The 115,343-nt window shown below is 33.5% G+C and carries 125 protein-coding genes and 1 riboswitch (1 of these 126 running past the window's edge); of the genes, 100 read left to right on the forward strand and 25 right to left on the reverse strand.

What is annotated here, in order from left to right; translation table 11 throughout:
- Positions 1–57: 57 nt before the first annotated feature.
- The 3 genes from NOU10_RS04840 to NOU10_RS04850 form a co-directional block, all read right to left on the reverse strand.
- Positions 58–2,424 (reverse strand): glucosaminidase domain-containing protein, encoded by a 2,367-nt coding sequence (locus NOU10_RS04840; RefSeq protein WP_255906194.1) that lies wholly within the window; start codon positions 2,422–2,424, stop codon positions 58–60.
- Positions 2,425–2,569: 145 nt separating this feature from the next.
- Entirely contained in the window at positions 2,570–4,057 is a 1,488-nt protein-coding gene (thrC, locus tag NOU10_RS04845) for a threonine synthase (protein ID WP_255906195.1), read from the reverse strand.
- A 69-nt stretch (positions 4,058–4,126) separates the two neighbouring features.
- Positions 4,127–5,122, reverse strand: a complete 996-nt coding sequence (locus NOU10_RS04850) for an FAD:protein FMN transferase (protein ID WP_255906196.1) — start codon at positions 5,120–5,122, stop codon at positions 4,127–4,129.
- A gap of 138 nt (positions 5,123–5,260) precedes the next feature.
- On the opposite strand from NOU10_RS04850, the gene NOU10_RS04855 reads away from it, so the two are divergent.
- From NOU10_RS04855 to NOU10_RS04875, 5 genes are all read left to right on the forward strand, one after another.
- On the forward strand, positions 5,261–6,547 hold the full coding sequence (locus NOU10_RS04855; RefSeq protein ID WP_255906197.1) for a homoserine dehydrogenase: 1,287 nt from the start codon (positions 5,261–5,263) through the stop codon (positions 6,545–6,547).
- Between the two features lie 4 nt (positions 6,548–6,551).
- Complete coding sequence (gene thrB / locus NOU10_RS04860) at positions 6,552–7,430, forward strand: homoserine kinase (protein WP_255906198.1); 879 nt, start codon at positions 6,552–6,554, stop codon at positions 7,428–7,430.
- Positions 7,431–7,507: 77 nt separating this feature from the next.
- Entirely contained in the window at positions 7,508–10,405 is a 2,898-nt protein-coding gene (locus NOU10_RS04865; RefSeq protein ID WP_255906199.1) for an N-acetylmuramoyl-L-alanine amidase, read from the forward strand.
- Between the two features lie 131 nt (positions 10,406–10,536).
- Complete coding sequence (locus NOU10_RS04870; RefSeq protein WP_003705415.1) at positions 10,537–10,755, forward strand: hypothetical protein; 219 nt, start codon at positions 10,537–10,539, stop codon at positions 10,753–10,755.
- 135 nt (positions 10,756–10,890) lie between these two features.
- Entirely contained in the window at positions 10,891–12,105 is a 1,215-nt protein-coding gene (locus tag NOU10_RS04875) for an MFS transporter (protein ID WP_255906200.1), read from the forward strand.
- 47 nt (positions 12,106–12,152) lie between these two features.
- On the opposite strand, the gene treC is transcribed toward NOU10_RS04875, so the two are convergent.
- Positions 12,153–13,814 (reverse strand): alpha,alpha-phosphotrehalase, encoded by a 1,662-nt coding sequence (gene treC / locus NOU10_RS04880; RefSeq protein WP_255906202.1) that lies wholly within the window; start codon positions 13,812–13,814, stop codon positions 12,153–12,155.
- Between the two features lie 18 nt (positions 13,815–13,832).
- A complete protein-coding gene (treR, locus tag NOU10_RS04885; RefSeq protein ID WP_255906203.1) occupies positions 13,833–14,546 on the reverse strand; it encodes a trehalose operon repressor in 714 nt (237 codons plus the stop codon).
- A gap of 208 nt (positions 14,547–14,754) precedes the next feature.
- Between treR and NOU10_RS04890 the strand changes: the two genes are divergently transcribed.
- A complete protein-coding gene (locus NOU10_RS04890; protein WP_255906204.1) occupies positions 14,755–16,674 on the forward strand; it encodes a PTS glucose transporter subunit IIABC in 1,920 nt (639 codons plus the stop codon).
- 52 nt (positions 16,675–16,726) lie between these two features.
- Here NOU10_RS04890 and NOU10_RS04895 read toward each other — a convergent pair whose 3' ends face one another.
- Positions 16,727–17,317: a histidine phosphatase family protein gene (locus NOU10_RS04895; RefSeq protein WP_011476385.1), complete on the reverse strand. Its 591-nt coding sequence runs from the start codon at positions 17,315–17,317 to the stop codon at positions 16,727–16,729.
- 142 nt (positions 17,318–17,459) lie between these two features.
- Between NOU10_RS04895 and NOU10_RS04900 the strand changes: the two genes are divergently transcribed.
- Positions 17,460–18,008 (forward strand): cysteine hydrolase family protein, encoded by a 549-nt coding sequence (locus NOU10_RS04900; RefSeq protein ID WP_255906205.1) that lies wholly within the window; start codon positions 17,460–17,462, stop codon positions 18,006–18,008.
- A gap of 59 nt (positions 18,009–18,067) precedes the next feature.
- On the opposite strand, the gene NOU10_RS04905 is transcribed toward NOU10_RS04900, so the two are convergent.
- Together NOU10_RS04905 and NOU10_RS04910 are read right to left on the reverse strand one after the other, a co-directional pair.
- Positions 18,068–20,428 (reverse strand): phosphoketolase, encoded by a 2,361-nt coding sequence (locus NOU10_RS04905; protein ID WP_255906206.1) that lies wholly within the window; start codon positions 20,426–20,428, stop codon positions 18,068–18,070.
- A gap of 156 nt (positions 20,429–20,584) precedes the next feature.
- Entirely contained in the window at positions 20,585–21,310 is a 726-nt protein-coding gene (locus NOU10_RS04910) for a GntR family transcriptional regulator (protein WP_255906207.1), read from the reverse strand.
- Between the two features lie 139 nt (positions 21,311–21,449).
- Here NOU10_RS04910 and galE point away from each other — a divergent pair, with 139 nt between their 5' ends.
- Positions 21,450–22,442 (forward strand): UDP-glucose 4-epimerase GalE, encoded by a 993-nt coding sequence (galE, locus tag NOU10_RS04915; protein WP_003703422.1) that lies wholly within the window; start codon positions 21,450–21,452, stop codon positions 22,440–22,442.
- A 34-nt stretch (positions 22,443–22,476) separates the two neighbouring features.
- Here galE and NOU10_RS04920 read toward each other — a convergent pair whose 3' ends face one another.
- The gene (locus NOU10_RS04920; RefSeq protein WP_003703410.1) at positions 22,477–22,809 is read right to left on the reverse strand and encodes a helix-turn-helix domain-containing protein; all 333 of its coding nucleotides are present in this window, start codon (positions 22,807–22,809) and stop codon (positions 22,477–22,479) included.
- A gap of 143 nt (positions 22,810–22,952) precedes the next feature.
- Here NOU10_RS04920 and NOU10_RS04925 point away from each other — a divergent pair, with 143 nt between their 5' ends.
- From NOU10_RS04925 to NOU10_RS04940, 4 genes are all read left to right on the forward strand, one after another.
- Positions 22,953–24,017 (forward strand): LLM class flavin-dependent oxidoreductase, encoded by a 1,065-nt coding sequence (locus tag NOU10_RS04925; protein ID WP_255906208.1) that lies wholly within the window; start codon positions 22,953–22,955, stop codon positions 24,015–24,017.
- Position 24,018: 1 nt separating this feature from the next.
- Positions 24,019–24,582 carry an NADPH-dependent FMN reductase gene (locus tag NOU10_RS04930; RefSeq protein WP_081509886.1) on the forward strand — a complete coding sequence of 188 codons (564 nt, stop codon included), beginning with the start codon at positions 24,019–24,021 and terminating at the stop codon, positions 24,580–24,582.
- Positions 24,583–24,713: 131 nt separating this feature from the next.
- Positions 24,714–25,766 carry an aldose epimerase family protein gene (locus tag NOU10_RS04935; RefSeq protein WP_003703420.1) on the forward strand — a complete coding sequence of 351 codons (1,053 nt, stop codon included), beginning with the start codon at positions 24,714–24,716 and terminating at the stop codon, positions 25,764–25,766.
- A gap of 82 nt (positions 25,767–25,848) precedes the next feature.
- Positions 25,849–26,490: an HAD family hydrolase gene (locus NOU10_RS04940; RefSeq protein WP_161022597.1), complete on the forward strand. Its 642-nt coding sequence runs from the start codon at positions 25,849–25,851 to the stop codon at positions 26,488–26,490.
- Positions 26,491–26,546: 56 nt separating this feature from the next.
- Here NOU10_RS04940 and NOU10_RS04945 read toward each other — a convergent pair whose 3' ends face one another.
- On the reverse strand, positions 26,547–27,467 hold the full coding sequence (locus tag NOU10_RS04945) for a DMT family transporter (protein WP_255906209.1): 921 nt from the start codon (positions 27,465–27,467) through the stop codon (positions 26,547–26,549).
- A 110-nt stretch (positions 27,468–27,577) separates the two neighbouring features.
- Between NOU10_RS04945 and NOU10_RS04950 the strand changes: the two genes are divergently transcribed.
- The 5 genes from NOU10_RS04950 to NOU10_RS04970 all read left to right on the forward strand — a co-directional run bounded on the left by NOU10_RS04950 (position 27,578) and on the right by NOU10_RS04970 (position 34,891).
- Positions 27,578–28,633: an AI-2E family transporter gene (locus tag NOU10_RS04950; RefSeq protein WP_255906210.1), complete on the forward strand. Its 1,056-nt coding sequence runs from the start codon at positions 27,578–27,580 to the stop codon at positions 28,631–28,633.
- Entirely contained in the window at positions 28,634–29,821 is a 1,188-nt protein-coding gene (locus tag NOU10_RS04955) for a MalY/PatB family protein (protein ID WP_003709607.1), read from the forward strand. It abuts the gene before it with no gap.
- A gap of 93 nt (positions 29,822–29,914) precedes the next feature.
- Entirely contained in the window at positions 29,915–30,601 is a 687-nt protein-coding gene (locus tag NOU10_RS04960) for a 2,3-diphosphoglycerate-dependent phosphoglycerate mutase (protein WP_003701203.1), read from the forward strand.
- Positions 30,602–30,735: 134 nt separating this feature from the next.
- Positions 30,736–31,683, forward strand: coding sequence for a zinc ribbon domain-containing protein (locus NOU10_RS04965; protein WP_255906211.1), 948 nt, complete (start codon positions 30,736–30,738; stop codon positions 31,681–31,683).
- 169 nt (positions 31,684–31,852) lie between these two features.
- Positions 31,853–34,891 (forward strand): YhgE/Pip domain-containing protein, encoded by a 3,039-nt coding sequence (locus NOU10_RS04970; RefSeq protein WP_255906212.1) that lies wholly within the window; start codon positions 31,853–31,855, stop codon positions 34,889–34,891.
- A 47-nt stretch (positions 34,892–34,938) separates the two neighbouring features.
- Here the strand turns inward: NOU10_RS04970 and NOU10_RS04975 are convergent, their stop codons facing one another.
- Positions 34,939–35,766, reverse strand: a complete 828-nt coding sequence (locus tag NOU10_RS04975) for an exodeoxyribonuclease III (RefSeq protein WP_255906213.1) — start codon at positions 35,764–35,766, stop codon at positions 34,939–34,941.
- A gap of 93 nt (positions 35,767–35,859) precedes the next feature.
- Here NOU10_RS04975 and NOU10_RS04980 point away from each other — a divergent pair, with 93 nt between their 5' ends.
- From NOU10_RS04980 to NOU10_RS05000, 5 genes are all read left to right on the forward strand, one after another.
- Positions 35,860–36,099, forward strand: a complete 240-nt coding sequence (locus NOU10_RS04980) for a hypothetical protein (RefSeq protein WP_003701221.1) — start codon at positions 35,860–35,862, stop codon at positions 36,097–36,099.
- Between the two features lie 89 nt (positions 36,100–36,188).
- A complete protein-coding gene (locus NOU10_RS04985) occupies positions 36,189–36,968 on the forward strand; it encodes an AzlC family ABC transporter permease (protein ID WP_003701222.1) in 780 nt (259 codons plus the stop codon).
- Complete coding sequence (locus tag NOU10_RS04990) at positions 36,968–37,309, forward strand: AzlD domain-containing protein (RefSeq protein WP_003701691.1); 342 nt, start codon at positions 36,968–36,970, stop codon at positions 37,307–37,309. Before NOU10_RS04985 ends, NOU10_RS04990 begins: the two co-directional genes overlap by 1 nt.
- 72 nt (positions 37,310–37,381) lie before the next feature.
- On the forward strand, positions 37,382–38,203 hold the full coding sequence (locus NOU10_RS04995) for an alpha/beta hydrolase (RefSeq protein WP_160999511.1): 822 nt from the start codon (positions 37,382–37,384) through the stop codon (positions 38,201–38,203).
- Positions 38,204–38,254: 51 nt separating this feature from the next.
- Positions 38,255–39,064 carry a hypothetical protein gene (locus tag NOU10_RS05000; protein ID WP_370687296.1) on the forward strand — a complete coding sequence of 270 codons (810 nt, stop codon included), beginning with the start codon at positions 38,255–38,257 and terminating at the stop codon, positions 39,062–39,064.
- Between the two features lie 45 nt (positions 39,065–39,109).
- Here the strand turns inward: NOU10_RS05000 and NOU10_RS05005 are convergent, their stop codons facing one another.
- The gene (locus tag NOU10_RS05005; protein ID WP_069469002.1) at positions 39,110–39,736 is read right to left on the reverse strand and encodes a phosphatase PAP2 family protein; all 627 of its coding nucleotides are present in this window, start codon (positions 39,734–39,736) and stop codon (positions 39,110–39,112) included.
- Positions 39,737–39,808: 72 nt separating this feature from the next.
- Between NOU10_RS05005 and NOU10_RS05010 the strand changes: the two genes are divergently transcribed.
- The 15 genes from NOU10_RS05010 (at position 39,809) to NOU10_RS05080 (ending at position 50,422) form a co-directional block, all read left to right on the forward strand.
- Positions 39,809–40,696 (forward strand): hypothetical protein, encoded by an 888-nt coding sequence (locus tag NOU10_RS05010; RefSeq protein ID WP_160999508.1) that lies wholly within the window; start codon positions 39,809–39,811, stop codon positions 40,694–40,696.
- Positions 40,697–40,698: 2 nt separating this feature from the next.
- Positions 40,699–41,589: an RluA family pseudouridine synthase gene (locus NOU10_RS05015; protein ID WP_255906215.1), complete on the forward strand. Its 891-nt coding sequence runs from the start codon at positions 40,699–40,701 to the stop codon at positions 41,587–41,589.
- Positions 41,590–41,714: 125 nt separating this feature from the next.
- Complete coding sequence (locus NOU10_RS05020; RefSeq protein ID WP_003705381.1) at positions 41,715–42,362, forward strand: metal-dependent transcriptional regulator; 648 nt, start codon at positions 41,715–41,717, stop codon at positions 42,360–42,362.
- A 147-nt stretch (positions 42,363–42,509) separates the two neighbouring features.
- The gene (locus NOU10_RS05025) at positions 42,510–42,710 is read left to right on the forward strand and encodes a cold-shock protein (protein ID WP_003701233.1); all 201 of its coding nucleotides are present in this window, start codon (positions 42,510–42,512) and stop codon (positions 42,708–42,710) included.
- 113 nt (positions 42,711–42,823) lie between these two features.
- Positions 42,824–43,573, forward strand: a complete 750-nt coding sequence (locus tag NOU10_RS05030; RefSeq protein ID WP_069469006.1) for a threonine/serine exporter family protein — start codon at positions 42,824–42,826, stop codon at positions 43,571–43,573.
- A gap of 16 nt (positions 43,574–43,589) precedes the next feature.
- A complete protein-coding gene (locus tag NOU10_RS05035) occupies positions 43,590–44,033 on the forward strand; it encodes a threonine/serine exporter family protein (RefSeq protein WP_003705378.1) in 444 nt (147 codons plus the stop codon).
- 195 nt (positions 44,034–44,228) lie between these two features.
- Complete coding sequence (locus tag NOU10_RS05040) at positions 44,229–45,362, forward strand: LCP family protein (RefSeq protein WP_255906216.1); 1,134 nt, start codon at positions 44,229–44,231, stop codon at positions 45,360–45,362.
- Positions 45,363–45,461: 99 nt separating this feature from the next.
- Complete coding sequence (locus NOU10_RS05045) at positions 45,462–46,295, forward strand: Cof-type HAD-IIB family hydrolase (protein WP_255906217.1); 834 nt, start codon at positions 45,462–45,464, stop codon at positions 46,293–46,295.
- A gap of 73 nt (positions 46,296–46,368) precedes the next feature.
- A complete protein-coding gene (gene trxA / locus NOU10_RS05050) occupies positions 46,369–46,692 on the forward strand; it encodes a thioredoxin (RefSeq protein WP_003705375.1) in 324 nt (107 codons plus the stop codon).
- Between the two features lie 57 nt (positions 46,693–46,749).
- On the forward strand, positions 46,750–47,139 hold the full coding sequence (locus NOU10_RS05055; protein WP_034984188.1) for a CrcB family protein: 390 nt from the start codon (positions 46,750–46,752) through the stop codon (positions 47,137–47,139).
- The gene (crcB, locus tag NOU10_RS05060) at positions 47,136–47,480 is read left to right on the forward strand and encodes a fluoride efflux transporter CrcB (RefSeq protein ID WP_255906218.1); all 345 of its coding nucleotides are present in this window, start codon (positions 47,136–47,138) and stop codon (positions 47,478–47,480) included. Before NOU10_RS05055 ends, crcB begins: the two co-directional genes overlap by 4 nt.
- 71 nt (positions 47,481–47,551) lie before the next feature.
- Positions 47,552–48,424: a DegV family protein gene (locus NOU10_RS05065; RefSeq protein WP_255906219.1), complete on the forward strand. Its 873-nt coding sequence runs from the start codon at positions 47,552–47,554 to the stop codon at positions 48,422–48,424.
- 446 nt (positions 48,425–48,870) lie between these two features.
- A riboswitch (PreQ1 riboswitch) is annotated at positions 48,871–48,915 on the forward strand.
- A 10-nt stretch (positions 48,916–48,925) separates the two neighbouring features.
- Positions 48,926–49,423 carry a QueT transporter family protein gene (locus NOU10_RS05070; RefSeq protein WP_003701672.1) on the forward strand — a complete coding sequence of 166 codons (498 nt, stop codon included), beginning with the start codon at positions 48,926–48,928 and terminating at the stop codon, positions 49,421–49,423.
- A 13-nt stretch (positions 49,424–49,436) separates the two neighbouring features.
- Positions 49,437–49,664: a DUF2829 domain-containing protein gene (locus tag NOU10_RS05075; protein ID WP_003701248.1), complete on the forward strand. Its 228-nt coding sequence runs from the start codon at positions 49,437–49,439 to the stop codon at positions 49,662–49,664.
- Positions 49,664–50,422 (forward strand): 3-oxoacyl-ACP reductase, encoded by a 759-nt coding sequence (locus tag NOU10_RS05080; RefSeq protein WP_255906220.1) that lies wholly within the window; start codon positions 49,664–49,666, stop codon positions 50,420–50,422. The genes NOU10_RS05075 and NOU10_RS05080 overlap by 1 nt, the downstream gene beginning before the upstream one ends.
- 109 nt (positions 50,423–50,531) lie before the next feature.
- Here the strand turns inward: NOU10_RS05080 and nagA are convergent, their stop codons facing one another.
- Complete coding sequence (gene nagA / locus NOU10_RS05085; protein WP_255906221.1) at positions 50,532–51,668, reverse strand: N-acetylglucosamine-6-phosphate deacetylase; 1,137 nt, start codon at positions 51,666–51,668, stop codon at positions 50,532–50,534.
- Between the two features lie 165 nt (positions 51,669–51,833).
- Here nagA and nagB point away from each other — a divergent pair, with 165 nt between their 5' ends.
- Complete coding sequence (gene nagB / locus NOU10_RS05090) at positions 51,834–52,538, forward strand: glucosamine-6-phosphate deaminase (protein ID WP_003705368.1); 705 nt, start codon at positions 51,834–51,836, stop codon at positions 52,536–52,538.
- Between the two features lie 87 nt (positions 52,539–52,625).
- The gene (locus NOU10_RS05095) at positions 52,626–53,471 is read left to right on the forward strand and encodes an alpha/beta hydrolase (protein ID WP_255906222.1); all 846 of its coding nucleotides are present in this window, start codon (positions 52,626–52,628) and stop codon (positions 53,469–53,471) included.
- Between the two features lie 105 nt (positions 53,472–53,576).
- Here NOU10_RS05095 and NOU10_RS05100 read toward each other — a convergent pair whose 3' ends face one another.
- Complete coding sequence (locus NOU10_RS05100) at positions 53,577–53,963, reverse strand: VOC family protein (protein ID WP_003705365.1); 387 nt, start codon at positions 53,961–53,963, stop codon at positions 53,577–53,579.
- Positions 53,960–55,297: an MATE family efflux transporter gene (locus tag NOU10_RS05105; protein WP_255906223.1), complete on the reverse strand. Its 1,338-nt coding sequence runs from the start codon at positions 55,295–55,297 to the stop codon at positions 53,960–53,962. Before NOU10_RS05105 ends, NOU10_RS05100 begins: the two co-directional genes overlap by 4 nt.
- 277 nt (positions 55,298–55,574) lie before the next feature.
- Between NOU10_RS05105 and NOU10_RS05110 the strand changes: the two genes are divergently transcribed.
- From NOU10_RS05110 to guaB, 10 genes are all read left to right on the forward strand, one after another.
- Positions 55,575–56,441: an ROK family protein gene (locus NOU10_RS05110; RefSeq protein WP_255906224.1), complete on the forward strand. Its 867-nt coding sequence runs from the start codon at positions 55,575–55,577 to the stop codon at positions 56,439–56,441.
- Positions 56,442–56,626: 185 nt separating this feature from the next.
- Entirely contained in the window at positions 56,627–57,700 is a 1,074-nt protein-coding gene (locus NOU10_RS05115; RefSeq protein WP_003705360.1) for an efflux RND transporter periplasmic adaptor subunit, read from the forward strand.
- Positions 57,693–58,376 (forward strand): ABC transporter ATP-binding protein, encoded by a 684-nt coding sequence (locus NOU10_RS05120; protein ID WP_255906225.1) that lies wholly within the window; start codon positions 57,693–57,695, stop codon positions 58,374–58,376. The genes NOU10_RS05115 and NOU10_RS05120 overlap by 8 nt, the downstream gene beginning before the upstream one ends.
- Entirely contained in the window at positions 58,377–59,597 is a 1,221-nt protein-coding gene (locus NOU10_RS05125; protein WP_255906226.1) for an ABC transporter permease, read from the forward strand.
- A gap of 120 nt (positions 59,598–59,717) precedes the next feature.
- The gene (locus NOU10_RS05130) at positions 59,718–60,632 is read left to right on the forward strand and encodes an RluA family pseudouridine synthase (protein ID WP_255906227.1); all 915 of its coding nucleotides are present in this window, start codon (positions 59,718–59,720) and stop codon (positions 60,630–60,632) included.
- 80 nt (positions 60,633–60,712) lie between these two features.
- Positions 60,713–61,198 carry a hypothetical protein gene (locus tag NOU10_RS05135; protein ID WP_034983324.1) on the forward strand — a complete coding sequence of 162 codons (486 nt, stop codon included), beginning with the start codon at positions 60,713–60,715 and terminating at the stop codon, positions 61,196–61,198.
- A gap of 125 nt (positions 61,199–61,323) precedes the next feature.
- Entirely contained in the window at positions 61,324–62,643 is a 1,320-nt protein-coding gene (locus NOU10_RS05140) for a hemolysin family protein (RefSeq protein WP_255906228.1), read from the forward strand.
- A gap of 77 nt (positions 62,644–62,720) precedes the next feature.
- On the forward strand, positions 62,721–63,500 hold the full coding sequence (locus NOU10_RS05145; protein ID WP_250200574.1) for a tyrosine-protein phosphatase: 780 nt from the start codon (positions 62,721–62,723) through the stop codon (positions 63,498–63,500).
- 25 nt (positions 63,501–63,525) lie between these two features.
- Positions 63,526–66,378: a DUF3427 domain-containing protein gene (locus NOU10_RS05150; RefSeq protein ID WP_255906229.1), complete on the forward strand. Its 2,853-nt coding sequence runs from the start codon at positions 63,526–63,528 to the stop codon at positions 66,376–66,378.
- A gap of 166 nt (positions 66,379–66,544) precedes the next feature.
- On the forward strand, positions 66,545–68,029 hold the full coding sequence (gene guaB, locus NOU10_RS05155) for an IMP dehydrogenase (RefSeq protein WP_255906230.1): 1,485 nt from the start codon (positions 66,545–66,547) through the stop codon (positions 68,027–68,029).
- A 132-nt stretch (positions 68,030–68,161) separates the two neighbouring features.
- On the opposite strand, the gene NOU10_RS05160 is transcribed toward guaB, so the two are convergent.
- Complete coding sequence (locus tag NOU10_RS05160; protein ID WP_255906231.1) at positions 68,162–69,559, reverse strand: APC family permease; 1,398 nt, start codon at positions 69,557–69,559, stop codon at positions 68,162–68,164.
- A gap of 219 nt (positions 69,560–69,778) precedes the next feature.
- On the opposite strand from NOU10_RS05160, the gene NOU10_RS05165 reads away from it, so the two are divergent.
- The 8 genes from NOU10_RS05165 to NOU10_RS05200 all read left to right on the forward strand — a co-directional run bounded on the left by NOU10_RS05165 (position 69,779) and on the right by NOU10_RS05200 (position 75,413).
- Positions 69,779–70,210, forward strand: a complete 432-nt coding sequence (locus tag NOU10_RS05165; protein WP_255906257.1) for a Fur family transcriptional regulator — start codon at positions 69,779–69,781, stop codon at positions 70,208–70,210.
- A gap of 98 nt (positions 70,211–70,308) precedes the next feature.
- Positions 70,309–70,785: a hypothetical protein gene (locus NOU10_RS05170; RefSeq protein WP_160987887.1), complete on the forward strand. Its 477-nt coding sequence runs from the start codon at positions 70,309–70,311 to the stop codon at positions 70,783–70,785.
- Positions 70,786–70,800: 15 nt separating this feature from the next.
- A complete protein-coding gene (locus NOU10_RS05175; protein ID WP_255906232.1) occupies positions 70,801–71,718 on the forward strand; it encodes a DUF6681 family protein in 918 nt (305 codons plus the stop codon).
- 172 nt (positions 71,719–71,890) lie between these two features.
- Positions 71,891–72,304 (forward strand): hypothetical protein, encoded by a 414-nt coding sequence (locus NOU10_RS05180; protein ID WP_041823050.1) that lies wholly within the window; start codon positions 71,891–71,893, stop codon positions 72,302–72,304.
- 216 nt (positions 72,305–72,520) lie between these two features.
- Positions 72,521–73,258: an amino acid ABC transporter ATP-binding protein gene (locus tag NOU10_RS05185; protein WP_003701689.1), complete on the forward strand. Its 738-nt coding sequence runs from the start codon at positions 72,521–72,523 to the stop codon at positions 73,256–73,258.
- Between the two features lie 15 nt (positions 73,259–73,273).
- Entirely contained in the window at positions 73,274–74,104 is an 831-nt protein-coding gene (locus NOU10_RS05190) for a transporter substrate-binding domain-containing protein (protein WP_255906233.1), read from the forward strand.
- Positions 74,101–74,739, forward strand: coding sequence for an amino acid ABC transporter permease (locus NOU10_RS05195; RefSeq protein WP_003701287.1), 639 nt, complete (start codon positions 74,101–74,103; stop codon positions 74,737–74,739). The genes NOU10_RS05190 and NOU10_RS05195 overlap by 4 nt, the downstream gene beginning before the upstream one ends.
- 20 nt (positions 74,740–74,759) lie before the next feature.
- Positions 74,760–75,413: an amino acid ABC transporter permease gene (locus NOU10_RS05200; protein WP_003705326.1), complete on the forward strand. Its 654-nt coding sequence runs from the start codon at positions 74,760–74,762 to the stop codon at positions 75,411–75,413.
- A gap of 47 nt (positions 75,414–75,460) precedes the next feature.
- Here the strand turns inward: NOU10_RS05200 and NOU10_RS05205 are convergent, their stop codons facing one another.
- The gene (locus NOU10_RS05205; RefSeq protein WP_003709682.1) at positions 75,461–76,780 is read right to left on the reverse strand and encodes an APC family permease; all 1,320 of its coding nucleotides are present in this window, start codon (positions 76,778–76,780) and stop codon (positions 75,461–75,463) included.
- A 249-nt stretch (positions 76,781–77,029) separates the two neighbouring features.
- Here NOU10_RS05205 and NOU10_RS05210 point away from each other — a divergent pair, with 249 nt between their 5' ends.
- Positions 77,030–77,422, forward strand: coding sequence for a GNAT family N-acetyltransferase (locus NOU10_RS05210; protein WP_003701292.1), 393 nt, complete (start codon positions 77,030–77,032; stop codon positions 77,420–77,422).
- A gap of 54 nt (positions 77,423–77,476) precedes the next feature.
- On the opposite strand, the gene NOU10_RS05215 is transcribed toward NOU10_RS05210, so the two are convergent.
- Entirely contained in the window at positions 77,477–78,454 is a 978-nt protein-coding gene (locus NOU10_RS05215; RefSeq protein WP_255906234.1) for a Gfo/Idh/MocA family protein, read from the reverse strand.
- A complete protein-coding gene (locus tag NOU10_RS05220; RefSeq protein ID WP_255906235.1) occupies positions 78,447–79,124 on the reverse strand; it encodes a ribose-5-phosphate isomerase A in 678 nt (225 codons plus the stop codon). Before NOU10_RS05220 ends, NOU10_RS05215 begins: the two co-directional genes overlap by 8 nt.
- Positions 79,125–79,254: 130 nt before the next feature.
- On the opposite strand from NOU10_RS05220, the gene NOU10_RS05225 reads away from it, so the two are divergent.
- The gene (locus NOU10_RS05225; protein WP_069469033.1) at positions 79,255–80,091 is read left to right on the forward strand and encodes a MurR/RpiR family transcriptional regulator; all 837 of its coding nucleotides are present in this window, start codon (positions 79,255–79,257) and stop codon (positions 80,089–80,091) included.
- Positions 80,092–80,210: 119 nt separating this feature from the next.
- Here NOU10_RS05225 and hflX read toward each other — a convergent pair whose 3' ends face one another.
- The gene (gene hflX / locus NOU10_RS05230) at positions 80,211–81,470 is read right to left on the reverse strand and encodes a GTPase HflX (RefSeq protein ID WP_250200567.1); all 1,260 of its coding nucleotides are present in this window, start codon (positions 81,468–81,470) and stop codon (positions 80,211–80,213) included.
- Between the two features lie 289 nt (positions 81,471–81,759).
- On the opposite strand from hflX, the gene rpsJ reads away from it, so the two are divergent.
- The 36 genes from rpsJ to NOU10_RS05410 all read left to right on the forward strand — a co-directional run bounded on the left by rpsJ (position 81,760) and on the right by NOU10_RS05410 (position 101,110).
- Positions 81,760–82,068, forward strand: a complete 309-nt coding sequence (gene rpsJ, locus NOU10_RS05235; RefSeq protein ID WP_003705315.1) for a 30S ribosomal protein S10 — start codon at positions 81,760–81,762, stop codon at positions 82,066–82,068.
- Between the two features lie 43 nt (positions 82,069–82,111).
- Positions 82,112–82,735 carry a 50S ribosomal protein L3 gene (gene rplC / locus NOU10_RS05240; RefSeq protein ID WP_003701302.1) on the forward strand — a complete coding sequence of 208 codons (624 nt, stop codon included), beginning with the start codon at positions 82,112–82,114 and terminating at the stop codon, positions 82,733–82,735.
- Between the two features lie 24 nt (positions 82,736–82,759).
- Positions 82,760–83,383 carry a 50S ribosomal protein L4 gene (rplD, locus tag NOU10_RS05245; protein WP_003701303.1) on the forward strand — a complete coding sequence of 208 codons (624 nt, stop codon included), beginning with the start codon at positions 82,760–82,762 and terminating at the stop codon, positions 83,381–83,383.
- Positions 83,383–83,667: a 50S ribosomal protein L23 gene (gene rplW, locus NOU10_RS05250; RefSeq protein ID WP_003709690.1), complete on the forward strand. Its 285-nt coding sequence runs from the start codon at positions 83,383–83,385 to the stop codon at positions 83,665–83,667. Before rplD ends, rplW begins: the two co-directional genes overlap by 1 nt.
- 25 nt (positions 83,668–83,692) lie before the next feature.
- Positions 83,693–84,526 (forward strand): 50S ribosomal protein L2, encoded by an 834-nt coding sequence (gene rplB, locus NOU10_RS05255; RefSeq protein ID WP_003701306.1) that lies wholly within the window; start codon positions 83,693–83,695, stop codon positions 84,524–84,526.
- A gap of 47 nt (positions 84,527–84,573) precedes the next feature.
- Positions 84,574–84,855: a 30S ribosomal protein S19 gene (gene rpsS, locus NOU10_RS05260; protein WP_003705314.1), complete on the forward strand. Its 282-nt coding sequence runs from the start codon at positions 84,574–84,576 to the stop codon at positions 84,853–84,855.
- A 17-nt stretch (positions 84,856–84,872) separates the two neighbouring features.
- The gene (gene rplV, locus NOU10_RS05265) at positions 84,873–85,220 is read left to right on the forward strand and encodes a 50S ribosomal protein L22 (RefSeq protein WP_003701308.1); all 348 of its coding nucleotides are present in this window, start codon (positions 84,873–84,875) and stop codon (positions 85,218–85,220) included.
- A 13-nt stretch (positions 85,221–85,233) separates the two neighbouring features.
- The gene (rpsC, locus tag NOU10_RS05270) at positions 85,234–85,890 is read left to right on the forward strand and encodes a 30S ribosomal protein S3 (RefSeq protein WP_003701310.1); all 657 of its coding nucleotides are present in this window, start codon (positions 85,234–85,236) and stop codon (positions 85,888–85,890) included.
- A 3-nt stretch (positions 85,891–85,893) separates the two neighbouring features.
- Positions 85,894–86,328, forward strand: a complete 435-nt coding sequence (gene rplP, locus NOU10_RS05275; RefSeq protein ID WP_003705312.1) for a 50S ribosomal protein L16 — start codon at positions 85,894–85,896, stop codon at positions 86,326–86,328.
- Complete coding sequence (rpmC, locus tag NOU10_RS05280; protein ID WP_003701313.1) at positions 86,318–86,512, forward strand: 50S ribosomal protein L29; 195 nt, start codon at positions 86,318–86,320, stop codon at positions 86,510–86,512. The genes rplP and rpmC overlap by 11 nt, the downstream gene beginning before the upstream one ends.
- A gap of 26 nt (positions 86,513–86,538) precedes the next feature.
- The gene (gene rpsQ / locus NOU10_RS05285) at positions 86,539–86,805 is read left to right on the forward strand and encodes a 30S ribosomal protein S17 (RefSeq protein ID WP_003701314.1); all 267 of its coding nucleotides are present in this window, start codon (positions 86,539–86,541) and stop codon (positions 86,803–86,805) included.
- Positions 86,806–86,863: 58 nt separating this feature from the next.
- Positions 86,864–87,232: a 50S ribosomal protein L14 gene (gene rplN, locus NOU10_RS05290; protein WP_003701315.1), complete on the forward strand. Its 369-nt coding sequence runs from the start codon at positions 86,864–86,866 to the stop codon at positions 87,230–87,232.
- A gap of 34 nt (positions 87,233–87,266) precedes the next feature.
- Entirely contained in the window at positions 87,267–87,572 is a 306-nt protein-coding gene (rplX, locus tag NOU10_RS05295) for a 50S ribosomal protein L24 (protein WP_003701316.1), read from the forward strand.
- 24 nt (positions 87,573–87,596) lie between these two features.
- Positions 87,597–88,139, forward strand: coding sequence for a 50S ribosomal protein L5 (rplE, locus tag NOU10_RS05300; RefSeq protein WP_003701318.1), 543 nt, complete (start codon positions 87,597–87,599; stop codon positions 88,137–88,139).
- 12 nt (positions 88,140–88,151) lie between these two features.
- Entirely contained in the window at positions 88,152–88,337 is a 186-nt protein-coding gene (locus NOU10_RS05305; protein WP_003701320.1) for a type Z 30S ribosomal protein S14, read from the forward strand.
- A gap of 34 nt (positions 88,338–88,371) precedes the next feature.
- On the forward strand, positions 88,372–88,770 hold the full coding sequence (gene rpsH / locus NOU10_RS05310; protein ID WP_003701322.1) for a 30S ribosomal protein S8: 399 nt from the start codon (positions 88,372–88,374) through the stop codon (positions 88,768–88,770).
- Positions 88,771–88,802: 32 nt separating this feature from the next.
- Positions 88,803–89,339: a 50S ribosomal protein L6 gene (gene rplF, locus NOU10_RS05315; RefSeq protein ID WP_003701323.1), complete on the forward strand. Its 537-nt coding sequence runs from the start codon at positions 88,803–88,805 to the stop codon at positions 89,337–89,339.
- Between the two features lie 35 nt (positions 89,340–89,374).
- Positions 89,375–89,740, forward strand: a complete 366-nt coding sequence (gene rplR / locus NOU10_RS05320; protein WP_003701325.1) for a 50S ribosomal protein L18 — start codon at positions 89,375–89,377, stop codon at positions 89,738–89,740.
- A gap of 21 nt (positions 89,741–89,761) precedes the next feature.
- Positions 89,762–90,262: a 30S ribosomal protein S5 gene (gene rpsE, locus NOU10_RS05325; protein WP_003701326.1), complete on the forward strand. Its 501-nt coding sequence runs from the start codon at positions 89,762–89,764 to the stop codon at positions 90,260–90,262.
- A 13-nt stretch (positions 90,263–90,275) separates the two neighbouring features.
- Entirely contained in the window at positions 90,276–90,458 is a 183-nt protein-coding gene (gene rpmD, locus NOU10_RS05330; protein ID WP_003701327.1) for a 50S ribosomal protein L30, read from the forward strand.
- Positions 90,459–90,493: 35 nt separating this feature from the next.
- The gene (gene rplO, locus NOU10_RS05335) at positions 90,494–90,928 is read left to right on the forward strand and encodes a 50S ribosomal protein L15 (RefSeq protein ID WP_003701328.1); all 435 of its coding nucleotides are present in this window, start codon (positions 90,494–90,496) and stop codon (positions 90,926–90,928) included.
- Positions 90,929–90,930: 2 nt separating this feature from the next.
- Positions 90,931–92,229 carry a preprotein translocase subunit SecY gene (gene secY, locus NOU10_RS05340; protein ID WP_003701329.1) on the forward strand — a complete coding sequence of 433 codons (1,299 nt, stop codon included), beginning with the start codon at positions 90,931–90,933 and terminating at the stop codon, positions 92,227–92,229.
- 99 nt (positions 92,230–92,328) lie between these two features.
- On the forward strand, positions 92,329–92,988 hold the full coding sequence (locus tag NOU10_RS05345) for an adenylate kinase (RefSeq protein WP_003701331.1): 660 nt from the start codon (positions 92,329–92,331) through the stop codon (positions 92,986–92,988).
- A 214-nt stretch (positions 92,989–93,202) separates the two neighbouring features.
- Complete coding sequence (gene infA, locus NOU10_RS05350; protein WP_003689399.1) at positions 93,203–93,421, forward strand: translation initiation factor IF-1; 219 nt, start codon at positions 93,203–93,205, stop codon at positions 93,419–93,421.
- 35 nt (positions 93,422–93,456) lie between these two features.
- Positions 93,457–93,570, forward strand: coding sequence for a 50S ribosomal protein L36 (gene rpmJ, locus NOU10_RS05355; protein ID WP_003689393.1), 114 nt, complete (start codon positions 93,457–93,459; stop codon positions 93,568–93,570).
- A gap of 25 nt (positions 93,571–93,595) precedes the next feature.
- Entirely contained in the window at positions 93,596–93,961 is a 366-nt protein-coding gene (rpsM, locus tag NOU10_RS05360; protein WP_003701333.1) for a 30S ribosomal protein S13, read from the forward strand.
- A gap of 27 nt (positions 93,962–93,988) precedes the next feature.
- The gene (rpsK, locus tag NOU10_RS05365; protein WP_003701334.1) at positions 93,989–94,375 is read left to right on the forward strand and encodes a 30S ribosomal protein S11; all 387 of its coding nucleotides are present in this window, start codon (positions 93,989–93,991) and stop codon (positions 94,373–94,375) included.
- 84 nt (positions 94,376–94,459) lie between these two features.
- The gene (locus NOU10_RS05370) at positions 94,460–95,404 is read left to right on the forward strand and encodes a DNA-directed RNA polymerase subunit alpha (protein ID WP_003701335.1); all 945 of its coding nucleotides are present in this window, start codon (positions 94,460–94,462) and stop codon (positions 95,402–95,404) included.
- Positions 95,405–95,437: 33 nt separating this feature from the next.
- A complete protein-coding gene (gene rplQ, locus NOU10_RS05375) occupies positions 95,438–95,821 on the forward strand; it encodes a 50S ribosomal protein L17 (protein WP_003701337.1) in 384 nt (127 codons plus the stop codon).
- A gap of 313 nt (positions 95,822–96,134) precedes the next feature.
- Complete coding sequence (locus NOU10_RS05380; protein WP_255906237.1) at positions 96,135–96,983, forward strand: energy-coupling factor ABC transporter ATP-binding protein; 849 nt, start codon at positions 96,135–96,137, stop codon at positions 96,981–96,983.
- Positions 96,959–97,822: an energy-coupling factor ABC transporter ATP-binding protein gene (locus tag NOU10_RS05385; RefSeq protein WP_255906238.1), complete on the forward strand. Its 864-nt coding sequence runs from the start codon at positions 96,959–96,961 to the stop codon at positions 97,820–97,822. Before NOU10_RS05380 ends, NOU10_RS05385 begins: the two co-directional genes overlap by 25 nt.
- Positions 97,823–98,617 (forward strand): energy-coupling factor transporter transmembrane protein EcfT, encoded by a 795-nt coding sequence (locus NOU10_RS05390; RefSeq protein ID WP_255906239.1) that lies wholly within the window; start codon positions 97,823–97,825, stop codon positions 98,615–98,617. It abuts the gene before it with no gap.
- Positions 98,618–98,632: 15 nt separating this feature from the next.
- Complete coding sequence (gene truA / locus NOU10_RS05395) at positions 98,633–99,403, forward strand: tRNA pseudouridine(38-40) synthase TruA (RefSeq protein ID WP_004563878.1); 771 nt, start codon at positions 98,633–98,635, stop codon at positions 99,401–99,403.
- Between the two features lie 134 nt (positions 99,404–99,537).
- Complete coding sequence (gene rplM / locus NOU10_RS05400; protein WP_161022634.1) at positions 99,538–99,981, forward strand: 50S ribosomal protein L13; 444 nt, start codon at positions 99,538–99,540, stop codon at positions 99,979–99,981.
- Positions 99,982–99,994: 13 nt separating this feature from the next.
- On the forward strand, positions 99,995–100,387 hold the full coding sequence (rpsI, locus tag NOU10_RS05405) for a 30S ribosomal protein S9 (protein ID WP_255906240.1): 393 nt from the start codon (positions 99,995–99,997) through the stop codon (positions 100,385–100,387).
- Positions 100,388–100,516: 129 nt separating this feature from the next.
- Positions 100,517–101,110: an alpha/beta hydrolase gene (locus NOU10_RS05410; RefSeq protein ID WP_255906241.1), complete on the forward strand. Its 594-nt coding sequence runs from the start codon at positions 100,517–100,519 to the stop codon at positions 101,108–101,110.
- Positions 101,111–101,208: 98 nt separating this feature from the next.
- Here NOU10_RS05410 and NOU10_RS05415 read toward each other — a convergent pair whose 3' ends face one another.
- Positions 101,209–103,065, reverse strand: a complete 1,857-nt coding sequence (locus NOU10_RS05415) for a monovalent cation:proton antiporter family protein (protein ID WP_255906242.1) — start codon at positions 103,063–103,065, stop codon at positions 101,209–101,211.
- Positions 103,066–103,349: 284 nt separating this feature from the next.
- Here NOU10_RS05415 and helD point away from each other — a divergent pair, with 284 nt between their 5' ends.
- Positions 103,350–105,641, forward strand: coding sequence for an RNA polymerase recycling motor HelD (helD, locus tag NOU10_RS05420; protein ID WP_255906243.1), 2,292 nt, complete (start codon positions 103,350–103,352; stop codon positions 105,639–105,641).
- Between the two features lie 166 nt (positions 105,642–105,807).
- Here the strand turns inward: helD and NOU10_RS05425 are convergent, their stop codons facing one another.
- From NOU10_RS05425 to NOU10_RS05435, 3 genes are read right to left on the reverse strand one after another with little or no spacing between them, the layout of a single operon-like run.
- The gene (locus tag NOU10_RS05425; protein ID WP_160996362.1) at positions 105,808–106,482 is read right to left on the reverse strand and encodes an ABC transporter ATP-binding protein; all 675 of its coding nucleotides are present in this window, start codon (positions 106,480–106,482) and stop codon (positions 105,808–105,810) included.
- A 3-nt stretch (positions 106,483–106,485) separates the two neighbouring features.
- Positions 106,486–107,547, reverse strand: coding sequence for an ABC transporter permease (locus NOU10_RS05430; RefSeq protein WP_081539073.1), 1,062 nt, complete (start codon positions 107,545–107,547; stop codon positions 106,486–106,488).
- Between the two features lie 18 nt (positions 107,548–107,565).
- A complete protein-coding gene (locus NOU10_RS05435; protein WP_255906244.1) occupies positions 107,566–108,066 on the reverse strand; it encodes a TetR/AcrR family transcriptional regulator in 501 nt (166 codons plus the stop codon).
- Positions 108,067–108,216: 150 nt separating this feature from the next.
- Between NOU10_RS05435 and NOU10_RS05440 the strand changes: the two genes are divergently transcribed.
- Together NOU10_RS05440 and spxB are read left to right on the forward strand one after the other, a co-directional pair.
- Entirely contained in the window at positions 108,217–108,780 is a 564-nt protein-coding gene (locus tag NOU10_RS05440) for a M15 family metallopeptidase (protein ID WP_255906245.1), read from the forward strand.
- A gap of 115 nt (positions 108,781–108,895) precedes the next feature.
- Positions 108,896–110,704, forward strand: coding sequence for a pyruvate oxidase (gene spxB / locus NOU10_RS05445; RefSeq protein WP_255906246.1), 1,809 nt, complete (start codon positions 108,896–108,898; stop codon positions 110,702–110,704).
- Positions 110,705–110,871: 167 nt separating this feature from the next.
- Here spxB and NOU10_RS05450 read toward each other — a convergent pair whose 3' ends face one another.
- Positions 110,872–111,459, reverse strand: a complete 588-nt coding sequence (locus NOU10_RS05450) for a LysM peptidoglycan-binding domain-containing protein (protein ID WP_255906247.1) — start codon at positions 111,457–111,459, stop codon at positions 110,872–110,874.
- 482 nt (positions 111,460–111,941) lie between these two features.
- Here NOU10_RS05450 and NOU10_RS05455 point away from each other — a divergent pair, with 482 nt between their 5' ends.
- Positions 111,942–113,057: an exonuclease SbcCD subunit D gene (locus NOU10_RS05455; protein ID WP_255906248.1), complete on the forward strand. Its 1,116-nt coding sequence runs from the start codon at positions 111,942–111,944 to the stop codon at positions 113,055–113,057.
- Positions 113,054–115,343, forward strand: the 5' portion of a protein-coding gene (locus NOU10_RS05460; RefSeq protein ID WP_255906249.1) for an AAA family ATPase. Its footprint extends 812 nt past the window's final position; 2,290 of the gene's 3,102 nt are visible here — the first part of the coding sequence; its start codon is at positions 113,054–113,056; its stop codon lies beyond the right edge, outside the window. Before NOU10_RS05455 ends, NOU10_RS05460 begins: the two co-directional genes overlap by 4 nt.

A 115,343-nucleotide genomic window follows, 5' to 3' on the forward strand; every position in this document is an offset into this window, starting at 1 on the left:
AAAATAAAAGAAGTGAAGTAATATGAAATTTATTTTTTCATATTCTTCACTTCTTTTTTATTTCAATGAACCATCATGCTTATCAAAGTAGTAACGTTTGCCATCAATTAATTGAGTACCATACAACATTTGACCACGAGAATTATAATAAACAGTTTTATTTTGATCCTTAATATATTGCCAGCCAGTCTTCATAGCACCAGTTACATTGTCAAATAAATACCAATGTCCATTAATATTTGCTTGACCATGTTTCATGATACCTGTTGTTGGGTCATAGTAAACAGTTTTATTTTGGTCTTTAATATATTGCCAGCCAGTTAATACAGAACTATCTTTATCGAGTAGATACCAATTACCATCAAGTGAATATTGACCGGCTTTGTCTATTAAACGTCCAGCAATATCAAATTGATATTGTTTATTAGAGATAGTTTTTGTGCCTGTAGTAGATTGCCCATTATGGTCGAAATAATATAGTTTCTTTGTGTTTGGAATATATAACCAACCAGTTTTCATCGCACCAGTAGTTGTATCGAAGTAGTAACTATGACCATTTATCTTTTGCAATCCATATAGCATCTGTCCCTTGTTATCATAATAAACAGTTTTATTCTGGTCTTTAATGTTTTGGAACCCGTATTTCATAGCACCAGTAATCGAGTCAAAAAGATACCATTTGTTGTTAATTCGTTGTTGACCATATAACATTTGACCACGAGAGTTATAGTAAACAGTCTTATTGTGACCATATGCAGCTAGATTTTGGAAACCAGTCTTCATATTACCGTTATTCTTATCAAATAAGTACCAGTTATCTCCAATGTGAGCTTCTCCAAGAACAAGTTGTCCCTTTGAATTATAATATTGAATTCCTCTAGTTTCATCACTATAGTAGAAAGTATTAGCCCTCATTGCACCGGTTACTTTATCAAAGTGATAGATTTTTCCATTAATAAGGTGAGTACCATATAACATTTTTCCTTGACTATTATAGTAAACGGTCTTGCTTTGATTAGGTATCCATTTGAATTGAGAAACTAATTGATGACCATCTACATCATCAAAGTAATACCAATTGCCTTTAATATTATACTGGCCATGAATCATTTTACCATTGTTGTCATAAAAAACAGTTCTATTACCTTTGGCAAGTTTTTGCCATCCATATTTCATTGCCCCAGTTACATTATCAAATAAGTACCATTGTCCATTAATATTTTGCTCGCCGTATTGCATACGACCTTGGGAGTCGTAATGGACATTCTTCTTCTGGTTAGCAATGTACTTCATACCTTTTTGCATTGCTCCTGTAACATCATCAAAGTAATACCAATGACCATTAATGTTTTGCTGACCATATACCATCTGCCCTTGAGCGTTATAATACACTACTTTATTTCCTGCAGAAAGATGTTGTAATCCTGTCTGTTTTTGATTGTTTTTATATAAATACCAGTGACCGTTTATATATTTTTCTTGAGCAGAATTTTGATTGTAGTCAAATTTATAAAAGCCATAGGAATTAATTAGGTTAATTAATTTATTGGCATAACCCGGATCAGTTGCGTATGATCCCCATTTGCCGTTACGAAGATTATTGGCTGCTTGTTGATATGTAGAAGAATTTGCTTTAGTAGACAAATAAAAGTTACTCTTAATAAGTTGTGCATACCCGACTAAAGAATCATAGTAACTATCATACTTTTGGAAACGAGCATTTACAGTATGGTATGCTCCGCCATAGTATTCAAGGGTAGGCATAACAACATAGTTACCAGTTCCTCTATATTTAACACCAAAAAGATTATGAGCATTTCTAGAAAGAGAACTTTGTCCCCAAGCACTTTCCAATCCAGCTTGAGCCATCATTACAGAAGCATAAACACCATATTCATTAGCAACTTTCACAGCAGCACTACCAACTTGGTTAACAAAATTATTAACACTAGCAGGGGTGTTTGTTAGATTTGTATCATATGAAATATTTTCATTAGTATCAGTTGCACCTTGAACATTTGTAGCATTAGTAGCAGCAGCTTGACTATTAGATGAAACATCATGTTTGATTTCACCACTATAGCTATAATCAGTATTGCTAGTATTATTGCTTTGAATTACTAAAGTATTACTTTGAGAATTATTAGTAGTGTTTTGTGTATTATTTCTTGCTGTATTAGTAGTGCTGTTATTGTTTTGAGCAGATGTAGCATTAACAGAATTAGTAGTAGTTGTTTGAGTATTATTAGTTACTTGATTATTAGTGTTTGTATTGTTATTTTGAGTAGTTTCAGTTGTATCAGCTTTTACATGATTGGAATTAACCGCAGTTCCAGCCCCTAAGGAAAGTAATGCAATCCCTGAGGCTATGTAGGCTTGTTTTATTAACGAATTATCAGAAATTGTTTTCTTTTTTTCGGTCATGATTTGCTCTCCTTATTTTTTATTCTAGTTTTCATTATAAACTATTGAAAATGTATTTTGAATAAAAAAAGGACACAACACAAGATGTATCCTTAAAGTTTAATTTTTGTAAAGTATTAGTAATATTAGACCAGTAAAAATAGTATTAAATCAGTAATTCTTTAACATATTTTTCCATCTCATCAGGTTCAATAACAGTATCATGTAACTGTTTAGCTTCAAATAGATTATCGACCGTCTTAGGTAGAGGTAGCTTAATTAAATTAACTAATTTTTTAACGTCATCTAAATCACCAGTCGCATTATCTACTCCTAAAGCAGCTAGAACTGTTTGTGGGAATTTATATGGACTTGCCGTAGATACTGTAACTGTTGGACAAAGATCATTAGTTGATTCTTTATATTCTCGAGTAACAAAGGAAGCAACAGCTGTATGAGGGTCAATAGCATAATTACTCTCAGTGAAAACTTGTTTAATTTCATTTTTAGTATCAGTTTGACTTGCCGAACCAGCGTAGAAATATGCTTGAAGAAATTTAAGTGTATCTGAGTCAACGGTATATTTACCTTCTTTTTCAAGTTGATCCATCCACTTAGCTACTAGAGTTGCATTTCCATTTGTAGCGTAGAATAGTAAGCGTTCCAAATTACTAGATACAAGAATATCCATTGAAGGAGAGTTTGTAACTTTGAAATCACGTTTCTTATTATATGTACCAGTTTTGAAAAATTCAGTTAAGACATTATTTTCATTTGATGCACATAGTAGCTTGTTAATAGGTAAGCCAAGCTTTTTAGCGAAGAAACCAGCTAAAATATCACCAAAGTTACCAGTCGGAACACTGAAATTAATCTTGTCACCTAATTTAATTTTACTATCAGCTAATAATCGTCCATAGGCATAGAAGTAATAAACAATTTGTGGTAATAATCTACCAATATTAATAGAGTTAGCTGATGAAAATTGATAGCCGCTTTTTAATAGTTCATCAGTTAAAGTAGAATTATTAAAAATCTGCTTAACATTTGTTTGAGCATTGTCGAAATTACCAGTAATACCAACCACATAGACATTTTTTCCAGTTTGTGTAAGCATTTGTTTTTCTTGAATAGGACTAACGCCGTATTTAGGATAGAAGACAATAATTTGTGTATTTTCTACATCTGCGAATCCCGCCATGGCAGCTTTACCTGTATCGCCCGAAGTAGCAGTTAAGATGACGTTCTTCAGATTAGAATTATTTTTCTTAGCGGATGTTATTAGTAGATAAGGGAGTAATTGGAGAGCAACATCCTTAAAAGCAATTGTAGGACCATGAAATAGTTCAAGGTAAATATTGCCAGCATGATAGGAAACTGGGGTAATCTCTTTACTAGTAAAATTACTGCCATAAGCAGAGTTGATGCATGAACGTAATTCATCTTCGGTAAAGTCACTGAAAAAAGGTTGGAGAATTTTATAAGCTAATTCTTGATAGGATAGAGATGGTAATTGTGATAAATCTAGATCTAATTTAGGAAAATTAACCGGAACAAATAAACCACCATCTGGACTAATCCCCTGAAGAACGGCTTGAGATGAAGAAATGCTATTAGCTGAAGCGTCGCGTGTACTACGATACAAAGTTGCCATAAAAAAGCCTCCTTAATGAAATTTTGTTAAGTTTATTTTAACAAAAACATTAGGGAGGCTCAATTAAATTTAATGTTGAATAACTTCGAATTCATCGGAGAGTAAATGGAAATCATTAGGAGTAAACTTACTCAAATATATCTTATTATCAGTAGTTACAAATACAGCTCCTAATAAGTTAGGATTGTCTTTACCCCAATCTTTAACTGGTTCGCCAGCAAAGAAGAGATTAGTAGTTTCAATTTCTCCATCAATTGAGTATTTAGAGAACACTGTAACACTTGCTAGATTATTTTGTTTAGGATAACCAGTCTTAGAGTCTAAAATATGATGATAACTTTTACCATCAACTTCTAAATGACGTTCATAAATTCCACTAGTTACAATAGAACATTCAGATGTCACAACTACACCAATTGCACTACCACGAGCATCATGTGGATTTTGTACACCAATTCGCCAGAGTGCATCATCATGTTTAGGCTGAGGACCGACTAGTAATAGATTTCCACCTAAGTCGATAATACCTGAACTAATATCAAAGGCATGCCAAAAATCTTTAATTCTATCAGCAATATATCCCTTAGCAATTCCACCTAAATCTAGTTCCATTCCATCATCTTGTAGGAAGACCGTCATTTCATTATCATCTAGAATAATTTTTTGAGGATCAATTAAATTTAAAGTTGACTTAATATCGTTATCTTCAGGTACATTAGCATTATCAAAGCCAATTCCCCAAAGTTTAACAAGAGGACCGATTAAAGAGTTGAAGCCAAGATATTTCTGACTAACTTGGACTGAACGTTTAACAAGTTTATAGGTTGCTTCGCTTACTCTGACAGAATACTTGCCAGCAGCGTGATTAATTGACATAACTTCAGATTCATCACGGTTAACAGTCAGAGTATCTTCATAATATTTTATTAATTCGTATGTTTTATCTAAAATAGCAGGATTTTCGCAACCAAAGATAGTTAGATTAATTCTAGTTCCTAGTGCAAAATAAGTTTTTTGAAGTGGAGTTTGTTTAAATGTTGTATTTTTATTTTCCAAATGAATCATCTTTTCTAAAAATATTATTGATGATACTAATTATAACGAAAAAATATCAAAAAATATATTAAATATGAAAACAGTATCTTTCAATAATAATTAAAATTTGATAAGATTATTATAATAATTAGCAAGGAGGTTCTCTTTATGGAAACTATCAATATCGGTATTTTAGGTTTAGGTACAGTAGGTAGTGGTGTTGTTAGGATTTTACAAAGTCACGCAGATAAAATCTCAAGCATTACTGGCAGAAAGTTAAAGGTGAAAACGGTAGTTGTACGTGATATGACTAAGAAAAGGACAGTTGATTTAGATGGGGTAACCTTAACTGATGATTTTGAAATGTTAATCAATGACGATTCAATTCAAATGGTAGTAGAAGTAATGGGAACAGTAGAAAAAGCACGTGAATATATTAAGCTACTTTTAGAAGCTGGTAAGCATGTAGTTACAGCAAATAAAGATTTGATTGCGACATATGGCCCAGAACTTACAAAATTAGCTAAGGAAAAACGATGTGATCTTTTTTATGAAGCCAGTGTAGCTGGGGGAATTCCAATTTTACGAACAATTGTTAATTCATTTGCAGCCGATCAAATTGTATCAGTTAAGGGAATTGTTAACGGAACGACAAACTATATTTTGACACAAATGAATCAAAATAATGTTGCTTATGAAGAAGCTTTAAAAGATGCACAAGAATTAGGTTTTGCAGAAGCTGATCCAACTAATGATGTTGAAGGAATCGATGCTGCATATAAGATGATAATTTTGACACAATTTGCTTTTGGAAAAGATATAACTTTAGATAATGTAAAGATTGAAGGAATTTCTAAAATTCAATTATCAGATATCAAGGAAGCTAAACGTTTAGGATACAATATTAAGCTCTTAGGTGTAGCAGAAAAGGTTAATAATCATATTACTGTATCAGTTGGACCTGTATTGGTACCTCAAACACATCCATTAGCAACTGTTATTAATGAAAATAATGCTGTTTTTGTTACAGGTGTTGCAGTTGGTGAAACAATGTTTTATGGTCCAGGTGCAGGTGAACTTCCAACCGCTAATAGTGTGTTAAGTGACATTATTAGTGTAACTAAAAATATTGTAATGGGAATAACAGGTAATAGTTTTAATGACTATTCACATGAGGTTAAGTTAGCAACTCCAGACGAAGTGAAGAATCCATATTATATTTCACTAATTGTTCCAGATAAGACAGGGGAGATGTTGAAATTAACAGAGTTGTTCACAAATGTAGGAGCTAGTTTCAAATTAATTACACAAACAGAAGATGATAAAGATTTTGCCAAAATCTCAATTGTTACTCATGCAATGACAGAAGCTCAATTGTTAAAGATTGAAGAAGGTCTTAAGCAAGCAACAGACGTAGAACTTTTAGCAGCATATAAAGTTTTAGAAAAGGGGTAGTAAGGTGAGCGTAAAAATTATTGTACCAGCTACTAGTGCTAATATTGGGCCAGGATTTGACTCCTTAGGTTTAGCTGTAACTAGTTATTTAACAGTGACGGTTGTAGAAGAAAATGTAGATACTTGGTATGTTGATCATAATTTAGGTGAAAAAATCCCACATGATGAAGAAAATTTAATTGTAAAGACAGCTTTAGAATTAGTACCAGATCTACAACCATTAACAGTAAAAGTAGAGTCTGATATTCCACTAACACGAGGTCTAGGAAGTAGTTCTTCTGCCATTGTTGCAGGTTTGATGTTAGCAAATCATTTTGGAAACTTAAATCTGTCAAAGCAAGAATTAGTTCAAAGAGCGACTGAAATTGAAGGACACCCAGATAATGTTGCACCAGCTATACTAGGTGATTTTGTCGTTGCTACATATTTAGATGGAGAGATAATGTATGAAAAAATAAGTTTTCCAGATGTAAGCTTGTTAGCGTATATTCCTGATTATTGGTTAGCTACTAAAAAGAGTAGAGGAGTATTACCAGCAAATTTAGATTTTAAAGATGCGGTTAGAGCTAATACGATTGGCAATGCTTTGGTGGCTAAGATTGTATCAGGAAATAAAAAAGATATGGGAAAATTGATGGAAGCAGACCTCTTACACGAACCATATCGTGATAAATTAGTTCCACATTTCTTAAAGTTAAGACATTTGGGACATGGAGTAGGGGCTTTTGCTACATATTTAAGTGGAGCCGGTCCTACAACAATGACGTTAATTGAAAAAGACAAGGTTGATGAATTTATAAAAGTTGCTCAAGAATCAGGCTTAAATGATGAATTTCGCTTACTTGAAGTTGATAGAAATGGCGCAAGGATTGAAATAGAATAATTGCTTTAGAAAATCTTAAATTTGATAAAATATAGTGTTATAATTAGTGCGTATTATATTAAAAGTGGGGTTATAAAATGGAACAAAAAACGCATTATAAAATGTATAAAGCAGGAAAAAATTGGGTCTTTGCGATGCTAGCAACAGTAGCTTTAACAGGTATAATGGCGATGGGTGGTAACACTGCTAAAGCTGATACAGTTTCTCAAAATTCAACAGAGCAAGTTACTAAGGTAGATACGACAAGTACAACGGCAACTTCCACACAAACTACAAATCAAGTAGAAAAAGCAACGAACAATACAAATGAAAGTAACACTGCTCAAACCGCAACTGTAACAACAAAACAAAGTAGTTCAAAAACAGCTACTATAAGCAGTAATCAAGATAATAAGCAAGCAGCTGCAGCATCAGTAGCTACTTCTGAACAAAATCAAAATGCTCAAAGTACTCAAGTGGCTAACAATAATGAACAGAGTAATACAACTCAAAGCTCAGCTGCACAAAAGAGTGAAAAACCTAAAGTAGAAACACCAGTAAATACTGCTAATAATGCTAGTCAAAAGAACGTTAATGGTAACTGGTATTTAGTAGATAATAATACTGGTAAGAACTTAACAGGCTTTCAAGAAATTAAGGATCAAAACAAAGTAGTATATTATGCACCAAGTAATGCACAAATGCAATATGGCTGGCAAAGTATAAATAATAATAAATATTATTTTGATACCTTCAATGGTGCAATGACTACAGGACAAAGAAATATTGATGGTAGTTGGTACTTGTTTGATAACCAAGGTGTAATGCAAACTGGTTTTCAAAGAATAGATTATCAAAATAAGACTGTTCATTATGACTCTAACGGAAAAATGCAATACGGTTGGCAATGGGTAGATAATGCAACACGTTACTTTGATAAAGTAACAGGAGCAATGACTACAGGTCAAAAGAATATTAATAACCATTGGTACTTGTTCGATAATAAGGGAGCAATGCAACGTGGTTTCCAAAATCTAAAGGCATATGGTCAGGATAAGACTGTTTACTATAATAAAGATGGTTGGATGCTTTATGGACAACAAAATATAAATGGACATTGGTACAACTTTGATAGGATGACTGGTAAAATGTCTATTGGTTTCACATATTTAACAGATCAAAATAAAAAAGTTTACTATAGTGAAGCAAAAGATACATTAGGTCAAATGCAATATGGTTGGCAAAAAATAAATAATAATGAATATTATTTTGATAAAGTAACAGGAGCAATAGCTACAGGTCAAAAGAATATTGGTGGTAAAAATTATTTATTTGATAATCAAGGAGTTATGCAAACAGGTCAAAGAAATATAAATGGACATTGGTACTATTTTGCTAAAGATGGTTCAATGCAAACAGGATTTGTTTACATAAATGATCAAGATAAGACAGTATATTATGCATCAAATGGCCAAATGCAATATGGTCAACAAAACATCAGTGGACATTGGTACAATTTTGATAAAGTAACGGGTAAGATGTCTGTTGGTTTTACTTATTTAACAGACCAAAATAAGACAGTATATTATAGTGAAGACAAAGCTAAATTAGGCCAAATGTTATATGGCTTCCAAACTATAAGTGGAAAGACTTACTATTTCGACAAAGTGCAAGGAACAGTAGCAACTGGTGAAAAGAAAATAGATAATCATATGTATCTATTTGATAGTAAAGGTGTAATGCAAGTAGGTTTCCATGATTTAGATGGTGGGAAGCGTACAGTTTACTACAGTGAAGCAAAAAGTAACTATGGTCAAATGTTGTATGGTAATCAAGTAATTAATGGTAAGAATTATTACTTCGATACAACAACTGGTGCAATGAGAAAGGGTACATTAGTTTTTGATAAAACAAATCATACTTTATCTTATGTAACTAGTGAAGGTTTAGTTGCTAAGAATATGAAGTACAAGATTAACAATGTTGAATATGTATTTAATGTTGCTGGTGTACTAGAGCACTTACAAGGTGAAGCTAATATTGCTGGAAACTGGTATTTGTTTGATAACAATAACCATGTATTAATTGGTTTCCAAACATTAAAAGATGGCCGCAAAGTATACTACAGTCCAAATAATGCACAAATGCAATATGGTCAACAAAATATTGACGGACATTGGTACTTATTTGATAAAGTTAATGGATCCATGCAAACAGGTTTCCAAGATTTGACCCCATATGGCCAAAATAAAACAGTGTACTATGCCTCAAATGGTCAAATGCAATATGGTAAACAAAATATAGATGGACATTGGTACCTATTTGATCAATATAGTGGTGCAATGTACAAAGGATGGTTAATGTCAGGTAATGACTGGTATTACTACAATCAACAAAATGGTCAATTACAAACAGGTAGTGCTGTAATTAATGGTGTTAGTTATAATTTTGATGGTAATGGTAAACAAATTTTGAACTACTCCATTGACTACAGATATGCATTGCCAGCAGGTAAGGGCGATGATGAAACAGCTGCTAACAACTACATTATTTTGCATGACGTTGGTGTAGAGTCAGGTGCTGCTGCTAATGCCAGATACTTCCATGATACAGTAGATACAAATGAGGCATATGTAACATTTGTTGTTGGTGATGGTGGTAAAGTTTACCAAGTTGGTAGACCTGGACAGGTATCTTGGGGTGCTGGTAGAGTTGCTAATCACAATGCTCCAGTTCAAATTGAACTTGGTAGAACATACAATTCTGGTCAATTCTGGCAAGACTATGTAACATATGTCAGATTAGCTCGTGATATGGCTGGTAAGTACGGTATACCTTTGACATTAGATGCAGGTGGTGCTGGAACTAGAGGTATCAAGAGTCATTACTGGGTAACAAAGAACATCTGGGGAGACCATGTTGATCCATATGGATATCTAAGTCGCTTTGGTGTTACACAAGCTAAGTTGGCACATGATTTATTGTATGGTGTGTAATTAATTTTTGAACGAGTGGATTTTTAATCTGCTCGTTCTTTTTAATTTACTTTAATAATTTAATCGGTTAAGATATGTTAAAATTAACTATAGGATAGTTAGACGCTTTATTGTATAAAGGAATGACATATATGAACAATCAGGAAAAGATCGAAATTTTAAAAAAGGATATTAAGTATAGAAGAGTAACAATTATAATTCAAATGATATTTGGATTGATATGTATCAGAATGCTTCAACATGGTTATGACACTATGATTGCGGTTATCGCTGCATTTGAAATTACATTATGCTTAAGTGACTTCAATAGAATTAGAAGAAATAGTAAAGAACTGAAGAAATTACAGTAAATAAAATGATGGACACGAGTTGTTCATCATTTTTTTGTATGGGTGAAAATTTTTAAAGAATAGTTAAGAAATCGGTGTATAATGATAACCATATTGAGTAAAACATAAGAGAGTAGCATTGGAGATGACGTGCAGGTGAAAGTTAATGAATACCCTAAAACTTGGAAGAGAACATTTATATCATTATGGTTAGGCTGTTTTATTACTGGACTAGGATTTTCCATGACTATGCCATTTATGCCACTGTTCATGGAAACTTTGGGTAATTTTTCGACTTGGCAATTAAATTTATATTCTGGTTTAGCTTTTTCGATGACATATTTATCGCAAGCAATTGTGTCACCATATTGGGGAAGTTTGGCAGATCGTAAGGGTCGTAAATTAATGTGTATGCGTGCTTCAGGTGTTATGGCTTTTACGATTTTCCTAACAGGATTAGCTCAAGGTGTTTGGGTGATTATTTTCCTTCGTTTCTTACAAGGAGCATTCTCTGGTTATATAAATAATGCGACTGCATTTATTGCTGGGGAAACTCCACGTGCTAAAACAGGATCCGCAATGGCAAATATGATGACGGCTAGTGTTTCTGGAAATCTACTAGGACCTATTTTTGGTGGCGCAATTGCTGGATCATTTGGCTATCGAGTACCATTCTTTATTACAGGTTTTATGATGTTAGTGGCATTTTTCTTAACCTGGGTAAACACCAAAGAACACTTTAAGCCAGTAGCTAAGCGTGAAATGAAGCCTATGAAAGAAATCTTTTCTCAAATTTCAAATACTAAATTGATAATTTCAATGTTTATAACGACTTTGATTATCAATGCTTCTTTGATGTCAATTTCACCAATTATTAGTTTGTTAGTTAAAAGGTTGATGCATGGACAAGGTAATATTTCTCTAGTTAGTGGGGTTGTTGCGGCAGCTCCAGGTTTTGGAACGTTATTAGTCGCAAATAAATTAGGACACAAGATAGACGAAATAGGGCCAGAAAAAGTGTTGATAACGGGATTAGTTGTAGAAGTACTATTATTTGTCCCAATGTCTTTGGTAACATCGCCATGGCTATTAGCTGTGTTACGTTTCTTCATAGGAATTGCGGATGCAGCTTTATTGCCAGCTGTACAGACAATTTTATCAGTTGATGTACCACCAGCAGCATTTGGTAGAATATTTAGTTATAATCAATCTTTCCAAGCTAGTGGTGGGGTAATTGGACCATTGCTAGGATCATTCGTATCTAGTTTGTTTGGTTATCAAGCAGTCTTTTTATTCACAGCTTTGATGTTAGGATTTAATTTCATTCTAGTAATTTGGTCACAACATAAACGAATTTTAGTAAAGAAATAGCATTTATCACGGTAGAGATGCCGTAATAAATGCTATTTTTTATGTGCTTAAATTTTAATTGCTAAAGATTCATAAGGTTGTAGTGTAATTTGTTTTGAAGTCTTTTGAATCTTATTTTGGTAATTATTGACAAGCGTTGTGCAGTCCTTATCTTGATATTCAGCTGGCAAATCAACGGTAACTTCATTGCTATAGAAGTTGTTAAAGACAACTAATTTTTCATTAGAATCATCTAAATAACGTTCATAAGCAAAGACTTGCTTATTATCTGGTAATAATTCCTTAAAATGTCCAGCATAGACAAGAGGCTCTGTTTTTCTTAAATTGATCAATTTTTGATAATGATTAAAGATTTCTCCACTAGCTAATTCCTTTTCTACGTTAATTTCATCTTGATCAGTAGGCATTAGCCAAGGTTTTACATTACTAAAGCCAGCGTATTTACTATCATCCCAATGCATAGGAACACGAGAATTATCACGTGATTTAGAAACAACAATTTCAAAAGCACGATCTTTATCTACACCCTTATCAAGTAACATTTGGTATCCATTTAAAGCTTCTACATCAACATAATCGTCAATGGATTTATAATGAGGATCCATCATGCCTAATTCTTCACCCATATAGATATAAGGGGTGCCACGAAGTAAATGAAGTGAAGTAGCTAGCATTTCAGCTGATTTTTCACGGTAATTTACAGGATCACCAAAACGGTTCAAGGCCCAAGGTTGATCGTGGTTGTTCCAGAATAATGCGTTCCAACCATTGCCTTTATCCATTTCTGTTTGCCAAGTAGATAATAAGGATTTTAATTCCATGAAGTTAAAGGGAATTTTACTCCATTTTTCGCCATTATCGTAGTCTACTTTTAAATGATGGAAAGTAAATACCATAGATAGCTCATGTTCGTCTGGATTTGTATATTCAATGGAGTTAGGAATAGTTGTTGATGACATTTCCCCAACCGTTACAATCTCAGGATCTGTTCCAAAAGTATTGCGATTAAGCTCCTTGATATATTTATGGACAATTGGAGTATCAGTATATAGAGGTTTTTCATGATCTGGATCTACAGAATCTACCAATACTTCATCTTTTCCAATTACATTAAGTACGTCGAATCTAAATCCAGCAACACCTTTTTCTTTCCAGAAGTTGACGATTTTAGCAGCTTCAGCACGTACATCTGGATTATGCCAGTCTAAATCTGCTTGAGTTTTATCATATAAATGAAGATAGTATAGATCTGTATCACCAAATTTTTCCCATGCAGGACCACCAAATTTAGATTGCCAATTGGTAGGTAAAGAGCCATCAGCTTTAGCTGGACGAAGATAGAAATATTTTTGGTACTTTTTATCGCCAGCCAAAGCTTTTTGGAACCATTCATGTTCAGTGGAGCAATGATTTAATACCATATCCAACATTACACCAATGTTAGCTTCTTTTAGTTTAGCTACCATTTCTTCAAAATCTTCCATAGTACCAAAACGTTTATCTATCTTATAGTAATCAGCAATGTCATATCCATTATCATTTTGAGGAGATACATAAAAGGGATTGAACCAAATCATATCAATATTAAGTTTCTTCAAATAGTCAATCTTAGCAATAATTCCTTTCAAATCTCCAAAACCATCATTATTAGAATCATAAAATGACTTAGGATAAATTTGATAAATTACTTTTTGACCTAGTTTTGTCATATTTAGCAACCTCTTTTCTTAGATTTTTTTTCTACGGGCAAAATCAATAAATTTAAATTTATCAGGACGATGATAAGAAGATGTTAGTTGGAATAGAGTAGTGTCATCTAAATAAGAAAGGCTTCGAACAATGACAACAAGTTTATCATCATCTAATTGCAACTTTTCAGCGATATCATCTGCGGCTTTTTCAACAGTAATAGCTTTAGTAGCATAAGATATTTCTAAATGTAATTCTTTTTCTAAATATTCATAAATAGAATTTTCAGCTACACCAGCTGGCAAAGAAAAAACTGGAGGTGAAAGTAGATAATCTTGATCTAACACTACAGGTAGGTCATCGATTGTACGAAGACGTTCAACGAAAATAGCCTGTTGATTATCAATATTAATATCCATAAATCTTTTAGGAGCTAGTGTATTAGCTTGTTTTAATACAGTTGTTTTAGCATGCATATTCAAAGATTTATTTAATTCCTTGAAACTTGTAATACCGGAGATAGGGAAAGTAAATTTTTGAATATCCAAAACGACAGAACCTTTACCACGTATTTTTTGAATAAGTCCTAATTCGGTTAAATGATTGAGAGCTTTACGAATAGTTTCGCGAGAAGTTCCATAAAGTTCACAGAGTTGATGTTCACTTGGGAGATAATCTCCTTCTTTATATTGATGATATTTAATTTTTGAAGCGATGTCTTGCGCAATCATATAATGTTTACTTTGAACCAATTTGCATCCCTCCAATTAAGTTAAGTAAATTTCAAAATCATTATAACAATTAATAGATGTATATACAATATATTAATACGACAATTTTGTTGAATATATTAATTTAAAAATGTTTGTAAACAATTTCATGCTTTTATTGACAACTTGTATATACAAGTGATACTATGATTACGAAAAGAAAAAGAAAAGGTTTACAGGAGGGAAAAATATGGCTAAGAAAGTAAAAATTGTTTCTCCAGCAGCAGGTAAAGTATTAGCGCTTAGTGCAACTAATGATGAAGTTTTCTCCACAGGTATGATGGGAGAAGGCTTTGGTTTAGAACCCGTTAGTGAACAAGTTGTTGCACCAGTTTCAGGTAAGATAACTATGGTAGCCGATTCTAAACATGCGGTAGGTATTACTACTAAAGAAGGTTTAGAAGTTTTGGTACAGGGTATCGATACTGTAGGCTTGAACGGCGAACCTTTTGATTTAGCCATTCAAGATGGACAAGAAGTTAAGGCAGGTCAAGCATTAGCTACAATGTCCCTAGAAAATATTAAACTAGCTGGCTTAGAAACAACAATCATGGTAATTATAACTAACTCCAGCGATAAATTGGAAGGGCTTGATATTGAAGAAGGTGAAGTTGAAGCCGGTAAAGAAGTTGCAACTGCCTACGTTAAAACTGCTACTAAGAAAAATGGCAAGTTAGATTATGATGCTTTGGCAGATGTAATTATTGATAATGTCGGTGGACAAGAAAATGTAAATAGCTTGGTTCATTGTATCACTCGTCTTCGTTTCAACTTAAAAGATGAAGGTAAGGCTCATGATGATGTCTTGAAAGATACTGATGGAGTAATTGATGTTTTACATGCATCTGGTCAATATCAAGTTGTTATCGGAAATGAAGTTACTAATGTTTTTGATGAAGTTATGAAGAAGATGCCAAATCTAGCTGACGCACCAGCAGAAGATACAGCTCCTGTTGATGATGGTAGAAATCCTGTTAGTCGTGCATTTGGTAACTTAATTGGTGTTATTACTGGTTCCATGAGTCCAGTAGTTGGGGTAATCGCAGCATCTGGTATTATTAAAGGTCTTTTAGCATTATTAACTTTACCTCAATTAGGAGCATTACTTGATGCCAAGAGTACAGCATACATCACAGTTAGTGCAATGGCAGACTCTGCTTTCTACTTCTTACCAGTCTTGGTAGGATTTGCGGCAGCTAAGCGTTTAGGTGGCGATCCAATTGTAGCCGCAGTTATTGGTGGGGTACTAACATATCTACAATTAGTAACTTGGGGTAAAGCATTTAAAGGTATGTTTACAATCTTTGGAATTAACTTCCAATTCTTAAACTACACATACTCCATTTTCCCAATGATTTTAGCTGCATGGATGGCTAAAAAGCTAGGTGATTGGTTGAAGAAAGTTCTTCCTAGTTATTTACAAATGATTTTCAATCCATTGATTACAGTATTAGTTGTTTCAACAATTACTTTAGTTGTTACAGGGCCAATTATTCAAGGTGTAGCTAACGGTATTGCTGATTTCATTAACTGGTTAGTACATTCTTCCGGTTGGGTAGGCGGCTTGGTAATTGGTGGTTTCTATCAATTACTAGTTATCTTCGGTTTACACTGGGGCGTTGTGCCATTGGTTGCTCAACAAATTGCAGGTTCTGGCGAAAGTGCTTTGAACGCTATTATTTCTGTAACAATGGTTTCTCAAGGTGCAGCTGTTTTAGCAGTAGCTATCAAGTCCAAGAAGAATGACATGAAGTCATTAGGTATCGCTGCAGCAATCTCCGCATTCTGTGGGGTTACAGAACCAGCTATCTACGGTATCAACTTACGTTATCGTAAAGTATTTATTTCCGGTTTAATCGGATCTGCTGTAGGTGGTTTTGTCACAGGTTTAATGCACGGTTCTATGTTTGGATTTACAGGATCTCTGATTGGATTCTCCTCATTCTTTGATTTGAAACATCCTAGTGATTTAAATAGTTTCTATGCATTCTTAATCTCAAGTGCTTTAGCTTTAGTAGTAAGTTTTGTAGTAACTTGGGTATGGGGATACAGTGACGACATGGCAATGGGTAAGAAAGTTGAAAAGAAGAAACGCCCAGGAACAGTTTAATAATAAAATAAAGGTACCATTTCCTAGAAAAAAGGAGATGGTACCTTATTTTTTAGCGATTGAAGTAAATAACAGTTTTAGTATCTTTAGTCATTTTAACCTTAGTAATACCAGCATTTGTAGGTTCGCTAATATTAACTAGATTACCGATATTGAGAATATAATCTAAGATTAATTTGATGGTGAAACCATGGCTAACAACTAGTACAGAGTCATCAGGATGTCGAGCGATAACTTCATCGAAGAAAGATTCTAAACGTGATTTTACTTCTAAATATGTATCACCTTTTGAATCCACCCAAGAATTAGGAAGTAAATTATGATGTTCATCAAAATATTGGGGATACTTTTGCCAAATATCAGCTTCAATTTCGCCATCCCAAGTACCATAATCATATTCTTTTAGGCGAGGGTCAAAAGTAATAGTTTTATCGCTACCACCGATGATTGTGGCAGTTTGAGCAGCTCGTAAAAGCGGACTAGCATAGATAGCGTCAAAATTGTCAGTTCCAAGTTTGGAAAGTGTAACTTGAGCTTGAGAGCGTCCAAGTTCAGTTAGTGGAGTGTCAATTTGGCTACCTTGAAGAATTCCCTTAGCATTGGCTTCACTTTGTCCGTGACGGATAATATAAAATGTTGTCATAATTGCACACCTCTAGCGTAATTTTCTTTAGTTTAAAGGTTTTCAAAAATTAATTCAAGAAAATAAAATTAATATTGCTAAATTATTTAAAAGTGATACAGTAGGTAGAAAAGACAACTAGTCGAAGAAAAGAGTGGTATAAATGACAAAGGCATTGTTGATTATTGATTATACTAATGATTTCGTGGATGATAAGGGAGCTTTAACTTGTGGTAAGCCGGCTCAAGAGTTGGAAGACTACATTGTTAAAACAGCTCAAGATTTTTATAGCAATGGTGATTATGTAATTCTACCAACAGATACACATTTTGAAAATGACGTATTTCACCCAGAACATAAATTGTTTCCACCACATAATATAGCAGGGACTTGGGGACAAAAGTTGTATGGAAAATTAGATGAATGGTATCAAGAACATCAAGCAGACGAAAAGGTATATCAATTTGCGAAGAATCGCTACTCTGCCTTTCAAAATACTAATCTAGATAATTTCTTGCGTGAAAGAGAAATTAAAGATCTATATTTAGTAGGAGTTTGTACCGATATTTGTGTCTTACATACAGCAATTGGTGGCTACAATTTGAATTATCAATTAACAATTCTAAAAGATGGAGTAGCTACTTTTACAGATAATGGACAAGAATGGGCTCTAGAACATTTTAAGAATAGTTTAGGAGCAAAAGTTGAATAGAATACAAAAGAAGAGCCGAGAAATTAATCTCGACTCTTTTTAATTATTCAATTGATTTATTAATCAAGAGGTTTCCATTCCCAGTTTTCAACTTCTGGTAAATCAGTACCTTCATCACGAATGTATTGATGATGCTTAGCAACTTTAGCATCCATTTCAGCAACAAGTTGACCATACTTGTCAGCATCTGGAAGAGAAAGTGCAACAGATTTTACAAGATCGAAGCGATCCATTTGGCTTAGCACACGCATATCGAATGGAGTTGTGATATCACCATTTTCACGATAGCCGTGGAAAGCAACGTTATGATTGTGACGGTAGTAGAAGATGTCACGCAATAGACCTTCATAACCATGGAAAGCAAAGATAACGGGCTTGTCTTTTGTAAAGTAAGCATCAAATTCATCATCGCTTAAGCCACGAGGATCTACCTTAGGACTACGTAACTTCAAGATATCAACAACATTGATGAAGCGAATCTTCAAGTCAGGTAATTTTTCATGCAAGATAGAAATTGCAGCTAAAGCTTCTAAGTTTGGTTCTGTACCAGCAGCAGCGATAACTACGTCTGGTTCAGCATTCTTATCAGTTGAAGCCCAATCAATAATCTTCAAACCTTTATCAACTAATTCCTTAGCTTCTGCAGCTGAGTAGAATTGTTGACGTGGGTGCTTAGAAGCAACAATCAAGTTAATCTTATCGCGATCATTAATAGTCTTGTCGAATACAGCCAATAATGAGTTAGCATCTGAAGGTAAGTATTCACGAATATATTCAGGTTTCTTATCAGCTAAGTGACCTAAAATACCAGGATCTTGGTGTGTGTAACCATTGTGATCTTGTTGGAATACAGTAGATGTAGCAATAACATTCAATGATGGAATTGATGTACGCCAAGGTTGTTCAGTTGCTTTACGTAACCACTTGAAGTGTTGTGTCAACATAGAGTCAACTACACGCAAGAATGATTCATAACTTGCAAAGAAACCATGACGACCAGTCAAAACATATCCTTCTAAGAAACCTTCAGCTTGATGTTCTGATAATTGAGAATCAATAACTTGACCTGATGGAGCTAAGTATTGATCGTTAGGTTCCTTAATTTCAGCTAACCATTGACGCTTAGTTACGTCAAAGATAGGTGCTAAACGGTTAGACATTGTTTCGTCAGGACCAAAGACACGATAGTTATGACGGTTATCAGAAAGTACTTTTTCAAGGTATTTACCTAAAACAGTCATATCTTGAGCAACTTCTTTACCTGGAACAGATGTATCAACAGCAAAATCACGGAAATCAGGTTTGATAACTTCTCTGATTAATTTACCAGGGTTAGTGTGAGGGTTAGCAGCCATACGCTTGTCGCCCTTAGGTGTAATTTCAGCAATTTCAGCTTTCAACTTACCATTTTCATCGAACAATTCTTCAGGTTTATAACTTTCAAGCCAGTCAACCAAAGCATCAGCATGTTGCATATCATTTTGGTCAACAGGAATTGGAATTTGATGGGCACGGAATGAATTTTCAATTGGTTCGCCATCCCATTCTTTAGGACCAGTCCAACCTTTAGGGGCACGGAAGATAATAACAGGCCATGTTGGAAGGCTAGAATCGTTATTTTCACGAGCATTCTTTTGAATAGCCTTAATTTCTTCAATTGCTTCATCCATTGCTTTAGCCATTGCAGGATGCATCAACTTAGGATCATCGCCTTCAACAAAGATTGGATGCCATCCCATTCCTTCAAAGTACTTAGTTAAAGTTTCGTCACTTTCACGAGAAAGAATAGTAGGGTTAGAGATCTTAAATCCGTTAAGATCTAAGATTGGCAGAACAGCACCATCATGAATAGGATTAATAAATTTATTAGATTGCCATGAAGCAGCTAAAGGACCAGTTTCAGCTTCACCGTCCCCAACAACTGCTGCAACAATTAAATCAGGATTATCTAACACTGCACCAACAGAATGAGAGATAGAGTAACCTAATTCGCCACCTTCATGGATAGAACCTGGTGTTTCTGGAGCAGCATGAGAAGCTACACCACCAGGGAAAGAGAATCGTTTAAATAAACGTTTCATACCTTGTTCATCTTGAGAGATCTCAGGATATATTTCAGAGTAAGAACCATCAAGATATGAATTAGAAACCATAACTTGACCACCATGACCAGGACCTTCAACATAGAACATATTTAAGTCATATTTGTTAATAACACGGTTTAAATGAGCGTAAATGAAGTTTTGTCCAGCAATAGTTCCCCAATGACCGATTGGCTTAACTTTAACGTCTTCTGCTTTTAAAGGACGACGAAGTAGGGGGTTATCTTTTAAATACAATTGACCAACTGAAACGTAATTAGCAGCACGCCAATAAGCATCTAATTTATCTAAATATTCTTGGGATGAATAATCTGTCATGAGTGTATCCTCCTAATAATAAGTCTATTTTTCTTTAATAATTAACTTTACAAGTAAATAATAACGCTTTTTTATAAAATGTCAACCATTTTTAAAATTGGAACGTACCAATTTTAAAGAATATTAAGAAAAAACTCTCAATGCAAAGCATGAGAGTTAATCTAGATTAATAAATGTATTGAATTTAAGATACTTAAAATGCAGTCTCATTTGTGAAAATTCAAATGGAGTACCATTATCTAAAAAGAAGATACCTTCCATAACACTAACTGGTTCGTTTTCTTTAAGGTTGAGTAAATTTTGATCTTCTGTAGTTGAAGGTTCGGCATAGATTGACATGAATGACTTGCTGGCAGTTTGGTTAAGTTCAGATTGAATGTAAGCAAAGATTGAACTTTCAAGCTGAGTACGACTGAGCTTAGGTAAGATTTTAATAGGAATATATCCTGTTTCAATCATAAAAGGTTCATCTTCAAAAAGACGAAGACGAATAATCTTATACACAAAATCTTCAGAAGATAAGAATAAATCTCTTTGTAATTCTGAAGTCGGTTTTATTACTTGAAAGTCTAAAATTTTAGTCTGAGGTTTCTTTCCTTTTAACCTAAAGTTATCAGAAATTCCCAAGTTTGATCCTTCTTCATAATTAAAAATAGATTCATTTTTTAAATACAAGGGATTAATAAAAGTACCAGATCCCCGTTTTTTAAAAATAATACCTTCGTTAGACATTTTGTTAAGAGCACGTTTGACCGAACTACGACTAACATTGTATTGTTCAGCTAATGAACGTTCATCTGGTAGTTTCATATCAGTAAACTTACCAGCAAATATTTTTTCTTTTAAATCACTGATAATATTTTTATAGACTAATTCAGCCATTTTCTCCCCACTTTCTATCATAAAAAGTCAATTCTTATACAATAAAGTAAAGCACAATTGTAAAAAAACGACAAGTGGTGACACACAGCAGCTAAAGAAGGTGGTAAAATAAGAGATAAGTAATTTTAGGAGGAAAGTTATGTCAGTATTAGTTTTAGGTGGTGCTGGATACATTGGTTCCCACACTGTAGATCGCTTAGTTGAAGCGGGTAAAGACGTTGTCGTAGTTGATAGCTTGGTTACAGGTCATTTAGCTGCGGTACGCAAAGAAGCAAAATTTTATCAAGGGGATTTAGCAGACAAGGATTTCATGCGTAAAGTTTTCACTGAAAATCCAGATATTGATGCAGTAATTCACTTTGCAGCATTCTCATTAGTTGCAGAATCTATGAAAGATCCTTTGAAGTATTTCGATAACAATACAGCAGGTATGGTTAAACTTCTTGAAGTTATGAATGAGTTTGATATCAAGTATATCGTCTTCTCGTCCACAGCTGCTACATATGGTATTCCTGAAAAAATGCCAATCTATGAAGATGATCCACAACTTCCAATCAACCCATATGGCGAAAGTAAGTTAATGATGGAAAAAATTATGCGTTGGGCAGATGAAGCTTATGGAATTAAGTTTGTTGCTTTACGTTACTTCAATGTGGCTGGTGCAAAACCAGATGGATCTATTGGTGAAGATCATCATCCAGAAACACACTTATTACCAATCGTATTGCAAGTAGCAATGGGTGAACGTGAAAAGTTACAAATTTTTGGCGATGATTACAACACTCCAGATGGAACTAATGTCCGTGACTACGTACATCCATTTGATTTAGCAGATGCACATATTTTAGCAGTAGATTATTTACGTAATGGTAACGAATCAAGTGCCTTTAACTTAGGTTCTTCAACAGGTTTTTCTAATTTAGAAATCGTAAAAGCTGCTCGTGAAGTAACTGGTAAAGAAATTCCAGCTGAAATTGCCGCTCGTCGTGGGGGAGATCCAGATACATTGATTGCTGCTTCAGAAAAAGCACGCAAAGTTCTAGGATGGAAACCAGAATTTGATGACATTCACAAGATTATCGAAACTGCTTGGAAATGGCATACAACTCATCCACAAGGATATAACGACTAAAAATAAAGAAAGCTTGAGACTCTAAAAACGAGTTTCAAGCTTTTTTTGATAAGTGTTGTTGATGACGTAAACCCCATTTATGAAGACTATCAATGATATCTTCAAGTTCTTTTCCATGTTCAGTAAGACTATATTCAACTTTAGGTGGGACAGTAGGGTAGACTGTTCTAGTAATTAAATCATCTTCTTCAAGTTCTTTGAGATTCTTAGATAACATTTTCTTTGAAATTTCAGGAAGAACCTTTTGCAAGTCTGAGAAACGCATAGTCTGATTTTTTAATAGATATAAGATGATTGGTATTTTCCATTTACCCAAAATAGTATCCAAACCATCATCAACACGGCAAAATTGTGGATCAATCTTCATAAATATACCTCGCAATATCTCAGTATTCATCTAAAAGTATACTTTAAGTTACCTAGTTATTAAAATGAAACCTCTTCACAAAAGAAAAAATCCTAGTAGAATAACTTACATAAAGTAAGCAAGATAAAAAAGAGGTTTTAACAATGGCAATGGAAGATTATCGTATAAATAAAGAAAATGGACTAGAATTTGGCTTATATTCACTAGGAGATCACATGCCTAATGCCCTTACAGGCAAACGTGTTTCAGCTAAAGAAAGAATTGATCAAATTGTTGCTGAAGCAAAATTAGCAGAAGAAGCAGGATTAGATTTTTTTAGTGTAGGTGAAAGTCATCAAAAATATTTTGTTGGACAAGCTCATGTAGTTATTTTAGGAGCAGTTGCTCAAGCTACTGAAAAGATTAAGATTGGCTCATCTGCAACAATTGTTTCAACATCTGACCCTGTTAGAATTTATGAAAATTTTGCGACATTAGATTTACTGTCCAATGGTCGTGCTGAAATTATTGGTGGACGTGCTTCGCGTTTAGGGCTATTTGATTTGTTAGGTTATAACGTGAATGACTACGAGGAATTATTTGAAGAAAAATTTGAATTACTACTCAAAATTAACGAAAATCATCGCATTAACTGGGAAGGTAATTTCCGAGCACCATTAAAAGACGCAGAAGTTTTACCAAGACCATTGAATGATAAGCTACCAATTTGGCGTGCAGTAGGTGGACCAGCTGAAAGTGCAATTAAAGCTGGATTACAAGGTGTACCAATGACAATCACTTTATTAGGTGGCCCATTGCCTATCTTTAAGCGTTCAATCGATGCTTATCGTCAAAGTTTGAAGATGAAGAACTATAATCCAAGTGATTTTCCGGTAGCAACAACAGGATTTTTCTATGCAGCTGATGATACTAAGACTGCTTTAAAAGAACTTTATCCTTATGTAGATCAAGGAATGAAGTTAGCAAATGGTACAGGTTATCATAAACGTTTATTTGCTAATGGCGCAGACATGAATGATGTAATGTTAGTAGGAAGTCCGCAACAAATTATCGAAAAAATGATTTATCAATACGAAGAACTAGGCCATCAAAGATATTTAGCACAAATTGATTTTGGTGGAATGCCATTTGAAAAAGTTATGAAGAACATCGAAATTATCGGAACAAAGATTTTACCAGAAGTTAAAAAGTATACAAAGGGGAAATAATATGAAAGTTGTAGCAATTTCCGGAGCTATAATTGGGAAAAAGACTCTAACTGCTATGAAATATGTAGCAGAAAAGATGAATAAAGATTTTCCAGAGGTTGAATTTGACTTGATAGATCTGGGTGAAAAGGATATTCAATTTAGCGATGGACGTAATTATACCGAATATCAAGGAGATACTTTGGAAGTTACTACTAAGATTATGGAGGCAGATGCCCTAATAATTGGAACACCGATTTTCCAAGCTTCAATTCCTGGATCAGTGAAAAATATTTTTGATTTACTGCCGGAAAAAGCCTTACGTGACAAAGTGGTTTCAATTGTGGTTACTGCTGGTTCTGCTAAGCATTATTTAGTAGCTGAGATGCAACTTAAGCCAATCTTGTCATATATGAAGGCACAAGTTTTACCAGAAATTGTCTTTATTGAAGGACAGGATTTGTTCAGACAAGAAATCATCAATGCTGATATTAACTTCAGGTTGGATAAATTAGTTGAAGATACTTTAATCATGGTTGAAACTTTTAAAGAACTGCGAAAGAAACAAGAAGACGCATTATTCTAGAGTTACCAAGAAGGGTGGATGGAATTCCATTCTTCTTTTTTATTAGAATGGGTTTTGAAAACGGTCTACAAAATAGTCGTGAATTAGTGTACAATGATTATATAAATTGAAATAATTGGAGGAAGATTTTGATGGACATCTCAGCAGAACGTTTTGGTGAACTGAACGGTGAAAAGGTAAACAAAATTACATTGACAAACGATAATGGAGTAGCAATCTCATGTTTGACAATGGGAGCTTTATGGCACGAATTCTTAGTACCAGCTGCAGACGGTACAAAACAAAACTTGATTTTAAACTATAACACAGTAGCTGAATACTACAGCAATGGTTTATGCACTAATCAAGTAATTGGTCGTGTTGCAGGTCGAATTAAGAATGGTAAGTGCGAAATTAATGGGGAACAAGTAACTTTACCACAAAATGAAAACGGTAATACTTTGCACGGTGGTCCTCATGGATTTAATACTTATAACTGGAGCTTTACAACTTCTGCTAACCGTAACAGCATTAGTGTAATTTTCCAAAAACAAGTTTTAAGTGCAGTTGATGGATTCCCAGGAGATATTTTAGTAACTGTTATCTATACTTTAGACAATAGTAATAACGTAACAATTTCCTTTAATGCACTTGGAGACGATAAGGTAGATACACTATTTAACCCAACTAACCACGTTTACTTTAACTTGAGCAATCGTTCTGATTTGGCTAGTCATGAGCTTAAAATCAATAGTGACGGATATCTAGAATTAGATGAGAACCTAATTCCAACAGGCCGCATTCGTCATGGCGAAGGTACAGCTTATGATTTTACTAAAGGTGCTAATTTATACGAAGCTATCCAACAAAATGAAAAAGGTGGCTTTGATGATGCATTTGTTGTAAATGGACCAGGTAAGGCTGTGGAACCAATCGCTGTTTTACGTGATACTCAATCTGGAAATACAGTAACAATTGATTCAGATCGTAACAGTTTGATCATGTATACAATGAATGATGATTTGCCAGATGTTCATTTCAAACGTGATAATGGACGCCCTGCTAAGAAACAAGAAGGGGTAGCTTTAGAAGCTCAAACTTTACCAGATGCAATTAATCAAGAAACATTTGGAGATATTGTATTACCACGTGGGGCAAAGCGTTCCTACCATATTAAATACACATATTCTAACGATAAAAATTAATTTGAACTAAAATAGATCTTTCGTTAAGATTATAATAAACAAAAAGTCAGTATTATTACTGGCTTTTTTCTTGAGGTGAGTTATGTTAGAAAATTATTTATTTGACTTTGACGGTACAATTGCTGATTCTGGTGAAACTGGAATTATCGCAGTTCAAAAAGCTTTTGTTGATTATGGATTGGAGAAGCCAACTGCAGAATCAGTCAGATATTATATGGGTGTTCCAATCGAAACATTCTTCCCTAAAATATCTAATCGTGAGTTAAACGATACTGAATGGGAAGAAGTTTTTGCGATATTTAGACAATACTACAGTGAATTAGAACTTGAAATTACACAACTTTTCCCAGGTATGAAAGAAACTTTGATGCAATTAGTTGAGGATGGGAAACGTTTATTTGTGGTATCAAGCAAGAACTCAGTTTCCTTAAATAGAAATTTGGAAAACTTGGGGATAGCAGATTTGTTTACAGACACAATTGGATCTGATCAAGTGGAAAACTACAAGCCAGCTCCAGATGGTATAAATATACTTGCTGATAGACATGATTTAGATAAGGCAAAGACGGTTATGATTGGCGATGCTAAGTATGATTTACAAATGGGTAAAGCTGCTGAAGTTAAAACATGTGGCTGTGCTTGGGACACTTATGATATTGAATTATTGAAAAATGAAGAACCGGACTATTTGTTAGATAAGGTGGAAAAACTACTGGAAATATAGAGAATTAATAAAAAGCGTTGATGCACATCAACGCTTTTTTGCTATGATTATAGTTTTTAAAGATTATGGTTGCTATCTTTATTATCTTCTGTCCCAATAGCCAGAATAAAAACAGTACTGATAACTAGAAGACTACCGAGGATTTCAGCCCAGTTAAAACTCATCTTAAAGATAAGAAAGTCCAATAAAGCAGCGGTTAAGGGTTCAAAAGTGTCTAATAAAGTTGCTTCAGTAGCACTAATGAGATGGAGACTTTTTACAAAAAGATAGTAAGATAAAGCTGTTCCGATGAAGATTAAAAAAAGCATGTTCAAAGTAATAGCTGGTGTAAATTTTGGAACAGACTTCCATACTGGATGAATAAATTCAAAGACAATACCACCAACTAGCATCGCCCAAGCACTGATAGTAGTAGGATTATGTCGACGTAAAAGATCAACTGGCAAAACAGAATTTCCGGCTTGAGTTAGCATCAGAAAAATTCCCCAGATAATTGCCTCTTTTGAGATCGCAAGTTGATTAAAAGAACCTTTAGTAACCAATAACCAAGCACCAATAAGAGCAGTAATAGTCGCAATCCATTGTTTTCTACCAGGTAATTGTTTGAAAATAATAGCTGAATAAAAGATAACAGGAAGAATCCCTAAAGTTTGGATGATAGTTGCGACAGTTGCATTACTGTAATTAACAGTCATTGAATAAGTAAATTGTACTCCTGCCAAACCTAAAATGGAGAATAAGACAATTCCCAAAATATCCTTGAAACTTTTAAAGACCAGAAAAATTTTCTTACCATCAAGATAGTAAGCCAATCCCAGTAAAGTTAATGCTGACAAGCTCATTTTTACACCCATCATCCAATAAACTGAAACGTGTTGATCTTGAAAAAGATATTCAGAGGCAATTCCAGCCATTCCCCAGAAAATACCAGCTAAACTAGCATAAATAACTCCTTTTAAATGTGTTCTTGTTTGCAAAATTTCACCACCTAAAAAACATACTTTATCGATTATAGGTAAAATTGGGGGAAAATTAAAGACATTATTGAACTAAAATTGTAAAATAAAGGTATTATGCTAGGGAAGTGATGTTTTTGACACTGTGGCAACGTTTTTTAGGAAACGAACGGTTAAGGCGATTTACAGTTTTACTATTTTTAGTAGGAGTGCTGTATCTAGCTCGAAGTATGATGAGTTTAATCTTACTAACCTTTATTTTTTCGTTTCTAGTTATTAGTTTAAATGATGCAATTAGAAAGAAAATAGATATTCCTTCTAAATTAATTGTCATCATTGTTTATTTGTTGATGATAGGTGGTATTTACTTAGCAATAACTATCTACCTACCAAAATTAGTTACACAATCGGAAAATTTGGTAAATTACATTGTTAAGTTCTACAATCATCCACCTAAGGGAACAAATGATGTGATTAATATGGTCACACAGTATATTAGTCAATCCGATATTATGAAGCAAATGCGTGGTGGTATGTCAATTATCGTTAAGTATTTGGCGAATATTGGAACGATGGGAATGACGTTTATTATGGCGTTATTACTAAGCTTTTTCTTTACAATTGATAAAGATGATTTGTTTAAGTTTTCAAAATCATTTTTAAAGGGTCCATATTCATGGTTCTTTAATGACGTTTACTACTTTGCTAAGATTTTTATTAACAGTTTTGGGGTTGTATTAGAAACTCAATTTATTATTGCTTTAATTAATACAGCAATTACAACAACGATTTTAGCATGTATGAAGATGCCTCAATTGTTCAGTTTAGCGTTATTAATATTCTTCATGAGTATGATTCCAGTTGCTGGTGTTATCATTTCAGCAATTCCGATGATGTTAATTGGTTACACTGTTGGTGGGGTAAAGTATATTATTTACATCATTATTATGCTTTGCGTGGTTCATGCCTTAGAAGCATATGTGTTAAATCCTAAGTTAATGTCAAGCAGAACAGAATTACCAATTTTCTACACATTTGTTGTACTATATGTGTCTGAACATTTATTTGGAATGTGGGGATTAATTGTTGGTATCCCAGTATTTACATTCCTTTTGGATATTTTAGGGGTTAAAAGCGACCATATTCGCAGAGAAAGACTGAAGAAATTCAGAGAGAAGGTAAAATAGATGGAAAAAGAAGAATTTATCAAGAAATACGCAGTTGAACGTCGTAACACTAACTCATCTAAATGGGATGGCTTAGAATCTCAATTCGGCGAAACTGATCTTTTACCTTTATGGGTAGCAGATACAGAATTCAAAGTTCCTGAAGCAGCACGAAAAGCATTGGTTGAACGTGTTGAACATGGTGCTTTTGGATATTCTTTAGTGCCAGATAGCTATTATGAAGCATACTTTAACTGGCAAAAGGAACGTTATGGAATTGAATTGCATAAAGATTGGATGAGATTTGGTACAGGGGTAGTGCAATCATTAAGTACTTTGATTGAAACCTTAACAGTTCCGGGTGAAGCGATCATGGTTTTACAACCAGTATATTACCCATTCATGCGAGTAATTGAAAATAACAATCGCAAATTAGTAATTTCTGAATTGGTAAATCATGATGGACATTACGAAATGGATTACGGAGATATCCAAAAGAAGATGCAAGAAAACAATGTTAAGTTACTAATTTTCTGCAGTCCACATAATCCAGTTGGTAGAGTTTGGTCTGAAGATGAATTGGAAAAATTACTAGCAATCTGCCACGATGAAAAAGTAAGAGTTATTGCTGATGAAATCCACCATGACTTAATTATTGGAGATAAGAAGTTCACATCTATGTTATCAATTAAAGATGGTTTCTATCGTGATAACTTAGTAATGGTGGATGCACCTTCTAAGACATTTAATATGGCATCATTATTAAACAGTCATGTAGTTATTCCTAATCCTCAAATTCGCGATTTATATGATGAAGTAGTGGGTCGTTTAAGTGCTCCTCAAGGTAGTCTATTAGGTCGTGTAGCTGCAGAAGCTGCATATCGCGAAGGTGCAGAATGGTTAGACAATATGATCGAAGTAATTAGAGATAACTTCGTTTATGTGCGCGATGAATTAACTAAAGCATTCCCTGAAATTAAAGTTAGTGATCTAGAAGGAACATATCTCATGTGGATTGATTTATCAGCACTTGTTCCAGCTGATAAAGTTGAAAAGCTAGTTAAGAAACAAGCTAAATTAGCAGTTGATTTTGGTGATTGGTTCGGTGAAAGTGGTAAAGGCCATATCCGAGTAAACCTTGCTACTACACCAGAAAACATCAAAAAAGCAGTATCTGCATTAGTAAATGCTTTAAAATCAGAAAATTAAGTAAAGTTTTACATGAAATAACTACCAATTTTTTCATTTTCAGTGTAAAATTAGGCTTGTAAATATTATTTTAAGAAAGAGGTTTACATTACTATGCCAAAATTAGTATTTATCCGTCACGGACAAAGTGAATGGAACTTAAAGAACCTTTTCACAGGTTGGGAAGACGTTAACTTGAGTGAAAAAGGTGTTGAAGAAGCTAAGGAAGCAGGTCGTAAGTTAAAAGAAGCTGGTATCGAATTTGACCAAGCTTACACATCTGTTTTAACTCGTGCTATCAAGACTTTACACTTTGCTTTGGAAGAATCTGGCCAATTATGGATTCCAGAAATGAAGACATGGCGTTTAAACGAACGTCACTATGGTGCATTACAAGGTAAGAACAAAGCAGACGCTGCTGAAAAGTATGGTGACGAACAAGTTCATATCTGGCGTCGTTCTTACGATGTATTACCTCCATTATTGAGTGCAGACGATGAAGGTTCTGCAGCAAACGATCGTCGTTATGCTGACTTAGACCCACGCATCATTCCTGGTGGCGAAAACTTGAAAGTTACTTTGGAACGTGTAATTCCTTTCTGGGAAGACCACATTGCACCAGACTTATTGGCTGGTAAGAACGTAATCGTTGCTGCACACGGTAACTCATTACGTGCTTTAACTAAGTACATCGAACAAATCTCTGATGAAGACATCATGAACGTTGAAATGGCAACAGGTCAACCAGTTGTTTACGACTTGGATGACAAGTTGAACATTGTAAACAAAGAAAAACTTTAAGATAGATTTTCTTTATGATATAGGCCACTCTCATTTTGAGGGTGGTTTTTTTGTTGTATAGAAGTTATTTCAGTTTAGAAAAAGAAGTTATATAATTTAGTTATATAGTTGTAATAAAAGGGGGAGAATATATTATGAAAAAATGCAATAAATGTGGAACTGTGAATTCAAAAGATGCAATTTTTTGTGAAAATTGTGGTAATAAACTATCAGAAAGTAAAAAGGTAGTATGTCAAAATTGTGGTTTTCCGAACTCAGTAGAAGCTTCTTTTTGTGAGAATTGTGGAAGTAAATTATCAGGAGTACAATCAAGTGATACTATATCTGATAATAATATTGATAATACATATGAAGAGTTACCAAAAATAGATAATACAAACAAAAAGCAAAAAGATGTTTCAAGAATAAAGTCTAAAAATTTAAGAAGATCACAAGGAAATTCTAAATCTAATAACTTAAGAAATATTGTTGTTACAGTAGCAATAATCATTGTAATTGTTATAGGGGCAGTTAGCTTGGGATATTTCAAGTCTAACAGACAAACTGAAAATTCAAGGAATAACAATTCGACTGTTGTACAAAAAGATAAATCCAATAGTAGTGAGAAGAGTTCAAGCTCAAATTCAAATAGTTATTCTGAAAGTTCTTCTAGTTCAGAAAAGGAAACATCAGATAATTCAGAAAAATTATCAGTATCAACTTTAACTAATAAACAGAATGCAGCTTCAATTTTAGTATATGGGGCTTTAAAAGCAGATGATCCTTTATTTAAGGGTAATTATGAGCTTTCTTTAAAGAATTCGCAGTTATATGTTAGTTTAGTTAAACTAAATGATGATGAAACTGAAGCTGATGAAACACCAATTCTATATGAATTAGCACCAGGACAAATGGACAGTTCTTGTGGATACAAATTAGGAAGGAATAGAGAAGTTTACTTCTATTCTCAAGTTAAAAATACACCGGGTTTTAGTAGAATAAGTGCGACTACTCAAGATGAAATTGTAGATTATATTAATAGTCATCATCTTGTAGATAAGGTTAATGAAATAGCTAATAATACAGTTGTTTACGGAGAATAAACATAATCTCTTCAAATGTCTAGTAAAATAGCTATCATGCTTATTTATTGTAGTTTTATAGCATCTAGAATGCGACAAATGTCGCTATCTGTTTATTGTCTACATAGTAACATAAAGTGTATATTATATAACGTTAGAATATAAATCGAGAAAGAGGGGGTATACTACTTTGAAGATGGTAGTTGAAGAATTTAATAACATTCGTAAACATAAAATTTTGACAGCAACGATTATTGCTATTATGATTATTCCCTTCCTATATAGTTTATTCTTCTTAAAATCAGTATGGGATCCTTATGGCAATACCAAGTATTTACCCGTTGCGGTAGTAAATAATGATAAGCCAGTTAAGTATCAAGGAAAGACATTTAAAGTCGGTGAAGACTTAGAAAAAGAATTAAGAGAGAATAAAGATTTAGGTTGGCATTTTGTTAACGCAAAAGAAGCTAAATATGGATTGAGCCATAAGAAGTACTATATGGTAATTACAATTCCTAAGAACTTCTCTAAAAATGCTACGACTGTGTTAGACAAGCATCCTAAGAAGATGCAACTAACATATAACACTAATGATGCGTTGAACTACATTGGTAAAGTTATCGGAGAAGAAGGAGCTAAGCAAGTAAATTCTTCTGTCCGTGATTCTGTTTCCGAAGCTTATGCCACAACAATGTTTGACACAGTGAAGAAAGTTGGTAAAGGTTTCAACAAAGCTGCTAAAGGTGCTACACAACTTTCAGATGGTGCATATACATTATCTGATGGTTTGAAGGTTTATACAGCAGGTGTTGACCAAGTTAACGATGGTGTTATCCAACTTAAGAACGGTGTTGCTCCATTGAGTGCTGGTGTATTGAAGTTAACAACTGGTGCTAGTGTATTGGCAGATGGATTAAACCAATTGCAAAGTAAAACAGGAACACTTGCTTCAGGTGTAAATCAATTAGCAACAGGTTCTAAGACTTTATCATCTGGATTGAACCAGTTACAAGGTAAGACAAGAACATTGGCTTCAGGTGTAAATCAATTAGCAACAGGTTCTAATGATTTAAACAATGGCTTAGGTCAATATATAAATGGTGTAAATCAATTAGTATTTGGTGTTGATACTTTACATGATAAAGTTGCTGGTAGTGCTGATAGTTTAAGTGCTGGTGCTACTAAATTAAATGACGGTAGTAAGCAACTAAATGATGGAGTTAATAAATATACAGCAGGGGTATCTCAACTTCAAAAAGGTTTGACTGAACTTAACGGTAATTCTAAATCATTGAAAGATGGTGCAGCACAAGTTGCCGCTGGTAATAAAGCATTAGCTGCTGAAGTTGCTAAAATTAATGTCAGCCAATTTAATAGTGGAGATACTACACAATTAATCAATGGCTTACAACAATTACAAGTTGTAAAGCAACAATTACAACCAGCAATGCAAGCTATAGCAACTCTACAAAGTAGTATGAGTGGAATGAAGGATGAATTAGCTGCTGTTCAAAGTTCATCTACAGAATTATCTAATAAGTTAGGTAGTGATTTGAAGACTGCTGGAAGTAGTGTTCAAGGTTCATCTGCAAATATTCAAGCTGTTTTAGGTTCTAGCAACTTAACAGATGCTGATAAGCAAAAATTACAAGCAGCTTTACAACAAAACCAAGCAGCTGGTAATGCAATTTCAGATGCAGGTACAACAGCAGGTCAAATTAAGGCTCAGATGGATGGTGTAAATACTAAGCTATCAGGACTTCAAGGTCAACTATCTAATTTATCAGCAATGTCTGATAAATTAACTAATGCAGCTAGTGTATTGAATGGAATTAATATCGATCCTAATGAATTAAAAGGTAATGCTGATAAATTGCAAGAATTAGCAAAGAGTGTAACTACTTTACAAGAAGCAACTAAAGCATTAGCTAAAGGTTCATCTGATTTGAATGATGGTGTAAACAAATATACTGCTGGTGTAACAAGTGCCTTAAATGGTGCAAAGCAATTGACTGATCAAAATGGTGCATTGACTTCTGGTGCAAGCCAATTATATGCAGGAACATCAGAATTGAAGAATGAATTGCCAGAATTAGTAACAGGTGTTACACAATTGAATAATGGCGCAGTAGCATTAGTTGCTAATAACGGTAAGATTTTATCTGGTTCCGCACAATTAGCTGGTGGAATAGGTCAAATGAATGCACAAATTCCAGCATTAACAAGTGGTGTAAATCAACTAGCAAATGGTGGTAACCAATTAGCTAGTGGTTTAGGCAAAATGAATACACAAATTCCAGCATTAACAAGTGGTGTAAATCAATTAGCAAACGGTGGTAACCAATTAGCTGGTGGTCTTGGACAACTTAATGCTCAAGTACCAACATTAACAAATGGTATAAACCAATTAGCAAATGGTACTCAACAACTAGCTGCTAACTCAGGACAATTAATTGATGGTGCCAATAAGATTAGCGAAGGCAATGGTACTCTAGCTAAGAGCTTAAGTGCTGGTGCTAAGGAAGTTAATAGTCAAAACTTGAATAGTGCAAATGCTAATATGTTCGCTGCACCTACAACATTGAAACACAAGAATTATTCTTATGTTCCTAACTATGGCTATGCATTAGCTCCATACATGCTATCAGTCGCTTTATATGTTGGTGCATTGGTATTTAACCTAGTTTATCCAATTCGTCGACTATCAACGCCTGATGGTTCTGCAACAGAATGGTTCTTTAGTAAGGTAGCTATAGGTGCTGTGGTAGCAATCGGAAATGCAGTTGTTGAAGTAGGATTGATGATGTTGGCTGGATTGCATCCAGATCATCCTGCTGCTACGTTTATGAATGCTATTTCATTCTCACTGGCGGCAATGTTCATAATTATGGTATTAGCGATGTTGTTCAGTAACCCTGGACGATTCATTGGTATGATTTTCTTAGTAATTCAATTAGGTGCCTGTGGTGGTTCCTTCCCAATTCAAATTACTAAGGGTATGAATGGTTTCTTCCAAGCAATTAACCCATACTTACCAATGACTTACTCTGTTTACGGATTCCGTGAATCATTATCCAGTGGTTTAGGAAGCAGCCAAATGACAATTTCATTGACAGTTCAATTAATCTTTATCGTAGCAAGCTTATTGCTATTATGGATTTCTATGAGTTACTTACGTACAAGCGGAAAGGTAAGTTATTCAGAAGAACCAACAAGCATTGAAGATTAGAATAGAAAAGAGAGATTTTCGAATTTTGAAAATCTCTCTTTTTTCGTCTAGATATTAATTTCTAACACTATTGGAGTATGATCGCGACGTTCACCAGAATCCAACATTTCAGAACGAACAATTTTATCAGCAATACGATTACTTGCTAGCCAATAATCAATTCTCCAACCAGAGTTGTTAATCTTGCTTGTACGACTTCTTTGAGCCCACCAAGAGTAAACATCCTTAACATCGCCATGAACATAGCGGAAGGTATCTGTAAAGCCCTTATTAAGCAAGTTAGTAAAGCCTGCTCTTTCTTCATCAGTGAAACCAGCAGAATGATGATTATTACCAGGATGAGCTAAGTCGATTTCCTTATGAGCAACATTGAAATCACCGCTAGAAAGAAGAGGTTTATTTTGATCCAATGAAACTAGGTAGTCAGCGTACTTTTCATCCCAAACCTGACGTTCAGCTAAACGTCTCAAACCATCGCCAGCATTAGGAGTATATACTTGAGTAACGTAAAAATTATCAAATTCAAGTGTAATGATTCTACCTTCAGAATCCATTGGTTCAGGTGCATCAATTTCAGGATAGCTGATAGTAGGATTTAAATTGTTTTTATAAAGAAACATAGTACCGGCATAACCTTTACGAGCTGGTTCTTGTGAACTTCTCCAAGCAATTTCATAATCTGGAAATTGTTCAGCTAAAATAGTTTGATGTTTTTTAGTTGGACCTGTAGCTGATAATTTTGTTTCTTGAATTGCTATTATATCTGGATTTTCAGCAATAATAGTTGCTAAGACTTCACGTGATTGTTTAGCACGAGCAGAATCACTAGTTAAAGCAGCATTCAAAGAATCGATATTCCATGAAATAAGTTTCATGATGTCACATCCTTAATTAATATATTTGACTCAATGTTACCACATTTTTCAAATTCTAAAAAAGGGGTATAATGAAAATAGGAAGTGATTAAAATGGCAAAAGCTACTAACGAAGACAAAAATATAGAAGTTAGTGAAATTGGTAAAAAATTCGTTAAAGGCACACATGTTGAATTTAAGTTTCATCGTCATACTTTTACAGGAGTAGTCGATAAACAATTACATAATTCAGCGATGATAATTTTTGACGATGAGTATAATAAATCAATTACTTATCAAGACGCTAAGGGAAAAATTATTATTAGCTATAGTAAAATGCAGATAATCAAATAAATCTGATATTAATTTTTATTTTAAAGTTTAAATAATCATGTGTTATAATTGAATTGTGAGGACTTTATTCTTAAAATGGAGGCTTATTCGTGGAAAAAACAGAAGCACGTTGGGTAGAAGTATTCAAGGTGTCTCTACCATTATGCCTAAGTTATGTGCCAATCGGTTTGGCATGCGGAATTTTATTACACGCTGCCGGTTTTAACCCGCTATTAACTTTATTGGTATCTGTATTAGTATTCTCAGGTGGAGCTCAGTTCTTGATAGCTTCTATGTTAACTACGAATACCCCAATGCAAACGATAGTTATTATGCTATTTTTCCTAGAGTTACGTTATGCGTTGTTGGGTTCAAGTTTGTCACAATATATTAAAGGAACAAGCAAGAAGTTTTTATATTTCTTTGCCGTTTCATTGAATGATGAAAATTATGCTGTAAACTACTTAAAATTCGCAACTGATAAGAGCTGGACGCCTAAAGATGCCTTAGCTGTAGAACACTGGTCCTTACTATTTTGGTCTGTAGCTAATTTTATTGGGAGTTTAGTTGGTAATTTATTACCAATGGAGAATTATCTAGATATTGTCGACTTTGCTTTAACTGCAATGTTTATTTATATGATTGTTATGCAAATTCGCAACAAACTAACAATTTTAGTTAGTTTTATTTCAGGGGTAATTGCAATTGTTGCGTTAGTTACTTTGAAGAGTACAATGGGACTAATAGTAGCTACATTGTTAGCTTCCTTTATCGGTTTTATGATTGAACATAATATCGTTAAAAAAGGTGAAGCCAAGGGCAATTTCTGGTTGAAGAAGATCAAGCCAAAGGCAAGTCGGAAAGTTATTAGTAAGTCAGGAGAAAAATGATGCAATATTCGTCAATGGACCATTTTATACTTATTATCTGTTCGATGATTGCGGCTTTCATTCCTCGATTTTTACCATTGAAATTCTTCTCAACTCGTAAGATTCCAGAATGGTTTAATGAATGGATGAAATACGTGCCAGTATCTTTGTTTACGGCACTCGTAGTCAGAGACCTTTTTGTTAATACAAAGACCTATACATTTGTAGGTTTAGAATATATGGCTAAGTTACTAGCAGCAATAATTGTTATTGTTGTGGCTTATCGCTCACGTTCCATGGGACTTTCAGTTCTTTTTGGATTGGTAGCAGTAGCAATTTTAGCCACATTTTTGACAGTTTAGAATATAAGGTTTATTAGCTATCTTAGGCATATTATCACTAAGGTGGCTTTTTGTTTTAAGGAGGATTTTATTATGCAAAAAATAACAGAAAAGATCACAGTTGCAGGTCATACAGCTGAATTAATGGGATATACAATTGAAAAGAAAAATGACTGGGGAGTACAAGATAAGCACGCTACAATTATCATTTGTCCCGGTGGGGGTTATCATTTTGTTTCAGATCGAGAAGCCGATCCAGTTGCTTTGAAATTAATAACTATGGGATATAATGCATTTGTATTAAACTATACTTGCCAAGTTAGATATCCTGTAGCCTTGGAACAATTAGCCCAAAGTGTAAAATTAGTTAGAGATAATGCTGATGAATGGAATGTTCGCGAAGATAAGATCATCATTATGGGAATGTCAGCTGGTGGACATTTGGCAGCTAGTTTAGGTGTTAAGTGGAATAGCGATGAATTGAAACAAATGGGATATAAACCAGAAGAAATTGAGCCAAATGGTTTAGTATTATCCTATCCGGTTATCACAACTAATAAAAATTTCTGGCATCAAGGTTCCTTTGAACAAATTTTAGGTAAAGATGGAATTGAAGATGAAAAAGCTTTAGCTAACCAATCACTTGAAAAGTTAGTTACTAAGGATGTACCACCAGTATTTATGTGGCATACATTTGAAGATAAGGCTGTTCCTATGGAAAATAGTTTATTATTTGTCTCAGCATTAAGAAAAGCAGGAGTATCAACAGAATATCATATCTTCCCACATGGTCCTCATGGCTTGGCATTAGCTAATGAAGAAACGGCTCGTGTAGGTCGTCCAGAAGACATTGAACCACAAGCTGCACAATGGGTAGATTTATTCCATAGTTGGATGCAAGCACTTCTTAAGTAGAATTGGTGAGTAAATGCTATACTAGACTAGAAAGAGAAATGGGGTGAGATGATGAAGCGGTGGATGTTTTGGTTAATAACAGCAATTGTAGTGGCACTTGTATTTGTTGGCTTTGGTTATACTAAAAAGCGTGAAACACAAAAGCAGTTTGATAATTTGATGTCTCAAGCAATAACCAATGCTCAAGCTGCAGAATATAAGAAAACAGAACTTAATTTGCAAGATGCTCTACGTAAGAAACCAGATGATGTAGTAGCTAAACAACGATTAGAACAAGTTAAACTCTATCAAGAAGGCTTAGCTGAGTTGAAACAAGATGATTATGAACAAGCACAGTTAACATTTAGATCAACTGCAAAAATATCTCCGTCTTTATCAATTCTAACCCAGAGAGCTAAGAAGAAAGATAAACTTTTAGAATCAGTACTAAAGCAACGTGAAAAGTATGATGATCTTTATAATAAAGCTATAAGACTTACTGAAATAGGCGCTTATAGCCAATCGAATGAAAATCTAGTTCAGATTTTAGATGGAAAAAATATTGATGAAAAGTATTATTCACAAGTAAGAAAAGATGCACGTGAATTGCAGGAAAGAAATAATAGAATTTTGGAACAAATTAGAATTCAAAATCAACAAGCTGCAATAAGAAGACAACGTGAACAACAAAGACAAGAAGAAGCTAAAAAAGCACAGAAAGCTGCTGCTAGTTCATCATCATCAGTGGAAAATCAAAATGGTGAGCCTAAGAAAAATGACGATAAAAATAATGGTCAAGATAATGTAAAAGATAGCTCGGAATCTAAGCCGGAAACAAATAATTCTGCAACTGAGCCACAGCCTAGTAATGAAAATAAGTAAAAATAAAAGCAACACCTAGAGTGCTGCTTTTAATAATTATTAGGGTTAATCACTGATTCTACGCCAGATTATAAGTGAACTTTCCCATAAAAATAGGACTAATAAAATACTGGCAATAGTATCAGTAGGATAATGTACATGTAAATATACGCGCGTTAAGGCAATAATAAGAATCCAAAGGAAACCTAAGAAGGTTAGAATTCGTCTTAACGTAACATCCTTAATTTGAGGAACAATTAAAAATACTACGAAAAAGATAAATAAAGCAGTTCCAAAGGTATGTCCACTTGGAAAGCTATAGCCACCGATTGCGACTAACTTATCACTAGGGCGTGGACGTTGAATTAAATTTTTAGCTAGTACATTGATAAGATTTCCAATTACCAAGGTGCTGGCTGACCAAATTCCAGCCTTGAAGTTATGTCTAATAAACATATAAAGACTAACGATAATTGAAAGAATTGCAGCAATTCTAGGGCCACCTAGATAAGTAATTTTTTCAACAATTCTTGTATTAGTAGGATTGGTAATTGGTAGAAGTAAGTTCTGTACAAATTTATCAAATGATGTAACAACTATACTGTTAGTTTTAACTAAAATTAATAAAATTAAAAATAAAGCTAAGTAGATAGACGCGATGAGAGGTCTATACTTATTTTGTGGAACAAACATCAAAAAACTCCTTATAAATAATATCTACTAGATTATACCATTTAAATTATTTTTAAAGAAAGGAAACTGATTATGGGGAAAGATTCATCACAAGAAATGCGAAGAACACAAGCTGAAAAAATGCTAAAGCAACCCAAGAAACTTCGTGCTAAGTGGATAAGTCGGTTATTTACTTTAATCATGGTGGCTGCTTTAAGTGTCGCAACTATGGGACTTTTGATAAAGACTACGGTTTTGAACGCAGATTTTACCAGTAAGGAATTAGCTAAAGACGAAAATATTGGGAAACTATATACTGAAGCCAATCAAACATTAGCTTCATCTGCTCAAATGTACCGAATTCCAGCAAGTTATGCGGATAGTTTAATTACTAAGAAGCAGTTTAGACAAGATGTTGAGATTGCTATTAAAAGAATTTATGACGGACAAGTTACACAAATTGTGGATACTAATACTTTAAGTAGTCAAATTCAAACAAATGTGAATAAGGAAATTGCAAGTTCAGGAGTACCCGTTGACGCTTCTGTCTTTAGTGGAGTAGTGGAGTCACTGGCTTCTGTATTAAACAATTACATCAGTCAACAAATTCCAAGTACACAGTTACAACAAGTATATGATGCTGCCAGCAATATCAGTGGTTATGTGACACTGATGATAACTGCAGGAAGTATCATTACAGTGATAATGTTGATCTTAGTATTATTATTACAGAGAAGTTTATTTGGTTGGTTGCACTATACAGGTTTAGCATTTTTGATTACAGGGATAATCTTTTGCATCATTGGATATACTAGTGTGCCTGCAGAGATATTTCCAAGTTTAATTAATCAATCAGGAATTTTGGGAAGTATTGTTGAAAACTATGCCTACGCAATTTTAAGTCAGATTGTGAATATGGGAATAATCGAATCTGTAATTGGTATAGTGGCATTATTAGTAAGTTTCTTTAGAAAGGTTTAACGATGAAATTTACGTGGAATAAAGAAAGTGACGAGAAAATGACACTCAAAAAATTTTTAAAGAATAAGGGTGTCAGTCATCGAACTTTAAGTAGTTTGAAAAAAGGAAATGGAAAAGTTTTAGTAGATGGCAAAAAAAGGTCATTATCTATTGAAGTTGGTAAAGGAAAAATAACTTTGATTTTACCACCAGAAAAATCAGATGAAGATGTCAAAATGAGTAAGGAATCGCTAGATATTATTTATGAGGATAGCAATTGGCTAGTGATAGATAAACCACCTTTACTTTCAAGTGTTCCAGGTCCTAGTAATCGTATCGATACCTTAGTTAATCGGGTTAAATTTCATCTATGGCAACAAAAATCAAAAGACTTAGTTCCGCATGTAATTACTCGTTTAGATAGAGATACAAGTGGCTTAGTTCTTGTAGCTAAGCATCGTTTTGCTCAAGGATTGATTAACAAACAGGTTGAAGAACATAGTATAGATAAAAGATACTTGGCAGTGGTCGAAGGAATTATTGCAGAAAAGCATGGCATAATAGATAAACCACTTGGACCTAGAGAAAATGGAATCGGACAAATGGTAACTGATACAGGAAAGATTGCCAAGACTGAGTACTGGGTTAGAGAATACTTAGGAGATAAAGCTACTTTAGTTGAATGTAAGCTACATACAGGTAGAACGCATCAAATAAGAGCTCACTTCAGTAGTATTAATCATGCTTTGATAGGCGATGAGTTATATGGTGGCAGATTAGATTGGGGACTAGAAAGACAGGCACTCCATGCGTATCAGTTAGCTTATGTAGATCCATTTACTCAAGAAGAGAAGTTATTTAAGAGTGAGATGCCAAAAGATTTAGAAGATTTGATAGTTAGATTGAAAAATTAAGATTTATTTTTGGTAGACCAAAATTTAATTACTATAGTGTTTGAATTCTGTTATAATTAGGTAGTAAACGTTTTACATTTATGAGTGACGAGTAATTTAAATTTGGAAAAAATAGAGGTGAGATAATGACACCTAAGAAAGAAGATTATTTAAAGATTATTTTTGAACTTGGTGGAACTAAGAAAAAAGTTTCTAACAAGCAAATAGCGATGAGTTTAAATGTTGCTGCTGGTTCTGTAACTGAAATGGTCAATAAATTAGTTAAAGAAGGTTTAGCTGCACATACGCCATATGCAGGAATATCATTAACTGATGAAGGAATTGAAGTAGCTGAAAAATTAGTTCGCCGTCATCGTCTATGGGAAACTTTTTTAGTAGAAAAATTGGATTATCAATTATCAGAAGTTCATGATGAAGCTGAAGTTTTAGAACATGTAGCTAGCGATAAGTTAATGAAAAAGCTTGATCAATTTCTTAATAGCCCACGTGAATGTCCACATGGTGGAGTTATTCCAACAGAAGCTGGGGAATATGAAGAAGAAAGTCACGAATTTTTAGCTGAAATTAAAGTTGGAGAAACGGTTGAAGTTGACAGATTTATTGATAACCATGAGTTGCTAACTTATTTAGATGATTTGGAACTTAAATTGGGAGACAAGATTGAAGTTTTAGAACATCTTCCATTTGAAGGACCAATTAAGGTTAAAAGGTTGGCTGACGGGGCTGAATTAAGCATTGGATATAAAGCTGCTCATTACATTTTCGTGAAATAATTTGGTTATTGCCAATAAGTATGTTATACTTAGAATTGTATTTTTGACTAGGTTTCATTTAGATTGTTTCAATGAAATTTCTCTATTATGTGCCACTCAGAATTACAGAATTATTATGTGCTTAGGCACAAGGAGGATTTTTCATTTATGGAACAAGGAACAGTTAAATGGTTTAACGCAGAAAAGGGCTTTGGTTTTATCACACGTGAAAATGGTGATGATGTATTTGTACATTTCACAGCTATTCAAGGTGAAGGTTACAAGACTTTAGAAGAAGGTCAACATGTAACATTTGACGTTGAAAGTAGCGATCGTGGTTTACAAGCTGCTAACGTTGTTAAAGACTAATAATTAAGTAGATAAATGATAGACTGGAAAGAAGAAATTCTTTTCAGTCTTTTTTTGCTTTAAATATCGTGATATGATTAGATAAATTTTGAAGACGGTGGGGGTTAGTTACAATGCAAGATACGCAAATGCAAGAATTAATAGATTCTGTCATGTTAGCTGGAAAAATTATGATTGAAAGTGGAGCTGATATGGCAAGAGTTGATGATACTTTAAAACGTATAGCTCGAAATGGTGGAATTAAAGAACCAAAAATTTTTGAGACTACCACCGGAATCATGATGTCAGTTCCAAATTATAAATTGGCACAGGTAGAACCAATTCAAAAAAGAACAATTGATTTAGAAAAAGTATCAAGAGTCAATGACATTTCACGTGCTTTTCAATTGAAAAAAATCACAGTTGAAGAAATGAAGGTAAAGTTGGAATTTATCGATAAAAAAGCACCATTTTTTGCTTGGACATGGCAAGTATTGGCTGCAGCAATGATAAGTTGCACTCTGATGATAATGTACAATGGTCATTGGCAAGATTTTATCACAACTGCAGTTATTGGTGGATTGGGTTATGCTTGCTATTACTTTATCAATACAACATTTAAAATAAAGTTTGTAAGTGAATTTTTAGCTTCGTTAGTAATTGGTGTTTTATCCGTATTAGCTGTTAGAAATAACTTGGGAATATCAGTAGGTATGATAATTATTGGGAGTGTTATGCCGTTAGTACCAGGAGTACCAATTACCAATTCTGTAAGAGATGTTTTAGCTGGCCATTTATTAAGTGGATTAGCTAGAGGAACAGAAGCATTATTATCAGCTAGTGCAATTGCTTTAGGGATTGCGATGGTTCTAAGATTTATGTAAGGGAGGGAAGGTTAAGGTGAATTTATTGATTAATATCTTATTCAGCTATCTTTCATCTGTAGGCTTTGGAGTACTTTTAAATATTCCTAGAAAGGCCTTAAGTGGTTGTGGAATTATTGGAGTATTAGGCTGGATGGTCTATTTATTTATTAAGCATCTTGATTTAGGTAATATGTTAGCTAATCTTTTAGCTGCATTTGCAATTGGAGTTACTGCGATTATTTTTGCACGTGTGAAAAAGATGCCTATGATTCTTTTTAATATTCCTAGCCTAGTACCATTAGTGCCAGGGGGACAATCTTATCGTGCAATTCGTTATTTTGCTTTAGGAAATAACTCTTTAGCAATTGAATATTTAGTACAAGTTGGGATGATAGCTGGAGCTATAGCGATGGGATTCTTTTTAGCTGAATTAGTAGGTCAGGTTTACTTTAAGATAAGGACTGTAAAAGAAAGTTAACGCTATTATTACATAACAGTAACAAAATGAAAACTTGAGTTAATATTTTTTAAAGAATTAAATACGTTTTAATATAAGTATTTGTTATCTAATAATTTTTTGGTAAACTGGCACTATGATTACATAATTTGAAAAAAATAATTCAAAGTATATTATTATAAGCGGATTATTTTTTCGATAATTTTGGAGGAGAAAATGCCATCACGAAGAAATGATAATTATAATGTTCGAAGTGATGAGAATGGTTATATAGATACAGAACATATGACTCGTTCCCAACGCTATCATCAACATAATAATAAACCGAAAAAAAAGGGACATAAATTACTATGGCTAGTTGTAGTTATTGTAGCAATTATTGGGGGATTTTATGCTTATAGAAAATATACTAATGCTAAACAAGCCGCTAATGCAATTTATAGTTCAACTCAAGTCGCAAAGGCCAGAAATGTTAGTGACGCTTTGAAGAAGAAAAGACCTATCTCAATTCTGTTAATGGGTACTGATACTGGAGCTTTGGGACGTAGTTTTAAAGGAAGAACAGATACAATGATACTTTGTGTCTTGAATCCTGAGGACAAGAAGATGACATTAGTATCATTACCACGTGATACTGAGGTAGCTGTTTATGGTTATGAAGATTATTTCCCAAGTAAGATAAACTCAGCATACGAATATGGTGGATCAGCAACAGCAGTTAAGACTGTACAAAAATTCTTAAATGTGCCAATTGATTTTTATGCAACTATCAATATGGGTGGACTAGAAAAATTAATTGACGCAGTTGGAGGAGTTAAAGTAGAACCAACTATTAGCTTTACCTATGGTGGGTATACCTTTAAGAAGGGTAAAGAAGTAAATATGGATGGAAAGAAAGCTTTAGCATATGTTCGCATGCGCCATGAAGATCCACTTGGGGATTATGGTAGACAAGAACGTCAACGTCAAGTATTAACTAAACTTGCATTTAAGAGTTCAGGGTTAACAAGTTTAGTTAATCAAAAGTTCCTAAGTACTATTTCTAAGCAAATGAAGACAGACTTAACATTTGATGATTTATTAACACTAGGAACTAAGTATCGTGTTGCTACACATGATATGGATTCAGACTTCTTACAAGGAACTTCTGAAATGATTAATGGAGAATCTTTCGAAGTAGCATCAACAACTGAAAAACAACGTATTACTAATAAGCTTAGAAAAGCACTAGGTTTATCTAAGGCTAAAACAGGAAATACACTTTCTAGTGATAATGATGTGAATATCAGCTCAGAAGGCAAAGATACTAATTATAGTAATGATGATAACACTTATTATGGTGGATATTAGATGATAGAAAAGAACCGGTTTAGGCTGGTTCTTTTTTCTTTGCTATAATGTGTTACAATATAAATTGAAGTTAAATTAAAACAAAGGAATGAATGATATATGTATAAATTAGTAGCGATTGATATGGACGAAACTTTATTAAATGATGACGCTGAAATTTCACCTAAAAATGTATCCGTTCTCAAAAAAGTAATTAAAGATGGAGTAAAAGTAGTTTTGAATACAGGTAGAAGTTATCTTTCTGTTCAAGAAAATTTGAAGACATTAGGAATTTATCAAACTAAAGATCAGTATGTAATCAGTTTTAACGGTGGAGCAATTGTTGAAAATAAAGATTTAAAGGTAGTACATGTTGAAGGATTGGCCTTTGATATTGTTAAACAATTGTTTGATATCAGTCTGAAATATTATCCAGAAAGTTGTATCCACGTTTATACTTTGGATGAATTATACATGTGGAATGTCAATCAAGACGAAAAAGATTACTTGCAACCACGTGGAGTAGAGTGGACTGAATTACAAGAACCTAATATTGATTTCTTAAAAGATACTCCTATTACTAAGATTATCATCAATGTTAATGATATGGATAAGAGACTTGCCTTTAATGAGATTGCACGTAAAGAAATTGGAGATAAGTTCAAGACCACATATTCTTCAGGTCGTTATATTGAATTTAATAACATTTCAACAGATAAAGGTACAGGGATGTTGAAATTAGCTGAAATGTTAGGAATTAAGCCAGAAGAAACAATTGCAATTGGTGACAATAGTAACGACTTGCCAATGATTGAAGCTGCTGGAGTTGGTGTAGCTGTTAGAAATGCTAATGAACAAGTTTTATCTAAAGCAGATTATATTTGCAAGCGAGATAATAATCATGATGCGGTTGCAGAAGCAGTGGATAAATTTGTTTATAATAAAATAGATTAAGCAGTAATTTTGTGTATAACTCCGAGATGGTGGTAAGATAAAATTACAAAGTTATATGAAATGAGGGATTTAAATGGCTAAAAACATCACTCCCAAAGATTTAGCTGATGTAACTAAGGAAGGGCTAACTTTGGTTGATTTTTGGGCAGAATGGTGCGGACCATGTAAAATGATGAATCCAGTTTTAGAAGAATTGGAAAAAGATTATCAAGGAAAAGTAAAATTTGCTAAGGTCGATGTAGATAAGTATCAAGATTTAGCGATGGAATATAAAATTATGAGTATTCCAGCGATGATCTTATTTAAAGATGGAGTGGCAAAAGAAAAAGTTGTAGGTTTCCATCCTAAAAAAGATATGGCAAATTACTTAGATGAAAAACTTGCAGAAGTAGAATAGAGATAGTTTTGCAATTCAATCAAATCTAACTTATACTATAAGGATTAATTAGTGGAGATGATTGAGGTGCAAAACGTGAAATTAGGCACTTTAATAAGTGTCTTTTTCTTTGGGATGATAGGCGGAATGTTAAGATATTTGTTAGGTCTTAAGCTAGCATCTACGGGAACTATTTTGGTTAATCTGATTGGAAGTTTTTGCTTAGCTTTCCTGACTTATTATGTGATTGAAAGGCAAAAATTACCAGCTTGGTTAAGTACAGGTCTAGGGACAGGAATGGTAGGAGCTTTCACAACTTTTTCCACATTTACAGTGGATATTTTGGGCTTGTCTACATTTACTGATGCTACCTTTTACTTGTTGATAAGTGTAGTAGGTGGTTTTCTATTAGCATATACAGGAATGATTTTAGGAATAAAATTAGGAAAAGTTGGTGATCGAAGATGATAGAAGTAGCTTTAGGAGCTGGATTAGGTGCATCTGTGCGGTATCTAATGACACAAGTATTGAAGAGCAGAACTAGAGTATTTCCTTGGGCAACTTTTATTATCAACATAACTGGAGCCCTATTATTAGGATTTTTACACAGCAAAATCACAAGTAGTCACATATTGTTATTACTAGGGACTGGATTTTTAGGTGGATATACAACTTTTTCCACATACCAAGTAGAATTAGTAACACTTATTAATAATAACAAGCAAAAAATGATGTTTATATATCTATTATTAACAGTGTTATGTGGAATACTAGCCGCATATTGTGGATCTTGGTTAGGAAAGTTATAAGACAAACAAAAAGTATGATAAAATGGAATAGTAGTGTCGTTTTTGAATAGAATAATTTAAAGGATAAATAAATGAAAGTTGCAATTTTAACTGATACTTCAGCTTGTCTGACAGTTGATAAGATAAAAGAACTTAATATTCATCAAATTGAATTGTCTATTGAATTTGAAGGTAGTAGATATCCAGAAAAAACAGGGATGACGCCTTATTTAAGAGATAAAATGTTAGACAAAAGGACTGATACTCCGGTTTTAGAACCAATATCAACGGCTTATCTAGAAGAATATTTTGAAAGTCTAGAAAAAGAAGGTTATGATGAGTTCTTGTATATTTCTTTAGCTAACGGAATCAGTAGCTTACCTAAAGTTGTATTATCATATGCTAAAGCTTCGGATAGAAAGATAACTGTATTTGATTCTTACTCTAGTGGAGCCTTACAAGGACAAATGGTTGAGTTGGCTGGTGAAATGCTTTTATCCGGAAAAACAGTTAGTCAAGTTGTAGATCAACTTATTAATTTAAGAAATAATAATCGCACTTATATGCTTATTTCTGATATCTATCAACTAATGAAGACGGGATATGTATCGAACGGTGTAAATTCAATGTCGAATCTATTTTTGCGTCCATTAACAATGATGAAATTTAATGAGAACGGAAAATTAGCGATGGTAAATACACACTATCGAGAGAAGAAAGCCTATAGTGAGGTATTAGAGCTAATTATTTCTCAGTATCATAGTATGAATGATCAGATGCGGATTACCCTAATGGGCGATGAGAATAATAGTCAATTTGACGGATTATGTGAATTGTTACAAGAAAATTTTCCAACTGCTAAAATTGAAAAAGATGAGCTTCCAATATCTTTAGCTATTTATACAGGAAAGAAAAGTATTGGGATAAGTTTTGGTTTAGATTGGAAAACTGTTATATCTGAATAACTCTTAAGAAACATTAAAACTCCTAAGTTTTAGTGTTTTTTTGTTGAAATTAAATTGCAAAAGATATAGAATAGCTAAAATCAAGTAATGGATAAGTAAATTTATTAAGTATTTAATAAAAGTTATGAAAACGGTATAGAAATATTTGAACATTGCTTGTGAAAGTGTTATCATATTGATTGTAGATAGCATTACTAAATTTTTAGGAGGTGAAGCATATGAAGTGGTATTTAGTTGAAACTGTTAAAGATGGTCACGTAACTAATACAATTGTAAAGGCTTCCTCTGTTCAAGAAGCTGAAGAAAAGTCAAATGAATAATTGGAGCCTAGAACGTTGCAAAAAATAAAATTAACCCATAAGAAAAAGCGACTGCGAGAATTTAAATAGTTCTTGTGGTCGCTTTTGTTATTCAAAAAAGTTTGTTATACTGTATTTCGTGGCTTTTCCACACTGGTTCGTAAACATCCCAGTTAAAAAAACTAGAAAGCAGGTAATTTATATGGTTGATACACAATCACACGAAAAACTTATTGCGGTGATTAAAGGTGCTTTAGTGGCAGCTTTATATGCAGCAGTAACACTAGGTTTAGCTCCTTTAAGTTTTGGAGCAATTCAATTCAGACTATCAGAAGTATTTAATAACTTGGTAGTCTTCAATAAACGTTATATATGGGCATTGACAATTGGATGTGCAATTGCAAATCTTTGGTCTCCAATGGGAATCGTTGATGTCATTTTTGGTTCATTAGGAACATTAGTTATGACGGGTCTAAGTTATTTATTAAGTAAACATGTAAAATCAGTCCCATTAAAGCTCTTAATTACAGTTATAATTTGTACTGTTATGACATGGAGTGTAGCATTGGAATTATATTATGTAAGTAAGCTACCATTTTGGCCAACATATTTCACTGTAGCAATCGGTGAATTTGGTTCAATGTTAATTGGTGCAATTTTAATGTGGATTTTAAGTAAACGTATTGATTTAACTAGATAAGCGAGGGAAGATTATGACTTTTGAAGAAGTATTACCAGAATTAAAAAAAGGTAAAAAAGCTGTTCGTACTGAAGGTTGGGGTGGCTCTGAGGAATACATTTTCGTAGTTGATAATGATACTCTTAATGGAGAAAAAGTTAACCCATATTTGATGATTAGAACAAAAGAAGAACCAGCTTTATCACAATTTATGCCAACTTCTTGCGATGTATTAGCTGATGATTGGAAGATTGTAGAATAATGAACCTTTATCCAGAATTTGAAGGGAAAGTAGTTGTTATGACAGGTGTCAGCTCTGGAATAGGACTAGAACAAACTAAAGCATTTTTACAAGCAGGAGCAATAATTTATGGAGCTGATATTAAAGAAAGTGTAGAAATTAAGGAAGTAGAGCAAAAATTTCCGACTTTAAGTTTTCAACAAGTGGATATAAGAAAGAAAAAAGATATTCACATGTGGACAAGAAAAATAAAAAAAGAATTATCAACTGTAGATATTTTATTAAATACAGCTGGTATTCTAGATAATTATGCACCAACTTTAGATACTAGTGAAGAACAATGGGACAATATTTTTAATACTAATTTAAAAAGTATGTTCTTGTTGACTAATGAAATTTTACCAATAATGTTGAAACAGAAACATGGAGTTATTGTAAATATGGCTTCTATTGCAGGATTGGTTGCTGGTGGTGGTGGAGCAGCTTATACAGCGGCAAAGCATGGAATTATTGGATACACTAAACAATTAGCTTATGATTACGCTGATAAGGGAATTCGAGTTAATTGTATAGCTCCAGGAGCAATTAATACACCGATGAATGCGGCTGATTTTGCTGGAGATGGGGCGATGGCTAAAGAAGTAGCCAGACTCACACCAGCTAAACGATGGGCAAAACCTAAAGAAGTAGCAGAAATGACACTTTACTTGGCAAGTCCAAGAGCTGATTATGTTCACGGAACTGTTTTTACAATTGACGGTGGATGGACAGTTAAATAGATTTGAAAAGATAGTAATTGATCATGCATCGATTGCTATCTTTTTATTAATGATTAGAAAAATCCTTACTAATTTACAATTAAAGTAATTTAGTAGGGATTTTAGTTAACTATTTTTCAAATAAACGACCAAAACTAAATGTTTTAACAACATTTAAATCAGAATCAAGAATGTTTAGGTCAGCATCTTTACCAACTTCAATAGCACCTTTTTGAGTTAATCCAAATTCACGAGCTTGGTTAACAGAAGACATTTTCACAGCATCTTCAATACCGCAACCAGTAAATTTCATAATATTCTTAAAGGCATCTTGGTATTGTAATACAGAGCCAGCCAAATTACCAGATTCTAGACGAGCTTGCTTATCTTTAACGATAACTTTTTGACCACCTAATTCTGAAACTCCTTCAGGCATACCTTTTGCACGCATAGAGTCAGTAACTAATTCAATTTTATCTGGTCCTTTTAGGTCATAAGCTAGTTTAATCATATCTGGGAAGACATGGAATCCATCAGCGATGATTTCGCAGTACATATTTCCTTCGAGAAGAGCATGACCAGTAACACCTGGTTCGCGATGCTTCAATTCACGTTGAGCGTTGTATAGATGAGTAACGTGACTAGCAAGTGAGTTTTTCATTTGAGCACGTGTAGCATTACTATGACCTACAGATAATACGATGTTGTGTTCAATACAATATTTTTCAAATTCAGTAGTATTTTCATTTTCAGGAGCATAAGTAACTAATTTAATCATGCCACCAGATAGTTCATTCCAATGAGCGAAAGCATCGATATCAGGAGATTCGATATATTCTTCTGGTTGAGCTCCTTTGAAAATAGGTGAAACAAAAGGTCCTTCAAGATGAATACCTTGAATAACTGGATTTTTTGCAGCGGCTTCTTTAATACCAACCATCGCATGCGCAATATTTTCATGAGATTGAGTCATAGTTGTAGCGAAATATGTAGTAATACCTTCATGGACCATATCATTAACCATTTCATCAATTTGGTTAGCATCGCCATCCATGGAATCGAAGCTATAACCACCATGGCTATGAACGTCGATAAAGCCAGGAACTACAACTTGTCCTTCCAAATCAATAATTTTATCATCAGATACTTGGGCTTTATATTCAGACATTGGTCCAACATTGATAATTTGTTTATCAAATCGTAAATATCCATCTACAATTTTTTCGGAACCAGTATAGATAAGTCCATGTTTTAAAACTGTACTCATATATTTGACCACCTTTATTTTAAATAATAGCGATAAACTCGCACTTCTATTAACTTAAGTAACAACTTAATAATAAATGGTATAGACCATGAATGCAAGAGTTTACAAAAAGAAATATTAGTTGTATAATTGGTATAGACCAAAACGAAAGAAGGAGTATTTATTATGAAAATAATCAAAGTTAAAGATCAAGTAGAAGGCGGAAAAGAAGCATTAAAAGTATTTAAAGAAGCTTTAGATAATGGAGTCAAAGTATTCGGCTTAGCTACAGGTAGTACTCCAGAAACAACATACGATGAATTAGTAAAAAGTGATATTGATTTTTCTAATAGTATTTCTGTAAATTTAGATGAATATGTGGGATTAAAGCCAGAAGATGAACAAAGTTACGCTTATTTTATGAAGGAACATTTATTCAATGCTAAGCCATTTGCAAAATCATTTTTACCAAATGGAATGGCTGAAGATGCTGATCAAGAATGTGAGCGCTATGATAAGTTGTTAGAAGAATATCATGTTGGATTACAACTTTTAGGAATTGGACGTAATGGTCATATTGGTTTTAATGAACCAGGGTCATCATTTGATGGTAAGACTCATAAAGTGGCATTGACACAATCAACTATTAATGCAAATTCACGTTTCTTTGACAATGAAGAAGATGTTCCAAAATACGCATATTCAATGGGAATTGGAACAATAATGAAATCTGACACAATTTTATTAGAAGCATTTGGCAAGAATAAAGCTGAAGCAGTTAAGGCGATGATTGAAGGACCAGTAACACCTGAAGTTCCAGCAAGTGTACTACAAAATCATCCTGATGTTGTAGTAATTATTGATGAAGAAGCAGCTTCATTGTTGAAATAACAATTAGAGAGTACATGGAATTTCCATGTGCTTTTTTCTTACCTTGAAGTAAGCTCTAAGCTTTATAATAGGCTTTGAGGTGGTATAGTGTTACGAAAAAATAAATCTGCATGGTTAGTCTTACTAGCTGTTTTATTAATAGTATTTTGTGGAGTAAGACTTCATCGAGTACAAGCTGCTCAGAAAAATTATATTAATTCAAATGTTCCTACTTTATTCTTTCATGGTTGGGGGAGTAGTTATCGTGCGGAACGACAAATGGCAAATTATGCTAAAAATAAAGGTGTAACTAATACAATCATCAGAGCTGATATTTCGACTAAGGGTGAAGTTGAATTAATAGGAAATATGAAAAAGAATGCAAGAAATCCAATTGTCGAAGTGAATTATCAAGATAACAAGAACGCAAATTATAACGAAGATGCTAAATGGATGAAAAATGTAGTGGTAGCCTTACAAAAGAAATATGGCATAAAAAAGTTTAATGTAGTAGGACATTCAATGGGAAATATGTCAATTATGTTTTACTTGCTGAATTACGGTGGAGATAAGAGGTTACCTCAAATTCAAAAGCAAGTAGATATTGCTGGTCATTTTAATGGTATTTTAGGAATGGATGACAAATTAGGTGAAAGTAAATTAGATAAAAATGGTAAGCCAAATATCTTTAGACAGAGTTATAAGAAATTATTGGCAATTAGAGATAGTTATCCTAAGAATCAAATTGATGTCCTAAACATCTATGGCGACGTAGGTGATAAGTCAGATGGAAGGGTAAGCAATAATTCATCAAAATCTTTAAAATACTTATTAAATAGTCGTGAGAAGTCATATCAAGAATTAAAAATAAGTGGAAAATATGGACAACATAGCAAATTGCATGAAAGCAAAGAGGTTGATAAAGCATTAGTAAGTTTCTTATGGGCTAAATAGGATTTGCATAAATTAGGAAATTGGTCCTGTGTCTAGAATTGACAATTGTATAAAAAATAAAATCTCAAACTGGTATCTAAAATATCAGCTTGAGATTTTTTTAGGTTATTTATAAGTTGAGACTTCAATCAGATTTTGATCATAATCACGTAGATAAATCGATGTCATTTCGCCTTCAGATCCCATTTTTGTCACAGGACCAGCAACAATATTTACAAAATAACTCTTAAGATGATTTTCAATGTCAGACATTTTATCTCCAGAGACGATACAAATATCAGCTGCACCAATTGTTTGATTATTAGCATGCAAGTCACTATTTTTATCAGCTTTGCGTAGACGAATAAGTTGATGACCACAACGAAGTGTAATTACATCTTCAGTGGTTTGATCCTTAATGACTGGCATATCAAATACTTCATGATAGAAGCGTTCAGCCTGAGCTAAATCTGATACTGTTAATACGATGTGATCTAAACGTTTGATTTTCACAATAAAGATTCCTTTCTTATTTGCATAGTAGAAATTTTTTTATTAGTCAGATATATACCTAAGCTTGCTACGATAAATTCAGTAAATGGAACACTTGCCCAGACACCAGCTATGCCACCAAAGTAAGCAAAAATAATAATTGATGGTAATAGGATGACGTATCCACGTAAAATCGACAAGAAAAAGGCACCTCTAGCATCGTTGATAGCTGCTAAAAATAGCATTAAAACAAGGTTTAGACAACTAAAAAAGATACTAATAAAGTAAATAGGAATACCTTTAACTGCATAAGCAACAAGTTGAGCTTCGTGTTCAGCGTTGAAAATATCGACAATAGGAGCTTTAAAAATAAGAAGTAAGAAATAACTGATTATAGCTATTGAAAAAGTAACAAGCAATCCAATTTTTAAAGCAATTTTTACGTTTTGGTATAAGTGTTTACCATACTCGCGACTGGCAATAGGTTGTACCCCTAAGGCAACACCGTTGAAGATTGCTAAGAAAACAATCCCAATATTAGCAATAACTCCATAAGCAGCAATCGCATAATTCCCACCTAACTTTAGAAGTACTAAGTTGAAAACAAAAATGCTAACTCCAGTACTCATTTCATTCAAGAAAGATGGAATACCTAATCGAGCAGCTTTTAGGACCGTTTTGAGATGGACTTTGGTTTTAAAAAGTTTTAATTGTCGTTGTGCAAAATGGCGATGACTACTTAAAACCGTCAGACTAGTTAAAGGAGAAAAAATAGTTGCTAAAGCAGCACCTTCCATTTTTAAATTTAACTCAAAAATTAAAAGCCAATCCATGAATATTACGAAAGCTGTTTGTGTTAAAGCAGCCCGCATTGTTAGTGAGGGGTTGCCATCATTTCTAACAAAGTTAATAGTAACATAATTTGCCATAAACAATGGAGCACCACAGGAAACAATACGAAAATAAGTGGTTGCCATATTGATGGTTTGTTGATTAGCACCCATTAAAGTCAAAATTTGATGAGGAAAAAGATTTCCAATTATTGCAAAGAGAATTCCTAGTCCCACACAAAAAATGATGAGTTCACTGTAAAGTCCTTCAATTCTTTCAGGGTGACGAACTTTATTTAAAGAAAAAATAGCGGCACCACCAACACCTAAAAGTAACCCTAAAGAGTTAAAAAGATTGAAAACTGGCAATACAATATTTAAAGTTGCAAGACCAATTGAACCAGCTGCAAGAGCTATAAATAAAGTATCAACCAAAACGTATAATGATATTCCTAAAGATGCGAAGATATTTTTCACGATATAACCGGAAACTTCACGTCTTACTGAATAAACAGTATTTTGCATAATTACCCTCCGTATAAGCGAACCTATGCAGAAAATCTGCCGCCTGTCAGTTCACTTGTAGTTTAGATATTGTGGCAAAACCCGGCGATTTTGCATCCTTATTTCAAAAAAGTATTATAGCACATTATTAGAATAATGAAGGTAATTATCTACTTGAAAATAATTTATATCATATGTCAAACGTTTAGCATATTTTTCTTTACCTTTTAAATGATATGTTATAAAATAATAATTGTTATAGAGGAAAACGTTTACCAATTAATAGAGGTGAGATAAATTGACTAAATTATACGGAGCAATTGAAGCCGGTGGAACAAAGTTTGTTTGTGCAGTGGCCGATGAAAATTTAAATATAGTAGAAAGGGTATCAATTCCTACAACAGTACCAGAAGAAACAATGAGCGATGTCTTCAAGTTCTTTGAAAAGCATGAAGTTCAAGCCATTGGAATTGCTTCTTTTGGACCAATTGATGTTAATCGCAAATCTAGTACATATGGTTATATAACTAATACACCTAAGCCAGGCTGGAAGAACTATGATTTCTTAGGTGAAATGAAGAAGAGATTTGACGTACCTTATGCATGGACAACTGATGTTAACGGAGCTGCTTACGGTGAATTGAAAAAAGGTGCAGCTTTAGGTAAAGATAGTTGTGTTTACTTAACTGTTGGAACAGGAATCGGTGGCGGTGTTGTTATCAATGGTAAAGTTATCGAAGGATATGGACATCCAGAAATTGGTCATATCATTATGCGTCGTCATCCTGATGACAAATATGAAGGAAAGTGTCCATTCCATCATGACTGTTTAGAAGGTTTAGCTGCTGGTCCTGCAATTGAAGTAAGACAAGGTGGCGTTAAAGCTTATGATATTCCTAAAGATGATAAGGCTTGGAAAATTGTAGCATATTACTTAGCACAAGCATGTGTAGATTTAACTTTAACTTTATCACCAGAAAAAATTATTTTTGGCGGTGGGGTTTCTAAGCAAGAACAATTATTCCCAATGATAAGAGAATCATTTAAAAAGCAAATGAATGACTATGTTCCAACACCTGATTTAGATGACTATATCGTTCATGTAAAATTAGGCGATGATGCTGGAATTACAGGTTGTTTCTTACTAGCAATGGAAGCAGAATAATTATTTTTTAAATGGTGTGTCTATTATAGGCATGCCATTTTTTTATTGGAATTTTTTAAGAAATGCTTGCGTTAAGTCTTTGTTATGTGTATAGTTAGTTATGTAAGTAATTAACCAATGAAGATGATTAGTGATATATAGTGAAGAACACAATTGATCTAGGGAAATAATTTGGAGGATAGAAGATGAAGAAAAAAAGAAGTTTACGAAATAAATTTACAGGGAAAAAACGCTGGGTAATAGTTGGTGGAGTTGTAGTATTATTGGTAGCCGGAGTAGCTGTACATTCTGCAATCTCAGATAAGAATTCAAGTGAAGATTCCAAATATCGTGTTGCTAAAGTGTCACAACAAACTAGCTTTACGTTAACAGGAAGTGTTGAGCCAGTTCAAAGGGAAATTTTAGATACTCCTAGTGGTGATATTCAAAGTATTAATGTTAAGAATGGTGAGCATGTTGAGCAAGGACAAGCTATCCTAACTACACACAATACAGATAAGCAAGATTCGGTTGTGGAAGTTCAAGGTGAAATTGATAAATCGCAAAGAGCGATGAATTCTCAGCAACAAAGTATTAATAATATTAAGAAACAAATGAGCAGTGTGGGATCAGGTAATGATGGATATAGTGAGTTACAAGGACAATTAACGGAAGCACAAAATGCTTATGCCGATGCTCAAGCAAGTGTGAATGCTGCAAGAAATAAGTTAAATACTTTATCTAGTAAGGTTAACCAAACTTTAACAGCTCCATATGCTGGATATGTCGAAATAGATACATCCAAACAAAATCAACCAGTTGTTACTTTATATTCTGATGATAGACAAGTTTCAGCTCAAATTTCAGAATATGACTATAACAAGGTTAAATTAGGTGGAAATATTCAGGTTAAGGCAGTAGCTACTAATAAGGTTCAAGAAACACAAATATCATATTTGTCAGAAGTACCAACAAAAGATAGCAAGGGCAATAATACTAAATATGATTTAAATGCTAAAGTGGATGCCAAGAAATTCATGTTAGGTCAAACTGTTAAAATGTCAGTAGTACAAAAGGGAATAAAAATTCCTAAAGCTGCTGTAAGAGATGGAAAAGTATACGTTGTAAATAAAGCTGGAAAAGCCCAAGCAACTAAAGTGTCAGGCAAAGAAGTTAATAGCTATTTTATTGTAGATCAAGGCCTTGTAGATAGCGATAAGATAGTTACTAATCCAGATAAAGACCTAAAAAATAATGAGCAGGTAGAAAATAATGATTAGGCTAGAAAATATTAACAAATACTACCAACAAGGCGATTCTCAATTTCATGTGTTACATGATATTAATCTAAATATCGATGCAGGAGAATTGGTAGCAATTATTGGTGAATCTGGCTCAGGGAAATCTACTTTGATAAATATTATTGGTTTTTTAGATGATAAGTTTGAGGGGACTTATTATTATAATAATGAACCAATTCATGATTATGATAGAAAAGACTTTTCAAAACTTCGGAACGAAAATGTAGGGTTTGTTTTTCAAAATTTTAAGTTATTAAGAGACGTTAGTGTGGCAGAAAATGTGGCTTTGCCATTATTGTATGCTGGTAAGAAACGTGCGGAGATTAAGGAAAGAGTTAGCGAAGTTTTGAGTAAAGTAGGTCTGGCTGGTTATGAAAATAAATTGCCTAAAAATATGTCTGGTGGGCAGCAACAACGTGTTTCGATAGCACGAGCAATAGCTACGAATCCTAAATTCTTAATTGCTGACGAACCAACTGGGGCTTTGGATACACAAACTAGCCAAGAAATTATGAATTTATTTAAGGAACTTAATCGAGAAAGTCATACAACTATTATTTTAGTTACACATGATCCACATGTTGCTGAACAGTGTGAAAGAGTAGTAACAATTCTTGATGGTCATATGATAAGAGATGAAAGGAATGAAAGATAAATGAAATTTGTAGAGTTATTAAGAACTGCCTTTCAATCTTTAAAAACTAATAGGAAAAGAAGTTTTTTAACAATTATTGGTATAATGATCGGAATTGCTGCAGTTATTACAATTTTAGGCATGGGTGATGGTGTTAAAAAGACCATGTATGATAAGTTTGGCAATTCTAAACAAGGGCAACAGACAACCGAAATTGGATATTCTTCAACAGATATGGGATCTACAACACATGGATTTACGGAAGAAGACATTGCTAATATTAAAACAGAATTTGGATCAGAATTTAAAGATGTAAAAATAGAACATGATTCATTGATTAATTCTAAGATGATAATTGGTGATGAAGAAAAATCTGTAAGTATTAATTTAGAAAAGAAACCTGAAAAGTCGATTGACTTAATAGCTGGTAGAGAGATTACTAAACAAGATTTACAGATGAAAGAGCCAGTAGCGATGATAAAAGAATCTTTAGCAAAAAAAGAGTTTGGAACTGCTCAAAATGCAGTTGGAACTTCAATTTCATCTAATGAGACAACTTATCGTATTATTGGTGTTTATGGTGGCGGAAGTAAGTATGATCAATATGGAACATTAAGTGCAAAAGGAACTGACGTTGTTGTTCCATATAAGTTATATTACGATGGACAAAATGCCAATGAAGGTGATGTAATTAAATTAACATTCCCTCAAGACGCTCCGGCAAGCAAGGTATCTAAAAAGATTGCTAAGTATCTTGAAAAAAATGGAAGTGCCATGAATAAAGGAACATATACATATTATGATATGGAAAAAGAACTAAAGGCATTTTCTTCACAAATTAATATGATAACAGGATTTATCAGTTTAATTGCAGCAATTTCCTTATTTATCGCTGGAATTGGTGTCATGAATATGATGTATATTTCTGTTTCAGAACGAACACAGGAGATTGGTATACGATTAGCTGTAGGAGCAACTCCAACCAATATTATGCTACAATTTTTAATTGAAGCGATGGTTTTAACTGTAACTGGTGGTCTAATTGGTTTTGTTTTAGGTGCAGGCTTATCACATCTACTGGCACCATTGCTAAGCCTAGGTGGAGGAATTAAAATCAAAGCACATGTTACGCTAAATGCTTTCTTATTAGCATTTGGAGTTTCTAGTGCTGTTGGTTTGATTTTCGGTATATTACCAGCTAGACAGGCAGCAAATAAGAATTTAATTGATATATTGAGATAAAAAATAAAGTAGAATTATTTGGTTATGATACAAGTTTCATAATTAGGTAAGGCTACTTTTTATTTTGCCATGTTTCACGAAAATTATTATAATTAGCTCGGATTAGAAATGAGGAAAATAATGAGTAAGTATAAATTTGAAAGAACAGTCAATGCTGAATTTAGTGGAATTTCATTACGAGCTTTATTGTCTGAAAAGTGGTTACTTCCACGTAAATTTATCCATTTTTTGAGAATTAGGGAAAACGTAAAAATTAATGGTAACTATTATCCGATGAATACAATTGTTCAAGGAAATCAAAAGATTGAATTAATCTTTGAAGGTGATGAATTTAGGACAGCTACCTCAAATTATATTGTAGACAAAGGTAGGAAAATTCCAATTATTTTTGAAAATGAGGATTTATTAGTAGTAAATAAGCCTCAAGGAATCAAGAGCCATCCTAATCAACCATATGAAACAGGAACTTTGATGAATTATATTGCTGGATACTTAGATGTAAAAGATGAACATCCTTATATGGTACATCGTTTAGATATGTTGACCAGTGGGGCGATGATAGTGGCTAAGAATCCAGTTGTGGTACCAATATTGACTCGTTTGATTAGTACGCACATAATCAAGCGTGACTATTTAGCTGTAACAGAAGGAATTTTTGATCAAAAAGAAGGAGTTATTGATCTACCAATTGGTAAGGATGAAAATGATAAGCGTAAGCGAAAAGTAGACGGCATAGGCGCACTACCAGCTAGAACACATTATCAAGTAATTAAAGAATTTGGAAATAATTCAGTAGTTTATTTAAGATTGGAAACAGGAAGAACGCATCAATTACGCGTACATCTATCGGCAATGGGGCATCCTATTATAGGAGACGTGTTATATAATCATGTAAGTGAAGAAAAACATATGATGTTACATGGCTACAAACAGAAATTAACTTTGCCATTTTCAATGAGAGAACTAGAGTTAAAGGCAGATATACCCAAATATTTTACAAATTATGAGGAAAAAGTAAAAGAGAGTAAAAACTAAATTTTTACAAAAAATATTGATAATGTATAACTAGTTATAGTAGATTATATCTTAGAATAATTTTTAAGGACGTGAACTAAATGGAAATCGAAGTAGGAAATTTCATTACTGCGATTGAAAACGAGGATTATCACAAGGAGACAATCACAGCTAGAGCTTCAGATGTAGACAGCATGGGAGTAGCTGATGTTATGGTGCCGGTGATTGATAAATTTGAAAGTTCTATTAAAGATAATAAATTAACTCAAATTGAGTTAGTTATTGATTATGCAGATGGTCCAGTCTTCGTTAGATTAGAATCTGGAATAATTAATTTACCATATAGCAATATTGATAAGGTTGATAATTTCTTTAATGGATTAGAAGAAAAAGTACCAGTAGTAGTGAATTTAATAGTTGAATCACCTAAATTGAATGCATCAGGATTCAGGATAGACACCTTAGGAAGTGTCGATGAATTTCTCGCAAATCCAGAAAATTATGAAGTAAAGATTGCAGGGAATATTGCCGAAAAAATTGCAGTAATTGAAAGTGCAGAAATTTCTGAAGAAGATACAAATAATTAATCTAAGTATAAGGTAATTTTACGTAAAAAATGCTATGATAGAGCATATAAGAATTAAAAATCAGTAGATGAAATTAAAAGGTGTTAGTTTAAGACATCAATATTTTGAGAAATGGGGAATGCATTTTGTCTAGTGGTCAGGCGGTTAGCAATTTAATCGTTGTAGTAATTGTATTTTTCTTTGCCGCTTTCTTTGTGGCAGCTGAATTTGCAATTGTTTCAGTACGTAAAAGTCAAATTGAGAGTATGTTAGAGGATGGAGAAGGTAACAAGAAAAAGCTTGAAATGGCTTTGAAGATGGTCGATAACATGAATGAATATCTATCTACAACTCAGGTAGGTGTTTCATTAACAGGAATTATCTTAGGCTGGCTCGGAGCAGATACCTTATCGCAAATTTTTGCTGACTTTTTTAGTTTTACACCGTTAAATCACACAACTATTATGGCAATTAGTGCAGTTTTAGGTGTTGTTTTACTTACATATTTGGAAGTTGTTTTAACTGAAATTGTACCTAAGAACATAAGTATTGATATGCCGATGAAAGTGATGATGTTTGTGGTTCGTCCACTACATTACTTCCATATCTTATTCTATCCATTTGTGTGGTTATTAAATGCTTCTGCTAACGGTATAGTTAAGGCGATGGGTTTAAAACCAGCTGGAGAAGACACAGATGTATTATCAGAAAATGAAATCTTAAATTTATCAAAGAATGCAGTTACTGGTGGTTCGATAGATAAAGAAGACTATTTATATATGCGACGTGCATTTGAATTTAATGATAAAGTTGCTAAAGATGTTATGATTGATCGAACAAGTGTTGAAGTGGTAGATATTACTGCAACTGTAAAAGATGTTTTGAATAAATATCTTCAAGAAAAACACTCACGTTATCCGGTAGTAGCTAATAATGATAAAGATAAGATTTTAGGTTATGTCTATATTTATGATTTGATTCGTCAATCACGTGTAGATGATACGATCAAGATTTCTAAGTTATTGAGAACAATTATTTCTGTTCCTGAAACCACAGAATTACAAGGCTTGTTACGACAAATGACAAGAAAACGAGTTCCCATGGTTGTGGTGCTAGACGAATATGGTGGAACTAGTGGGATTGTAACTGATAGAGATATTTATGAAGAAGTTTTCGGAACAGTTTTAGATGAAGCTGATGATGTTTTGCCAGATGATATTATTGATAATCACAATGGAACATATAAAGTTTCAGGTAAAACAACTTTATACGACTTTGAGCGTTATTTTGGATTCCAAGAAAAAGATTTCTTAGAATCAGAAAGTGTAACATTGGCAGGATATTTACAAGATAACTATAAGATTCAGTTGGGAACTGAAGTTGAACTGGGTGGCTTGAAAGTTAAAGTTACTGAATTCAATCGAAATTATGTTGATTGGGTCGAAGTTCGCGAAATGAAGAAGTAATATATTTTGAGTAATAAAAGCTAGGTCTATTATAATTAAGATAGACCTAGTTTTTTTGATTGTAGGTGAAATTAATTATGGAACATAGAATGTTAGAATTAGAAGAAGGTATAAATTTTAGAGAATTGGGCGGTTATTTAACCGAGGATGGTAGAAAAATTAAGTGGCACAAACTATTACGTTGTGGAAGTATGGCACAACTAACCAAGAATGATGTAGATTATCTAGATCAATATGGAGTTCGTTATATTATTGATTTGCGTTCACCCGAAGAATCCAATTATTCGCCAGATAAGTATCCAGATAAAGCACAGTATTTCCAAGATACTGTATACCCATTTTCTTTTAGCTTGTTTAAAAATTTAGGAATCATCAATAATATGCGATTAGGAGCTAGTAATATGGATTTTGGAAGACAAACTTATCTTCAAATGTTGTTAGATCCTCATGCACAAGCTGCTTATCGAAAAATGTTCAATGTCTTATTGGAAAATGATAAAGAGGGAGAAAGTGTGGTTTTCCATTGCACAGCTGGAAAAGATAGAACAGGGGTAGCTGCATTTTTAATTTTGAGTGCATTAGGTGTGAGTGAAAAACAAATTGTGGAAGATTACTTATATACCAATCTATTTTTTGATAATTATTCTTCTGAAACAATAAATGATGCGTTAGAAAGTGAATCGCAAACAGAAATAGCACAGAGATTAAACAGTAAAACAGCAGTTATTGCTGAAACAATTGAAGTTTTACCTGAAGCATGTCGAGTAGTAAGTGGATCTGTTGAAAAGTTTTTAGAAGAAAAATTGGGAATGACGAAAGCTAAAATTGAAAGGTTGCAAGAATTATATTTAGAATAAAAATGCAAAGGATGAGAAGTAGATAATGGATAACGAAACATTGAAGGAAGCGATGCTTAACGGCTTGTATGCTGCTGATTATTCCGGACATGAATTATTAACTCCTAAAATGTTAGTCAATGCTAATGATCAACATATTTGGACAAGTCTGAAACAAGAATTAAAAACATGTAAAAGTTTTATTTGGTCGGTAGCTTTTATAACTTTGGATATGTTAACTCCTTTGAAAGTTGTTTTGGCAGATTTAGATAAAAAAGGGATAAGGGGCAAGATCGTTACAAGTACGTATCTTAATTTTAATCAACCCAAAGTATTTACTGAATTGCTAAAGTTAAAGAATGTAGATGTTTATCTTGCCGAAGAATCTGGCTTTCATGCGAAAGGATACATGTTTGAACATTCAGATTATTATACGATGATTGTTGGTAGTGCTAATTTTACTAGAGCTGCGATGTTAAGTAATTATGAATGGGCGATAAAACTAACTTCAACGGAAAATAGTAGTCTATATCAGCAAACTCATTCAGAGTTAGAGCGAATTATAGAAAATTCCCAAGTACTGACACAAGCTTGGATAGATAATTATAAAGAAGTTTGGCAAAATTTACGAGTAACAGAAAAGTCTATTAATAACAAAGCCAAAAGTGAGATAGTTCCTAATAAGATGCAGATGGCTGCTTTAAAAGAGCTAGAAAAAATAGTTGCTGAAAAGAAGAGTAAGGCTCTAGTTGTGTCTGCTACTGGGACTGGTAAGACTTATTTAGGAGCATTCGCGGTTAAGGAATACCAGCCTAAACGATTTTTATTTGTAGTTCATAGGGAACAAATTGCTAAAAAAGCGATGGAAAGTTTTAAGAAGGTAATCGGTGGAAGTGGCAGATTGTATGGAATGTTAAGTGGTGATAGGCAAGATACTCAAGCAAAGTATATTTTTTCTACTATTCAAACAGTGAGCCAAGACAAAATATTAGACCAATTACCAAGTAATTATTTCGATTATATTTTGATTGATGAGGCACATCGTTCAGCAGCGCCATCTTATCAAAAAATCATGCACCATTTTAAACCAGATTTTTGGTTGGGAATGACGGCGACACCTGAAAGAATGGATAATCAGGATGTATATGCTTTATTTGATTATAATTTAGCTTACGAAATTAGATTGCGTGATGCTTTAGAAAATAAAATGCTCAGTCCATTTCACTATATTGGGGTTCAAGATTATGAAGAAGGTGGCATTATCGTAGATGAAACAACTAATCTACGCTATTTAACAGCTCTTAAGCGTGTGAAATATATTTTGGATCAATTAGACTATTATGGTTACTCTGGACTAAAAGTTCATGGCTTGGTTTTCTGTAGTCGTCAAGATGAGGCATTAGAATTGGCCAAGTCATTTACAGATGCAGGACATCAAGCTAAAGCTTTAACTAATCAAGATAGTAATGAACGTAGAAGAGCAGTAGTTAGAGAATTAGAGGAAGGAAAAATAGAATATATTATTACCGTTAATTTGTTTAACGAAGGTATCGATATTCCTTGTGTCAATCAAGTTGTGATGTTACGAAATACACAATCAAGTATTGTATTTATTCAACAATTAGGGCGTGGATTAAGAAAATATCCAGGAAAAGATTTCGTAACAGTATTAGATTTTATTGGTAATTATAAAAATAATTATTTGATTCCAATTGCTTTAACTCAAGATAATAGTCGCAGTATTGACGAAGCTAAAGCAGAGTTAAGAGTTCCACCAGTAATTGATGTTTCAACGATTAATTTTACGGAGATTGCTCAAGAAAAGATTCTGCAATCATTGGATAAAGTGAAGTTAGATTCAATGAAGGAATTGAGAACAGCTTATCAAGATTTGAAAAATAAACTTGGTAAAGTACCTTTGCTACAAGATTTTTATAGATTTGGGTCAGTTTCTCCAATTGTTTTTGCTAATAACGGAAATCTTGATAACTATGATATTTTCTTGCAAAAAATGGGAGAAGATTCTGAGTTGAATTTGTATCAAGAACAAGTTTTAACTTTTATAACCAAAGAATTATTGAATGGAATGAGACCTCACGAACTCATATTATTAGATCTATTGACTAAAAATAAAGTATGCAGTTTATCTGATTATGAGCAAGAATTACAAGAAAAACAAATTTACTTCAATATGGAATTAATGAATTCCGTTGAAAATATTTTGAACTTATCTTTCTTTGATGTGAAGACTGGAAAAACAACTAAAGCTGAACAGTATGGTGGAATTCCTATCGTAGAAAAGGTCAATTTGTTAGATTATCAACTTAATGATCAAATTAAAACAAGTTTGAATAATCCTAAATTCTATCAGTTATGGCAAGATGTTATTCAAACAGGATTATTATTAAATGAGGAATACCAAAATAAAAATCAGTTTACATTCTATCAAAAATACACTCGTAAAGATGTATGTCGCCTATTAAATTGGGAAAAAGATGTCAGTGCACCAATGTATGGGTATCGTGTAGGTGAAAAAGAATGTCCAATTTTTATAACTTATAAGAAAGATTCTGAAGATAGGCGAAATGCCAAATATCGTAATGATTTACAAAATGGCAAAAGCTTGAGATGGTATACCAGATCTCCTCGACATATAGATTCAGATGAGGTTCAACGACTTTTAGCAAAAGATAAAATGGGAAATTATAAAATAAAGCTACATCTTTTTGTTAAGCGTAGCGATGCCGATGGAAAAGGTTTCTATTACTTAGGAGAGGGAAAGATTGTATCAGACAGTGTTCGTGAAGAAATTATTGGGAAAAAGACAGCAGTAGGAATGAACATAGAGTTACAACACCCATTAGAAACTAAAATGTATGATTTGCTATTTACTGAATGATATATTAATTGTTCGCAAATAAGGTGGCTAAAAGACGAATTTTAACCTTGAAAATAAGAATAAGATTAAGAATTTAAAAATTAACTAAGAATACTTGCTTTTTCTTGAAATATTTTGTATTCTGTAAGACAACATATTAACAATTACGTAAAGGAGAGTTCTAACAATGTCCAAATGGGATACTAAATTTGTTAAAAAAGGATATACATTCGATGACGTACTATTAATTCCGGCTGAAAGCCATGTCTTACCTAATGAAGTTGATTTAAGTGTTCAACTTGCGAAAAACATCAAATTAAATATCCCTATCATTAGTGCGGGAATGGATACAGTTACAGAATCTGCAATGGCAATCGCAATGGCTCGTCAAGGTGGATTAGGTGTTATTCATAAGAATATGACAATTGAACGTCAAGCTGATGAAGTTCGTAAAGTAAAACGTTCTGAATCAGGTGTTATTATTGATCCATTCTTCTTGACTCCTGATAATAAGGTTTTTGAAGCAGAAGAACTTATGCACAAATATCGTATTAGTGGTGTTCCAATCGTTGAAAATGCTGAAAACCGTAAATTCTGTGGTATCATTACAAACCGTGATTTACGTTTTGTTACTGATAGCAAGGTTAAAATCGACGATGTAATGACTAAAGAAAACTTAATTACTGCTCCAGAAGGAACATCTTTAGAAAAAGCAGAAGAAATTTTACAACAATATAAGATTGAAAAATTACCAATGGTTAATGAAGAAGGTCAATTAACTGGATTAATTACAATCAAAGATATTGAAAAAGTAGTAGAATTTCCACATGCTGCTAAGGATGAACACGGACGTTTGTTAGTAGCTGCAGCTGTTGGGGTTACAAGTGATACTTTTGAACGTGCAGAAGCCCTTTTAAATGCAGGTGCAGACGCATTAGTTATTGATACAGCTCATGGACATTCAGCTGGTGTATTACGTAAGATTAAAGAAATTAGTGAACATTTCCCAGAAGCAACTTTGATTGCTGGTAATGTTGCAACTGCAGAAGCAACAAAGGCATTATATGATGCTGGTGTTGACGTAGTTAAAGTAGGTATTGGACCAGGTTCTATTTGTACAACACGTGTTGTAGCTGGTGTAGGTGTTCCTCAAATTACTGCAATTTATGATGCTGCAGGTGTTGCTCGTGAATATGGTAAGACAATCATCGCTGATGGTGGTATTAAGTACTCTGGTGACATTGTAAAGGCAATTGCTGCAGGTGGTAATGCTGTAATGTTAGGTTCAATGTTAGCTGGTACAGACGAAGCACCTGGTGAAACAGAAATTTACCAAGGACGTCGCTTTAAGACATATCGTGGAATGGGTAGCTTGGGTGCTATGGATTCTACACATGGTTCTTCTGACCGTTACTTCCAAAGTGGTGTTAACGAAGCTAATAAGCTTGTTCCAGAAGGTATTGAAGGACGTGTTGCATACAAAGGTAGCGTAGCAGATATTGTATACCAAATGGACGGTGGACTTCGTGCAGGCATGGGTTACTGTGGTGCTCCTGATTTAGCAACACTTACAAATGAAGCTCAATTTGTACAAATTACAGGTGCTGGTTTAGTTGAATCACATCCACATGATGTACAAATTACTAAAGAAGCTCCTAACTATTCTAAATAAGAAGATTAAATAAAAAAGGAATTACGCAAATTATGACGTAATTCCTTTTTAAATACAGAAAAATTGCAATTGAAAAGGTACTAGTAATTAGTTAATTATACTAATCGCTAGTACCTTTTTGAGTTATTTAAATTATTTATTTCCGGAAAGCTTACTGTGCTTAATACCGTAACTAAAGTAGATAATTAAACCAATTAAGAACCAAATACCAGAAGCAACCCATGTTTCTAATGAAAGTTGAGATAGCATGATTAAACATAAAACAACAGAAACAATAGGAAGTACAGGATAAAATGGAACTTTGAATCCTTTGCTGTTATCAATATCTTTACGACGACGTAAAGGAATAACACCTAGAGAAACAACGGTAAAAGCAACTAAAGTTCCAATATTAACTAAGTTAGCTAATTGATCTAAAGAAACAAATCCACTAGTTAAAGCTATAACAATTGTTACAGCATATAGAGCAACTTTTGGTGTATGTGTCTTTTCATCTAATTTACTTAAAGAAGCAGGTAGTAGACCATCGCGACCAATTGAGTAAATTAGGCGAGAAGATGAGAATGTAGTTGAAAGGATCATAGTAAACATACCGATCAAAGCACCTAAGGCAATGATACCAGCAAACCAATCTTGGTGAGCTAGTTGCATAGCGTATGATACAGGATTTCCAACATCAAGTTTTGTATACTTGACCATTCCAGTTAAAACAGCTGCTACAGCAATATATAGAACAGTAGCGATTAATAAAGTTCCTAAGATACCAGCTGGCATTGAACGTTTTGGATTCTTAACTTCAGCAGCTGATGAAGCAATAACATCAAATCCTAAATAAGCAAAGAAAACTGTTGAGGCACCAGTGAAGACACCTTTGATTCCAAATGGCATATATGGATTCCAATTAGCAGGTTTCACAAAAAAGGCACCAACGATTACAAATAATAGAATAATTGCAATTTTTAGATAAACCATAATGTTGTTAAGACGAATAGATGCTTGCACACCTCTACTTAACAAGAAAGAAATAAACAATACAATTAAAATAGCAGTTAAATTAACGTAAGTACCTTGAGCTGGATTAAAAGGACCACTAACTGCTTTAGGAATATGAATTCCAAAACCAGCAATAAAAGAGTTGAAGTATGAAGCCCATCCAGTTGCAACAGCAGCGACAGCTAACATATATTCAAGAATTAAAGCCCAGCCTAAAATCCAACCTATAAGCTCACCAAAAATAACATTGCCGAAGGAATAAGCACTTCCGGCAACTGGTAAAGCAGATGAAAATTCTGCATAACATAAAGCGGAAGTAGAACAAACAATTGCAGCCAGGATGAAAGAAATAGTAATCGCAGGACCGCTATGTGTTGCGGCAACAGTTCCTGGAAGGATAAAAATACCTGTACCAATAACAACACCAATTCCCATAGCAATCAAATCTTTAGTTCCGATAACACGTTCAAGGTGATTGTCGGAATCTAAGTAACGTTCGAGACTTTCTTTTCTTAGAATGCGATTTAAAATCCCCAATTAAATCACTCCATTCATTATTAATATAGTGACAATAATAGCAATTATTAGAGTAAAGTGTCAATATTAATAGAAAAATTAATTTTAGTGATTAAGTATAAAGATAAATGCTGATAGAATAGGATTTTAAAATTAAAAAAATAATAAATTAGCATTTTAAAATGATTGATGTTAGTATAAAATTTAGAAAGTAAAGATTACTATTTAGAGAGATGGTGAATAGCTTTGGTTAAGGAAGCAATTAGTATTTTAAAAGAACACAATTTAAAAATAACGAAGCAACGACAAGCTTTACTGGAATATTTAAGTAATTATCAACATCGTTATGTAGATATTACACAGGTAGATAAATATATGCACACTCTTTTTCCGGGAATGAGCCATAATACAATCTATCGTAATATAAAAGATTTTGATAATTTAGGAATTATTGAAACGCAAGAAAAGCCTTCAGGAGCTTGTGTAAAATATCAATGTGATTTTGGAAACTTACATCATCACCATTTTATCTGTGAAAAATGTGGTAGAGTTGAAGAAATTAATCTTTGTCCGCTAGATGATTTGTTGCAAGCTCAACTTCCTGGATATCGAATTGACGGACATAGGTTTGAAGTATATGGTGTATGTGCTAATTGTAGTAAAAACTCTTAGTAAATCTTTAAAACTTCATCATAAAAAATTCATGTATTCTTTTGAACGTATGTAGTAATATAGGTAAGAAAGTGAAAATATAGATAGGAGGAAGAAAAATGGCATATCGTACACCACCATTTATTACACCATTTGCGATTTTATCAGCGGTACTAGCTTTAGGTGCAACTAACGTGGCGGTTAATACTGCAACAGGTACTTCTGAAGGAAAGCCTAAGGTAGAGAGTGTATCTACGTCAACTATTTCTTCAAGTTTTAGTTCAAATTCAGAACAGGATAATTCTAAGATGTCATCTAGTCAAAGTGATGATAAGAAACACGATAGTAGTTCGTATGATGATAGTGAAAATGATCAAAATCAAGATACAAACTCTACGACTGACTATGATAATACGAATGGGAATAACAAATCTAACTCAAGTTCTACTAAAACCACTGATAACACAACTGGTGGAACAAAGACAAACAATAATACTAACAGTAATGATACAACTACTGATAGTAATAATACGACAGGAAATACAACAACTAACAATAATACAACTGGCGGAACAACAACGAATAATAATCAGTAAAAAGAGGTGAGATGATTGTTTAGTATTTTAGGGTTGATAAATACCTGGATAGGATATATCAACATGAATGTTAAGATAAAAAATAGAGTCTACACTGTAGTAGGTGGTGTAGGTAATTTCTATCTTTTATATGTAGCATGGCGTTTCTTTGCGAATGGCTTTATCGGAAGAGGACTTCTTTTTATTTTAGCATTTCTAGTGTTGTTATATTTTACTTATCTTAATGCAATATATTGGTTTACAGAAAAGAAAGCTAAGTGGGATATTTCTCCTAAAATCGAAAATGCTTTAGGGATTAAGCCTAAGGATCCTGAAGAAGAAGCTCGCAAAAAGGTTGCTAGAATGAGACAAGCAGGATTTGTACAAACTAATGGTATTTTTGATGAAAATCAAGATTTCTTGCCGGCAGAAATAACAACTTCTGAAGCAGAGTTAGCTAATATTCAAATTGTTGCTGACAGTTTGAAAAAGATTAATTACCTTCATCTTGATTATGATGGAAAGAGTAAGAATACCATCTTTAAAGAAATAAAAAGCGATGGAAAAGTTAGATATGCTTTAGGTGAGACGCCACAAGCATTACCATATTTTGAATTGAAAAATGTAGAAGGTAAATTAGTTATTTATGGTGGTATTAATCAAATTGAAAGTTACCAATTAGGAACTGTCAAAACAATTGGATTAATGCCAGCTAGTGAAGCAGCTAAGAAATATCATATTTATTTGGCAACTGTTGTATTAACAGGTGGTCCATTTATGATAGCAGGGCGCTCTACAGCGATGGAAGATAATGAACCATTCAGAATTGATGCAAAAATTGCATATACTAGTCGCGAAAAAAAGGCTGCACCTAAGTTTGATTCTTCTTACTATGAAAAAACTTCAAGTCTTGAAGATGAACATTTAAGCAGACGTAGAGACAGAAGAAGGTAAGATGTGATACCTTGTAAGTAGTAAAAGTTACTTACAAGGTATTTTTTATAAGGGGGTTACCAAAATAGATTGGAGTTTAATTTTAATTATCTTAATAGGTATAAGTATCTTTTTTAATGCTAGAAAAACGCGGAGTTTAATTTTTGTACAGTCCATTGCACTTTTATTTGGGATGGTAATTATTAATTTAATTCTGTTTATTATTTTATTTAGTTTAGCAATTATTTTAGCTGACAGTTTTAATGCTTTAAGAATAGGATCGATTTTTACGTTATCAATGTGGGTGATTGTTCTTTCTGGCTTAATTCATTATTTAATTTTTAGGAAATTTCAAGAAAAGTTTAATTTGCCAACAACTGTATTGACGATGGTTGAGTATTATATTCAATGGATATTGATCTATATGACTATTTATCAAGTAATGTTTGACACATTACATAAAGTAGTAAAGGAAATTCCTGATATTTTGAATTTAGACTTAAGTTATTTGATAAATCCTACATACCTAATTATCGCAATTTTCCCGGCATTAATTGCAACTTGGATAACGATAGTTTTATATAAAGTTTATAAAAAAGATATTTAAGAAGACACCATATAGTTGTTAGATTTTCTAACAATTATATGGTGTTTTTATATCCATGTAATCTAATATAACATGTATTTTAAATAAATACTTGCTTTTTGATTATATAAAGATTAAAATTAGAGTACGTTGTTATTATTTTTATATAATAATTAAGTGATATCAACGATTTTGATTATGTATAAAATGTAACGTGGAATGAAGGAGGAACAGAATATGTCGATGATTGAATTTAAGAATGTTGATAAATATTATGGAAATTTCCATGCTTTAAAGAATATTAACTTGAAGGTGGAAAAAGGCGAGGTTGTCGTACTTATTGGTCCCTCTGGTTCTGGTAAAAGTACACTTATTAGAACAATTAATGGCTTAGAAGACATTAGTAATGGTCAATTGATTGTTAATAACTATGATTTGTCAGATAAAAAAACAGATATGAATAAAATTAGAAAAGATGTCGGAATGGTATTCCAACACTTTAACTTATACGAAAATAAAACTGTATTAGAAAATATTATGTTAGCTCCACGAATAGTTTTACATAAAGATGAAGCTGAAAATAAGAAATATGCTTTAGAATTGCTAGAAATGGTAGGTCTTTCAAGTAAAGCAGAATCATATCCTAGAATGTTATCTGGTGGACAAAAACAACGTGTTGCAATTGCTCGTTCATTAGCTATGCAACCTAAATGTATTTTGTTTGATGAACCAACTAGTGCTCTAGACCCTGAAATGATTGATGATGTATTAGATGTTATGAAAACTGTTGCAGAACGTGGAATTACAATGGTTGTGGTAACGCACGAAATGGGATTCGCACGAGAAGTTGGAAATAGAATTGTATTTCTAGCAGATGGGGAAATTTTAGAAGATGATGATACTGAAACATTCTTCAAAAATCCTAAAGAAGAAAGAGCCCGTCAATTCTTGAGTAAGATCATTACTCACAAATAGAAAGAAGGGTTAGCTATGAAAAATTTAAGAAAAGTAACATTGCTTTTTTCAGCGTTGTTAATGATCTTTTTCTTAGGAGCATGTGGAAAAAAAGATAAAGCAGCAAATATTGCTCAGAGAACTGAAGAAACTAAGACAGTTACCTGGGGTGTAAAAGCAGATACTAGATTATTTGGTTTAATGAACATTAAGACAGGGCAAATTGAAGGTTTTGATGTAGATATGGCCAAGGCATTAACGAAAAAGATGTATGGCAAAGATGCTAAAGTAAAATTAGTACAGACAACAGCCAAAACTAAGATACCACTCTTAAAAAATCAAAATATTGATGCTGTAATTGCTGCGATGACAATCACGCCTGAAAGACGTAAGATAGTTGAATTCTCACAACCATATTTTGCAGCTGGTCAATCATTATTGGTGCCAGAAGATAGCACAGTTAAGAATGTTCATGACTTAAATAAAAAGGGCATGGTTGTTTTAGCTGTAAAAGGAACAACTGCTGTAGCAAATATTCATAAGTTTGCTCCTAAAGCTAAAGTTTTGGAATTTGATGATTATGGTCAAGCATTTACAGCTTTGAAATCTGGTCAAGGTCAAGCGATGAGTACAGATAATGGTATATTGGCAGGGATTGCTTCTGAAAATCCTGGTTATCAGGTTGTAGGTGGTAACTTTACTAATGAACCTTATGGAATTGCTGTAGATAAAGGCCAAACTCAAATGATAAAAAGAATTGATAAAGCTTTAGATGAATTAAAAGCTGATGGTACTTATGATAAGTTAATTCAAAAGTGGTTTGGAAATGTTAAGGGGTTTGATGCGAAAGGAGCTGGAGAAAGATGATACATATACTATCAGAAAATTGGCAAACTTTCCTAACGGGGTTTGAAAATACGATTTTATGTAGTGTGATTGCACTATTCTTCAGTTTGATAATTGGATCAATATTTGCAATTTTGCAAACAGTCCCTTCTAAATTAGTGAGGACAATAGCTAATATTTATATTGAAATTTTCAGAAATATTCCTTTATTAGTTATTACCATGGTGTTTTATGTAGTAGTACCACAATTTTTTATTAAATTAAGTGGATTTACTGCAGGAACAATCGGTTTAACATTATATACCTCAGCTTTTATTGCAGAAACTGTAAGAGCTGGGATTAAAGCTGTTGGAGTTGGACAAATGGAAGGTGCACGAGCAAATGGTTTAACTTACTGGCAAACAATGAGATACATTATTTTGCCACAAGCTTTTAAATTAGTAATACCTCCACTGGGAAATCAATTTATTAATTTGATTAAAAACTCATCAGTATTAGCGTTTGTTGCTGGCTTTGATTTGATGTATCAAGGTGATGTAATAGCTTCAGCTTCTTTTGAAACAATTAATACTTATTTAGTTGTAGGTGTGTTTTATTTGATTTTGACATTGCCTTTAAGTTATTACATGCGTTATTTGGAAAAGAAATTGGCATAAATTAAAAGGAGGCGACTTAGATGTCAACATTTGAACAAGCATATTCATGGATAAATCTACGCTTTCTTTTAGAAGGATTGTGGGTAACGCTAGAAGTATCAGTGATTTCAATTGTTTTAAGCTTTATAATTGGTTTAATCCTAGGAGTAATCAGATATGTTAAGATTAAATATTTATCTGCAGCTGTAGGCTTTTTGATTGATATTATTAGAAATCTTCCTTTGCTGTTAATTATTTTCTTCACTTATTTTGGGTTACCAGAGCTAGGTTTAAGAATGACACCAATGTTAGCGGCTGTTACTGCCTTGGTAGTTTTTGAATCTGCGATGTTAGCAGAAATTGTTCGTAGTGGTATTCAAGCTGTTCCGGTTGGACAAATGGAAGGTGCAAGGTCAAGTGGGCTGACCTATGTACAAGCAATGTGGCATATAATTATGCCTCAAGCATTACAAAAGATGATACCACCTTTAGTATCGCAATTTATATCCTTAGTTAAAGATACATCTTTAGCAACTATCATCGTTTTACCAGAATTGCTATATCATGCACAGATCATATATAGTCAAAATACAACTTACATGGTACCAATGTACTTAATGATTGCAGTTATGTATTTTGTAGTATGTTATTGCTTGTCATTGGTAGCTAGAAGATTAGAAAAAAGATACGGTTAGAGATAAAAAAGTACGGCAGATTTGAATTGCCGTACTTTTTTGTGGAATTATTTTTTGACTTTCCAATAATATACTGGAACACCGATTAAAATAAATACAAATGAAACTAATACACCGTTAAGATCAGAGAATATTTCGCTAAGCATAACGAAGATAGCTCCTAAAATAGCAATAATTGGTGTAAGAGGGTATAGAGGAACTTTAAAAGGTCTAACTAAATCCTTGCGTTGTTTACGAAGTTTAAATAAACCGAAAAATGCAATGAGATAAAAACAATAAATAGAAAAAATACAAATTTCGGATAATCTATCAGGGTTAAAGAATAATATCAAGATAGATGCAAAACTAAACATTGTAAGCACTGAAACAACAGGGGAAAACATTCTAGGATGTAACCAAGCTAATTGTTTTGAAAATGGAAGCTCGTTAGCGCGTGCCATCGCAAACATAATTCTTGGGAATGTCATAATCTTACCATTGATTGTACCAATAATAGAAATAATAATTCCAAGATTGAGAATTTTACCCCCAATTGAGCCGAACATTTTAATTGCAAAATAAGGAGCGGCATTTTCTCCGAGTTTAGTTATCTGATTAGCTGGCATAGCCTTGAAAATTCCTACAGTAAGTAAAACATACACGATTAACACAAAGGAAGTTCCTAAGATGATTGCTAATGGAAGAATTTTTTGAGGGTTTTTAATTTCTCCACCAAGATTAGCAATTAAGATCCAACCATCGTAAGCAAAAAGTGTAGCTAATACAGCAACGCCGAAGTTACCAATGGAAGCTTGACCGTTACTTACGACTTGTCCTAATGCGTGTTCATCTCCAAATAAAATTCCGCAGATAATGATTAAAAATATAGGAACCATTTTACAGAGTGTGGTAAATATTTGTAGTGCGGCCCCAAATCTATTGGATAACAAATTGAACAATGAAATTAATAAAATCGAAATAATTGCAATTGCGGGTGTCCAAGTTCTAGGAAAATGGAAAAATGCACCAATTAAGATAGCAAGGTATGCACCTAGAGATGCGATTAAGGCAGGACCATAAACAATTATTTGAACCCAACCAGCTAAGAAACCCCAGAATTTACCATATATTTTTTCGATATAAACATATAATCCACCAGTATGAGGAAATAAAGATCCAATTTCAGCGATGGTTAAGCCACTAGTTAATGTAATGATACCACCGATAACCCACGCAGCGATTGCCATGGTTGTAGTATGGGCATTAGCCAAAATGGAAGATTGTTTAAAAAATATTCCTGAGCCAATAATTGTTCCAATAACTAATGATAATGCTGAATATAAACCTAGCGAACGCTGAAGTTGAACATGATTTTTATTTTCTGGCATATTTCTCCTTCTTTCTGAGTAAAAATGATATTTTTATAATTATTTAAAAAACTCATAGTATTAATGTTAACATAGTGATGCTAAAAGATAAATAATTATTAGAAAATAAAAGCTTTTAATTAAATATATACATAAAATACACATTATTAAAAGTAAACTTGTAATAATTAGAGATTTTGAGTATAATTATATTTAACAATTATAATTTTTGTTTAATCATTTTTTCATATTTCGAAAGTAGGTGATATTGTGGATTTGAAAGTAAACCCTAAATTTAATAAAGGTGAGTTACTGAATTTGTATGCTGCGCTAGGAAGAAAAGACGAGCTAGAAAATTATGATTGCTTTAGAAAGAGTTTAAAGAAGTCTTATGTGATAGCTGCTTATGATCAGGGACGCTTGGCAGGGTTAGTTAACGCAATTAGCGATAATGCAACTACTGTTTATGTAAAAGACCTTTTAATATCACCTAATTTTGATAAATCAAAAGTGGGAAAATTCTTGATTGAACACTTAAAAAGTTATTATAAAGCAGTTCCTAAAATTATAATATCTACTAGTGACACAGATACTTCAGAATTAGTCTTGTTAAAGAGCGTAGGTTTTGAGGAACAAGATCAAAAAATTTTAGAATACTCCTAATAAATAAATCGGATAATGGATCAAGGTAAAATTGATTCATCATCCGATTTTATTTTATTTAGTATAATTCATACCCCAATTGTCACGAACCCGATTTAAAATATGAGCTACATCTTGTGAAAGTGATAGCTGACCGTCATCATGACCTTGTGATATATAACTTTGCATATCCATAACTTCGTAATTTAAAGCTTTAGCAGAATCGCCTGCAGTTATTGTTTCGTGACTTTCAGTGTGAGCATCTAGGGTGTATGTTACTTTAGCTTCTGTTGCGCGTGGATAATTATTTATTTCTACATATCCTTTTGTGCCAGATATAACACCACGTTTAGGTTGTTTAGCGCGCATTGAAAGAGCCATGACAGCTAACTGTTCTTGAGAATTCTTTAAAATAATACCGGATTGTTCATCTACTCCAGTTTCAAAGAATTTAACCGTTGTTAAAGTTACTTCAGGCTGTTCATTTAAGAACATACGAGCAAAGGCAGTAGCATATCCTCCAATATCAAGTAAAGCACCACCAGCTAATTCTTTTGCGAAGAAACGATTATTTGGATCATAGTCCTTAAGGCTACCAAAGTTTACTTGAACGAGTTTGATATCACCTAATTTACCGCTAGAGATTAGGTCTCTTACTTTTTCATAGATAGGCATGTGATAAAGAGTAAATCCTTCAGTTAAAATTAAGTTTTTAGACTTAGCTAAGGCAATAACCTCATCTAATTGTTTAGCGCTAATAGTAATAGCTTTCTCAGCAAAAACATGTTTTCCTGCATTCAATGCTTTCTTTATATAGTCATAATGAGATATATGTGGAGTAGCGATATAAATAATATCTACATCCGGATCTGTGATCATTTCATCAGGATTTATAAAAGTATGCTTAACATTCTTTTCTTTAGCAAATTTATATAGAGATTCTTCATTCGGATTAGATACAGCGTAAATTTCACCATTAACTTCATTCAAAGCGTCAGCCATTTCATGTGCAATCCAACCAGTTCCGATAATACCCCAATTATATTTATGCATGTAAATCACCTTTCTTTATTTCAATAGGATTATTATTTTTATCAAGTGTTAAAACAGAGTGGACAATGTTTTCAAAATATGAAGTTGATACAACTCCATTAAGTGAATTCAGTTTGCTATTTATTTTTTTAATGTCTTGCCAGCTTTCACAGTAGCAATCAATAAGATAATTGCCTAGAGGTGTACGGGCGTAACTAGCAATAGCACTGCCCGGTCTTAATTCGGCTTTTAAACCTAATTGTTTAGCTGCAAACAAAACAGAGTCAACAGAAGGAGAAACAACTTCTAAACAAAGTTGAACATTTGGATTAAGAGAAGCTTTTAATCTTTCTGGTGGAGATATAATAATGTATTTTTCTGCTTTATAGGCATACTCTTTTTCAAATGTATGGATACCACCGTTACTTTTTAAGACATTTAAATCGAAATCAATAGCATCACAACCATCAAAACCAAATTCGATAGTAGAGGCTTCAGTTATATCAATGAGATTTAAATTTAAATCACGACAAATTTGTCTAGTATATTCTGAAGGAGAACAAACTTTAATATTCAATTCAGGATGCTGACTCAATTTATGAGTGAGTTTTTTAACATTACTTCCCCCACCTAAGCTAATAGTAGTGTCAGGGTGGAGTAAATTGAACGCAAGATCGATAATATTATCCATAACGATTCCTCCAAATAAATTCATTTAAGAAATTAATTTTCAACAAAATAATAATATTGAAAATTAATTTTGTCAAGGATAGAATTAAATAGTAAGTTAAAATGTAGTAAAGTAATAACGAGGTGAGCAAATGAATAAAAATATTATCGATACTATATATGAAAAAATGCCTCACATGTCGCAAACTGATAAAAAAATATCAGAAGTTGTGTTGAAAAATCCTCAAAAAACGGTGGATTTCACAATTTCAGAATTATCCAAGTTAGCGCAGGTGAGCGATGCTTCTGTATCTCGTTTTTGTAAAAATTTGTCATTGTCTGGGTTTCATCAGTTGAAAGTGGAGTTAGCTAAGGCCTCACAGAATGAAGATAACTACTATAAAGAATTAGATAAAGATGATGTAGGTAATTCTATAAAAAGTATCTTGGATAATAAAATAGTAGAGATAAAGAATACAATAGAAGGAATTTCAAAAACAGAACTAAAAGAGATAATGAATATTTTAAAAAAATCTCGGATAGTGCAGTTTGCTGCTGAAGGAGATACTTATATTGTGGCTCAAGATGCAGAGTATAAATTTAATCAAATAGGCTGCTTAGCAATTTCCTCTAATATGTGGGAGAATGCCTTGGCACAGACTTTAAATATGAGCAGTCAAGATTGTATCGTGGCCATTTCTAATTCAGGGGAATCATCCAGACTTCTAAAGCAGATAGAAGGAGCTAAGAAGAAAGGAATAAAGGTTATAGCTATTACAAACCATTCTGAGTCGCCATTAGCATTGTTAGCAGACTATCATATAAAAACAGCTTTCCGCCAAAGAGTATTGCAGTCTGAATATTATTTTTCGCGAGTTGCTGCTATGTCAGTAATAGAATTATTATTCTTATTATTAATTGTTGAAGATAAACAAATGCTAGAATCTATAAAAAATCACGAAGAATTAATTGCCGTTACGAAAATATAAAAAAGGTTGGTAAAAGTCTCAAAATTAAAAAACGTCAGAAATCAAGTTTTCATAACGTGATTTCTGGCGTTTTTGCTGTTGATAGTTTAACTTGAAATGAAGTTTTCCCTAACTTCTTTTTAGTCTATAATGAATTGCTTAAGTTGTTGTGCCATAATAGGCGTTGATTCAGCTGTTATTTTAGTACCCTCAGCAAGATAGTCAGTTTTTAAAATGTTTGCCTGCTTGTTAATTATTTCTAAGTAGCGTCCCTCAGAAAATGGAATTAAGTAAGTATGAGTAACATAGTCCTGAAATAGATTTTCTTTGATTAAGTTAATTAACATTTCAATAGACTTTTTATCCTTAGCGCTATAGTAAAATTGATTACCAACAGAGCTTGGGTAAGGTGTACTTGTTAAATCAGATTTGTTATAAGCATATATCATAGGGATATCTTTAACTCCGATTTCATCCAAAGTTTGTTTAGTTGTTTCAATCATATCTTTTGCGTGTTCATCACTACCATCAATAACTTGAATCAATAAGTCAGCTTGATTAGCTTCGGAAAGGGTAGTACGGAAAGCTTTAACCAATTGGTGAGGTAAGTCGGAAACGAAACCAACAGTATCACTTAAGAAAAATTCCTTGTTATCGGGTAATTTAATTTTTCTAATAGAAGTGTCAAGAGTAGCGAAAAGCATGTCTTTTTCAAAAACTTCCTTATTAGTAGGTTGTTCCAGTAGTTTTAATAGTCCATTCATAGTAGTTGATTTTCCGGCATTTGTATAACCAACTAGAGCAACAGTTTTAATGCTAGAACGTTCTCTTGCACGACGTTGATTTTCATGCACGCTCTCTATTTCTTTGAGTTCTTTGGAAAGATTACTAATCCTTTTTTCAATAACACGCTTATTAAGTTCTAATTTTGTTTCCCCAGAACCACGGTTGGTATAACCACCACCAGTATTACCAGCAGTTTGTTGGTCCATACGGTTGATGCTAGAAGTTCTTAATCTAGGTAATTGATATTGTAATTTTGCAATTTGGACTTGGAGTTTAGCTTCTTTTGTTTGAGCTCGAGAAGCAAATATTTCTAGAATCAAGGCCGTTCTATCAATAACTTGAAGCCCAGTAATATCTTCGAGGTTACGCAATTGAGTAGGGGTTAGCTCTGCATTTACAATTAAAGTGTCAATATCATTAATTTCTCCCACATTACGAATTTCCTCAGCCTTTCCTTTACCAAAGTAAGTAGCAGCAATTGGATGCTCTAATTTTTGCTTCACAGAAACAACAACTTCCATATTATTAGCGTAGGCTAAAGATGAAAGTTCATCCATTTTATATTCGAAATTTTCATAGTCATTTTCTAAACCAGCAATAATAACAGGTAACACGTATAAGCCTCCTAAAAATTATTTCTACTATATTATAATATAGTAGTTTTTAGAGTAAAGAAAGCCAGATGAAAATAAAAAATGAAAAAATTGAAAAAAATACTTGATTTGCCATCTATTTTATAATAATATAGAAAAGTACTTGTTCAAGGGGACGAGTATAGTTTAGTTGTTTATTTTTCAGCTTTGATGTGGAAGGTTGCGACACACCCGGCCGCTTTGCCACGAGTGGATCGGTAATTTCCACGGAGCTAGTCTTATTTTTAAAATAGACGAAGGAGGGAACAAGATGGCAAAACAAAAAATTCGTATTCGTTTAAAGGCATACGAACATCGCATTTTAGATCAATCCGCAGATAAGATTGTGGAAACAGCAAAGAGAACAGGTGCTACAATTTCTGGTCCTATTCCATTGCCAACAGAACGTACACTTTACACAGTGATTCGTTCACCACACAAAGACAAGGATTCACGTGAACAATTCGAAATGCGTACTCACAAGCGTTTGATTGACATCGTTAATCCAACACCAAAGACAGTTGATTCATTGATGAAACTTGACTTACCTTCTGGTGTAGATATCGAAATCAAACTTTAATTATTAATTATATATAGAAAATAAAAATATTGGAGGTGTACTCATGACCACTAAAGGAATCTTAGGAAAAAAAGTAGGTATGACTCAAGTCTTTACTGAAAATGGTGAATTAGTTCCTGTAACAGTTGTTAAAGTTGATTCTAACGTTGTATTACAAGTTAAGACAATGGAAAACGACGGTTACGAAGCTATCCAATTAGGTTTTGATGACTTGCGCGAAGTTTTAACAAACAAACCTGCTAAAGGTCATGCAGCAAAAGCAAATACTACTCCTAAGCGCTTCGTTCGTGAAATTCGCGATGTTGAGCTTGGAGAATATAAAGTTGGAGACGAAGTTAAGGCAGATATTTTCGAAGCTGGAGACTTCGTGGATGTAACAGGTACGTCTAAAGGACATGGTTTCCAAGGATCTATCAAACGTAATGGTCAACATCGTGGACCTATGGCTCACGGTTCTCGTTACCATCGTCGTCCAGGTTCTATGGGTGTTATTATCAACCGTGTTATGAAGGGTAAATTACTCCCAGGACGTATGGGTGGCAACAGAGTTACGATCCAAAACTTGGAAATCGTTAAAGCTGATACAGAAAATGGCGTACTTTTGATCAAGGGTAATGTGCCAGGCGCAAACAAATCCTTAGTAACAATCAAAAGTACAGTAAAATAAATCGAGGAAGGGAGGAAATAACACATGCCAACAGTTGCATTATTCAAACAAGATGGTAACCAAAATGGTGAAGTTCAATTAAACGAAGCTATTTTTGGTATTGAACCAAACAATAATGTTGTTTTTGATGCAGTTATCATGCAACGTGCATCATTACGTCAAGGAACACATGCTGTAAAGAATAGAAGTGCAGTTCGTGGTGGTGGTAAGAAGCCATGGCGTCAAAAGGGTACAGGTCGTGCTCGTCAAGGTTCTATTCGTTCACCACAATGGGTTGGTGGTGGTACCGTATTTGGTCCAACACCTCGCTCATACAGCTACAAACTTCCACGCAAAGTTCGTCGCTTAGCTATTAAATCTGTTCTTTCTCAAAAAGTTGCAGATGAAAGCTTGGTAGTAGTTGATGCATTGAATTTTGATGCACCAAAGACAAAGGCATTTGCTGAAGTATTAAGTAACTTAAATGTAAATTCTAAAGTGTTAGTAGTTCTTGAAGATGACAATACAACTGCAGCATTAGCAGCTCGTAACTTGAAGAATGTTACAGTTATTCCTGCTAAGGGATTAAATGTATTAGACGTTATCAACAATGATAAGTTAGTCATCACTCAAGGAGCTCTTTCTCAAGTAGAGGAGGTTCTTGCATAATGGAATCACGCGATGTAATTTTACGTCCAGTTATCACAGAAGCTTCTATGGCTGAATTGGACAACAAACGTTATACATTTGACGTAGACACACGTGCAACAAAGGGTCAAATCAAAGATGCTGTTGAAGACATTTTTGAAGTTAAAGTTGCTAAAGTTAACGTTATGAATGTTAAAGGCAAAAAGAAGCGTATGGGTCGCTACGAAGGCTACACAAAGAAGCGTCGTAAGGCTATCGTTACTTTAACTGCTGAATCTAAAGAAATTAAATTATTTGAAGAATAATTCTTTGTAATAGGAGGGAAACACTGTGGGGATCAAAAAATTCAAACCAACCACTAACGGTCGTCGTAATATGACTGGTTCTGATTTTGCTGAAATCACAAAAACAAAGCCTGAAAAATCTTTGTTAGTTTCTAAGAGCAAAACAGCTGGTCGTAACGCTTATGGCCGTATCACAGTTCGTCACCGTGGTGGTGGACACAAACGTAAGTATCGTTTGATCGATTTCAAACGTGTTAAAGATAATGTACCTGCAACTGTTAAGGCAATCGAATATGATCCAAACCGTTCTGCTAACATTGCTTTGCTTGTTTATGCTGATGGTGTTAAATCATACATCCTTGCACCTAAGGGCTTGAAAGTAGGCCAAGTTGTAGAATCAGGTAAAGATGTTGATATCAAGGTAGGTAACACATTACCACTTGCAAACATTCCTGTTGGTACAGTTATTCACAATATCGAATTAAAACCAGGTAAAGGTGGACAATTAGTTCGTTCTGCTGGTACATCAGCTCAATTACTTGGTAAAGAAGGTAAGTATGCTATCATCCGTTTAACTTCTGGTGAAGTTCGCATGATTCTTGTAACTTGCCGTGCAACAATTGGTGCTGTTGGTAATGAACAACACGAATTAATCAAGGTTGGTAAAGCTGGTCGTGCTCGTTGGGCAGGCAAGCGTCCACAATCTCGTGGTTCTGTAATGAACCCTAACGATCACCCTCATGGTGGTGGTGAAGGTAAAGCTCCTGTTGGTCGTCCAAGTCCTATGTCACCATGGGGTAAGAAGACTACAGGTCTTAAGACTCGTTCTAAGAAAGCAAGATCCAATAAGTTTATCGTACGTAGCCGTAACAAGAAATAATTTAAAAGCGGCCTAATGATTATATAATCCGGAAGGAGGATTACACTTTGAGTCGTAGTTTGAAAAAAGGACCTTTTGTCGATGAACATTTGATGAAAAAGGTTGAAGCACAAGCTGATCAAGAAAAGAAGTCAGTTATTAAAACATGGTCACGTCGTTCAACAATCTTCCCAAGTTTTATTGGTTATACGATTGCAGTTTATGATGGTCGTAAGCATGTTCCAGTTTATATCCAAGAAGATATGGTTGGACATAAATTAGGTGAATTCGTGCCAACTCGTACATTCCATGGTCATGGAAATGACGACAAGAAAACTGGCGTTAGATAGTTAAGGGAGGATAAAAAATGGCTGAACAAGTTACATCAGCAAAAGCAACTGCCAAGACAGTTCGAATCCCTGCACGTAAAGCACGTCTAGTGATCGATCTTATCCGTGGTAAGAGTGTTGCTGAAGCATTTGGTATCTTGAAGTTTACTCCAAGATCAGGTGCTTACTTAATCGAAAAAGTATTAAAGTCTGCTGTTGCTAATGCAGAAAACAATTTTGACTTAGATGTTGAAGATTTGTATGTAAGCGAAGCTTTTGTAAATGAAGGACCAACTTTGAAACGCTTCCGTCCTCGTGCTAAAGGTTCCGCTTCTCCAATCAACAAACGTACAAGCCACATTACTGTTGTGGTATCAGTTAAATAAGGAGGGATAACGCGTGGGTCAAAAAGTAAATCCAACAGGTTTACGTGTCGGAATCATTCGTGATTGGGACGCAAAGTGGTACGCAGAAAAAGACTTTGCTTCTAACTTACACGAAGATTTACGCATCCGTAAGTATATCGAAAGTAAATTAGCCGACGCTTCTGTTTCTACCGTAGAAATTGAACGTGCAGCAAAACGCGTTAACATTTCAATCCATACTGCTAAACCAGGTATGGTTATTGGTAAAGGTGGATCTGAAGTTGAAAAGCTTCGTAAAGAATTAAATAACTTGACAGGTAAGAGAGTTCACATTAACATTGTTGAAATCAAGAAGCCTGATTTAGATGCAAAATTAGTTGGTGAAAGCATTGCAGAACAATTAGAAAACCGTGTTGCTTTCCGCCGTGCTATGAAGCAAGCTATTCAACGTACAATGCGTGCAGGTGCTAAGGGTATCAAAGTTCAAGTTGCAGGTCGTTTGAACGGTGCTGATATGTCCCGTGTAGAACGTTTCTCTGAAGGAACAGTTCCTTTGCACACATTGCGTGCAGATATCGATTATTCATGGGTTGAAGCTCACACTACATATGGTAAATTAGGTGTTAAGACATGGATTTACCGTGGTGAAGTTTTACCAGCAAAGAAAGAAAACAGTAAAGGAGGGAAATAATCTATGTTAGTACCAAAGCGTGTTAAGCATCGTCGTGAATTCCGTGGTAAGATGCGTGGCGAAGCTAAGGGTGGTAAAGAAGTTACTTTTGGTAAATATGGTTTGAAAGCATTAGATTCTCACTGGATCACTAACCGTCAAATCGAAGCTGCTCGTATTGCTATGACTCGTTACATGAAACGTGGTGGGAAAGTTTGGATTAAGATTTTCCCTCACAAGTCTTATACAGCTAAAGCTATTGGTGTTCGTATGGGTTCCGGGAAAGGTGCTCCAGAAGGTTGGGTAGCACCTGTAAAGCGTGGTAAAGTTTTATTTGAAATCGATGGAGTTTCTGAAGAAGTAGCTCGCGAAGCTTTACGTTTAGCTTCCCACAAGCTCCCAATTAAAACCAAGTTTGTACAACGTGAGGAAGTAGGTGGCGAATCAAATGAAGGCTAAAGAAATTAATGAATTAACCACTGCTGAAATGCTAGAAAAAGAAAAGCAATTCAAAGAAGAATTATTTAACTTACGCTTCCAATTAGCTACCGGTCAATTAGAAAATACTGCTCGCTTAAAAGAAGTACGTAAGAACATTGCACGTATCAAGACTGCATTACGTCAACAAGAATTAAATAAATAGAATACGAAAAAGGAGGCTAATCGCGCATGAGTGAAAGTCGTAACCAACGCAAAGTCTATCAAGGACGTGTCGTTTCTGACAAGATGGATAAAACTATCACAGTTGTTGTTGAAACTTACAAGAATCACAAAGTTTACGGCAAACGTGTTAAGTATTCCAAGAAATTTAAAGCACATGACGAAAACAACGAAGCAAAAGTTGGCGATATCGTCAAAATTATGGAAACTCGCCCATTGTCAGCTACAAAACGTTTCCGTTTATTAGAAATCGTTGAAAAAGCAGTTATTTTGTAATAAATAACATTTGCACTGATTCGTATTCTGATCTAATAACGAAAGGAGGACACATACTGTGATCCAACAAGAGAGTCGTTTAAAAGTCGCTGATAACTCCGGTGCTCGTGAAATTTTAGTTATTAAGATTTTGGGTGGTTCCCGTGTAAAGACTGCAAATATCGGTGACATCATTGTTGCTACTGTTAAACAAGCAACACCAGGTGGCGTTGTCAAAAAAGGTGATGTTGTAAAAGCTGTTGTTGTTCGTACTAAGTATGGTACACACCGTCCAGATGGCTCATACATCAAGTTTGACGAAAATGCTGCTGTAATTATTGGTGAAGATAAATCACCTAAGGGTACACGTATTTTTGGGCCTGTTGCTCGTGAATTACGTGACGGAAACTTCATGAAGATCGTTTCCTTAGCACCTGAAGTATTATAATCAATTATCGTCAGCAAGGAGGTGCGAAGTAATAATGTTCATTAAGAAAAATGATAAAGTTAAAGTGATCGCTGGTAAGGATAAAGGTAAGGAAGGTACAGTAGAAAAAGTATTTCCTGCTCAAGACCGTGTGATCGTTAAAGGCATCAATATCGTTAAGAAACACCAAAAACCAACTAACGCAAATCCAAATGGTGGGATTGTTGAAGTTGAAGCACCAATCCACGTTTCTAACGTTATGTTGATTGATCCTTCTAACAATGAAGCTACTCGTGTAGGCTTTAAAGTAGTTGACGGTAAGAAAGTCCGTGTTTCTAAAAAATCAGGTGAAATTCTATAGTAAGGAAAGGAGGATACTTTCTTCATGGTTAACCGTTTAAAAGAAAAATATGATAATGAGATCGTTCCATCTTTGATGGAAAAATTCAATTACACATCAATCATGCAAGCACCAAAGGTTGATAAGATTGTTATCAACATGGGTGTTGGTGATGCTGTAAGTAACGCAAAGCGTTTAGATGAAGCTGTTGATGAATTAACTTTGATTGCAGGTCAAAAACCTGTTATTACAAAAGCTAAGAAATCTATCGCTGGTTTCCGTTTACGTGAAGGTATGGCTATTGGTGCTAAAGTTACATTACGTGGTCAACGTATGTACGAATTCTTAGATAAATTAGTATCCGTATCACTACCTCGTGTTCGTGACTTCCATGGTGTAAGCAAGCGTGCCTTTGATGGTCGTGGTAACTACACATTGGGTATTCGTGAACAATTAATCTTCCCTGAAATTGATTTTGATGATGTTAACAAAGTTCGCGGTATGGACATTGTTATCGTTACAACAGCTAATACAGACGAAGAATCAAGAGAATTATTAACACAACTTGGAATGCCATTCGCTAAATAAGGGGGTTTCACATTGGCTAAAAAGTCGCAAATTGCAAAGAATAAACGTCCTGCAAAGTTCTCAACACAAGAATATACACGTTGTGAACGTTGTGGCCGTCCACATTCTGTATACCGTAAATTTAAGTTATGCCGTGTTTGCCTGCGTGATCTTGCTCATAAGGGTCAAATCCCTGGCATGAAGAAAGCTAGCTGGTAATCCATAAAAGATAAGCAAAGGAGGCAAACGAACAATGGTCATGACTGATCCTATTGCAGATTTCTTAACACGTATTCGTAATGCTAACATGGCAAAACACGAATCATTAGAAGTTCCTGCATCAAAAATCAAACGTGACATTGCTGAAATCCTTAAGAATGAAGGATTTGTACGTGATGTTGAATATATCGATGATGACAAACAAGGCATCATTAGAGTATTTTTGAAGTATGGTAAGGGTAATGAAAGAGTTATTTCTGGTATCCGTCGTATTTCAAAACCAGGTTTACGTTCATATGTAAAAGCAGATGCTGTTCCTAAGGTTTTAAACGGTTTAGGAATTGCTATCTTATCCACTTCTGAAGGTGTTATCACTGATAAAGAAGCTCGTGCCAAGAAAATTGGTGGCGAAGTAATAGCTTACATTTGGTAATAAATAATAAAACGTAAGGAGGTGCCTAATCCGTGAGTCGTATTGGTTATAAAGTAGTTAACTTACCAGAAGGCGTTGAAGTAAAACAAGATGGTAATGTAGTAACAGTCAAGGGACCTAAAGGTGAATTGACACGTGAATTTTCTGACAAAATTACTATTAAAGTAGAAGGAAATGAAGTTTCTTTCGAACGTTCAGCAGAAGACAACAAAACAAAAGCTTTACATGGTACAACACGTTCAAACTTCCATAACATGGTAGTTGGTGTATCTGAAGGTTTCAAGAAGGAACTTGAACTTCGTGGTGTTGGTTATCGTGCACAAATGAAGGGTAAAACATTAGTATTGAATGTTGGTTACTCTCATCCTGTAGAATTTGAAGAAGAAGAAGGTATTACATTCGAAACACCTTCCGCAACTTCAATTATTGTATCAGGTATCAACAAGGAAGAAGTTGGCGATTGCGCAGCTCGTATTCGTGCAACTCGTGCACCTGAACCTTACAAGGGTAAAGGTATTCGCTATGTTGGCGAATATGTACGTCGTAAGGAAGGTAAGACAGGTAAATAATGCAGCATAATTTGCTGAATAAATAAATCTAAGAGGTGAAAATTGTGATTTCAAAACCAGACAAGAATAAGACACGTCAAAAACGTCATGCACGTGTCCGTGGTAAAATCTCTGGTACTGCTGAGTGCCCACGCTTAAATGTTTATCGTTCAAACAAAAACATCTACGCTCAAGTTATTGATGACGTAGCGGGTGTGACGCTAGTTAGTGCCTCTACTTTAGACAGTGAAGTAAGTGGCAACACAAAGACAGAACAAGCTAGTTCTGTAGGTGCTGTTGTTGCTAAACGTGCTGTAGAAAAAGGTATCAAAGAAGTTGTATTTGACCGTGGCGGATACCTATATCATGGTCGTGTACAAGCTTTGGCTGAAGCTGCACGCGAAAATGGTTTGGACTTTTAGGAAAAGGAGGAAATAACGTTTATGGCTTTTATTGATCCAGCTCAATTAGATTTAGAAGATCGCGTTGTTGCGATTAACCGTATCACTAAAGTTGTAAAAGGTGGACGTCGTCTACGTTTTGCTGCTTTGGTTGTTGTTGGTGACCACAACGGCCACGTAGGTTTTGGTACTGGTAAAGCTCAAGAAGTACCAGAAGCTATTCGTAAGGCTGTTGACGCTGCTCGTAAGAACTTAATCGAAGTTCCTACTGTTGGAACGACACTTCCTCACGAAGTTATTGGTCAATACAGTGGTAGTCGTATTATGTTGAAACCAGCTATTGCCGGTTCCGGAGTTGCAGCAGGTGGTGCTGTTCGTGCCGTTATGGAACTTGCAGGTATTGCTGATGTTACAAGTAAATCATTAGGTTCAAATACACCAGTTAATGTTGTACGTGCTACATTTGATGGTTTAGTAAATATGAAGGACGCTGAAAGTGTCGCAAAATTACGCGGCGTTTCCGTTCAACATTTAGCAGAATAAGGAGGACATATTCATGGATAAATTAAAAGTTACTTTAATTCGTTCTGTCATTGGACGTCCTCAAAACCAACGCGATATCGTAAAAGGCTTAGGTCTTGGTCGAGTAAATAGCTCTGTTGTTGTTCCTGACAATGCAGCTATGCGTGGTGCAATTAGAAAAATCAATCATTTAGTGGACGTTGAATTGGCTAAATAGTCTATTTTATAAATTAACAAGGAGGTGCCAACCTAATGAAATTACATGAATTGAAACCTGCTGAAGGTTCACGCCAAGTACGTAATCGTGTTGGTCGTGGTACTTCATCTGGTAATGGTAAGACTGCTGGTCGTGGTCAAAAAGGTCAAAAGGCTCGCGGTAAGGTACGTTTAGGTTTTGAAGGTGGACAAATGCCATTGTTCCGTCGTATGCCAAAACGTGGTTTCAAGAACATCAATCGTAAAGAATATGCTATTGTAAACTTGGAAACTTTAAATAAATTTGAAGATGGTGCAGAAGTAACACCTGCATTATTAGTAGAATCTGGTATCATTAAAGATGAAAAAGATGGTATCAAAGTACTTGGCAATGGTACATTGAACAAGCAATTGACTGTAAAGGCAAGCAAGTTCTCTGCATCTGCTAAGGAAGCAATCGAATCTAAAGGCGGTAAAGCTGAGGTGATTTAATAATGCTTAAGACAATGAAGAACGCCTTAGCTGTAAAAGAGATTCGAAAAAAAATCTTATTTACCTTAGGTGTCTTGATTGTATTTCGCTTAGGCACTTATATCACTGTCCCTGGGATCAACGCTAAAGCTCTGCAAAGCGTTGCATCTTCAGGGTTAATTAATATGTTGAATATTTTTAGTGGTGGTGGTTTAACTAACTTCTCACTATTTGCTATGGGTGTTTCTCCATATATTACTGCGCAAATTGTTGTTCAGTTATTACAAATGGATATTGTTCCTAGATTTGTTGAATGGAGTAAACAAGGTGAAGTAGGGCGTAGGAAGTTAAATCAAGTAACTAGATATTTAACTATTGTGCTTGCGTTTGTACAATCAATCGCAATTACTGCTGGTTTTAATGCTTTGAGTAGCTTAAACCTTGTAACTAACCCAAGTGTTAAAACATTTGTAGTTGTAGGAATTGTTTTAACTGGTGGAACTATGTTTACTACATGGTTGGGTGACATGATAACTGATAGAGGTCTGGGAAACGGAATCTCTATGATTATTATGGCTGGTATTTTATCTCGTGTTCCAGATGGAATTGTACAGATTTATAAAGATCAGTTCTCAGGTGTTACTGGTAGTGATTTATGGGAACCAATATTATATGTAGTTATTTTATTGATTGTTATTTTAATAATCGTTACATTTGTTACGTATGTTGAACAAGCAAGCTATAAAATTCCTATTCAATATACTAGAAGATTGGCTGGAGCAACTGAAAATTCTTATCTACCATTGAAAGTTAATGTTGCTGGGGTTATTCCTGTTATTTTTGCTAGTTCATTTATTTCAGCACCTCAAACAATACTATTAGCTTTCACACAGAACCACTCTGAAGATACATGGTATAAGATTATGACAAGCATTTTTAATATGCAATCTACTCCAGGTATGATTCTTTACACAGTTTTAATTGTAGTATTTACTTTCTTCTATGCATTTGTTCAAGTTAACCCAGAAAAACTTTCTGAAAACTTGCAAAAACAAGGAAGTTACATACCTAGTGTATGGCCAGGAAAAGAAACTGAAAGATATGTATCAAGATTATTGATGCGTCTCAGTTCAGTAGGTTCATTGTATCTAGGTCTTATTTCATTAATTCCTTTAGTTGCATCCGCAGTTTGGGGATTGGATGAATCAATTGGACTAGGTGGTACTAGTTTATTGATTGTTGTTGGTGTTACAATTCAAACAATTAATCAATTAAATGGTATGATGATGAAACAAGAATACGTAGGCTTTATACGTGAATAAGAACTGAAAAGGTCAGAGAGATATTTTATATCTTTCTGACCTTTTGTATATTAAAAAAATAAGTTATAATTAACAAGTACAATTTAGGAGGTAATTATAATGGCAATGAATTTAATGTTGATGGGGTTACCAGGGGCTGGTAAAGGAACACAAGCTGAAAGAATCGTTGATGAATATAAGATTCCACATATTTCTACTGGTGATATTTTCCGCGCTGCTATGAAGAATGAAACTCCAATGGGATTAGAAGCTAAGAAATATATCAACAAAGGTGAATTAGTTCCAGATGAAGTAACAAACGGAATTGTAAAAGAACGTTTGACACAAGATGATACTAATGTAGGTTTCTTATTAGATGGATTCCCAAGAAATATGGCTCAAGCAGAAGCATTAACTGAAATGGGAAAAGAATTAGGAAAAGAATTAAACGGTGTTATCAATATTCATGTTGATCCAGAATCATTAATGGAAAGATTAACAGGTAGATATATTTGCCGTAATTGTGGTGCTACATATCATAAAGTATTTAATCCAACTAAAGTAGAAGGTACATGTGATCGTTGTGGTGAACACGAATTTTACCAACGTGATGATGACAAGCCAGAAACAGTTAAGAACCGTTTGGATGTAAATATCAAGATGAATACACCATTACTTGATTACTATAAAGAAAATGGTTTATTACATGAAGTTGATGGCAATCAAGATATTGACAAAGTATTTGCTGATATTAAGGCAATTTTAGATAACTTGAAATAAATTTTAAAAGGATGCAAATATTTTTGCATTCTTTTTTAATTATTTCTTGAATTAGTTAGGTATATGTGATATTATAATTCAGGTTTATCTTTTCAATAGGCTCAGTTTGCCTTTAAATAGGCAAATGAACTTGCGGAAAAAGGTGGGACTCCAAAGAAAGCTTCTCACATTTTTACGTGTAAAGTTTTAAAACCAATTAAGGAGGTACTTTTGCATGGCGAAAGATGATGTGATTGAAATTGAAGGCACGATTAAAGAAACGTTGCCTAATGCGATGTTCAAGGTTGAACTCGAAAACGGACATGAAATTCTAGCACATGTTTCCGGTAAAATTAGAATGCACTATATTCGTATCTTGCCTGGAGATAAAGTGACAGTTGAAATGTCCCCTTACGATTTAACTAAGGGACGCATTACCTATCGCTTTAAATAGATTGTACTTCGAGAATATATTAGGAGGTATAATTAATGAAAGTAAGACCATCAGTTAAACCAATGTGTGAACACTGTAAAGTAATTAAGCGTAAAGGTCGCGTTATGGTTATTTGCAGTAATCCAAAGCACAAACAACGTCAAGGATAATAATTAATTAGGAGGTGTAATTGTAATGGCTCGTATTGCAGGTGTCGATTTACCACGTAACAAGCGTGTCGTAATCGGATTAACTTACATTTATGGTATCGGTAATTCCACAGCTCAAAAGATCTTGAGCGAAGCAGGTGTTTCAGAAGATGTTCGTGTACGTGATTTAACAGCTGATCAAGAAGATAAGATTCGTGCAGTTGTAGATAAGTACAAAGTTGAAGGTGATCTTCGTCGTGAAGTTTCCTTAAACATTAAGCGTCTTTCTGAAATTGGCTCTTACCGTGGTCTACGTCATCGTCGTCATTTACCAGTTCGTGGTCAAAATACTAAGAACAACGCACGTACACGTAAAGGCCCAGCAGTTTCAATTGCAGGTAAAAAGAAATAATAATTAACAAAGGAGGTTAGCTATTTCATGGCAGTTAAGAAATCACGCAAGCGCCGTGTAAAGAAGAATATAGAGAGCGGTGTTGCACATATTCATTCAACATTCAATAATACACTTGTTATGATTACTGATGTTCATGGTAACGCAGTAGCATGGTCTTCAGCTGGTTCTCTTGGTTTCAAGGGTTCTCGTAAGTCTACACCATTTGCAGCACAAATGGCTTCTGAAGCAGCTGCTAAAGGTGCTATGGAACATGGTATGAAGACAGTTGAAGTAGCAGTTAAAGGACCAGGTTCTGGTCGTGAAGCAGCAATTCGTGCTCTTCAAACAACAGGTTTGGAAGTTACATCTATCAAGGATGTTACACCAGTTCCTCATAACGGATGCCGTCCTCCAAAACGCCGTCGTGTTTAATGTGGGTCAGTATTCATTTTTGAGAGAAACTCATAATGTTTTCGCCAGATTACACGTTACGTTTTGAAAGGGGTAAAGATAAGAATGATCGAATTTGAAAAACCAAAAATTCATAAAATTGAAGAAGATAATAACTACGGCAAGTTTGTTATAGAACCGCTTGAACGTGGTTATGGTACAACTTTAGGTAACTCTTTACGTCGTATCTTACTTTCTTCATTACCAGGTGCTGCTATTACAGACGTTCAAATTGATGGTGTTCTTCATGAATTTTCTACTATTCCAGGTGTTCTTGAAGATGTTACTTTAATCATTTTGAATTTGAAGAAAGTTGCTTTAAGTATGGAGTCTGAAGACAGTCAAGCATTAGAAATTAATGTTACTGGTCCGATGGAAGTGACTGCTGGAGATATCCAGAGTAATAGTGATGTAGAAGTTCTTAATCCAGAACAATATATTTGTACAGTTGCTGATGGGGCTGAACTTCATGTTCGGATGAATGCTAATAAGGGTCGTGGTTATGTTTCAGCTAATGATAATAAGGCTCTTGCAGATGATATGCCAATTGGTGTATTACCTATCGACTCTATTTATACCCCGATCGAACGCGTTAACTACCAAGTAGAGAAAACACGTGTTGGTCAAAAAAATGATTATGACAAATTAACTCTTGATGTGTGGACAAATGGTTCTATCACTCCTAGTGAAGCTATTAGTCTTTCTGCTAAGATTTTAACAGAACACTTGGCATTGTTTGTTGATTTAACAGATGAAGCTAAGAATGCTGAAATCATGGTAGAAAAAGAAGAAACGCATAAAGAAAAAATGTTAGAAATGACGATTGAAGAGCTTGATTTGTCAGTTCGTTCATATAACTGTCTAAAACGTGCAGGTATCAATACAGTTCAAGAATTAACTAATAAATCTGAAGCTGACATGATGAAAGTACGTAACTTAGGACGTAAATCCTTAGACGAAGTTAAGGCTAAATTGGCAGATCTTGGCTTGTCTTTACGTCATGATGACTAGAATTTACTATAACTAAAGGGAGGGAATCTGTTCATGGCTTACCGCAAATTAGGACGCACAAGTGCACATCGTAAGGCAATGTTGCGTAACTTAACAACTGATTTAATTGTTAACGAAAAAATCGTTACAACAGAAACACGTGCTAAAGAAGTTCGTAAATTTGTTGAAAAGATGATTACTTTAGGTAAAAAAGGTGATTTAGCTTCTCGTCGTCGCGCTGCTGCATTTGTAATGAATGTTGTTGCTGATGTAAAAGAAGAAAACGACGATGTAGTTGTTCAATCAGCTTTACAAAAGTTATTTGATGATCTTGCACCTCGTTTTGCAGAACGTAATGGTGGTTATACTCGTATTCTTAAGATGAGTGAACGTCGTGGTGACGCTGCAAAGATGGTTGTGCTAGAATTAGTCGACTAAACTTTCGATAAGTAAATAAAAGAAATTGTCACTTTTATAACGATAATTGGGTGTTATGATGTTGGGAGATATAATTAACCGAGTCTAGTCCAAAGTAGCAGATATTTGATATCTTGTGAATCTTCGTTATAAAAAGTGATTTTTTGTTTTCTATAAAATTGATATTTATCATAATCATTGGTATATTAGCATTTTAAAGACACTCATTACGAGTGTCTTTTTTGTTTGAATACGTCATGACTAAAGTAAGTTTTCTTAGTTTATATATGGTATATTATTACTATGTATATATAATATCTAGGAGTAATTGTTTATGAGTTTGACAGATGGAAATATAATTAAAATTAATAATTTATCTTTCAAATACGCTCGACAAAATAAATACATTCTGAAAAATTTAACTTTAAATATAAAGGATGGTCAATGGATAGCTTTAATTGGGCATAATGGTAGTGGAAAGTCCACATTAGCTCGATTAATAGATGGACTGCTAAAGGCTGAATCTGGCAGTATAAAAGTTGATGGCTATGAAATGAATGAAAAAAATATTTGGGATATTAGAAAAAAAATAGGAATGGTATTCCAAAATCCCGATAATCAGTTTGTTGGTGCGGATGTTGAAAGTGATATAGCATTTGGTTTAGAGAATCAAGGAGTACCTAGAGAAGAAATGGTATCACGTGTAGCCGATGCTTTGAAAATTGTTGGGATGGAGAAATTTGCTACACATGAGCCTGCAAGATTATCTGGTGGACAAAAGCAAAGAGTAGCAATTGCTGGAGTATTAGCATTGAGACCTAAAATAATTATCCTCGATGAAGCTACAAGTATGCTTGATCCAGAAGGAAGAAAAGGTTTGATTACTCTTATCAAAAATTTAAAAGATGAGTATAAGTTCACTGTTATTTCTATTACACATGATATTGATGAAGCTACTTTAGCAGATAGAGTTATTGTTCTCGATGACGGTAAAATAATTGATGATGGTAAGCCAGAATCTATTTTTATAAAGAATGATGAATTATTAAATATTGGATTAGATATTCCTTTTGCTGAGAAGATTAGAAGAGAACTTACAAAAAAGGGTGTAGATATTCCAAATAAATATTTTACAGAAGAGGAAATGGTCGATTGGTTATGTCAATTCAAGCAAAAAAATTAAATTATACTTACCAAATTGGAACACCTTTAGAACATGTAGCATTGAAAGATGTATCTATAAATATTGAAGATGGTAGTTATACGGCAATAGTTGGACATACCGGTAGTGGCAAATCTACATTGTTACAGCATCTGAATGGCCTATTGAAACCTACTAGTGGAGAAATTTCAATCAATGGATATACAATTGATAATACTACTAAAAATAAAGAGTTGGGAAAATTAAGAAAAGAAGTAGGATTTGTTTTTCAATTTCCTGAAGCACAATTATTTGAAGAAACAGTTCTAAAAGATATAGCATTTGCTCCTAAAAACTTTGGAAAAAGTGAAGATGAAGCCGAAAAAATTGCAAGAGAAAAAGCAAAATCAGTAGCTCTTCCTGAAGAAGTATTGGAGAAATCACCTTTTGAATTATCTGGTGGTCAAATGAGAAGAGTAGCAATTGCAGGGATTTTGGCAATGGAACCAAAAGTTTTAGTATTAGATGAACCAACTGCGGGATTAGATCCTGAGGGACGCCATCAAATGATGGAAATGTTTAATAGATTGCATAAAGATGAAAACTTAACAATCATCTTAGTAACACACCAAATGAATGATGTTGCTGAATATGCTGATCATGTAATAGTCTTGGAATCAGGTAAAGTAATTGCTGATTCTACTCCTAAAGAACTATTTAGTGATCCAGAGTGGTTAAAAAATCATCATTTAAATCTTCCACAAACTACAGATTTTGCCTACAAATTGTTTGATAAGTTAGCTCTTTCTAAACATAGTATTCCACTACAAAGTGAAGAGTTAACTGATGAAATTTTGAAAATACTAGGGGGGAAAATTTGAATGAATAAATTACTTTTAGGAAGATATATCAATGGTAATTCTTTAATTCATAGAATGGATCCTCGAAGTAAATTAGCACTAAGTTTCTATTTTATAGGGATAATTTTTCTCGCTAATAACTGGCAAACATATTTATTGTTGATAGCTTTTACTTTTTTGGGAGTATTGTTATCAAAAATTAAATTGAGCTTTTTTATTAGAGGAATAATACCATTAGTTTGGTTAATATTATTTACAGTATTATTACAAGTCTTTTTTACAAATGGTGGTCGTGTATTTTGGCATTGGGGGCCTTTTACATTATCTAAATATGGGCTAGTAAATGGTGTCTATGTATTTTTTAGATTTGTCTTGATAATAGTGATGTCTACCTTATTAACATTAACAACATCGCCATTAGAAATTTCAGATGCTATGGAGTCATTGTTAAAGCCATTGAAATATTTGAAGGTTCCAGTATATGAAATTTCTCTAATGCTTTCGATAGCATTAAGATTTGTACCTACTTTAATGGATGAAACAGCTAAAATAATGAATGCTCAGCGTTCAAGAGGTGTTAATTTTGGTGAAGGTTCATTAGTTGAGCAAGTAAAAGCTGTAATTCCTATACTAATTCCATTGTTTGTATCTTCTTTCAATCGAGCTGAAGATTTGGCTACTGCGATGGAAGCTCGAGGATACAAAGGTGGAGAGGGTAGAACTAAATTTAGAGTACATGTATGGAAATTGCGTGATACGATGACTATCATTGCTTTTGCAGTTTTAACAATAGCATTAATTATTCTAAAAAACTAATTGAAAGGAAGAAATATGACGCAAAGATTTAAAGTAACGTTAGCTTATGATGGTACTAATTTTGCTGGTTTTCAAGCTCAACCCAATCAAAGAACAGTTCAATTTGTTCTGGAAAAAGCTATTAACAAAATGAGTAAAAAGGATGAGTATATAACTGTTTATGGATCAGGGAGAACAGATTCTGGAGTACATGCTTTAGGGCAAGTTGTACATTTTGATTTTCCGCATCCTATTTCTGCTAAAGGTATGTTGAGAGGATTAAATAGTATGTTGCCGCTGGACTGTGAAGTAGTAGATTGCAAAATAGTACCAAATGATTTTCATTCAAGATATACAACTCATGGGAAAAGATACTTATATCGTGTTAGTAGAGGGGAATTTGTAAATCCTTTTAAGAGATTGTATACAGGACACTATAAGTATCCTTTAGATATAGAAAAAATAAAAGAAGCGATGCCAGATGTTGAAGGAACACATGATTATTCAAGTTTTGTTGCTTCTGGTAGTCAAGCCAAAAGTCATGTAAGAACAATTTATGAAGCTAAAGTTTACGAAGATAAGGTAAACGATGAAATAGTTTTTGAATTTTATGGAAATGGATTTTTGTATAATCAAGTTAGGATAATGGTGGCAACACTTCTGGAAATTGGTAATGGAAAAAGACCAGTACACGATTTTTTGAGATTGTATGAAGTTAAGGATAGAAGTCAAGCAAGACAGACAGCACCAGCTAGTGGCTTATACTTAAAGGAAGTATATTATGATGAAGAGGATGAAAAATTATAAGAAAACTCAATTATTATATATTGACTTATTGTTAAACAAGTAATAAACTAGTATTTGGTATTGTTTGCCCCACAGTAAGCCCCGTTAATCTTATTGTATGTCAAACATGTATACAACAAATGGAGGAAATAAACGTGCGTACAACATATATTGCAAAACCAGGCGAAGTAGAACGTAAATGGTATGTAGTTGATGCAACAGATGTTCCTTTGGGACGTTTATCATCAGCTGTAGCATCTATTTTACGTGGTAAGAATAAACCAACATTTACACCAAACGTAGATACAGGTGACTATGTAATTATTATCAATGCTGAAAAGGTTGCTTTAACAGGTCGTAAAGCTTCTGATAAAGTTTACTACCACCACTCAAATCATCCAGGTGGTTTGAAAGCTCGTACAGCTGGTGATTACCGTGAAAAAGATCCTGAAAAGTTATTAGCATTATCTATTAAAGGTATGCTTCCAAAGGGTACTCTTGGTCGTCAACAAGCTAAGAAGTTACATGTATACCGTGGTGCAGATCACAAGCATGAAGCACAACAACCAGAAGTATTGGATATTAACAAATTAATCTAGGAGGAATTAGAAAGTGGCTCAAGTACAATATCAAGGCACAGGCCGTCGTAAGAACTCCGTTGCTCGTGTTCGCTTAGTACCAGGTACAGGTAAGATCACAATGAACGGAAAACCTGCAGAAGAATACATTCCATTCGCAAACATTCGCGAAGATATGGTACAACCATTTGGCGTTACAGAAACAAAAGGTCAATACGACGTTTTTGTTAACGTAAATGGTGGTGGATTCTCTGGTCAAGCTGGTGCAACTCGTCATGGAATTGCACGTGCTTTACTTGAAGTAGATCCAGATTTCCGTGGAGTATTGAAGTTAGCTGGTTTATTAACACGTGACGCTCGTATGAAAGAACGTAAGAAACCAGGTCTTAAGAAAGCTCGTAAAGCTTCACAATTCTCAAAACGTTAATATATACCATATTATCGGAAAAGCACATCTCTTGTTGGGATGTGCTTTTTGTTATGCATTAATATGATAGTAAAATTGAATTAACTGTGGGATTGAAATTTTAAATTAGAACTTTATAGGGGGCAGATAATGTCGGAAAGAAATACTAAAATAAAGTATGATAAAGTTGATCAGCAATATGGTTTAATGTTTGGAAAGTCTAAGTTAGTTTTTATTAAAACTGGTGCTGCTGGTTCAATTTATGGGTATAAAAATAAGTATTTAGAATTAGCAAGTAAAATTCAGAATGAAAGAGGATATGCCGTGGTTGTTTCAGCTAATCCAGTTGGTTCTTCACTAAATTTACAAGAAGAGTTGGAAAAAGTTTCAACATACTTAATAGATGTTAAAGAAATTATATTAATTGGAATTTCGCGAGGTGGATTATTAGTATTGCAACAAGGATATTTAAATACTAAAGTTAGCCGAATTTTAGCAATTAATCCACCACTGGCAATTAATTGGCATAAAACTAAAAAGGGGCTAATTAACTTTAGTGGAGCAAAAGTACAAGTGGTTTTTGGTCAATCTGATCCTAGTGTTGATTATTCAGATCTTATTGAGAGATTGGAAATACTAGAAACAGATTGTAGTAGTCAAATTATTTTTAAGGCAGATCATAATTTTAAAGGGAAACTAGATACTTTTAAAAAATTAGTGATGCAATTTGCATTAGAAGAGTAAAATTGTTAGTAGTGATGATTAATAATTTAGATAAAAGATAGTGATATATATTGAGAATGAAAAAAGGACTACGCATTGAGCATAGTCCTTTTAAACAACTATTCATTCCTTCTTTGAAGTTTACGTCTGAAATAAGCACTTTCTTCAGCACTAGCAGAGAAGATAATATGATCACCTAATTGTAATTGCGTGTAACCATGAGGTGCAATAGCATGTCCATTACGATAAATTCTACTGATTGTAATCTTATCAATGTGTGGTAAGTCTTTAACTTCAACTCCAACAAAAATAGAATCATTAACTACTACTTCATATAAACGGGATTCAGAACTTGTAAGAATTTGTAGCATAGATGGACTATCAATCATTGAACGCATCATACCTACATTGATATCGAAATAACTGAAGTATTCAATACCAGCCTTTTTAAGTTCATTTTCCATATCATTAAGTGGATTACGATTTTCAAAACGAACAATAACACGATTTACACCATACTTTTTAGCTGCAAGAGATAATTTATAATTAACATTATAATCAGCATACCCTAAAACGAGAATATCAGTATCAAAAATATGATTAGCAATTAACTCATCAGGATCTAAAGAATCTAAGAAATGTACATTAGCTTGAGAATTATAGGTTGTAAAGTTCTTAGAATTATCTGTATACATTTGAACATCATACATTCCTTTAGAAAGTTGTTGAGCAGCAGATACTGTAACTAGATTTACACCAATAATATGCAATGAAGTTTGCTTTTGATCTTCTGGTTCAGGTTTATATTGTTTATTAAAGAAAACAGGTCCTACGATACAAGTAAGAATTCCAGCAAGTAAAAAAGCACCAGATTGTTGTGGAGTTATAGCATGTAAGTGTTCAGCAATCTTTAAGGTTGTTACTACTAATGTGATAGTAGTACTTGTTGCAACAGCACCAACAAAGGAGTTCTTTTTACTAAAACGTCTTTGGAAACCAAAATATCCTGGAAGTTTTGCGAGGATAAAGGCTACAAAGAATAAAGGAATTAATAATAATGTTTTAGGCGAACGCATCAATGATGGAATATCTAAATTTACCCCTGTTAAAATAAAGAAGAAAGGAGTAAAGAAACCATATCCAATTGCATCAAGGCGATGTTCTGTTTCTTCCGCAGGTTCTAATAATTTCAAAACAATTCCGGCAACGAAAGCACCAAGAATATTTTCAGCTCCAACTGTCTCAGCTACTAAAACTAAAGCAATGATAACAAAAAAAGCAAGACGCATATCAATTTGTGTAGTTGCTTTATTGATTTTATCAAAGAATGAGAAGAAGTGTCTGAAACGATTGAATAAGAACGCTGCAGCTATGAATAGCAATGTAATCAACCACAAACTTGCACCTTTTCCTGCATAGATAGAGGAGTAAGCAGTTAAAGCAATCATAGGAATAACTTCACCTAATACAGAGAATAAAAGGATAGTTTGACCGAATGGACGGCTTAATAACTCATTTTCTTTCAATAATGAAGTCATAATTCCTAAAGAAACAGTACTAAATAAAATAGTAGCTAAACCAACATCTGAGAATAAGCCTGTAACTTTAAATAGCAGAGCTAAAATTAGCGATGCGACTAAAGAAAAAGCGTACGCATAAGTTGCAGCTCTAACAGGTGAAGTTTTAGGTTCATTAGCTGCCATTTTTGCTTCTAACGGGGATAAGGTATGTGAATTCTTCTTAAATAAGCTAAAATTAATTTCCATACCACTTAAAAACATTAATAGTATAACCCCGAAAGTTGAACACCAACTCAAGAGCGTATCAGCATGAATTAAATTGAAACAACTTTTACCAATAATAATACCTATAATAATTTCAGCAACTGAAGTAGGAAGAAAAGATACTTTGAATCTTGCTAAAACCATAGGTGTGATAAAAGCTGCCAGTGTAACAATTAAAAATGAAACTGACATAGTAATACCTTCTAATCTTAAATTTTTTCTATACAAGTATAACATAAAGGCTAGAATGAATTAAATTATTCATCCTAGCCTTCAACACTGTATTCGTATTATTACAATACATTATTATACAGGCTCGAGTGATTTATTTGTAGGTTAAATTAAATGATTTTTACTTTTTTATAAATTAAATAAAGGATAATAGTTATAAAAAATATTTAAAATTTGTTATAAACAGTTAAAAATGATACAATAGTATGATGAGTTTTTTGATAATTTGAAAGGGGTTGTTAAAAATGGCTCTTACTGAAAAAGAATTAGAACAAAAACATATGGATGATGTTGTTGCTAAAATAAAGCAAGCTGAAAAGAGACATCAATCCGAGATTAATAAGGTTGAACAAGATAGAAAAGACATTATGGATGATTTTAAAAATAATGTCAGAATTAAAACAGGCTCCTATGCTGGAATTATGGAAACTGGTCTAACTGTAAGACAACAGCAACAACTTTTACAAGAACGCGAAAATAGTTGGCAACATGCAACACAGAGATTAGAAGTTCTTGAAAAGTTAGAGAAAAAGCCGTACTTTGCTAGAATAGATTTCACTGAGAATGATGGTAAGCAGGAATCTATTTATATAGGATTAGGTTCGTTTGCGGATACCCCAGACCATTTTATGATTTATGATTGGCGTGCTCCAATTTCTAGTATTTACTATGATGGTAAATTAGGAGAAGTAACATATGATACACCTGATGGCCCACAAACAGCAGTATTAACTCTAAAAAGACAGTTTATGGTAGAAGATGGCAAGATCATAACTTTATTTGACACTGATGAAACTGTTGGGGATCAAATGTTATTGGAAGTTCTAGACGAATCTTCTGACATTAAGATGAAGAGCATTGTTACTACGATTCAAAAAGAACAAAATAAGATTATCAGAGATACTAAGTCTGACTTGCTATTTGTTCAAGGTGCTGCAGGTTCAGGTAAAACATCTGCTGTATTACAAAGAGTAGCATATCTATTGTATCGTTATCGTGGAAATTTGAGCTCGAGTCAAGTGGTATTATTTTCACCAAACCAGTTATTTAATGACTATATTGATCAAGTTCTACCAGAATTAGGGGAACAAAATATGGTTCAAATGACTTACTATCAATATTCACAACGTCGTCTACCTAAGATACATGTAGAGACGTTACAAGAAAGATTTGATGAAGATAATCAGCCATTAAGAAGAAAAATTTCAGCTTTAAAAAGTAGCTTAACAATGTTTAATGCGACAACTAATTATAGTGATTATTTAAATACTGCTGGAATGAGATTTAGAGATATAAAATATAATGGAGAAATCTTCTTCTCTAAAAAAGATATAAAGAAAATTTACTATAGTTTTAATAGTAATTACAATCTACGTAATCGTTTGTCTGCTACTAAAGAAAAGCTTATTAAGATTTTAAATAGTAAGGTAGGAGAACTAGCTAAACAAGATAATGTTCAAAAACAGATACAGGATTTAAGTAGAGAAGAACTTAATGAGTTATATGGTGATGAACCACGTAACTTTGTTAATGGCGATCAAGAGCTTAAATTCTTAGCTCGCAGTTATGTTATGAAGCAATTACGTCCAGTTCAAAGAGCGATTGTACGTAATAGATTTTTGAGTATTAATAAACAATTTGTTCATTTTATGCGTAATATTCCAGAGTTAGTTGATTTATCAAAATTTGATTTAACTCTAGATCAATGGAATAATGATGTTGATATGACGGTCAATCACTTGAAAAATCATAAGTTAACAATAGCAGATGTAACTATTTACCTATACTTATATGACTTGATTACAGGAAAACGTGGCGAAGTAGATATTAAGCATGTTTTTATTGATGAAATTCAAGATTATACAGCATATCAGTTAGCATATTTAAAATTTGGTTTTCCACGTGCTAAATTTACAATGTTAGGTGATTTAAATCAGGCTATTTTCACGAAAGAAAACAGTCATACACTGTTGGATGAGCTAGGAACAATGTTTGATAAAGATAAAACAAAAGTTATTCAATTGACGCAATCATATCGTTCAACTCAACAAATAACAGATTTTACTAAAGAAGTATTAGTGAATGGAGAAAAAGTTACATCTTTTGCTCGTAAGGGACCGTTACCAACTATTACAATTGATAATGATGAGGAAAAACTGATAAATAATGTAGTTATGCAATTGCATAGAAACGATGCAGATAAGATGACTACGGCCATTATTGGGAAATCTTTATCTGAGTGTGAAAAATTAACTGAAAAATTGAAGAATAAAGGTGCTCAAGTTACTTTAATTAAGACTGAAAATCAACGACTTGTACCAGGAACAATTGTAGTGCCGTCATTTTTAGCAAAGGGACTGGAATTTGATGCGATTATTATGTGGAATGCCAGTCGAGAAAATTATCATGATGAAAACGAGCGTCAACTAGTTTATACAATCTGTTCTAGGGCGATGCATAGATTGGATATCTTTGCAGTTAAGGAACTTACACCATTGATGGATAGAATTAATCCAGAATTATATGAGATGATATAATATAAATAACATCCTTTTTAGTTTGAATATTACTGATATGTAGCAATTTTTCGTGTTTCAAATATAAAATACAAAAATAATCCGGCTCAAAATTTTGGGCCGGATTATTTTGTAGACTAGAAATACTAGTTTTTTTAACCGATTAATACTAGTAATCGTTCAAATATTATTTACTTTCTTTCAAAATTCCATCATCTAAATGATATACTTTATCAGCATAATTTTCTAATCTGATGTCATGAGTTACTACAATAATAGCTTTGTCTTGCTTATGAGCTAAATCAGACAGTAAACTACCAACTTCTTTAACTTTTTCGCTATCTAGAGCAGCTGTTGGTTCATCAGCTAGTATAATTTCTGGATTAGCGTACAGAGCTCTAGCAATAGCAACTCTTTGTTTTTGACCTCCAGAAAGTTGATCAGGATATTTATTCTTAAGTTCATAAATTCCCAATGTTTTTAGCAGTTTTTCTAATTCTACATCAGAAAGATTATTATTTTTCTTTATTTTATTAACAAAGCTAAATTGTTCTTTGACAGTTAAGTAAGGAACGAGGTTATAAGCTTGTAAGACAAATCCTATTTGATTTAATCGTAAAGCATCGCGTTGTTTAGATGAAAGATTGCTTACATCTTTTCCATTAATAGTAACTTTTCCAGAATCAGCTGATTGTAATCCACCTGCTATGGTTAGGAAAGTACTTTTTCCTGAACCCGATGGACCTAAAATCAAGATTAATTCGCCACGATTGGCTTGAAAATTCAAGTTACGTAAAACGTGTACTCTAGCAGTATCTTTACCGAAATATTTATTAATATTAGTTAATTCAATTACTGGCATAATTTAACCTCCAATTACAGAAACAGGATCAACTTTTAATACAATACGTACTGGAATGAGTGAACCCAAAATTGCCATAAATATCAAGCCGATAGAAACAATGGTCATAAAATTAATGTTAAATGCCATCGGAACAGAAGAAGGTATCGATAAAGCTGTTGCAGCAGTTAGTATAAGACTGATTACTAATCCAATAATTGTAAGCAGTAGAGATTGTGAAAAAGTTGCGCCAACCAAAAGTTTAGCAGGACTACCTTGTGCTCTTAAGACAGCATAATTACCGAGTTTTTGAATTGTAATAATGTATAAAAATACTGCAATAATTATTAATGAAATAATCATTAAGAAACCAATCATAAAGATAAAGGTAGAATTTTGAGCAGTGTATCCAGGTAATTTATTAATAACTTGAGTAACAGTATAGACTTTAAGATTTTTATCGCTATTGTCAATATTTGCTTGCTTGGAAACTACAGCACTTCCGCCAAAAGCATTACCCATGCCACGTAGTTTTTGCCAAGTAGGGATCGTACCATATACAATAGGTGAGATATTTAATTTTGCATTATGAGTAAATCCCACAATAGTGTAAGCAGTACTATCAGAATTAATTGTGAGCTTATCATTTAGCTTGTAACCATATTGTTTGAAAGAATCATCTACAACAACTTGTCTATCATTTTCAGGTTTATGACCACTAGTGAGTTTTAAATCTTTACTAATAAATTGAGAATTGTCTAATCCAATAAAAGTTGAAGCTTGTTTAGCTTTTCCTTTAGTTTTAGCAACTATAGAAGTTTCAGCAATTACGGCATTATTTTTATCTTTAGTAAGTTTATTTACTTGATCTGTGGTTAACAAAGATTGACGTAAACTAACATCAGAATCTTTATTAAGAACAGCACTTCTGATTTTCCAGCCATCAATTGCTGCAGTATTTTCTTGAGCTAATCCCAATGCTAAACTTGTGAGAATAAAGATTAAATAACTAATGAGAACAATCATTGCAATAATGAGCCCATATCGTAATTTTTCGTGTTTAATTTCTTTTAAAGCTAGAAACATTGTAGGTACATCCTTTCTTTAAGAAATAATTTTAGTAAGAATTGTTTCTAAGTTAGCTATATATTCTTCTTGTTTGTTAGGATCAACTAAACAATCACGAATAGTAGCATGACATAATTCAGCAATAGCCCAAATATTTGCAGGCATCTGCTTAGGTAAATTAGCTGAAAGAAAATGTTCATTATACAGTGTATGCATCTTAATTAAATTATAGTAAGAACTATTTTGTGATTTAGTTAAGAACTCGCGTACTTGGTTAACATAATCTTGAGCTGTTTTAACTGATGTATGAGAAATATTAATATGAATATCTTTCACAGCTTGTCCATATAGATATGTATAGGCATCAGTTAAATCAACAAAATATTTATAAAAAGCCCCTCTAGCAATTTGAGCCTCTTTAACGATAGGGGCAACTTGTGCCTTACTTAAAGGTGATTGAGAGAATTCTTTAAGTAGGGCAGCAATAATTGTCTTCTTCTTTGCATCAGGTAAATTTTCAAAAGTTGTTGTTGGCATAAAAATCATTCCCTTACTGATTAAATAGTGACACGGTGTCAACTTTAGATTAATAATATCACTATGGTGACACAGTGTCAACATTTGGATAATAAAATATTATTTTAGACGATAATGATGTAAGTTATAATCTAAGTAGAGGTGATTTAAATGGATAAAAAATTAACAGGATTTACTAATATTCAGAAATTAGATCCAGATATTATTGTTGATCTAAAATATGCGACAGAAGATAATTTTACAGGTAAAGTAATTTATGATTTTACTACTGCTATAGCCAGAACTGGAACCGCATACAAACTAGCTGAAGCAAGTGCAATTGTAAAGAAACAAGGATATAGATTGAAAGTATGGGATGCTTATCGTCCTGTAAAATCTCAGAAAAGATTATTTGAAGTTTACCCTGATCCTAGATTCGTTGCTGAACCTAATCCAAATTTCAGCCATCAAAAAGGTGTTACATTTGACTTAACTTTAACTGATAAGTTAGGAAATGAAGTAGAGATGCAAACTGGATTTGATGATTTCTCTGAAATGGCTGCTAGAAAATCACCAAGAACCCCTGAACAAGAGAAAAATTATAAGATCTTAAATGATGCGATGCTTGAAGCGGGCTTTGTTGGATATGAAAATGAATGGTGGGATTATCGTGATAGTCAAATGGATGAATATAGACCTCTAGACGCTGATCCTAATGAATATAAATTAAAATAAAAAAAGTTGCACAAAACACTTGCACCAAAAGTAAGTAAGTAGTACACTATAAAACGTAATCGAAAGAAAACGTTTGCAATGTATAATTTAGATTTGTTTTATGGAGGTTCTATTTATGACTGAAAAGAAAATTGCAGCAAGTGTTGCTATGTTAAAAGTTTTAGAAGCATGGGGAGTTAAGGATGTTTATGGTTATCCAGGAGGTTCTTTTAACTCAACAATGAAAGCGCTAGATATTGAAAAAGAAAATATCAATTATGTTCAAGTTAGACATGAACAAGTAGGTGCTTTAGCTGCAGCTGCTCACGCAAAATTAACAGGACAAATAGGTGTAACTTTTGGTTCTGCTGGACCTGGTGCAGTTAATTTGTTAAATGGCTTGTATGATGCTAAAGAAGATCATGCACCTGTTTTGGCATTAGTAGGACAAGTTCCACATACTAATATGAACTATGATTATTTCCAAGAATTTCCAGAAGTTCCAATGTTTCAAGATGTAGCAGTATATGATCGTATTGTAATGACACCAGAAAGCTTACCTTATGTTGTTGATAAAGCAATTCGTGAAGCTTATAAGAATAAAGGTGTAGCAGTAGTTGTAATTCCTAACGATTTTGGATATGTAGAAATTCCAGATGTAGACTATGCATCTACTACAATTCTAGATAAAGCTGAACCTAAGCCAGCACCAACAGATGAAGAAGTTGATAAATTCTTAGAATTAGTTAAGAATGCTAAACGTCCTATTTTCCATGTGGGTTCAGGTATTAAAGAAAATGCTGATAAGTTAATAGAATTATCTAGAAAATTACAAATTCCGGTAACAATTACAGGTTTAGCAAAAGGTTCTGTTCCTGATGACTACGAAGGTAATTTAGGTACATTAAACCGTGCTGCTTCTAAAGCTGCAGATGAAGCATTTGCAACAGCAGATTTGGTAATTGCTTTAGGTGCAGATTTCCCATTCGCTAACTTAGTATATCGTACACATGACTTTAAGTTTGTACAAATTGATAATGATAGATCACATTTTGGTAGACATCATTTCTTAGATCTAGGAATTTGGTCAGATTCAGGAGAATTCTTGGCAAAAGCTTTAGAAAGAAGTGAAACTGCTCCAGAAAGTGCATTCTTTAAAGCAAGTGTTGCAGCTATGAAAGACTGGAAAGAATATCTTAACAAATTAATGCATAGTGAAGAAGGTCCACTTTCATTTGAACAAGTGTACCGTGAAATTAATCGTATCGCTGAAGATAACGCTGTTTTCGGAATTGATACAGGTGACAATATTATTAATAGTTTCCGTTTCTTAAACTTTAAGGGTGATAAAAAGTGGACTATTTCTGCATTATTTGCAACTATGGGATATGGAGTACCTGCAGCTATTGCTGGTCAATTAGCTTATCCAGATCGCCAAGTATTCAATATTTCTGGTGACGGAGCTTTCTCAATGGTTATGCAAGACTTATTGACTGAAGTTAAATACAATTTGCCAGTGATCAACATTGTAACTTCTAACCAAACACTAAACTTTATTAAATCAGAACAAGATGACATTTTTGAAATGAATCATTCTGGTATTGATTTAGTAGATGCTGACTATGCTAAAATTGCAGAAGGAATGGGTGTAAAGGGAATTACAGTGAAGACGCTCGAAGAACTTCCTGCAGCATTTGACGAAGCATTAGCTACTACAAAGGCTGGTCGTCCAGTATTAATTGATGCTAAGATTACTGATAAGCGTGGAATTCCAGTAGAAGAACTAGAATTGCATATTGAAGATGGTAAATTTGTTGAAACAATTTCTGCTGGTTACCAAGCAACACATGCTGAAAAGACAGTAGAAGATTTCTTCGCAAGTTATGACGGTGCTGAATTAAAACCTTTAACAGCATATTTTGAAGAATATGGCGTAGAAGTTTAATTAAAATCAATTAGCCAATCTAAATTTATTATAAGAATCTCCTTAGGCGTCGACATTGGAATAAATGTTGATGCCTTTTTGTTATGCTGATTTTTGGCAAAATAAAAAGTCCCAATCTAGGATTGAGACTTAAAAATTAATTTCAATATAGTAATTGTGGCTAAATCTTAGTACCAGCCATTAGATAACCAGTGAGATTGAGCAGCTGACCAAGAACCATAACGACTAGCTACGTATTGATCTGCAACACGTTCTTGGTTAGCAGGGGAGTAATCTCCACCTAAGTAAGAAGCAGATAATTGATATCTACCAATGTATTGACCATTACGAGCACCATAATTGCCACCAGATTCACGAGCAGCAATCCATTCCTTAGCAGCTTGTTCGTTACCAGAAACATTGGATGTGTAATTAGAATTTGTATTGTAGTTTGTAGTAGCTTGTTGCGAACTTGTAGCTGGGGCAACTTGTTGACTTTGAGCAGCTTGTTGACTTTGTTGACCTTGAGCAGCTTGTTGGTTGTTATCAGCTTGAGTAGTTTCACCAATTTCAAGTTTTTGACCAACGAAGATTAAGTTAGCATTTGATAATTTGTTTGTGTTAACAATAGCGTCAACAGTTGTGTTGTAATCTTTAGCAAGCTTTGAAACTGTATCACCTGATTTAACTGTAACTGTATCTGCGTTTGCAACTGCTGCGGAAGCAAAGACACCTGTTAATGCTGCGGCTGATGCGATAACTGCTGTTTTTTTCATATAAAATATTCACTCCTGTAAAAAATTCTTATTTAAAATCTAAACCTTAGAATAATATACATAGCTTAATGACTTGAATAAGTTCTCCTATGTATCAACATTTATAAGTATAAAAAAATAATATAACAGGCATATAGCATATAAATTACTTTTTTCGATGATTATGTAATATTTTGTAATATTTTAGACTATTTAATGATCTAAATGTTGATATAATGGGAATTACAAAAAAATATAAAGTACTGAAAAATGTAACAAAAAAAGTAAAAAATATCCAGAAATTATTCATAAAAATCGAAAAATTGATAAAACTTTGGTTATTTTACGAAGATATTACTTAATATAAGAAGTTGTTACGAGAAAAATTAAAGAGATTTTTTAGGATTAAAAGTAGTGTGTAAAAAATTAAATTAACTACTACTTTTTTTATTATTACTAAAATATGGTAAAATTAATATAAAACTTATGTTCGGAGGGGTAATATGAAATTTTTACATACTGCAGACTGGCATATAGGAAAAAAACTACACAATTTTGACTTGAATTATGAAGAAGATGACGCGTTTAAACAAATTGAAAGAATTGCAGAGGAAGAAAAAGTTGATGCAATTATTATAGCTGGTGATTTATATGATAGATCATTACCAAGTGAAGAAGCAGTAAAAAGTGTAAATGAAAAATTAAAGAGGCTAAATCTGGTTGACAAGTATCCTTTATTAGTTATAAGTGGGAACCATGATTCAGCAACAAGATTAAATACTGGTAGTGAATGGTTTAAAGCTACAAATTTATTTTTAAATACAAAAATTTCTGGAGCATTTGAACCAGTAGAAATAGAAGACACACAATTTTTTCTCTTACCATATTTTGAACCACAAGAGGTAAGAAATTATTTTGACAGACAAAATTTGAAAAATGTTCAAGAAGCGATGCAACTTATTGTAGAAAAAATAAAAGAAAAGTTTAAACCTAACATGAAACATGTGTTGGTTGCACATTTTTTTGCTGCTGGAAGTACACAAACTGACTCTGAGACTAATGTTATGGTTGGTGGTTTAGACGCCATTCCAACTTCTTATTTGAATGATTTTGACTATGTTGCGCTAGGACATTTACATGATTCAAGAGCAAGTCAAGCAGAGACTATAAAATATAGTGGGTCACCTGTAAAATTTTCAGTGTCAGAAGCGACATCTCAAAAGGGTGTTTGGATTGTAAATACTGAAAAAATAGCACCTAAATTTGTTCCATTAGTTCCAGTTCATGAAATAAATGTATTAGAAGATTCATTTGACAATTTAATTTCTCCATCGGTATATGAAAAGTATTCTAAAGAAGACTATTATGCCATTAGATTGACTGACACTAAGGTTATTCCAGATGTGATTAATAAATTAAGAAATTACTATCCTAAGATCTTAGAATTGAGGCGTATTGGTGAAATTCAAGAGCTGAAAGTAGAAGAGAATAAAGAAAGAGATTTAACTGATCCCATGAAATTAGTTAGTGACTTTTTTACTGAAGTTACAGGTGAGAAATTAACTTCAAATCAGCAAAAATGGGTAGAAAATGCATTAAAGGATGTGAATAAAAAATGAAACCATTAAAGTTAAGAATGAAGTACTTTGGACCATATATTGATGAAACAATGAATTTTACAGAGTTTGATAATACACCTTTATTTTTAATCAGTGGAAAAACAGGTAGTGGGAAAACAACCATTTTTGATGCTATGAGTTTTGCTTTATTCGATCATACTTCTGGTGATGAAAGAGACGCTAAGCAGATGAGATCTGATTTTGCTACACCTAATGATGCAACTGAAGTGACATTTGTATTTGAGCATAATGGAATAAAGTACACAGTTATTCGTAGCCCCAAAATGAATTTAGCTAAAAAGAGAGGAAATGGAACTAGAGATGTTGAGGCTTCTGTAAAAGTAAAATATATCAATAAAGAACAAGAAAATATCGAGATTACTAAAAAAAATCAGGCAGATAAATTTTTACGTGACTTAATCGGCTTGGATGCACAGCAGTTTACACAAATAGTTTTATTACCACAAGGAAAATTCAGAAATTTCTTGAATGCTAATAGTGCTGATAGAGAAAAGATATTAAGAAAATTATTTGGAACGAGTCTATATCAAAAATGGACAGAGAAAATCCAAGAACAAGCAAAAATCAATGAAAGTGAAAATGAAAAGTTAACAACACAAATACAAACAATCCGACAACAAGTAGAAATTGAAGATAATGATGAAATTAATGACGAAGAATGGATAGTTAAAGTTAATAACCAAATTGAAGAAAAAAAGAAAAAACAAGAAAAAGTAAATAACGATATAACTATTAGTCAAAAGCAACTTGATAACTTGGTTGAGACTTATCAAAATGAAAAAGTATTAGCAGATAGTATTAAGCAAAAAGAGGACAATATACATAAACTACAATCTCTAGAAAATAATCAAGATAAGATTGAATTAAAGAAAATTTACGCTTATAAATTGGCTTGGTATCAAAAAAATCAACAAATATTTAACAATAAAACTGATTTAGAATTACAGATAAAAGAAAAAAGTGACAAATTGGTATTACTAAATCAAGAAAGTAAATTTTTAATTCAAAAACATGAATCTGCAAAAATAGAAGCCCAAGAGCTAGAAAAGCAACAAGAAAATATTAAGAATCTAAAAAATAAGATTTCAACATTAGAAGTGAAATTACCAATTTATCAAGATGTAAAAGTAAATCAAGAAAAATTGGATAATTTGGATAAGAATCATCAAGATACTAAAAATAGGCTTGATAATTCAGTAAAAGAACTAGAAAAACAAAAAGTAAGCTATAATGATTTAGAAAAAGAACTAGCTAAGTTAGAAAATTTAGATGAGAAACAAGTTGAGTTGGTTAATGAGAATAATAAATTAACTAGACTGAGCGAAAAAATAGATTTAGTAGATCATTTAGATAGTGAGATTGAATCAAAGAAATTACAAAAAGAAAAATTAGAAAAGAAATATCAAGAACAGGAAGAATTAGTACAAGAAAGTACAGATACTGAAGAAAAGTTAAATACTTTGTGGATAAAAAATCAAATTTACTTTCTTGCTAAACAATTAGCACCAGGAGAACCTTGTCCAGTATGCGGATCCAAAGAACATCCATTACCAGCTAAAATAGATGAATTGGAACAAGTAACTGAGGAGGATGTAAAATTAGCGAATAAGAAAGCTGAAATTGAAAGATCTAAAGCAAAAGAATTTAAGTTAAGACTAACATCTATAACAGACGAAATAACAGAATTAGAACAAAATAAAAAAGAAAGCATAGATAAAATATTACTTGATTTTGAACTAGGGGAAAAACATTCTTTATTAGAACTACAAGAAATATTTCAGATTAAAAATGATGAGTATCAGAAAAAAGCAAAAGATCTTGAAAATAAAGTTAGCTTGAGAGAAAAGTTAAAAGGTGACAGTCAATTAATAAAAAATGAAATAGCTAATTTAGAGAAAGAAAAAGATAAATTAAAAGAACAATATGACGATGTATATTATCGCTTAAAAATGACTGAAACTACTTTACAAGAACAAAAAAAGCAGTTGAATCCTGAATTTAATGATGTAAAACAGGTTGAAGAATATATTACAGATGCTAAAAATAGAGTAGAAGATTATCAAGCAAGTAAGGATAAAATTACTAAAGAACTTCAAGATACTAAAGCAGAATTAATTAAAGTTCAAGCTGATATTGATAGCAATGACCAAGAATTAGAAAGTAAGAAAAAAGGGTTAAGTAAAATTAATAAAGAAATAACTACATTAATGGAAAATAGTGAAATTAATTTAGAAGAAATAGCTTCCTTAGCTAAGGATCTAGCAC

The sequence above is a fragment of the Ligilactobacillus sp. MP3 genome (genome assembly GCF_024436335.1).
GTDB classification, from domain to species: Bacteria; Bacillota; Bacilli; order Lactobacillales; family Lactobacillaceae; genus Ligilactobacillus; species Ligilactobacillus salivarius.

Excerpts from the sequence above, each read along its gene's own strand:
- NOU10_RS04840 (WP_255906194.1), bottom strand. The coding sequence starts at position 2,424 with ATGACCGAAAAAAAGAAAACAATTTCTGATAATTCGTTAATAAAACAA.
- thrC (WP_255906195.1), bottom strand. The coding sequence starts at position 4,057 with ATGGCAACTTTGTATCGTAGTACACGCGACGCTTCAGCTAATAGCATT.
- NOU10_RS04850 (WP_255906196.1), bottom strand. The coding sequence starts at position 5,122 with ATGATTCATTTGGAAAATAAAAATACAACATTTAAACAAACTCCACTT.
- NOU10_RS04855 (WP_255906197.1), top strand. The coding sequence starts at position 5,261 with ATGGAAACTATCAATATCGGTATTTTAGGTTTAGGTACAGTAGGTAGT.
- NOU10_RS04865 (WP_255906199.1), top strand. The coding sequence starts at position 7,508 with ATGGAACAAAAAACGCATTATAAAATGTATAAAGCAGGAAAAAATTGG.
- NOU10_RS04870 (WP_003705415.1), top strand. The coding sequence starts at position 10,537 with ATGAACAATCAGGAAAAGATCGAAATTTTAAAAAAGGATATTAAGTAT.
- treC (WP_255906202.1), bottom strand. The coding sequence starts at position 13,814 with ATGACAAAACTAGGTCAAAAAGTAATTTATCAAATTTATCCTAAGTCA.
- NOU10_RS04890 (WP_255906204.1), top strand. The coding sequence starts at position 14,755 with ATGGCTAAGAAAGTAAAAATTGTTTCTCCAGCAGCAGGTAAAGTATTA.
- NOU10_RS04895 (WP_011476385.1), bottom strand. The coding sequence starts at position 17,317 with ATGACAACATTTTATATTATCCGTCACGGACAAAGTGAAGCCAATGCT.
- NOU10_RS04900 (WP_255906205.1), top strand. The coding sequence starts at position 17,460 with ATGACAAAGGCATTGTTGATTATTGATTATACTAATGATTTCGTGGAT.
- NOU10_RS04905 (WP_255906206.1), bottom strand. The coding sequence starts at position 20,428 with ATGACAGATTATTCATCCCAAGAATATTTAGATAAATTAGATGCTTAT.
- NOU10_RS04910 (WP_255906207.1), bottom strand. The coding sequence starts at position 21,310 with ATGGCTGAATTAGTCTATAAAAATATTATCAGTGATTTAAAAGAAAAA.
- galE (WP_003703422.1), top strand. The coding sequence starts at position 21,450 with ATGTCAGTATTAGTTTTAGGTGGTGCTGGATACATTGGTTCCCACACT.
- NOU10_RS04920 (WP_003703410.1), bottom strand. The coding sequence starts at position 22,809 with ATGAAGATTGATCCACAATTTTGCCGTGTTGATGATGGTTTGGATACT.
- NOU10_RS04925 (WP_255906208.1), top strand. The coding sequence starts at position 22,953 with ATGGCAATGGAAGATTATCGTATAAATAAAGAAAATGGACTAGAATTT.
- NOU10_RS04930 (WP_081509886.1), top strand. The coding sequence starts at position 24,019 with ATGAAAGTTGTAGCAATTTCCGGAGCTATAATTGGGAAAAAGACTCTA.
- NOU10_RS04935 (WP_003703420.1), top strand. The coding sequence starts at position 24,714 with ATGGACATCTCAGCAGAACGTTTTGGTGAACTGAACGGTGAAAAGGTA.
- NOU10_RS04940 (WP_161022597.1), top strand. The coding sequence starts at position 25,849 with ATGTTAGAAAATTATTTATTTGACTTTGACGGTACAATTGCTGATTCT.
- NOU10_RS04950 (WP_255906210.1), top strand. The coding sequence starts at position 27,578 with ATGTTTTTGACACTGTGGCAACGTTTTTTAGGAAACGAACGGTTAAGG.
- NOU10_RS04955 (WP_003709607.1), top strand. The coding sequence starts at position 28,634 with ATGGAAAAAGAAGAATTTATCAAGAAATACGCAGTTGAACGTCGTAAC.
- NOU10_RS04960 (WP_003701203.1), top strand. The coding sequence starts at position 29,915 with ATGCCAAAATTAGTATTTATCCGTCACGGACAAAGTGAATGGAACTTA.
- NOU10_RS04965 (WP_255906211.1), top strand. The coding sequence starts at position 30,736 with ATGAAAAAATGCAATAAATGTGGAACTGTGAATTCAAAAGATGCAATT.
- NOU10_RS04975 (WP_255906213.1), bottom strand. The coding sequence starts at position 35,766 with ATGAAACTTATTTCATGGAATATCGATTCTTTGAATGCTGCTTTAACT.
- NOU10_RS04980 (WP_003701221.1), top strand. The coding sequence starts at position 35,860 with ATGGCAAAAGCTACTAACGAAGACAAAAATATAGAAGTTAGTGAAATT.
- NOU10_RS04990 (WP_003701691.1), top strand. The coding sequence starts at position 36,968 with ATGCAATATTCGTCAATGGACCATTTTATACTTATTATCTGTTCGATG.
- NOU10_RS04995 (WP_160999511.1), top strand. The coding sequence starts at position 37,382 with ATGCAAAAAATAACAGAAAAGATCACAGTTGCAGGTCATACAGCTGAA.
- NOU10_RS05000 (WP_370687296.1), top strand. The coding sequence starts at position 38,255 with ATGAAGCGGTGGATGTTTTGGTTAATAACAGCAATTGTAGTGGCACTT.
- NOU10_RS05005 (WP_069469002.1), bottom strand. The coding sequence starts at position 39,736 with ATGTTTGTTCCACAAAATAAGTATAGACCTCTCATCGCGTCTATCTAC.
- NOU10_RS05010 (WP_160999508.1), top strand. The coding sequence starts at position 39,809 with ATGGGGAAAGATTCATCACAAGAAATGCGAAGAACACAAGCTGAAAAA.
- NOU10_RS05015 (WP_255906215.1), top strand. The coding sequence starts at position 40,699 with ATGAAATTTACGTGGAATAAAGAAAGTGACGAGAAAATGACACTCAAA.
- NOU10_RS05020 (WP_003705381.1), top strand. The coding sequence starts at position 41,715 with ATGACACCTAAGAAAGAAGATTATTTAAAGATTATTTTTGAACTTGGT.
- NOU10_RS05025 (WP_003701233.1), top strand. The coding sequence starts at position 42,510 with ATGGAACAAGGAACAGTTAAATGGTTTAACGCAGAAAAGGGCTTTGGT.
- NOU10_RS05030 (WP_069469006.1), top strand. The coding sequence starts at position 42,824 with ATGCAAGATACGCAAATGCAAGAATTAATAGATTCTGTCATGTTAGCT.
- NOU10_RS05040 (WP_255906216.1), top strand. The coding sequence starts at position 44,229 with ATGCCATCACGAAGAAATGATAATTATAATGTTCGAAGTGATGAGAAT.
- NOU10_RS05045 (WP_255906217.1), top strand. The coding sequence starts at position 45,462 with ATGTATAAATTAGTAGCGATTGATATGGACGAAACTTTATTAAATGAT.
- trxA (WP_003705375.1), top strand. The coding sequence starts at position 46,369 with ATGGCTAAAAACATCACTCCCAAAGATTTAGCTGATGTAACTAAGGAA.
- NOU10_RS05055 (WP_034984188.1), top strand. The coding sequence starts at position 46,750 with ATGATTGAGGTGCAAAACGTGAAATTAGGCACTTTAATAAGTGTCTTT.
- crcB (WP_255906218.1), top strand. The coding sequence starts at position 47,136 with ATGATAGAAGTAGCTTTAGGAGCTGGATTAGGTGCATCTGTGCGGTAT.
- NOU10_RS05065 (WP_255906219.1), top strand. The coding sequence starts at position 47,552 with ATGAAAGTTGCAATTTTAACTGATACTTCAGCTTGTCTGACAGTTGAT.
- NOU10_RS05070 (WP_003701672.1), top strand. The coding sequence starts at position 48,926 with ATGGTTGATACACAATCACACGAAAAACTTATTGCGGTGATTAAAGGT.
- NOU10_RS05075 (WP_003701248.1), top strand. The coding sequence starts at position 49,437 with ATGACTTTTGAAGAAGTATTACCAGAATTAAAAAAAGGTAAAAAAGCT.
- NOU10_RS05080 (WP_255906220.1), top strand. The coding sequence starts at position 49,664 with ATGAACCTTTATCCAGAATTTGAAGGGAAAGTAGTTGTTATGACAGGT.
- nagA (WP_255906221.1), bottom strand. The coding sequence starts at position 51,668 with ATGAGTACAGTTTTAAAACATGGACTTATCTATACTGGTTCCGAAAAA.
- nagB (WP_003705368.1), top strand. The coding sequence starts at position 51,834 with ATGAAAATAATCAAAGTTAAAGATCAAGTAGAAGGCGGAAAAGAAGCA.
- NOU10_RS05105 (WP_255906223.1), bottom strand. The coding sequence starts at position 55,297 with ATGCAAAATACTGTTTATTCAGTAAGACGTGAAGTTTCCGGTTATATC.
- NOU10_RS05115 (WP_003705360.1), top strand. The coding sequence starts at position 56,627 with ATGAAGAAAAAAAGAAGTTTACGAAATAAATTTACAGGGAAAAAACGC.
- NOU10_RS05120 (WP_255906225.1), top strand. The coding sequence starts at position 57,693 with ATGATTAGGCTAGAAAATATTAACAAATACTACCAACAAGGCGATTCT.
- NOU10_RS05125 (WP_255906226.1), top strand. The coding sequence starts at position 58,377 with ATGAAATTTGTAGAGTTATTAAGAACTGCCTTTCAATCTTTAAAAACT.
- NOU10_RS05130 (WP_255906227.1), top strand. The coding sequence starts at position 59,718 with ATGAGTAAGTATAAATTTGAAAGAACAGTCAATGCTGAATTTAGTGGA.
- NOU10_RS05135 (WP_034983324.1), top strand. The coding sequence starts at position 60,713 with ATGGAAATCGAAGTAGGAAATTTCATTACTGCGATTGAAAACGAGGAT.
- NOU10_RS05145 (WP_250200574.1), top strand. The coding sequence starts at position 62,721 with ATGGAACATAGAATGTTAGAATTAGAAGAAGGTATAAATTTTAGAGAA.
- NOU10_RS05150 (WP_255906229.1), top strand. The coding sequence starts at position 63,526 with ATGGATAACGAAACATTGAAGGAAGCGATGCTTAACGGCTTGTATGCT.
- guaB (WP_255906230.1), top strand. The coding sequence starts at position 66,545 with ATGTCCAAATGGGATACTAAATTTGTTAAAAAAGGATATACATTCGAT.
- NOU10_RS05170 (WP_160987887.1), top strand. The coding sequence starts at position 70,309 with ATGGCATATCGTACACCACCATTTATTACACCATTTGCGATTTTATCA.
- NOU10_RS05180 (WP_041823050.1), top strand. The coding sequence starts at position 71,891 with ATGGTAATTATTAATTTAATTCTGTTTATTATTTTATTTAGTTTAGCA.
- NOU10_RS05185 (WP_003701689.1), top strand. The coding sequence starts at position 72,521 with ATGTCGATGATTGAATTTAAGAATGTTGATAAATATTATGGAAATTTC.
- NOU10_RS05190 (WP_255906233.1), top strand. The coding sequence starts at position 73,274 with ATGAAAAATTTAAGAAAAGTAACATTGCTTTTTTCAGCGTTGTTAATG.
- NOU10_RS05195 (WP_003701287.1), top strand. The coding sequence starts at position 74,101 with ATGATACATATACTATCAGAAAATTGGCAAACTTTCCTAACGGGGTTT.
- NOU10_RS05200 (WP_003705326.1), top strand. The coding sequence starts at position 74,760 with ATGTCAACATTTGAACAAGCATATTCATGGATAAATCTACGCTTTCTT.
- NOU10_RS05205 (WP_003709682.1), bottom strand. The coding sequence starts at position 76,780 with ATGCCAGAAAATAAAAATCATGTTCAACTTCAGCGTTCGCTAGGTTTA.
- NOU10_RS05215 (WP_255906234.1), bottom strand. The coding sequence starts at position 78,454 with ATGCATAAATATAATTGGGGTATTATCGGAACTGGTTGGATTGCACAT.
- NOU10_RS05220 (WP_255906235.1), bottom strand. The coding sequence starts at position 79,124 with ATGGATAATATTATCGATCTTGCGTTCAATTTACTCCACCCTGACACT.
- NOU10_RS05225 (WP_069469033.1), top strand. The coding sequence starts at position 79,255 with ATGAATAAAAATATTATCGATACTATATATGAAAAAATGCCTCACATG.
- rpsJ (WP_003705315.1), top strand. The coding sequence starts at position 81,760 with ATGGCAAAACAAAAAATTCGTATTCGTTTAAAGGCATACGAACATCGC.
- rplC (WP_003701302.1), top strand. The coding sequence starts at position 82,112 with ATGACCACTAAAGGAATCTTAGGAAAAAAAGTAGGTATGACTCAAGTC.
- rplD (WP_003701303.1), top strand. The coding sequence starts at position 82,760 with ATGCCAACAGTTGCATTATTCAAACAAGATGGTAACCAAAATGGTGAA.
- rplW (WP_003709690.1), top strand. The coding sequence starts at position 83,383 with ATGGAATCACGCGATGTAATTTTACGTCCAGTTATCACAGAAGCTTCT.
- rplV (WP_003701308.1), top strand. The coding sequence starts at position 84,873 with ATGGCTGAACAAGTTACATCAGCAAAAGCAACTGCCAAGACAGTTCGA.
- rplP (WP_003705312.1), top strand. The coding sequence starts at position 85,894 with ATGTTAGTACCAAAGCGTGTTAAGCATCGTCGTGAATTCCGTGGTAAG.
- rpmC (WP_003701313.1), top strand. The coding sequence starts at position 86,318 with ATGAAGGCTAAAGAAATTAATGAATTAACCACTGCTGAAATGCTAGAA.
- rpsQ (WP_003701314.1), top strand. The coding sequence starts at position 86,539 with ATGAGTGAAAGTCGTAACCAACGCAAAGTCTATCAAGGACGTGTCGTT.
- rplX (WP_003701316.1), top strand. The coding sequence starts at position 87,267 with ATGTTCATTAAGAAAAATGATAAAGTTAAAGTGATCGCTGGTAAGGAT.
- rplE (WP_003701318.1), top strand. The coding sequence starts at position 87,597 with ATGGTTAACCGTTTAAAAGAAAAATATGATAATGAGATCGTTCCATCT.
- rpsH (WP_003701322.1), top strand. The coding sequence starts at position 88,372 with ATGGTCATGACTGATCCTATTGCAGATTTCTTAACACGTATTCGTAAT.
- rpsE (WP_003701326.1), top strand. The coding sequence starts at position 89,762 with ATGGCTTTTATTGATCCAGCTCAATTAGATTTAGAAGATCGCGTTGTT.
- rpmD (WP_003701327.1), top strand. The coding sequence starts at position 90,276 with ATGGATAAATTAAAAGTTACTTTAATTCGTTCTGTCATTGGACGTCCT.
- rplO (WP_003701328.1), top strand. The coding sequence starts at position 90,494 with ATGAAATTACATGAATTGAAACCTGCTGAAGGTTCACGCCAAGTACGT.
- secY (WP_003701329.1), top strand. The coding sequence starts at position 90,931 with ATGCTTAAGACAATGAAGAACGCCTTAGCTGTAAAAGAGATTCGAAAA.
- NOU10_RS05345 (WP_003701331.1), top strand. The coding sequence starts at position 92,329 with ATGGCAATGAATTTAATGTTGATGGGGTTACCAGGGGCTGGTAAAGGA.
- infA (WP_003689399.1), top strand. The coding sequence starts at position 93,203 with ATGGCGAAAGATGATGTGATTGAAATTGAAGGCACGATTAAAGAAACG.
- rpmJ (WP_003689393.1), top strand. The coding sequence starts at position 93,457 with ATGAAAGTAAGACCATCAGTTAAACCAATGTGTGAACACTGTAAAGTA.
- rpsM (WP_003701333.1), top strand. The coding sequence starts at position 93,596 with ATGGCTCGTATTGCAGGTGTCGATTTACCACGTAACAAGCGTGTCGTA.
- rpsK (WP_003701334.1), top strand. The coding sequence starts at position 93,989 with ATGGCAGTTAAGAAATCACGCAAGCGCCGTGTAAAGAAGAATATAGAG.
- NOU10_RS05370 (WP_003701335.1), top strand. The coding sequence starts at position 94,460 with ATGATCGAATTTGAAAAACCAAAAATTCATAAAATTGAAGAAGATAAT.
- rplQ (WP_003701337.1), top strand. The coding sequence starts at position 95,438 with ATGGCTTACCGCAAATTAGGACGCACAAGTGCACATCGTAAGGCAATG.
- NOU10_RS05380 (WP_255906237.1), top strand. The coding sequence starts at position 96,135 with ATGAGTTTGACAGATGGAAATATAATTAAAATTAATAATTTATCTTTC.
- NOU10_RS05385 (WP_255906238.1), top strand. The coding sequence starts at position 96,959 with ATGTCAATTCAAGCAAAAAAATTAAATTATACTTACCAAATTGGAACA.
- NOU10_RS05390 (WP_255906239.1), top strand. The coding sequence starts at position 97,823 with ATGAATAAATTACTTTTAGGAAGATATATCAATGGTAATTCTTTAATT.
- truA (WP_004563878.1), top strand. The coding sequence starts at position 98,633 with ATGACGCAAAGATTTAAAGTAACGTTAGCTTATGATGGTACTAATTTT.
- NOU10_RS05410 (WP_255906241.1), top strand. The coding sequence starts at position 100,517 with ATGTCGGAAAGAAATACTAAAATAAAGTATGATAAAGTTGATCAGCAA.
- NOU10_RS05415 (WP_255906242.1), bottom strand. The coding sequence starts at position 103,065 with ATGTCAGTTTCATTTTTAATTGTTACACTGGCAGCTTTTATCACACCT.
- helD (WP_255906243.1), top strand. The coding sequence starts at position 103,350 with ATGGCTCTTACTGAAAAAGAATTAGAACAAAAACATATGGATGATGTT.
- NOU10_RS05425 (WP_160996362.1), bottom strand. The coding sequence starts at position 106,482 with ATGCCAGTAATTGAATTAACTAATATTAATAAATATTTCGGTAAAGAT.
- NOU10_RS05430 (WP_081539073.1), bottom strand. The coding sequence starts at position 107,547 with ATGTTTCTAGCTTTAAAAGAAATTAAACACGAAAAATTACGATATGGG.
- NOU10_RS05435 (WP_255906244.1), bottom strand. The coding sequence starts at position 108,066 with ATGCCAACAACAACTTTTGAAAATTTACCTGATGCAAAGAAGAAGACA.
- NOU10_RS05440 (WP_255906245.1), top strand. The coding sequence starts at position 108,217 with ATGGATAAAAAATTAACAGGATTTACTAATATTCAGAAATTAGATCCA.
- spxB (WP_255906246.1), top strand. The coding sequence starts at position 108,896 with ATGACTGAAAAGAAAATTGCAGCAAGTGTTGCTATGTTAAAAGTTTTA.
- NOU10_RS05450 (WP_255906247.1), bottom strand. The coding sequence starts at position 111,459 with ATGAAAAAAACAGCAGTTATCGCATCAGCCGCAGCATTAACAGGTGTC.
- NOU10_RS05455 (WP_255906248.1), top strand. The coding sequence starts at position 111,942 with ATGAAATTTTTACATACTGCAGACTGGCATATAGGAAAAAAACTACAC.